We start from the raw sequence: 115,343 nt of genomic DNA, 5'->3' as shown, positions 1-115,343 counted from the left end.
GTTCGCACTGAAAACTTACTAATATCACCATCTCCTAATGCTTGATTACCTAAACCTACATCAGTGGCTAGTGAGAAACCCTCGACATCAAACGGGTTAAAAGTTTCGATATTAATAAAACCAGCAATCGATTCGCCTGGCATATCAGGCATAATTGCTTTATTGGCAGATAAACGACTAGTAATAACAGACGGGAAGCTGTCAAAGCGCGGAATACGGCCATTTTCAGCGCCAGGAATGGTCATGCCATCTATGGCAATTGTGGTGTAACGAAATGGTGCACCGCGAAAGTTTATATAGCGGGCTTGGCCTTGATCGCGTTCAATAGCAAGGCCTGGAACGCGACCTAATGAATCTGCTAAGTTTTGGTCAGGAAAGCGGCCAATGGTATCAGCAGCGACAATATCAACAAAGTTAGAGGCAGATTGCTTTGCCATGATAGCTGCTTTTTGGCTGTCTTTTATAGGGGATGCAACAGCAACGACTTCTTCTATTTCGTTATAGTCGTTTGTCTGTGCTGCATAGCTATACGACGATGAACAGGCAAGTACTACGCAAGCCGCTAATCGATTTCGAGCAAATGGTGTCACTTGAATACTCCGGGTTATTTTGGATGTTTTAAAAAGTTGGGCAAAGAATGGAATAGAAATATTGCAGTTTGGTTAAACTGGCATCGTTATAAAAAACAGGGATATCTTTTAAATTTTAGTGTTTATTAAACAATGAGTTGGTAAATTTTAGAGATGTCTTTTTAGTTAATTTACTTAACCAAATAAGGGGACATGAAAGGTTAAATTTGATGTTTTTATGACAAATAAACTAACCCAATCGTTTTTCATAAGTTTGTAATACAAATGCTATAAATTAGTCATTTAAAAGACACCTTTAACAATAAAAAATGCCACGTAATTTTGTTTTCACTATTTTAAGACTGCTTATTGCCACACTGGTTTTACTGCCTGCCATGGTGTTTTTAAGCAAGCAAACAATTGAGCCTGTGGTTTTAAAAGAGCAATACAGTTACAGCTGCAAAGTAAAAAATACGAGCGGTAAAAAGCATTTTCATATTTATATGCCGACTAATTGGCAGGTTGAAGAGTTTGCGCAGACCTTATGCGATACGTTGCTCGCTAAGCAGAGTTTTGAAACTGTCACTGTGTATTGGCAACCCAGAGAAATGCTAAGTACAGAACAATTACTCAGTGACAATTATGCGCTTTTTCTAAATCGTGATTATGCCTTAAGTGGTCTACTGCCAAATTGGGATGATTTTTATACAGCAATATTAAGCTTGCCAAGTTATCAGATTTCATGGTTTTCACATCAAGACAATATGCAGCTTTCAGCAAATTCATTAAAGAATAAACGAATAGGTTTACTCGAAGACAAGCGCAGTGAGTCTGGTTATTTAGCCCCTATGAGTGAATTAAAACAGTTTGGTCAAGGGCTTGATAATGCACAATTGGTTTTTTACCCAAATAGAGAAAGTTTGGTTAATGACTTCTTGGCAGAAAAACTCGATATTATTCCGAGTGTCGGTCACCATGGGCAATTAAAGCGTTGGCCAGCTTCAAAAACACAGCCTTTACAGCATGTTTCATCAACCTTATCTTGGTACCTTAATGATCAATATGCTGATTTAGCGCCGTCGCTTGTAACCTATTTACAGCAATATCAGTCAAGGTTGTTAAAGGTTCATACCACGCATCCTTATAGTCTCGATAAGGGGCTAAGATGAATTACTTAAAAGCCCTTGTATTATTTTTACTTATTTTTGTTGGGCTGATTTATTTATCTGGCCAAAATGCTAAGCAGCAACTAATGATGACACTTGCAGAGCAGCTTCCTCAGGTTGTTAACCCTTCACTCAATAATGCCATAGATGAAAGCCAAGAACTTTCGCGCATGAGCCACTCACTAGTAGATGATTTACATGACATTACTTTTGTATCAAAGCTACCGGTTGACTTAGTGGCCTCTTTGACTGTAGCTGAGTTAAACCTAAGTAAAACAAAGCTTTCAGGAAGTAACACACTTAACTGGCAATTTGGTAATCACACTCTCTATGCAAGCATTGATAGCTCGGTTAACTTTAACTACTGGCTGGTGGCATTTTGGGCAGGTGCATTTACTGCACTAGGTCTACTTATTGATTATTTGTTCACGCTTATTTTTAAGTTTCAACCTTTCAGGCCAAAAGTATCTATACCTGATGCAGTAAACTCTGGGAAAGATAAGTTAAGCACAGCTATTGAAGAGTCACGCTGTTTTGATGGTTTAAAGCAACAGGGTTTAATAAAGGGTTTAACGGCACAGCAAGAATTACAATTGGCATCGCTTAAAGAGCAGCAACAATGTTGGTTTAGCATAGCCCTAAAGCAAGGTTTAAACATTGAACAAGCATTAAAAGCAGCAGAGGCTGATGATGCGTTATGCTTTGACTTAGCAAATCAGCAAGTAATTATTCATGGTGTGCCTATCCGGCTTTCAAAGACACCTTTACTTTATTATTTTTGGTATGCAAAAAGAAAGCTTGAAGCCGAGCCTGCTTATTTAAATCCGCCGCAGGGTAAGCCTGATCATAACAATGGCCAGCAGTTAGCCAAATTAATGCAGCAGTATGGCGGTCACCAAAAAGCGATACGTGATCTTGATGAAGGTTTAAAAGGTAAAACTTTAGATCAAAACCGCAATAAAATTAAAACTGAGCTGCAACGCGTGCTTGAAGGCTTTGCATGTAATTATCTTTTTGATAGTGAACGTGACGAACGAACTGCTCGCTATCGCTATAGCTTGAAGCTGCCAGCGTCTAAATTAAAGCTTGGCTCGTAGTTTTAACCTAGTAATTTGTTTTCTAACTCATAACTATTGCGCGAAATGAAATATTAGTTAGCCTTTAATGATTCATTGAAGGAGTGAAACTATGTTAAAGCGTAAAATAATAACAACAACGGGTGCTTTGTTTAGCTCATCGCTGTTATTGGTCTCGGCAGCTCAAGCCACAACACCTCAATATAAAGATCAACAAGCTTTGCATGATATTGCAAATGCTGTTTCTAAAACACGTATAGAGCAAGATATTCAAAAGCTGGTTGATTTTGGCACGCGCCATACTCTTTCTGAGACGAAATCAGATACACGCGGTATTGGTGCAGCTAGACGTTGGATCAAGTCTGAGTTTGAGGCGATTTCTAAAGCCTGCGGTAACTGCCTAGAAATCATCGAAGTAAAAGACACTATTTCCGGTGAAAAGCGTATTCCAAACCCGGTTGAAGTGGTCAATATTGTGGCTATTCAGCGCGGTCAAGTTGATGCGAATCGTATGGTTATGATGTCGGGTGATATTGACTCGAGAGTGTCTGATGTAATGGACTATACCTCAGATGCGCCAGGGGCTAATGATAATGCATCTGGTGTGGCTGGCGTGCTGGAATCGGCACGTGTTTTATCAAAGTATAAATTTAATGGCTCAATTGTTTATGCAGCTTTATCTGGTGAAGAGCAAGGCTTGTTTGGCGGTAAAATTTTAGCTAAATATGCACAAGAGCATAATTGGCGTGTTCATGGTGTTTTAAACAACGACATGATTGGTAATTCAACCGGCATTAATGGGGTAACAGATAACACAACTGCACGTATCTTCTCTGAAGGTACTCGCGTTATTGAAACCAAAGAGCAAGCCCATAAACGCCGTTTTACCGGTGGTGAAGTTGACTCTGCAAGTCGTAACCTTGCACGTTACATTGATACAATCGCAGATCGCTACATTGAAAATCTGGATACCATGTTGGTATATCGACTCGATCGTTTTGGTCGAGGAGGGCATCACCGTCCATTTAACGATGTTGGCTTTGCCGCTGTGCGTATAATGGAAACCAACGAAAATTATAATCAACAGCATCAAGACTTGCGTACTGAAGATGGCATTACCTACGGTGATACTATTGACCATGTTGATTTTGCCTATGCGGCGAAATTAACGTCACTTAATGCAGTGACGATGGCTTCAATGGCGTGGGCTCCAGCGCCGCCAACGGGTGTTAGTATTTCAGGTGCTGTAAAGCCAAGTACAACATTAGCGTGGCATAAAAGTGATGATCCAACGGTGGTCAGTTATAAAATTTATTGGCGTTACACCAGTGAGCCACAATGGCAATTTAGCCGCGATGTTGGCAACGTCACCGAAGCAACACTGAAAAATGTTGTTATCGATAACTACTATTTTGGTGTTGCCGCTGTAAACAAAGACGGTATTGAATCACCGGTTGTTTTTCCTGGTGATGTTGGCGCGTTTGAATGGCCAGACAAATCAACTAAATAGGAATCGTTAAGTCATAGCGGACACCACCCAGTTCGCTATGAACAGCTGTAATATGCCAGTTATGGGCTTCGACAATTTGTTTTACTATCGCAAGCCCAATGCCTGAGCCTGACTGTTTAACCGTTTTTAAGTCTGGTACTCTATAAAGATGGTCAAAAATCTTTGCTAAACTTTCATCGCTGACACCAGGGGCTGAATCTTCATAGCAGATTAAAAGCTGTGTTTGGTTTTGGCTAATCGTCAAATTAATCTTACCAGGGTGATTTGTGTACTTAAGTGAATTACTGATTAAGTTTGCAAATAACTGTGAAAGCCGTGTTGCATCGCACTCAAAGTTTAATTCATCAGCAACATTTTGTGAGAATCTCACTTCAAATTTATCAAGCTGGATCAGCATATCTGCGTGTAAGCTTTGGAAATACTCAGCTGCATTAATTGTTGTTACGTTGAGCTGAAAGCTACTTTGCTCTAAAAGTGAAATTTTATTTAAATCAGTTACTAAAGTTGCCATGTCGGTGATTTTTTGGTTGAGTTTTTCGTATGTAAGCTCATTAAATTGAGTTAAGCCTGCTTGGAGCGTTTCAAGGTGTAAGCGCAACCCGGTTAATGGACCACTTAACTCGTGAGCAACTTGTGATAATAACTTACTACGTTGACTGATTTGTTTATCTAGATAATTTCGGCGCTGTTCAATAAGCTGTTTTCTTTGTCTTACTCGTAATAAAGCAATGCCCATTACAGCTAAAAGAAGGCTAAATAATAAAATGCTGTATAAGATAGTTTGGCGCTGTGAAGCAATTGCTTGGCTTTTTTCATTGTCTTGGAGCTTTAAATCTTGAATGGCCAAATCGCGGTCGCGCATCGCAATGGAGTTTTGCAGCTCCGCTAAACGTTGATTGTAGTTGTTGCGGGCAAAGCCTTTTTCAAGCTCTGTAATAGTCCGTTGGTACGAAAATGCCTGTTTGTAATCAGCTTGTTGTACTGCCACAGTGATCAAATGTTCTAGGGCTGTGATTTGCTTTTGCAGCTTATTTTTTTGGTTGCTTAACTTGTAGGCTTGCTCAGCAAAATGTTTAGCTTGTTCGTGCTCAGTAGAGCCAATGTATAGCTTTGCTAATGTGAGTAATACATCAATATATAAGTGATCGTCTTGCTTGAGTTCAGTGATCACTTGTTTTTCAATGGTTAATGCCTGAGTTGCTTTATCGACTTCGAGCAAATTTATCGCAATATTATGGTTTGCCCAGGCAGTATTTCGTGTGCTGTTATAACTTGCGAACACCTGTTGAGCCTCTTGTGCGTATTCAAGTGCTGCATTGTAGTTTTTTAGCCCATATTCGCATTGGGATAGTTTAACTAAACTATGTCCGATATCAGAAAGTGAACCCGTTTGCCTATCAAAACTAAGGGCTATAATAAATTCGCTCTTTGCTTTTTCGTATTGTTCTAAATCTAAATAACTTTGGGCAATTGAATAACTTATGCCTGCTTGTAATGAGATGGACGGTGACATCTGCTGAATAACTTCACGGCGTTTTAGCTTATATTCTAGAGCAAGCGTAAACCGGTCTAACTGCTCAAGATTACGCGAATAACCATGGTAGAGCATTTCTTTTTGTTTTAAAGTTAATTCACGATTTTTGTCGTGTATATAAACCTCAAGCAAGTTCAAGGCTGCTTGATACTCGCCTGCATTATGATAAGCACTGACAAGGCTCGCCACGGCATCAATTTCATAATCGATAAGTTGTAAACGCTGAAACAGGGCGACATTTTGTTGCGATAAATTGATTGCAGATACTAAGTCACCTTCTCTGTAGGCGAGGCGGGCTTTTGCAAGATATAACTCGCTGTAAATGGGGGCGTCGCTTTTGTATTTAGGGCTTGCTTCAAGTTCATCAATGATAGTTTGCGCTTGTTGAAATTGGCCGAGGTGTATGTGAACGTGAATTAATCTAACGTTAAAACTGACTTGTTCTGCAAGGCTGGCGGACTCAATAAGCTTTTTATCGATGGCTTTTAAATAGTCATATCGTTTTTGGTAGTCACTGATTGTTCTGGCTTCATCAATGTTGTGTTGCAGTGTTGATGCAAAAGCACTGTTCATTGATAAGGCAAAGTACAGAATTACAGAGGCTTTAAGTTTCATAGTGGGGTTTATTATTATTTTTATTCCTAACTAGTCTAGCATGTCATTCTTTTAAGTGGGAATGATTTGCTTTTATAGCTAAAAAGAATTGCATTATGCAACTATGCCTCTTGCATCTTGCAAATACTCAGCCCAATTGTTCATAACGTCTTGTTTTAGAATGAGTTGTATTTTGGAATGGTTACTGCTTTGAGTAATAACACATCCACAGGAGAGTGTAATTATGAAAAGTAACATACCCGCTTACCTAATAACCGCACTTGCAACTGGCTTCGTAAGTGCAGCACCATTTGAACAGTGCCCAAGTAAGGCATTTTTAATTCAAGGTTCGCCTGCGCAAATGTATGGCGTTGACCTGGTATCAGCCAAAACCACCGTGCTTGCAGCGTCAATGGATTTTTCAACAGAAACGAATAACGACAGCGTTAATGCGGTTGGCTTTAATTATCAAGACCAATATATGTATGGCTTTAGTAAACAAGCACCAAAAAGTGTTGTGCGTATTGGTGACGATTATGTTTTACAACGTTTGACTGTAAATGGCCTGCCAGATACCAATTTTTATGTTGGTGATATTCATGTAAATAGTGAAACTAATCAGGCGATTTACTATTTATACCACCCTAAATTTGGTTTATATGGCATTGATTTAACTGAAGAGGCCGACGAGTATCAGGCACAATTAGTTGCAGGCTCAGCGAACTGGAATTTAGTTATTTATGATTTTGCTTTTCATCCACACAGCAATCTTTTGTATGCGGTTGAGTCAAACGGCGACCTCTATGAAATAAATTTAGATAACCAGACACCCACTTTTGTCGCTAACCTCGACATAGCAGGTGATACCGGTGCTAATGGTGCAGGCTATTTTGATGTACAAGGCCAGTTTTATTTTAGTAATAACCGCAGCGGTAAAATCCATAAAGTAGATTTGAGCACCAGCCCTGTAATGGGTTATACGCCTACTGCTTCAGTGTTTACCTTAGGGCCAACATCGAATCAAAATGATGGTGCACGCTGTGCTATTGCTGAAGTAAAAGTAACTGATAATTCTATCGACTTTGGTGATGCACCCATGCCATATAAAACAGCACTTGCTCATAGTGGTGCCCGCCATTTGTTTGACCCTAATGAAGACCAATCAAATTTAGTTTATTTAGGAGCCGTTGTTGATGGCGAAAATATTAACACACCTGCTGATTTACAGGCTTCACCGGTCGATAGTTCAGATGATGGTGTGAGATTTGTTACTGATTTTGTTGCAGGCTCTACCAGCCAGGTAATAGTGACCGCACCTAATGATAATGGCTATTTATATGCTTGGTTCGATTGGGATCAAAATTTCCAGTTTGATCCAGATGAAATCACAGTGAGCAAGTATCGCTTAAATCAAGGTGATAACAGTGTGCTGGTTGATGTACCGAGTGATGCTGTGATGGGAGCAACATGGGCACGTTTTCGTGTCACAGATGGCAGCGAAGCTAACCCAATTACCGCAAGTGGTGGGGTAACAGGCGGCGAAGTGGAGGACTATCCGGTAACCACTTATGGCAGTTTGGTATACCCAAGTGAGAATGGTTGGGTAACCCTTGCCTATGAAGATCAATGGCCTTTCGCTGGTGACTATGACTTTAACGATTTAGTTGTAAATTATCGTACTACATTGATTGATAAAGAAGGCCAGGCCATGGGCTACAAGATTGAAGGGGAATTAGTTGGCATTGGTGCTGATTTTCATAATGGCTTTGCAGTACGCTTGTACCAAACGATAGCCGATGGTGCTGATAAGCGAATATTAAGAAATCAGATTGATACAAGTTCAATTAATTTAACTATAGATGGCGAAACACAATCACATTCTATTTTAGAGCAAGGGGTTGAGGATGCTATTTTTATTATCATGCCAGATACATGGGATTTTACAGATAAGCAATCAAGCTGTAGTTACTTTAGAACTGAAACAGGTTGTGATACCAACAGCAAAGTTTCGTTTAGTTTAACCGTTTCACTTCAAAGTGGAGTGACCACAATTGAAGCGCCAAAATATACTTTAGACCCATTTATTTTCGCGGCTCAAGATCACTACCATGGTGAGTTTTTAGTTGGACAAAACCCACGTGGTTGGGAAGTTCATATTAAGAATCAACAACCAACCGAAAAATTCAATTCACAGTTATTTTCAATCACTGACTCTGATGATGCCAGTAATAGTGCTCAAAGTTATTATTTCCAAACTGAAACTGGTCTACCTTGGGCAATGGAGATTGGTAGCGCATGGGCGCACCCAAAAGAGAGTATTGATATAACACATGCGTATGATGACTTTAGAGCATTTGCTGAATCAGCAGGACGAGATAAGCCTCTTTGGTTTAATAATGCAAAACTTGCAAATGTTATTCTACGAGGAGAATAATCATGAAACATTATACTTTAGTAATCATTAGCTTAATGTTATCGGCGTGTGGTGGCGGTGGAGAAGGTAGTACTTCAACCAAGGCGGAAAGTACAACGGTTACGCAGACACCCACCACAAGTACTCCGCCACCAGAAACAACACCTCCAGAGACGAGTACAGATCCTGTGACAATGGTCGACTTAACAATTGCTCCTGAATTTGATTTAAGTAGCAAAATTGAGCTGAGTGTAGATGTAGATTTGAATATGGGTGATAGCAGAGCCTACTTAAATATCTGCTTAAAAGATGATGATAATAAAGCAGATTACAACCAATGCTTATTGCGCGCACCTTTAAAGCAAAGCAAGTTAACCTCGACTGTGATGCTTGCAAATAGTGCATTAGAGCTGGTGGCAGAAGTTTGGTTTTATGATTCTCAAAATGAGCCACTTCGTTTTCATTGGCAGCATGAAGAAGGGCAATCAGCAGTGTTCACTATTCGTTAAACATGAGTGATCGATTTTATGATTTATTCAGTTTAATTTTAATAGAGTTAATATTTTCAACAGCTTGAAAGAGGATTTTGTTATGCAATATGTTCAACAGATACTGCAATCAGTAAAAGAGTCTAATTCAAATGAGCCTGAGTTTTATCAAGCTGTTGAAGAAGTACTTTCATCAATTAGTCAGCTAGTTGAAGGTAATAGCGTTTATCAACAGCAAGCAATTCTTGAGCGATTAGTAGAACCTGAAAGACAAATTATTTTTAGAGTACCCTGGCTTGATGACAATGGTTTAGTGCAAGTTAACCGTGGTTTTAGAATTGAATTTAGCTCAACATTAGGCCCTTATAAGGGGGGCTTGAGGTTCCATCCGAGTGTCAATCAAAGTGTGGTTAAGTTTTTAGGCTTTGAGCAAATTTTAAAGAATGCACTTACCGGCTTGCCATTGGGAGGCGCTAAAGGCGGTGCTGACTTTAATCCCAAAGGAAAAAGCGACAATGAAATTATGCGTTTTTGTCAGTCATATATGACTGAACTTTATCGTCACATAGGTGCTAACACAGATGTACCTGCAGGAGATATTGGCGTTGGGGCGAGAGAAATTGGTTATTTATTTGGTCAATACAAACGGATCACTAATCAATTTCAGGGGGTACTAACTGGTAAGCCTGAGATTATGGGAGGGTCTTCACTGAGAACTGAAGCTACTGGCTATGGTGTTGCGTATTTTTTGAATGCTATGTTAGACGCTAAAAGTGATTCATTGAGGGGTAAGCGATGCTTAGTTTCTGGTGCTGGAAATGTAGCATTATATTTGATGGAAAAGCTTGACCAATACGATGCTGTTATTCTTAGCTGTAGTGATTCAAAAGGAACCTTATATTGTAAAGACGGACTTGATGTAACTCTTGTTAAACACTTAAAAAATGAGCGTGGCGCTGAGCTTAGGGATTATTTGAATGAGCATAAAAATGCCGAGTTTACACCCGTAAACCAATACCCTAGCGATGGACACCAAGTATGGCGATATGAAGCAGATATTGCTCTTCCTTGTGCGACACAAAATGAAATTACTAAAAAAGATGCAGAATCATTGGTTGAAAATCGCTGCTCTGTTGTATGTGAAGGCGCAAATATGCCAACCACAGCTGATGCGCTAAAAGTATTTAAAGAGCACAATGTCTTTTTAGGGCCAAGCAAGGCTGCAAATGCAGGTGGTGTTGCAACGAGCCAATTTGAAATGGCTCAAAATGCCAGTATGCAAAAGTGGCGAGCTGAGCAAGTTGATGAGAAACTTCAACAAGTTATGAATTCTATTTTTGAAACTATTTCAACGACAGCTAAGCAGTACTCGAATGAACATGACTTGGTGCTTGGTGCGAATATAGCAGGGTTCGAACGAGTTGCAGATGCTATGTTAAACCAAGGAGTTGTATAAGGTTTCGTAATTAAAGTTAAAGAGACATCCATTTTTTAAAAAAGACACCCACTTTAGTATCTAAAAAGTAGATTGTCATAGCTTTTGGTTGAGCTAATTTTGTATATAAATGATGTTTAGTTCTTTTACATTATTTAGATTTAAGGGTTGGTAATTTAGTTTTAGATAGAGTTATTTTCAGAAGATAGACATTTTCTATTTATAAAAAATAGAGTAAAAAGTAGTTCTAGTGCTCTAAATTCAACAAAATAAAGCTTGGCTATTAGCTATAGAGCTTCTTCGTTTTCGTTTCATGTGATTTGTATAAGCAGTGATAGCTTGCTCTTTACCCGCTGTATTTTTAAATGAGCGTGTAAAGGAAGTGGTGAGTGTGAGCCAGTTTTCTGTACAAATGTTTAATCTTTCAAGTATTGGTAATGCCTCTTCTGGGATTTTCCCAGGCTTATCTTCTCGTATTGAGCGCCCAGTTCAATCAACAAGTTGCAGGTATGTTTTGAGTTCAATTGGTATTCCCTTAGGCATATGTTTACGAGGTTTACCTGCAAAGCGCATTAGTGATTTTGGTTGTTTATTATTTTGTGCTGCATTAATTCTAGATTTAATACTGGTGTAGTCAGAATCTTCGGGTAAATCAGCCACTTTTGCTCTTACGGGGTTTAAGTCAACATAGGCAAGGCAAGCAGCTAGTGCAGCTTCATCAAGTAAAGCTTGTGATTTAAAGCGACCTTCCCAAAACCGCCCTTTGCATCCATCTTCTAGATTCGCTTTTCGTGCAATGCTCTCATTAAGCACACGCATAAACCAACTAATACTGCTGAGTCGTTCTCGATATAAATTAACTCTGGCATTAACCGCAACGAGTTCGGCTTGTGTTAGTAATTCGCCATTTAAGAATCGTTGACATAAGAATGTACTTTTAAATACCTTATGCCACCTAATCAGAATTGCTTTATTATTCAGACGCTTTGCTTTTGCTATATCGATGTGAAGGACCAAATGCGTGTGGTTACTCATTACAGCGTAGGCACAAATATCAATACAAAATATTCGTCCAAGTTGAAGTAGTTTCTTTTCAACCCAATCGCGCCGGTGTTCATATGAACGACCCGTTAGTGGGTCTTGTCCGCACAGATAGGCGCGACGAACGCAACGTGAAATGCAGTGATAATAAGGCGTGTTTGAAATACTAATTAAGTTTCTACGTGGGGTTGCCATGCTCTTCTCCTCCATGAGTTGAACAATTTAAGTTTAGTTATAATTTTAAATTAGGAGGTTAGTTTCATTGAAGCACAACAAGTTGGGTGTCTAGTTTCACTTTACTTTTGCTGCCGAAGTTTAATAAAGTTGAACTTAACATGTCGACTGATACTTTAAACAACGTTTTCTAAATAGAAAACGATCAAAGGGCAGGATATACAAGGCGGCAATTTAAAAAGTAAGAATTTTTGATTCTGGTGCATAAGGTAGCTTTATTAAAAAACTAGAATGCATAGAGTGTGGCTCTGATATAGAACCTTATATAGAAACAATAAGACGGTGATACTAAATTTAGAAACTTGCTGTATCAGATATGCTTTCTGCTAGCAACGTTCCCGATGGTTCCAATAATTCATGTACAAAGGAGAATTTATTGGTTAAGTTTGTTCAAGTTAATCAGAATAAATTTTTTATCTCCATAGTACAAAGGAATTACATTGGAAAAAGTATTTTGTATTTCAGCAGGACAGCTTCAGACGAAGAAAAGAGATCTTTTGATCCATCGAAGAAATCGATATCTAAACTATGGCCTGCTCTCTTTAGCATCAATCCTAAAACGTAATAGTTTTAATACGATTCAGATTCAAGGAAACTTTGATAGCCCTGAACATACATTATCGTTATGTATCGAGCATGGAATATTAAGAAGTAATGCTCCTGTGCTTATTTCCATTCCTAGCTTCTATGCAATCGATTGGACCAACCGATTTTTGACTGAACTTAAACGTTTGTCACCTAAAAAGAAAATTATTATAGGTGGGCGCTGGGTAGTTGATGGTCAAATAGAAGATATGAAAGGACTCGTTCCATTAGCTGACATTGTAAGTGATGGAGTGGCCGAATCACGCATTTTGAAGCTTGTAACAGGCAATGAAAATGCGACTCAGCTTTATTCTGACAAAAATGAGATTAGTCAAGATGCTGGCCTGGATTATACCCTATTACACGAGAGAAACTTGTACCAGCCAAGCATAGAAATTTCTAGAGGCTGCGGAATGAAGTGTTCTTTCTGTCAAGAAAGGGATGAACCTCTTACTCCTTTGAAAGATCCAGAAATAATCTTAAAAGAAGCTCAGTCCACTTTTATGGATGATGGATTAACTCCAATGAACTTTTATCTCGAGGCTTCTTTGTTTGCTTCTAACCAAGAATGGTCTGAACAACTCGAGTTTGAGGTGTCTAACAGTTCAATTCCTCGCTTTAATTGGCGTACTGAAGCCAGAGTCGACAGCATAAGAGTAAAACATTTGGAATATTTGTATCGTGCTGGATTGAGGGTTTTGGACTTAGGGTTAGAAAGTGCCAGTTGTAGTCAACTAATAGCTATGAATAAGTCAGTAAAACCCAAAAATTATTTGGCTAAAGCATCTGAACTTATTAAAGCAGCCCATAATCTTGGGATTATGGTTAAAGTAAATATTCTTTTATATGCAGGCGAAACTCTAGCAACAATAGATGAAACGTTGACTTGGCTTGATATACACGCTCATTACATTACGGGCGTTTCAGTGGGGCCGGTAATTATTTTTGGCTGGGAGAGCAAGGTAAAAAATTATCTGAGAGAGTTGTCACTTTTGGGTGCGAGTATAGCTAGTAAGCCGATAACTGGAATCACGCATATAAATCTCAGCGAAGAAATTGATTATGAAAAGTCATTAGAACTAGCTGCATGGATAGGGAAAAGATATTGCGATGAGAAAAACTATTTTGCATTAAAATCTTTTTCCTATTTTTCAAGGGATTACGACTTCGATGAGTTTTTGAGTGACAGTAAACCGGTCAGTGAACAGCTTAACTACAGAATTTCAAGTGGTTAAGTGAGGCTTAAAATTTAACTGTGCTTTTGGTGGTATATTTTGTCGGCTTTCACTTCAATTTTATGCCAACTTATACTTCCATAATATCTAGGTAGAGCCCGAAAAAGGGGCTCTATTTATGTCAGCTTATACTGCAAATTACATTGGGTGACTTTCTTCATATAAATTCCGTTTTAAAGCTTTCTTTAGAAACAACCCTTTATTCTTCTATTAATTTAACTTTAACTTTATTTATTTTCTAAGTTATCGAGACATCCACTTTGGGGTTATCTAGACACCCACATTAAAAATGTGAACTTCGTTTTTATGTACATGATTGACTTGAAGGAGACTCTGTTAATCAGGTACTGGTTATAATTATTAAGACACCCAATATAGGGTTATAATTATTAAGACACCCAATATAGTAGGTGTTTTTAATAGCTAACTCTAAGAGCAACTAGTTTAGTCGCTCAAAATTAATTAACTAAATTAATCTATACATCAAAATGTTATGTTTACAAGATTTTGTAGGGCATTGTCCGACCAGTACCTAATTTAGGGCAAACTTAGTCCAAAGGCAGGTTACTTTAAACATTTTCGAGTTTCAGTTTAGGCAAATAGTGCACGACTAGTGCTAATAGAGCTTCTTCTCTTTCGTTTCATGCGATTTGAATAAGTAGTTATAGCTTGCTCTTTACCCGCTGTATTTTTAAACGAGCGGGTAAAGGAAGTGGTGAGTGTGAGCCAGTTTTCAGTACAGATGTTTAATCTTTCAAGTATTGGTAACGAATTTTCCGAAATTTTGCCTGGCTTATTTTCTCGTATTGAGCGCCCAGTACAATCTACAAGTTTTAGGTATGTTTCAAGCTCAAATGGCAGTCCCTTAGGCATGTGTTTGCGTGGTTTACCGGCGAAGCGCATTAGTGATTTTGGTTGTTTATTATTTTGTGCTGCATTAATTCTAGATTTAATACTGGTGTAGTCAGAATCTTCGGGTAAATCAGCCACTTTTGCTCTTACGGGGTTTAAGTCAACATAGGCAAGGCAAGCAGCTAGTGCAGCTTCATCAAGTAAAGCTTGTGATTTAAAGCGACCTTCCCAAAACCGCCCTTTGCATCCATCTTCTAGATTCGCTTTTCGTGCAATGCTCTCATTAAGCACACGCATAAACCAACTAATACTGCTGAGTCGTTCTCGATATAAATTAACTCTGGCATTAACCGCAACGAGTTCGGCTTGTGTTAGTAATTCGCCATTTAAGAATCGTTGACATAAGAATGTACTTTTAAATACCTTATGCCACCTAATCAGAATTGCTTTATTATTCAGACGCTTTGCTTTTGCTATATCGATGTGAAGGACCAAATGCGTGTGGTTACTCATAACAGTGTAGGCGCAAATATCAATACAAAATATCCTGCCAAGCTGAAGAAGTTTCTTTTCAACCCAATCCCGCCTATGTTCATATGAACGACCCGTTAGTGGGTCTTGCCCGCACAAATAAGCGCGACGAACACAGCGTGAAATGCAGTGATAATAAGGGGTGTTTGAAACGCTAATTAAGTTTCTACGTGGGGTTGCCATGCTCTTCTCCTCCATGAGTTGAACAATATAAGTTTAGTCATAATTTTGAGAAGTGAGAAATTTTAAATTGGGTGTCTAAATTATTTTCTATTCATAATGTGGGTGTCTTAATAAATTTCTTAATAAATTAAAAAGCTCAGGCAGGGCTGAGCTTTTTAAATTAGGTCATATTTTGCAAGCAAATGATTACGAAAAGGCTTTTTCGCTTAGGAGTTCTTGCATTTGTTCGCGCATTTTAAATTTTTGAAGTTTGCCTGTTACTGTCATTGGGTATTCTTCAACAAAGCGTATGTGCTTTGGAACTTTGAAGTAGGCTAGTTTATCTTTTAAGAAATCACGAATGGCATTTTCATCAAGTACCGCATCATCTTTAGGTTGGATCCAGGCGCATACTTCTTCGCCGTATTTTTCATCACTTATACCAAAAATGGCCGCATCTTGAATACCGGGGTAGGTATAAAGCACTTCTTCTATTTCTCTAGGGTAGATGTTTTCACCGCCGCGGATGATCATGTCTTTTATTCGGCCTACGATAGCAACAAAGCCATCTTCGTCCATCACACCTAAGTCTCCTGAGTGTAACCAACCGTCTTGATCTATTGTTGCTTTCGTTTTTTCTTCATCATTCCAATAGCAGCGCATAATTCCAGCGCCACGGCTACATACTTCCCCAGGTAAGCCAACTTTTTGAACATCACCTAGCTCGTCAATAATTTTAACTTCAGTATGAGCTAATGCACGGCCCACTGTGGTGACTTGTTTGTCGAGTGGTGAGTCGGTTTCGGTTACATTATTGATAGGGCTACATTCAGTTTGGCCATAACCAATAACAACCTCATTCATATGCATTAATGAGTGAACTTTACGCATAACTTGCTCAGGGCAGGTTGAGCCGGCCATTACGCCTGTTCGTAGGCTAGATAAGTCATAGTTTGCAAAATCTTTAAGCTCTAACTCGGCGATAAACATCGTTGGAACACCATGCAGGCCTGTACAGTGTTCCTTTTCAACAACTTCTAGGGTTGTTTTAGGGTCGAATGAATCACCCGGAAAAACTGCGGTGGCGCCTTTACTTATACATACTAAATTGCCAAGCACCATACCAAAGCAGTGATATAGCGGTACCGGTATACAGAGTTTATCCTCATGTGTCAGCTTCATCGCTTGGGCCATCAAAAATCCGTTATTGAGGATGTTTTTATGCGATAAGGTGGCACCTTTTGGATTACCCGTAGTACCAGAAGTAAATTGAATATTGATATCTTGGTCACAGCTTAAAGTAGCAGCTATTGCATCAAGCTCTAGCTTATGGGCATCTGTTGCGCGCTGCATGATATCGCTGAAGCTAAACATGCCAGTAGCAGGCTCATCACCAATACGAATTATATTTTTTAGATGTGGCAGGGCGTTTAAATTTAATTCACCTGCTTGTGAATCTTTAAGTTCCGGTGCAAGCTCATTGAGCATGCTTATATAATTACTGGCTTTAAATTCACTTGCTGTGATAAGTGTTGAACACTCAACACTATTGAGTGCGTATTTTAATTCGCTTGGTCGGTATGCAGGGTTGATGCACACCATAATTGCACCAATCTTGGCTGTAGCAAATTGGGTTAAGCACATTCAATATTGTTAGGAGACCAAATACCAACTCGGTCGCCAGGTTTTACGCCAAGTGATAATAATCCCATTGCTAACTTGTTAATCTGCTGCTGGTATTGTCTATAGGTTAATCGGATCTGTTGATGATGAACCACAATTGCGGGGTGATCAGGGTAATTGTCGACAATATTGTCAAGGTACTGTCCAATTGTTTGTTCTATCAATGGAATGTCTGTACGGCCTTGATAATAGCTTTGAGTAAGTGGAAGCGCATTACAGTGTGTGTTCTTTGTCTGCATTGTATTCTCCGTGTCCGGTTAATGTGTTGTCATGGACTTGATGCAAAAGAATTGAAACTATCATTTAAGATGATTCCAAAACATGCGTACCTGATAAACTAAACATAGATTGTCGACAAAGGAAAGCTTTATAAGACTAATGTACAGAGAGTGATTTAAACAAAACAGAATAAAGAATGGGTTTTGGATATAAAAAAACGTGCCGAAGCACGTTCTCTTTGGCAATCAATTAGCAATTAAGCTTTTGGCTCATCTTGCTTATAAGTTTTACGCATGATGTAAACGTAAGCACTTATGAATGCGTTTTCTTGGAACTTCTTCAGACCTGTATCTTCAAAGTCGATAGGCACAGGGTTGCGTTTAAGCTGCTCTTTGATTTCAGTTGCCGATAAAATTTGCACATCTAAGCGCTCAATTAACTGAATAGCCGTTTCCATTTTGAAACCTTTTGCGCTACCAGCGAATTTACCTTTAGCTTGACGCTCTTTGATTGCCACAGAGTCAATTTGATAATCTTCCATTAACTTTTTGAAATCAAATTGGAATTTACGCATTACTTCTGTGTCATTACCGTTACCTAAGGTAAAACGTGTTTGTCTAACATCACGGATATCAAATACGTCATTGTCTTTGGTTAAAATGCACAGTAGTACGTCGCTACCTGTAATTTCTACACCACATGTTCTCATGGTCTTTCTCTAAATAACTTAATTTGCGCAATTATAGCAAGTAACGTTATGAAAAACAGGTGCTTTAAAAATGAATTTTAATAGCGATAGCACTGTGGTCACTTACGCTGATATCTTCACTAAGGATGCTTGGTGATATATGCCTATCATAACTTTCATAATCGAGCGCTTTAACCTTCGAAACTTGGCAGTCAGGATTAAAATGTGCAGAGGCGAGAATGTAATCAAGTACATTCCCTTTTGATTGATAATAATGACTAAAGGGCTTTGATTTATTCTCATAAAATGAGCGGCTAAACTCATAGCTGTCGGTTAAACCTACAACGGGTTCGTTATGTTCTATGCAAGGTTCGCAGCGAGTTGGGTGAAACCCTTGAGTCATAAACGATAAAGTTGGGCTGGTGAGTACATCATTAAAATCCCCCATAACAAGTGTTGCACATTGCTTTTCGCGTTGGGTTTTAAGGGCATCATAATAAACAATGGATGCTTCTAATGAGCGCGAGATTTGAGACTGCATGGTACCCACCGTTTGATGTAGCAACTGCAAAAGTGGATCTTCAAGGTTATGGATATTAAGCATATGCGCCATTGACTGGACGCGCTGTGATTTAAAATGAACCACATAAAAGCATACTTCACCAAAATCAGGTAAATCAATTAAGCATTTAATCGGCGTGCGGTTAAATTTGAACTCATTCTGATTATTTAAATACTCAAGTAATTCAGGGCATGGCGTCAATGCATCGGCCGATTTAAACGGGTATTTACTGGCAATGGCAACCACAGGATTGAATAACACTTGCGGATAAAGGCTATCATGGGACGGGCTATCGACCGTTTTAAAATAATCATATCCCGCTTCTTTGCATTGCACTTCTAGAGCATGTTGACTAAACACTTCTTGAAACGCCACCACATCAGGGTTTGCCTCATTTAAGAAATTAGCTACAAACAACTGTTTTTGCTGCCATTGTGTATTGTTGTATCGTTCATGTAGCTGATAAAAGGAGTAGGGTGGCGCGGTATAATTTAATAAATTAAACGTCGCAAATTTAAACGTACGCGTGTGTGGCATTTTGATCACCCTAAAAGTACTAACTCATTAAGTATGAAATGAGTTAACTAATTGTCAATTTAGTCTTCTTATTACTTGTATTTGAGTACGTGAGCGGCGACAATAGCTGCTTGTATTTGCGAAGACTCAGTAAATACAAGCTTAATTAGCAATGCTTATTCGTAAAAGCGTTGCAGAGTTACTTAAAATTAATTTAAAAATATTACATGTGGTGCATTGTAGGCATCACCACTGTATAAGGATTTATAATGCCAGTTATTACCCTCCCTGACGGCAGTCAGCGTAGTTTTGAAAACCCAGTAAGCACATATGATGTAGCAAATGATATCGGTCCAGGTCTTGCCAAAGCAACTATTGCAGGCCGTGTAAATGGCACCCGTGTTGATGCATGTGACTTAATTACCGAAGATGCGCGTTTAGAAATTATCACAGCAAAAGATGATGATGGTTTAGAGATCATCCGTCACTCTTGTGCGCACCTTATCGGCCATGCGGTTAAGCAACTTTTCCCTGAAGCAAAAATGGCAATCGGTCCGACCATCGATAACGGTTTTTATTACGACATCGATATGGATCACTCTTTAAGCCAAGACGATTTAGATGCAATCGAAAAGCGTATGCTTGAACTTGCTAAAACAAACTACGACGTTGTTAAAAAGACCGTAAGCTGGCAAGAAGCGCGTGATACTTTTGAAGCACGCGGTGAAACATACAAAATGGAAATCCTAGACGAAAACATCGCAAAAGATGATCGTCCAGGTTTATATCACCACGAAGAATACATCGACATGTGTCGTGGTCCACACGTACCAAACATGAAATTCTGCCAACACTTTAAAATTATGAAAGTGGCAGGTGCATATTGGCGTGGTGATTCAGAAAACAAAATGCTGCAACGTATCTACGGCACAGCATGGGCAGATAAAAAGCAACTTAAAGCGTATTTAAAACGTTTAGAAGAAGCTGAGAAACGTGATCACCGTCGTATTGGTAAAGCGCTTGATTTATGGCATTGGCAAGAAGAAGCACCAGGCATGGTGTTTTGGCACAATGATGGTTGGAGCATTTACCGTGAGCTAGAAGACTTCGTTCGTGAAAAATTACGCGAGTATGATTACGAAGAAGTAAAGGGCCCATTAATGATGGACCGTGCGTTGTGGGAAAAATCAGGTCACTGGGACAAATACGCAGATGCGATGTTCACAACTGAGTCTGAAAAGCGTGAGTACGCAATTAAACCAATGAACTGCCCAGGCCACGTACAAATCTTTAACCAAGGTTTAAAATCATACCGTGATCTACCTTTACGTATGGCTGAGTTTGGTTGTTGTCACCGTAACGAACCATCAGGTGCCTTACACGGCCTAATGCGTGTTCGTGGCTTTACCCAAGATGATGCGCATATCTTCTGTACTGAAGAGCAAATCATGGATGAAGTATCGTCATGTATCAAAATGGTTTACGACACATACGAAACGTTTGGCTTTGAGAAAATCGTTGTAAAACTTTCTACTCGTCCTGAAAAGCGTATCGGTGAAGACGAAATGTGGGATAAAGCTGAGCTTGCACTTGCAGAAGCATTAAAAGCAAACGACATTGAGTTTGATTACCTACCAGGTGAAGGTGCGTTCTACGGTCCGAAGATTGAGTTCACACTGTATGACTGTTTAGACCGTGCATGGCAATGTGGTACTGTACAGCTTGACTTTGCATTACCAGGTCGTTTAGGTGCAACTTATGTTGCTGAAAACAACGAGCGTCGTACACCGGTTATGATCCACCGTGCTATTTTAGGTTCAATCGAGCGTTTCATCGGTATTTTAACCGAAGAGTATGCTGGTTTGTTCCCAACATGGCTTGCTCCAAAGCAAGTAGTGATCATGAACATCACGGATAAACAAGCAGATTATGTGCAAGAAATTGTACAAAAATTAAATAAACTTGGAATTAGAGCCGCTGCTGACTTGAGAAATGAGAAGATTGGCTTTAAAATCCGTGAACATACGTTAAAACGTATTCCATACTTACTTGTTGTTGGCGATAAAGAAGTTGAACAACAAGAAGTGGCAGTACGCACTCGCACAGGTGAAGACCTAGGCAAATTTAGTGTTGATGATTTCATTGCAAAATTAAGCGAAGAAATTAAAAATCGACAATAAAGCATGAGCGTGTAGGGCAAACAAACAGCCAACTACACGCTTTTTATTTTATATTCTTGGAGGATCGTACCATTAGAGGCGGCAAGAAAGGGCAACAAACAGCTCAAAAAAATCGTATCAACGAAGATATTACAGCTAAAGAAGTTCGTTTAATTGGCATCGACGGCGAGCAAGCTGGTATCGTGTCATTAAAAGAGGCGCAAGCTATCGCTGATGATGCGGGTGTAGATCTTGTAGAAATCAGTCCTAATGCTGAGCCACCTGTTTGTAAGGTTATGGACTACGGTAAGTTCATCTTTGAGAAAAGCAAAGAACTAAAAGAACAAAAGAAAAAGCAAAAGCAGATCCAGGTTAAAGAAATCAAATTCCGTCCTGGTACTGACGAAGGTGACTACCAAGTTAAACTTCGCAGCTTGCGCAAGTTCTTAGAAGCGGGTGACAAAGCTAAAATTACTATCCGTTTCCGTGGTCGTGAGATGGCTCACCAAGAAATTGGTATCGAATTATTAAACCGTGTTAAAGCCGATTTGGAAGATGTATCACAAGTTGAGTCGTTCCCAAATCGTGTTGAAGGTCGCCAGATGGTTATGATGATGGCACCTATTGCTAAAAAGCAATAAACAGGGTATATTACGCACCGATTTTATTTCAGGTCTGCAAGTAACAGTTTACTGTTCACCTGAAATAACCGGTTTAAGTAAGGTTGCACTGCTTTTGTAGTGGGCCTTCACCGGATTATGGCAGTAAGTTAGGCCTTAAAAGTAGAGCTATTTTAATATCTCTCGCCTGCTTGCTAATTTTTAAGCAATACATTTGGAGTTATTGCAATGGCTTATAAGCTAAAAACTCACAGAGGCGCGGCTAAGCGTTTCAAGAAAACTGCTTCTGGCGGTTTCAAGCGTAAACAAGCGCATCTTCGTCACATTCTGACTAAGAAAACTTCTAAGCGTAAATTACACTTACGTCCTAAGATGATGGTTCATAAGAATGACCATGGTCTAGTTTCACGTATGTTACCATTCGCTTAATAGGAGTCTTCAGAAATGGCAAGAGTTAAACGCGGTGTTATCGCACGTGCACGTCACAAAAAAGTTTTAAAACAAGCTAAAGGTTACTACGGAGCACGTTCACGTGTTTACCGCGTAGCTTTCCAGGCAGTTACTAAAGCGGGTCAATACGCTTACCGTGACCGTCGTGCTAAGAAACGTACTTTCCGTCAACTTTGGATTGCACGTATCAATGCAGCAGCTCGTCAAAACGGTCTTTCATACAGCCGTTTTATCAATGGTCTTAAAAAGACTTCTGTAGAAATCGATCGTAAGATCCTTGCAGATATCGCTGTTTACGACCAAGTTGCATTCGCAGCGCTTGTTGCAAAAGCAAAAGAAGGCCTAGCGGCTTAATTTCGCTTTTCATAAAGTTTAAAAAGGAGCCTAGTGCTCCTTTTTTTGATCTTAAATAAAATTCATAAATAACAACGATTTTGCATAGCGTATGTCGTTTGCTCCATTTTTTTGTTGAATCACCGCAGTTTACGCAATCCATTCAGATTAGTTGTTATAATTTCCCCAATAGAAATAAGTACCGCACTTGAGAGTGATATGTTTGCGAGTTTAGTGTTTTTATCTGCTGCAGTAACTTTAGACAGCCACCTACCCCCATTGTTGCCATGGCAAGGCGACAGTGTGTCTTTAATGCAAGAAAAAGGACCATTGACCACTGATTTTGAGTTAAGCAATGGCACATTATCTCCAAACTACACAGACACAATGGCGTTTGTAGACCGCCTCGTTGCAGCAAACCCAACGCAATTCAAAGTCACGACCATTGCAACTAGCAGTGCGGGTCGTGCGGTGAAAATGTTAGTGGCGAATGAACAAGGTTTATTTGATGCAAAACAACTTGTTGCAGATACTAAACCAACTATCTTCATTCAAGCAGGTATTCACAGCGGTGAAATAGATGGCAAAGATGCCATGTTTATGCTGTTACGCGATATTGCTACAGGTAAACGCCGAGACATACTGAGTAAAGTCAATATTCTGTTTATTCCTATTTTAAACGTTGATGGTCACGAGCGTAGTAGCCAATATAACCGTATTAATCAGCGTGGCCCAGTAGAAATGGGGTTTAGAACGAATGGTTTAAATTTAAATTTGAATCGTGATTACACTAAGCTTGATACACCTGAAGTACGCGGCGTGATGCAAGTGATTAATCAATTTAAGCCAGATTTATACGTGGATGTCCATGTAACAGATGGCGCTGATTATCAGTATGACGTGACCTACGGCTATAATCCTGTTTTTTCTAGTGAGTCACCGAGCGTTTCAGAGGCGCTTGATAACCTATTTAAACCTGTTATTGATGCAAAATTAGAAAAAGCTGGGCATATTCCTGGTCCATTGGTTTTTGTAATGGACAAGCGCGAATTTAAAAAAGGCTTAGCAGGTTGGGTTGCAACACCTCGTTTCTCGAATGGTTGGGGGGATTTACGTTCATTACCAACTATTTTGGTTGAAAACCATTCATTAAAACCGTATAAACAGCGTGTTTTAGGTACGTATGTGTTTATCGATGGCGCAATTGATGCCTTAGCTGCAAACGAAAAAGCACTGAATGATGCAGTTAAAAAAGAGCTCGATTTCAAACCAACGCAGTTAGTCGTTGAACGTGGTTATGCAAAAGAAGCAGATACCATCGAATTTAAAGGTATCGCTTATTCAAGAACTGAAAGCGCATTGTCAGGACAGCCTGAAGTTAAATACTTAGGTGAAGCTAAAAACTATGACGCCTTGCCTATTTACTGGCAAAAAGACGTTAAAAAGACCGTAAATGTGCCAACCGCATTTTATATTCCGCCTGCGTACAGCCAATTGGTTAGTAAACTTAAATTACATGGCGTAGAAGTAACGGCACTCAATGAATCTGTTTCTGAGCCATTAACTCAAGCAAGCGTTGCGGATTATGCATTTGCAAAGGCTCCCTTTGAAGGGCGCTTTCGTGTAGAGGCGACATTTGAATACAATACCGTTGAAAATGTTGATATGACGGGTTGGTACAAGGTTTCAACCGATCAACCATACTCTGAGCTGGCTACGCATTTATTACACCCAGAAGCGCCTGATTCATTCTTTGCTTGGGGTGAGTTTAATACTATTTTTCAGCGCACTGAATACGTTGAGAATTACGCGTTAATGCCGTACGCACGCCAAATGCTTAAAGAAAAACCAGCATTGGCTTTAGAATTCGATAAAAAAATTCGCGAAGATAAAAACTTTGCAAAAGATGCAGATGCACGTTTGCATTGGCTTTATGAGCGTACACCGTTTTATGATCAAGGCTATTTAAAATACCCAATTTTAATGGCGTTTGAGCAGTTACAAAAAGGACAATAACATGAAGGTACTCGCTGTTCCTGTTACTGGCTTTGCGCAAAATTGCCGCATTATCATTTGTGAGCAAACGAATAAAGCTGCACTGGTAGACCCAGGTGGTGATGCAGAGAAGCTGCAAGCGGAACTAGCTGCGTTAAATTGTGAGTTAGAGGCAATTTACTTGACTCATGGTCACTTAGACCATGTGGGTGCTGCAAAGCAACTCGCAGATCACTTCAGCGTCGATATCATAGGCCCACATCTAGACGATAAATTTTGGTTTGACGCTTTGCCAATGCAAGCACAAATGTTTGGTTTTGCAGCCATCGCGCCATTTTATCCAACCAAATGGTTAGCTCATGGCGACACTATCACAGTAGGTGAACTTGTATTAGTCGTACGTCATTGCCCAGGGCATACACCTGGTCACGTTGTTTTTTATCATCAAGATTCAGAACAGCTGATTGTGGGAGATGTGATTTTTCAAGGCTCTGTTGGTCGTACTGATTTTCCAAAAGGGGATAGTGCGCAATTACTCAAATCAATTAAGTCTGAGATTTTATCTTTCTCAGATAACGTTGCTATTTTGCCAGGCCACGGTCCGAATACCACCGTAGGGCACGAGCGAAGAACAAATCCATTTATTAGTGGTCGATTTGGTTAATGCCAACTCGCACAAACAGCTAGTTATTTGATTAAGTGGATCGGTATAAAATTGCAATTTTTTTGCATAAATAGTAGAAAATAGGCAGACTGATTTTTAAATCAGTTATATAATTTAACCAGTATTTTTACAGAAAAAGAAATAAAATGTCTCTGAACCAAGTAGATCGCCAAATTTTGGCATTATTACAGCAGGATGCTAGCTTATCTACGGCAGAAATTGCCGATAAAGTTGGTTTATCTCAATCTCCATGTTGGCGTCGTATCGCTAAGCTTGAGCAAGATGGCTATATCAAAGGTAAAGTTGCTTTGCTTGATGAGAAAAAGCTTGGCTTTGATATGTTGGTTTATGCCCATGTTCGCTTATCTAATCACGGCAGAACAAACCTCGCTGAATTTGAGCGTTTGATCATGAGCTATGATGAAGTGACTGAGTGTTACAGCATGGCGGGTACGATGGACTTTATGCTTCGTATTATCTCTAAAGGTATTGAGGGCTACGAGCAATTTGTCCGTGATAACCTACTAAACCTTGAATTTGTTCAAGAGGTTCACTCGAACGTAACAATGACTTGCGTTAAGCGTAGTACGTCTTTACCTCTTTAATCTTTTTCTACTACGTTTTATTTTTTCAAAAACGGTTAGTGCTTTTCGGTACTAGCCGTTTTGTTGTTAATAATTGTTAACTTTTGCGGATTTTGCTAGAATTCTGCGCCTTGCCGAAATGCACTCATTACAAAGAGGATTTTAATGTTTAACTTACTCAGCAAAGCGCCAAGCTCTGCTAAAAACGATATATTATCAGGCCTGACCGTTGCGTTAGCCTTGGTACCAGAAGCAGTCGCGTTTGCTTTTGTTGCTAATGTTGAGCCTTTGGTTGGTTTATATGCCGCATTTATTGTTGGTTTAATCACGGCTATTTTTGGTGGTCGTCCAGGTATGATTTCTGGTGCTACAGGTGCACTAGCCGTCGTGATGGTAAGTTTAGTATTAGATCATGGCGTAGAGTATTTATTTGCAACCGTCTTGCTGATGGGGATACTGCAAATACTTGCAGGCATTTTTAAGCTGGGTAAGTTTATCCGAATGGTACCTCACCCAGTTATGCTGGGTTTTGTTAATGGTCTTGCGATTGTTATTTTCTTAGCGCAACTCGGTCAGTTCAAAGTGCCTGATGGCATGGGTGGTCAACAGTGGATGGAAGGACAAGCTCTTTACATCATGCTTGGTTTAGTGGCTTTAACCATGGCCATTATTCATTTTTTACCTAAGTTAACCACAGCCGTGCCTTCATCGTTAGTGGCGATTGTTACCGTGACTGCAATCGTGATTGGCTTTGATTTAGAAGCGCGCACTGTACTTGATTTCTTAAAAGGTATGACTGGTAATGAGCAGGCAACCATTGCCGGTGGCTTACCTGAATTCCATATTCCAATGGTCCCGTTTAACTTAGAAACGTTTAAAATCATTTTTCCATATGCATTAATTTTAGCGGCGATTGGCTTAATTGAGTCGTTATTAACGCTGACCTTAATTGATGAAATTACCGAAACCCGCGGTCAAAGTAATAAAGAGTGTATTGGTCAAGGTGCTGCAAACATTACCTGTGGTTTCTTTGGGGCAATGGGTGGTTGTGCGATGATTGGTCAATCTATGATCAATATTAACTCGGGTGGTCGTTCACGCTTATCGGGTATCACTGCTGCGCTAATGCTGCTTGTGTTCATTATTTTTGCAGCAGGGTACATTGAAATGATCCCACTGGCAGCGCTAGTGGGTGTTATGTTCATGGTTGTATTGGGCACCTTTGAATGGGCAAGCTTTAAGATGATGAAGCGTGTACCAAAATCGGACGCGTTTGTTATTGTACTTGTTTCAGGTGTTACAGTAGCGACAGACCTTGCAATTGCGGTATGTGTAGGTGTGATTGTGTCTGCACTGGTTTTTGCTTGGCAACATGCTAAACACATTTACACGAGTAACTACATTGATGAGCAGGGCTCTAAAGTGTATGAGCTTCATGGCCCATTATTCTTTGGCTCGGTTAAGAATTTTGCTGAGTTATTTGATGTTAAAAATGACCCAGAAGATGTGATCATTGAATTTAAACACAGCCGTGTCGCTGATCACAGCGCAATTGAAGCAATTGATAGCCTAGCTGATAAATATGCTAAAGCAGGCAAACAATTACACTTGCGTCACTTAAGCCCAGACTGTATTCAGTTATTGCATAAAGCACGTGATTTAGTTGAAGTAAATGTCATTGAAGATCCACATTATAAAGTGGCATCAGATAAATTAGCTTAAAAATCAAGCTTAGGAAAAGCGAAGGCGGGATCGTCTTCGCTTTTTTTATATCTGCAGAATGCGGTAAGGCTATTAAAAATTAAGATAGGCGGCAGTGCTTTGTTCTCGTGACTATCGGTATAATAAAAATAATTATGAAAGGTAATCTGATATTTTGAATTGGCAATCATTAGTTGATAATCGACAACGCTTTTTCTGGGTGCTGCAAATTGCAGGCTGGATAGGGTATGCGTTAGTTAATTATATCGGCTCTAAAGTCTTTGAAATGCGTGATATTTACGTATTTGTTATTGTATTAAACGCTTACGCAGGCTGTTTAATGACAGTACCTTTGCGTTATATGTATCGTAAAGTCTGGAATGCCTCGCCATGGGTGTTGATGCTTGTTGTATTTGGGGCCTCTTATGTTACCGGTACATTGTGGGCTGTTGTTCAAAAATTCAATTTATGGGAAATCTACCGTCACGGTTACCGACCAAATGAATGGTTTTATTACTTTCAACAAGGCTTAGATTCGGTTTATATCATACTTTGTTGGAGTGGCTTGTATTTTGGTATTAAGTACTACCAGTTGTTGCAAAGTGAGCGCCAAAAAGCCCTTAAAGCAACCACCATGGCGCACGAAGCACAGCTTAAAATGCTGCGTTATCAACTTAATCCACACTTTTTATTTAATACTTTAAATGCCATCTCAACCTTAATTTTGGTTAAAGAGAACAAAGATGCGAATTTAATGGTATCTAAATTGAGTGACTTTTTACGTTACACACTCAATACCGATCCGATTAAGAAAGTACCGTTAGAGCAAGAAATTCACGCTTTGATGTTGTACTTAGAGATTGAAAAAGTACGCTTTGATGAACGTTTACAAGTTAACGTCGAAGTAAGCGAACAGGCAAAAGAAGCCTTAGTACCAAGTTTGATCCTCCAGCCTATTATCGAGAACTCGATTAAATATGCGATAGCGCAATTAAATGAAGGCGGTGTGATTGATATTAAAGCACAAGTTTTTGCAAATGAACTATTATTGGAAGTAGGCGATAATGGTCCTGGCACTGAGCTAAAAAATGGCCAACTGGTTAATTCACAAGGCGTTGGCATAGCAAATACACAGGACCGCTTAAAAACACTTTATGAGAACAACTACTCATTCGTTCTCTCTGACAATACGCCAAGTGGATTAAAAGTTAATCTGCGCGTTCCGTTTGAAAAGGCTGTTAAGAAATGAGCAAAATTAGAACTTTGATCGTTGACGATGAACCGTTAGCACGTAAAGGCTTAGCTGTTCGACTATCTGAGTTTGACGATATAGAAGTCATTCGTTTATGTAGCAATGGTCAAGAAGCAATTGATGAATGCGTATCAGGCAATATTCAATTGGTTTTCTTAGATATTCAAATGCCAAATATGAACGGTTTTGAGGTGGCACGTGCACTTAGTGAAAGTGTTAACCCATTACCAGCAATTGTATTTGTTACAGCTTTTGATCAGTTTGCTGTTAAAGCATTCGAGATTCATGCGTTGGATTATATTCTTAAACCAGTCGATGACAACAGACTAAAACAGGCGGTAGAAAAAGTGCATACCTATTTAAAAACGCAACAAGATAACGCCCATAAGAAAAAACTAGCGAGCTTTGTTGCAGGTATTACCGGTAATAATTGCGAAGAAATTTTAAAGAAGTTAGCAACGGGCGATAGCCTAGCTGATCGTCGTTATCCTGAATCGTTAGCAGTAAAAGAGCAGGGCGAGATTGTTCGTGTCCCTGTGGTGACAATTCAATGGGTCGATGCGGCTGGTGATTATATGTGTCTACATTGCCAAGACGGGCAAACGCATATTCTTCGTAAAACAATGAAAGAGCTTGAACAAGAGCTTGATCCACAATTATTCGTGCGTGTTCATCGCAGCGCAATTGTGAATACAAAACAAATTAGCAAACTTGTTACCCAAGTGAGCGGTGAGTATCTTTTAGTGTTAGATAACGGCCAAGAATTAAAAGTAAGCCGTAGTTATCGCGACAAAGTGAAAGCAGCTCTGGCGAGCTAATAGCTGTTTAAAACTAAAAACTAACTTAGTTAAAAACAAAAAAGGCGCAATAAATTGCGCCTTTTTTAATGAATAATTGTAACAGTTTAAACGGTTACAATTTTCATCGTGTTTGTCGCACCAATCGTTTCCATCGCATCACCGTGAGTTAAAATCACAGTATCACCAGCAACAAGCGAGCCTTGCTCAACAAGTGTGTTTAATGCGTCACGTACCATGCTGTCATCTTCACATTTCGTTGAATCGAAGAATACAGGGTAAACACCACGGTAAAGTGCCGTTTGACCAAGTGTGCTTGCATGGCGTGATAACGAATAAATTGGTAAGCCAGAACTAATGCGCGACATTAATTTAGCTGTGCTGCCTGATTCAGTCAGTGTCACAATCGCTTTTACAGAATCAAGGTGGTTAGCTGCATACATCGCCGATAACGCAATTGATTCTGCATTTGAAGAAAAACGGCTGTCTAAACGGTGTTTAGAAACGTGTGTTTCTTTTTGTGATTCGGCACCTAAACAAACGCGAGCCATAGTCGCTACAGTTTCTTCAGGGTAGTCACCAGCAGCTGTTTCAGCTGATAGCATAACGGCATCAGTACCATCTAATACGGCGTTTGCAACGTCCATAACCTCAGCACGTGTTGGCATTGGGTTATCGATCATAGATTCCATCATTTGTGTTGCAGTCACAACAGTACGGTTAAGTGAACGAGCACGGCTAATGATAAGCTTTTGTTTACCAACAAGTGCTGCATCACCAATTTCAACACCTAAGTCACCACGCGCAACCATTACTGCGTCAGATGCTAGAACGATATCGTCAATTGCTTCAACAGTTTCAACTGCTTCTGCACGTTCGATTTTTGCAAGAAGTTGTGCGTTTGAGCCCGCAGCTTCTGCTAAAGAGCGAACATAACGCATATCATCGCCACTACGTGGGAATGATACAGCAATATAATCAACACCGATTTCAGTCGCTGTGATTAAGTCTTCTTTATCTTTATCAGTAAAAGCAGGGGCTGTTAAACCACCACCTAAACGGTTAATACCTTTATTGTTCGAAAGCACACCGCCAACAGTTACTGTTGTATGTACTAGGGCACCATCAACGCTATCAACTGTTAATTGAATCAAGCCATCGTTTAAAAGAAGTAAGTCACCTGATTTAACATCATTTGGCAATTCTTTATAGTCGATACCAACAGCATTAACGTCGCCTTGACCTTTTTCCATTTTTGCATCTAGGGTAAATTTTGCACCTACTTCAAGGTTTACTTTACCGTCTTTAAACGTTGATACACGAATTTTAGGACCTTGTAAGTCTGCAAGGATAGCAACGTGTTTGCCTAAACGCTTAGCAATGCTACGTACCGCATCTGCGCGGTCTTTGTGATCTTGTGCTACGCCATGTGAGAAGTTCAAACGAACCACATTTGCACCTGCACGAATAATTTTTTCTAGGTTGTTATCGCGATCGGTTGCCGGTCCAAGGGTCGCAACAATTTTTGTGCGTCTTAGCATCAAATTCTCCTGTGCGCTTAAATTTTTAAGCGAATTGATGGTTATCTATTAAAATGTCGTGCTATAAACCTTCTTCATTGGCTTATACATCTGCACGAAGTAGAACTCATAAGTAAAAAATGATTGTTTTTACTTATGAGGATCTGGCTCTTTGTATTAATTATAGAGTATACAAAGGGTGAATGACGTTATTATGACACCGGTGTCAGGTAGCGTCAATACACATACCTTTTTAAAGGGTATTATAAAAATCTGGTCCGATGCCTTAGTAATTTTGATATACTGAGTGCAACGTCGCTTCATGATTTCGATGATTTATCTCAAGTTGGCTTACAAGCTCGCATTTTTGGGCTGCTTGGGTATAATGCGCGCGTAATTATTTTGATTAACTAACCAATAGTTGTTACCGAGGAGGACACTAAATGCAAGTTGCATTAGTAGGGTTAGGCGTTATGGGTAAAAATCTTGCCCTCAACCTGATTGAAAAAGGGCTGACATTAGTAGCTTATGATAAAAACCCAGATGCGGGTGCCGAGTTACTAAGCTGTGCGAAAGCACTAGGTTTGGCAGACCGTTTACATATTGTGTCTGATTTAAATGATATGGTTAGACGCTTAGAGCCGCCTCGTTCGATTCTACTTTTAGTTCCTGCTGGTGAATTGGTTGATAAAGTATGTACAGAGCTTGCAGAAGCAGGTGTTGACTGTGATGACATTATCGTAGATTGCGGCAACAGTAACTATAAAGATGGCATTAGCCGTAAACTTAAATATCAAAACAAATTTGAATTTGCCACTATGGGTATTTCTGGCGGTGCAGAAGGTGCACGTCACGGCCCTGCAATGATGGCAAGTGGTTCAGAAGGCGGCTGGGAGCGTGTTGAGCCGTGGTTTGAAAAAGTAGCGGCAAGCTACAAAGGCGAGTCATGTTTCGCGCGTGTAGGTCAATCTGCAAGTGGTCACTTTGTGAAAATGGTTCATAACGGTATCGAATATGCGTTAATGCAATTAATTGCTGAAATGTATCAATTACTGCGTTTAGGTACTAATCGTTCACCAAAAGAAGTGGCTGACATCTTCAATGAATGGTCAGAAGGCACTTTAAATAGCTACTTACTGTCAATTTCAAGCCATATCTTAAGCCTTGAAACGACAGAAGGTGAGCCGCTCGTTGATTTAATCGACAATAAAGTTGGCGCGAAAGGCACGGGTTTATGGACTGCACAAAATGCTCTAGAGCTTGGTATTGCAGTGCCATCACTAGTTGCAGCTGTTCAAGCTCGTCACTTAACAAATACCTGTGATACGCATGCTGCAAAAGAAATGACTTACGCTGCTAAAGCAACGGATACCGTTGATTTAGATTTAGCTGAGTTAAAAGATGCATTTACATTGGCAAGTTTACTTGCTTATCGTCAAGGCTTAGCGCTTATCAAAGGTGCGTCACGTGCGCATCAGTGGAAAGTTGATCTTTCTAAAACGCTACAGACATGGCGCGCAGGTTGTATCATCCGTGCTGATTACTTAGACAATGTCGCTGAAGGTGTAGAATTTATTGATTCTATGCAGCGTGAATCAGCAGCATTACGTAAGGTAACGGGTGCAGCCGTTGCATCTGGTTTAGCTTTCCCTGTGTTAACAGCAACACAAACTTACATCGCAACGTTAACAACGCCGAGTAATGGTCATCTTGTACAAGCACAACGTGACTACTTTGGTGAGCATGGCATTAAAACTCACAGTGGTGAGATTTGCCATTTAACTGACTTAGTTGAGATTGACGAAAAAGTTCGTTAATTATCAAAGTATAAAAAAAGGCACCCTTAGGTGCCTTTTTTGTATCTACTGTATTTAACGGCTTAACTCACCGCGTAGGTTGTCTTGCATCAAGTGACTAATCGTCTCTACTTCAAGCTTTTGACTAAATAGGTAGTGTAACTTGGTCAAACATGCTTCTAATGTCATATCGTAGCCACTGATCACGCCACAGTTTAATAAAGCATTACCGGTTGCATAACCGCCCATATTAACATGGCCTTTTAGACACTGTGTTAGGTTAACAATCACCATGCCACGTTTGCTTGCGTCATTAAGAATATCTAAAAATGCGGGATCTTGCGGGGCATTCCCCACACCAAAGCTCAGTAAAACAAGTGCTTTGATATTGTCATTAACTAAGCTTTTCCCCACCTCAGGACTGATCCCAGGATATAAGTAAAGTACACCAATAGGCTGTGGCGTGATATTCGATACCTGTAGTTCGTTATCAACGTAAGGGCTAAGTTGACCTTTGATTAGTTGAATATTAATTCCTGATAGTGCTAATGGTTCAAGGTTTGGTGATGCAAACGCATCAAAGCCATCAGCATGGGCTTTTGTCGCACGGTTACCACGGAATAATTGATTATTGAAAAACAGGCTTACTTCTGCAATTGGATAATTAGCGGCTAAATACATTGCATTCAGTAAGTTGACTTGGCCATCAGAACGAAGTTGCGACAAGGGAATTTGCGAGCCTGTCACAATCACAGGTTTCGTTAGGTTTTCGAACATGAAAGACAAAGCAGAAGCCGTGTAGGCCATGGTATCGGTGCCATGTAAAACCACAAAGCCATCATAGTCTTGGTATTTACTCTTAATATCGTCAGCAATTAATTGCCAGTGGGCAGGGGACATATCTGAAGAATCAATGAGTGGGCAATATTCGTGAATATCAAACAAAGGCATTTCATCACGATTAAACTCTGCATTATTGACCACTGTTTCGGTTAAAAAACCCTCTGCCGGTACATAGCCGCGGCTCGATTTTTTCATACCGATGGTACCACCCGTATAGGCGATATATATACGTTTACGTTTCATAAAAAAAGCCCAGTTAAATAACTGGGCTTAGTATACCTAAAATCGTTTAGCTAAGTAACTTATTGAATTACATTACACACTAAACAACGAGCGTAAACGCCTTGTGGATCGTTGTAATCTTTTAGGTTATCAATTTCACTACTTAACTGATTAATAAGGCTTTGTAAGTTAGCTTGTGTTGCTAGTACTGAGTGTGATGAATCAGACTTAGCAAAGAAACTCTTAACAGCCGCTGTGCCAAAGATATCTTGCAGCATTTGCTCTTGTGGTGTTAATGACTGTTTGATGGTCTTAACATCATAATGATTAAGTTTAGCAAGCTCAGCAGCAGCCTTAATTGCATCTTGCTTATCGCCAAGTTTATCAACTAAACCCAGTTCTTTTGCTTGAGTTGCAATCCATACACGGCCTTGGGCAATTTTATCAACTTGCTCAGGGGTCATGTTACGTGCTTCAGCTACGACATTTAAAAAGCGTTTATATGCATTTTCAACGCTCATTTGAATGATGTTTGACATCTTCTCATCTAGTGGACGTGCAATAGAGAAGCCAGCAAGGTCAGTTGTTGCAACACCGTCAGAGTAAATACCTAACTCAGCCATGGTGTTTTCAAACGTCATGAAAGTACCGAATACACCAATTGAACCTGTAATTGTGCTAGGGGCTGCCCAAATTTCATTGGCAGCTGATGCAATCCAATAACCACCTGACGCAGCTACTGAGCTCATTGATGCGATAACCGGTTTACCTGCTGCTTTAAGTGCTAATACTTCAGCACGAATAACTTCAGAGGCAAACATACTACCACCACCTGAATCGATACGAAGCACAACCGCTTTCACTTTATCATCAAGACGTGCTTTACGAAGTAGGGCGGCTGTAGAGTCACCACCGATTTCACCTGCTTTACGTTCGCCATCAACAATGGTGCCTTTAGCTACAACAACAGCTACTTTTTCAGTAATTGGGTTATCGAACTCAACAGGCGGTTTTACAAGTGATAAATACTCACGGAAGCTTACTTGTTTAAATGTTTTACCTGTTTCTTCAGCACCGACTAATTCAATAAGTTGCTGGCGAATTTGTTGCGATGTTTTTAAAGAATCAACCCATTGATTATTTAACGCGTACTGACCTGAGTTACCGTCAACTGCTTGCATTTTTGCAAGGTAAACATCCATATCTTCATCAAAATTGCTTTCATCGAATGGACGGCTCGCTGCAACGTCAGTTTTGTACTCGTTCCAAAGTGCAGTTAACCAAACGCTGTTCGCTTCTTTTGCCGCATCTGACATATCATTACGAATGAATGGTTCAACCGCTGATTTATAAGTTCCCACACGGAAAATATGTTGAGTCACTTTTAACTTTTCAAGCGCGTCTTTGAAGTACAGTGGGAACATACCATAGCCTTCAATGCTCACACCACCATATGGGTGCATAGACACTTCATTGGCATGGGCAGCAATATAATATTGTGCTTGTGTATAGTAGTAGCCCGTCGCAATAACTTGCTTGCCTGCATCTTTAAACGCATCAATTGCTTTAGTTATTTGTTTTAGCTTATTAATGTGCGCGCTTGGCATTTTTTGTAGGTCAAGAAGCATAACAGTGATGCGATCATCTTTAGTTGCTTCGTTGATCACTTCAATGACATCATCAAGAAGAATTTCTGATGGCGCTTCTTTGCCCATAGTTGCATCGTTGATGGCTGCTTCTACAGGATCAACATAGGTTTTTTCTTCAACAATAGGGCCATTTAAGTTTAGGCGTAGCACGGTTCCGTCTGCTACTTTTACTTGATCTTCTTCACCTGTTATGGCGACAAAGAAGAGTATTACTAGTAATAGAAATAATATGTTTAGGACCAAACGGCGGGAAAAATTAATCCCGGTCCAAATGCCTTTAAATATCTTTGCTAGCAAAATAAATCCTTAATTCAGTACAGCTTAGTAGTGAACTCATCTTAGCTTAGAATAACTTTAAAATTAACTGTTAAATAGTAACAGAGTGTTTAAAACGACAATTTGCTACAGATTAATTACGAGTGAAAAGTTGATTATTCTAAGTTATTGCCGCAGAATCTATTTCAAATAGAGGTTCGACCAGTTAACGGGGCACACAATGTTAGAACAAAAATTACAATTACCGCATACCGAACTTCGTAATCGTTTGGTTATGGGCTCAATGCATACCGGCTTAGAAGAAGGCTGGCATAACCGTAAACGCTTACGTGCATTCTACGAAGCACGTGCTAAAGGTGGCACGGGCTTGATTATTACAGGTGGCTACAGCCCAAATATTCGTGGCAAGTTATCTCCGTTCGCATCAACATTTAATTCTTTCTATGATGTGATCAAGCACAAAGCATATACAGAAGCCGTGCATCAACATGGCGGAAAAATTTGCTTACAATTATTGCATGCAGGTCGCTACGCGTATCATCCATTCAATCAAGCACCAAGCTCGATTCAGGCTCCTATTAATCCATATAAACCTAAAGAAATGTCGTTAGGATCGATTAAAAAAACCATCAAAGACTTTGCAAACTCAGCAAAACTGGCTGAAAAAGCAGGCTATGACGGTGTTGAAATTATGGGTTCTGAAGGCTATTTGATTAATGAATTCATGGCTAACCACACCAATAAAAGAACAGACAACTATGGTGGTAGTCTAGAAAACCGTATGCGTTTGGCGGTAGATATTGTTAAAGCTGTACGCGCTAAAGTAAGTCAAAAGTTCATTATTATATTTCGTTTGTCTGTGATGGATTTAATTCCTAATGGATCAACACCCGATGAAGTAAAGCAACAAGCCCTGGCACTTGAACAAGCTGGCGTTGATATCTTTAACACTGGTATCGGTTGGCACGAAGCTCGTGTCCCAACCATTGCCAGTATGGTACCAGCAGGTGCCTTTAAAGAAGCATCAAAACGCTTAAAAGATACGGTATCAGTGCCAGTTATCGCGGTTAACCGTATTAACACTCCAGAAATTGCCAATGGAATTTTAGAAGCAGGCGAGTCTGATTTAATCTCAATGGCACGTCCTTTATTGGCTGATCCTGAGTTCTTTAATAAGTACGCGAATAATAAAGCTGAGCAAATTAATATTTGTATTGGCTGTAATCAGGGCTGCTTAGACCATGTATTTAAAAATAAACGTGCTACCTGTTTGGTTAACCCACAAGCTGCGTTTGAATTAGATTATAGCCTTGAAAAAGCACCATCTTCTCGATTAGTACTGGTTGTAGGTGCAGGCCCTGCAGGCCTTGCTGCAAGTTGTTACTTAGCAGCGAAAGGTCACAAAGTGACTTTAATTGAACGTAAAGAACAAATGGGTGGCCAATTTAATTTAGCCATGCAAGTACCGGGTAAAGAAGACTTTAACCATACCCTTAACTACTTTACTAATGAATTAAAGCGTTTAAATGTCGATTTACAGCTAGGCACTGAATTTACCGACAACATGCTTAATCAATACGATGATGTGGTGTTTGCAACAGGTGTGCGTCCGCGTGAAGCGAAAATCGAATGCAGTGATGGCAAACGAGTATTCGCTTACGATGAAGTCATTCGTGGTGAAGTAGAACTCGGTGAGAAAATTGCGATTTTAGGTGCCGGTGGTATCGGTTTTGATATGGTTGCCTTTTTAAGTGAACACAAAGGACAAACAATTGAGCAGTTCAAAACTCAATGGGGTATTGAATGCGAAGCCGCGCCCGAAAAAGACAATCGCCAAATTTACATGCTTAAGCGAAGTGCAGGGCGGTTTGGTAGTGAACTGGGTAAAACAACGGGGTGGATCCATCGTCAAGTTGCCAAACAGCACGGTGTTAAACAAATCGCTGAGTGTCAGTATCTAAGCTTTGATAAGCAAGGTTTGAAGATTACTGTAAAAGGTGAAGAGCAAATCCTCGATGTTGATACTGTGATTGCCTGTATTGGTCAGGTGTCTAATACTGAAACGTTCGACAATCAAACCGAAAACGCTAAAGTTCACGTGATTGGTGGCGCAAAACTAGCTGCTGCTATCGATGCTAAACGTGCGATCTTTGAAGCGCTACAAGTTGCTCGTAAAATTTAATTGAAAGTAAACTAGAAAACGTGCGGTCTGTGTGATTAATCTATTTAGTCACGAGACCGCTATGTTGAACACACACCTAATACCCCTTTACCAACGCGTCTTAAATAAACTGCAGTTTCTAGATGGGCTTCCCAGCCTGTTAATTCGCTTGATCTTAGCCCCAGTGATGATCATTGCCGGCTTTAATAAACTAGCTTTGAGCGGTGATGTAACTCACATCTATCAATACTTTTTAGCGTCAGAAGATATTGTTGCTTGGTTCGGCAATAGTGAATGGGGTTTAGGCCTACCCATGCCCTCTGTATTAGCTTTTTTAGCTGCATGGACTGAGTTTTTAGGAGGGATCTTTATATTATTGGGTTTATTTACTCGTTTAACCGCAATTCCGTTGATGATCACTATGTTGGTTGCTGCGACGACCGTGCATGCTAGTAATGGCTGGTTTGCTGTAACACCCACAGATGCCAGCACGAGCCCTGCAAGAGTGCTGAATTGGCTTGCAATACCAGGAAGTGAAGCTAGTTTAGTTAATTCAAATGAAGCCAGTGAGCGATTAACGAAAATGCGTGAGTTGCTAGAAACACATGGTTATACAGAGTACCTCTATGCAAAAGGGAAACCAGTGATATTAAATAATGGTATTGAGTTTTCGGCTATCTATTTTGTGATGTTATTAAGTTTATTTTTTACAGGCGGTGGTCGTTTCGTCAGTATTGATTATTGGTTAACTAGAAAAGTATCGAATAGCTTTATTGCTCATAAAGATCAATGATAAGCTTGGGCTTTCTGCCCCTATTAATAAGGGGCGTCGTACTTAAGCATTTACGGAATATTCATGGACGCTTTAACGCTATTACAAACTCGACAATCAGATCCTCGCCTTATCGCACCAGGGCCTACAGCTGAACAACTTGACATAATTAAGCGTGCAGCCATTAAAGTACCCGATCATGGTTGTATTGCGCCTTGGCGTTTTATTGTGGTTGAAGGCGACGCACGTAATAAATTGGGTGAAATTTACCATCAAGCCGCTGTTGCTGAAAACCAAGATGATAGAACCATTGAGCGTGCTAAAGAGCTACCGCTGCGTTCACCTATGATGATCATTGCCATTGCGGATGTGAAAGAAAATCCAAAAGTGCCACGTATCGAACAGGTTCAAAGTGCGGGCTGTGCAGTACTCGCTATGCAACAAGCCGCATTTGCTCAAGGTTTAGGGGGAATTTGGCGCACAGGTTATTTTGCACAAAGCCCTGCTGTTAAAGCGGCACTTGGCTGTAAAGAAGACGATGAAATTGTAGGTTACCTCTATTTAGGTACGCCAGAAATTGACATTAAAAAACCTATTAGGCACAAACCTGAGTCGTTTTTTGAGAATTTATAAATAGTAGGAACTTTTATACAGTTAAGCAGTCAGACACTATTAAGCTTACTTATGTTAGTTTTTTCAGATTTAGCTTAGCTGTAAGAAGCGCACGGATGCAAAAAACGAAATAATTCTTCTTCAGTGTGTTTTTTAATCGGTTATTTTTTGTTAACGTATGGATGGTCTTAAAAAAATAACGATAAAGAAGACGAGAACAATGGGAAACTTATTTTTACGTGAAAAAGAAAATTGGTTCGCTTGGTCAGTTTGGGGCGTAATAGGCGCTGTAGTAACCTTCTTAGTTGCTATGTCTACGAAGCAACCTCATTACCTTGGCTTATCTGCTGTAGTAGTATTATTTCTACTTACATGGTGGATGCAAAGTACTAAACGATTCGATTTTGGCCGCGCTTTTAAAATTTGTTGCTACGTTTTAACGATCACCTGTTTACCCGCTTTCGCGTTAGTCATCATACCAAGTTACAATCTTAATAAAATTGATGTGATAGTGCAGGGCTCTGGATTTGCTTTAGTTAGTTTAATTGTTTGCTTAATTTGTTCATTAATTGCAAAACGGCCTAAACAGTATTACTGAAAATTACTTTTTTAAAGTTTTTTACAATTAAGACTTTACAACGAACGCGGTAAACACTATTATGCGCGCCGTACGGAGAGATGGCAGAGTGGTCGAATGCACCGGTCTTGAAAACCGGCAGGGGTTTGTAGCCCCTCTAGGGTTCAAATCCCTATCTCTCCACCATTATTTAAAAAACCGCCTAATTGGCGGTTTTTTGCTATCTGGAGATAAGTAATGTCTACAAGCGAGTCTTCTTCTACACAAATGCGCATAATTAAACATGTTTTGCTTTGGTGTATCTTTTCTTATTTTTATCACAGCGGCATTAATGTGCTTGTCGCTATGGCCCATGATGCGCAGCCCGACTACGGTTTATTGTCTTCGATTGCTTATGGTATCGGCTTTAATGTATTAGTCGGTCATTTGATCAGTAAGTATGATAAACATTGGCCATTAATTGCTGCTGCTGTTATTGCAACTGTGGGTCTTATTGCTGTGCCTTTAGTTATGTTCGGTAAAGAGGGGTTAATGAATGGGATTTTTATTGCCTCAATGATTGCCACACTAGCTGTTTCTACATTTGTGATTGCTAAAATAAAGCAGCGAATTAGTGCAAACACTGAGCAAACGCAGTAAAACTAAGCGATATTCGTCGTTTTTTTATGTTAGTATGGGCACGTCTTTTAACTAAATAAACGTGAATTAAAAACATGTCAGATAATTTTACAACAGACGCTGAAAAAGCAAGTTACGGTATTGGTTTACAAATGGGTGAGCAATTAAAAGCAAATCCATTCGAAGGTTTAAACTTAAATTCTGTATTTGAAGGTATGAAAGACGCATACACTGGTAACGATTTCCAAGTTGAAATCCCAGCAATTCAAGCAGCTTTCGAGAAAATCAATGCTGAGATCCAAGCTCGTCGTGAAGAAGAAGCTAAAGTTCTTGCAGCTGAAGGTATCGCATTCTTAGAAGAAAACGCGAAGCGTCCAGAGATCACAGTTACTGAATCAGGTCTTCAATTTGAAGTATTAACTGCAGGTGAAGGTGAAAAACCAACTGCTGATTCAACTGTTCGTACGCACTACCACGGCACATTAATCAACGGCACTGTATTTGATAGCTCTTATGAGCGTGGTCAACCAGCTGAGTTCCCAGTAGGTGGCGTTATTAAAGGTTGGACTGAAGCACTTCAAATGATGGGCACTGGTTCAAAATGGCGTTTATACGTACCTCATGAGCTTGCTTACGGTGAGCGCGGTGCAGGTGCAGCAATCGCTCCTTTCTCAACGCTAATCTTTGACGTTGAGTTATTAGAAATTATCTAATCGATTTCTAATAGACATAAAAAAACCTGCTTAATGCAGGTTTTTTTATGTCTGAAGGAATAGCGAATTAGCTATTTGCTTCAGCGTATTCTTTACACGCAGCGGTGTCTTCGCATTCACCATAAAGGTAAAGAGAGTGGTTAGTAAGCTTGATGCCATTCTCTTTTGCGATTTCTTCTTGACGACGTTCAATTGTATCGTCTTCGAACTCAACAACTTTACCACATTTTAGGCACACTAAGTGGTCATGGTGAGTGCTACCTGATAATTCAAATACTGACTTGCCACCTTCGAAATGGTGACGAGAAACAATACCTGCATCATCAAATTGGTTAAGAACACGGTAGACAGTTGCAAGACCAATCTCTTCGCCTTTGTCTAAAAGAATTTTATAGACATCTTCAGCGCTGATGTGTTGGTTGTCCGGAGATTGTAGAATCTCTAAAATTTTAATACGTGGCAAGGTTACTTTTAACCCTGCTTTTTTTAATTCCAAGTTGTGATCAGTCATTCAATCTGTCTCAATTTTATTTAGTTATACTAGGCATCATAAAGATGCACACGACACATTAGCAACTATTAGAATAACGTGCCTAGTTATTAAGTGCAAAGAACAATTCGTTTAATTGCCGATTTTTCAGACAAATATGAACTGGTTGTGCATCTTTACATCAGCTAGTAAATGCGAGTAGTACTTGTTATTAATCAGCAAGTTCCGCTAAACACATTTCATCATAAACCTGAGCACACCAGTCTTTAACACGCTTTTCAGTCAATTCTGGTTGACGGTCTTCATCAATACCTAAACCAACGAAATGGCCGTCATCTACTAGTGCTTTTGAAGCTTCAAAGTCGTAGCCTTCAGTTGACCAATGACCCACTACAATTGCGCCACGCTCAGTAACGATATCGTTGATCATGCCCATTGCATCTAAGAAGTATTCTGCATAGTCTTCTTGGTCACCACAGCCGAAAATAGCAACTAGTTTACCTTCGAAGTCAACTTCTTCTAATTCAGGGAAGAAATCATCCCAGTCACATTGTGCTTCACCGTAGTACCAAGTTGGAATACCGAATAACAATAAATCGAATTCAGCAATCTCTTCTTTAGAACTCTTTGCAATGTCATGAACCGCTACAAGCTTTTTACCTAATTCCTTTTGAATCATTTTAGCTACGTGTTCAGTATTGCCTGTGTCGCTTCCGAAAAAAATACCTACGCTTGACATGGATTTAAAACCTTCTATCTATCAATAGCCAATCTTTCTTGTAAAATTGTTTCAATCAACGCGCTACGGCTAATATTCTGCGCATCTGCCATATCGCTTAACGCTTGATATAACTGTGATGAAACCTTAAATTCTACACGCTTTAAACCACGTGCTTTATCTCGCTTTATTTGATTACGTTTGTTTACTTTTAATTGCATATCTCGAGGTAGGGGATTTGTTTTCGGCCTACCTGGACGCTTTTCGTATTCAAATAAATCGGGTGTTGTTCTATCTGTTTCTGACTTTGCCATGTCTAGCCCACACCTGCGCCTTGCCAGAAGACTTGAATAAGTCCTTTCGCTATAAACCCAGAACAGCCTAAAAATAGCACTAACCAAACGATGTATCGGCCAAATCGTGGTACATCACCTTTTTTAAGGACGTCTTGAATTGCCATTCCAATAAAAAAGAAAATACCGGCTAAGCCAAAATACAACCCTAAGGTATCAAATTCGTTAATTAACTGACTGACCATCAACGTATAAACCTTTAAATTAAACGGCGCGTACTATAGCACACAAATTTGTAATAATTTAGTGCGCACGATCAAAAACAGCGAATTTTATCAGGCCAATTATTGCGCTAAAAAATCACTGATTGCTTTATTTACAGCAAGTGGTTTTTGCGCATGAAGCCAGTGACCTGCACCATGAATAATTTTTGCTTTCGCATTAGGAAATAACGCCATAATAGCAGGGCGGTGCTCTGCTAAAATATAGTCTGAATCATTACCTTTAACGAATAAAGTATCACATAAACAAGAATCATTTTCATCAACTTGCGCTAAAATATTTTCATATTGCTGGTATAACACCGCTAAATTAAAGCGCCATTGATAGTGACCTTGCTCATTCTTGGCAAAGCTTTTTAATAAAAACTGACGCACACCCATTTCATCAATGTGTTTGGCAAGAATTTCATCAGCTGCTTTTCTATCACTGACATTCGATTGTGCAACTTCGTTAAGGCCTGCAAAAATAGCACTGTGCCTTGGGTTATTCGCAACAGGAGAGATGTCTAACACAACAAGTTTATCAATAAGCTGTGGGTGATTAAGAGCTAATTGCATGGCTACTTTGCCACCCATTGAGTGACCTATGATGTGCGCTTTACTAATATTTAGATGTTCAAATAATTCACTGACATCTTTCGCCATAGCGTGATAATTCATCGTATCGCTGTGGAATGACTTACCATGATTACGCAAATCGATATTCGTTACGCGGTAATTTTCAGATAAAGCTTTAGCAATAACATTGAGGTTTTCAAGCGAGCCAAACAAACCGTGGATCAATACAACGTCTGAACCTTGACCCATTTGTTGGTAGTTTAATAGCATTTTCAACTCCTAATTTTAATGGCAGTATTTTGCCTAGTGAAATTACAAATTGCAAAACATAGAGAATTGCTGCGAGCTTAGGTATAATCATTGAGAACTTTTAAAATGTGACCCGTAAAGACAGGAATAACATGAAAAAAATCGACATAGACGACGAGTTATATCAATACATCGCAAGTAACACGCAAAGTATTGGTGAAAGTGCATCAACCATTTTACGTCGTTTATTAAACCTCTCTGATGGCACTAATGCCCCAGTTGAAACAACGACTACCAAAACTGAACAAGAAACCCCAGTTGTTGAAGTACAAGAAGAAATAAAACAAGAATTAAGCCCGCAATCGAGCACTGAAGATACAGAACATGCAGTTGAGACTGTCACAGCACCGACACAAGTTAAAGGTAATGTGTTCAATGTTCTTAATAAAGAAGAGCTCGCAATGCAAAAAGGTGTTGTTGGTCGTTTCTTATTTATTCTTGCGGCTCTTTATAGAACGCATAAAACTGATTTTGCAAATGTGCTTGAGATTAAAGGCCGTGACCGTGTGTATTTTGCAACAAGTAAAGAAGCATTACTTGAAAGCGGTAGCAGCATGAATCCAAAAAATATCACTGATACTGAGTATTGGGTGATGACAAATTCAAACACAACCAGAAAGAAAATGATGCTTCACGAAGTAGCACTGTGCTTAGGTTACAGCGCAGATGAAGCAGAAAAAATACGTGATTACTTATAATCCATAAGGAAATAATATGGCGATTCATCCAGATGCAGGCAAGCCTGCACCGCAAGAAAGCTTAGTGAATGTACCAAAACTGATCTCAGCTTATTACTTAAATGAACCAGACCTAGAACAAAATCCAGAACATTGCGTTGCATTTGGTACGTCTGGCCATCGTGGTTGTTCGTTCGATGTAAAATTTAATGAATCGCATATTTTAGCGATCACGCAAGCAATTTGTGATTACCGTAAAGAAAACAATATTTTTGGCCCACTTTTCTTAGGTAAAGATACTCACGCGTTAAGTGAAGCAGCTTTTAATTCTGCAATTGAAGTACTTGTAGCGAACGAAGTACAAGTCATAGCACAAGAAAATGATGACTACACACCAACACCCGTGATCAGCCATGCTGTTGTTTGCCATAACAAAGCAAACCCAAATGAACTTGCTGATGGTATTGTGGTAACACCTTCACATAATCCACCAGAAGATGGCGGCTTTAAATATAATCCGCCAAATGGTGGTCCAGCTGATACTGATGTAACAAAGTGGATTGAAGACAGAGCAAACCAATTATTGTTAGAAGATTTGGTAGAAGTAGAGCTATTCCCTTACGCAAAAGCATCACGCTCTGGCTTTATTAAGTATCAAGATTTGATTACACCTTATGTTGATGATTTAGTTAATATCGTTAATTTAAAAGCGATTAGCGATGCAAAAATCAAAATTGGTGTGGATCCACTTGGTGGTTCAGGTATCAATTTCTGGCCAGTTATTGCAGAAAAATATAATTTAGACTTAACGGTCGTAAATAAGTCTGTTGATCCAACATTCTCGTTCATGCCTTTAGATAAAGATGGCAAAATCCGTATGGATTGTTCATCTCCTTATGCAATGACAAACCTTATTGCATTAAAAGATGACTACGATATTGGCATTGGCAACGACCCTGATTATGACCGTCACGGTATTGTTACGCCTGACGGCTTAATGAACCCAAATCACTTTTTAGCGGTCGCTATTGATTACTTACTAAATAACCGTGAATGGTCAAACGATGTTGCAATTGGTAAAACGCTCGTATCTAGCGGTATGATTGATAAAGTCGTTGCACGTAATAACCGCGAAGTAAAAGAAGTCCCAGTAGGCTTTAAGTGGTTTGTTGAAGGCTTAAGCAAAGGTACGCTTGCTTTCGGTGGTGAAGAAAGTGCAGGGGCGTCATTCTTACGCTTCGATGGTACAGTTTGGAACACAGATAAAGATGGCTTTATTTTAGGTCTACTTGCTGCTGAGATTTTAGCAGTAACGGGTAAAACACCGTCGCAGCTTTACAAAGAGCTTGAACAAGAGTTCGGTGCACCTATTTATAAACGTATTGATGCTCCAGCGAATGCTGAGCAGAAATCACGTTTAAAAGCGTTATCAGCAGATGATGTGACTGCTAGCACGTTAGCAGGAGACGCTATTACACAAAAGCTGACTCATGCTCCGGGTAACAATGCTGCTATTGGTGGTTTAAAGGTTGTGACTGAAAATGGTTGGTTTGCAGCACGTCCATCAGGTACCGAAGACATCTATAAAATTTACCTTGAATCATTCAAAGGTGAAGAACATCTAGCATTATTAGAAAAAGAAGCAAAGAAACTGGTTGATTCAGTAATTAGCTAATTTTTTTCATCTATCAAAACGGCTGATATTATCAGCCGTTTTTGTATTCTACTCTCACGCATTTTTAGGATAGAACAATGAGCTATTCAACCCCTTCATATCTTGACGAATTAAAATCTACCGGTGACTTCTTAACACTCACTCGCAACAATGAATTTTCACTTGAGCCAACGTCATTCACCCTTGAAAATGGCACAGAGGTCACAATTCATGATACGGGTATCATTGAGTTTCAACCAACACAGCAAACAAACAAAGATATTGTGCTTTCAAGTGCTATCCATGGTAACGAAACTGCGCCAATTGAGATCTGCGATCAATTAATCAAGTCAATCATTACAAACGAACTTGAACTGAAGCAGCGTGTTTTGTTTATTTATGGTAATCCTAAATCAATTAATATCGGTAAACGTTTTGTCGATGAAAACTTAAACCGCTTGTTTAATGGTCATCATACTATAGAAGGTATTGCCTTAAACCCTGAGCGAGTGCGTGCAAAGCTACTTGAAGATGTGGTTGCTGATTTCTTTGCTAGAGGCAGCGAGGGGAGTGAGCGTTTTCATTATGATCTACATACGGCAATTCGTGGTTCTAAAAATGAAAAGTTCGCAGTGTATCCTTTCTTACATGGTAAACCATGGAAAAAATCACAACTACAATTTCTACTTAGCTGTGGCGTAAATACAGTATTAATGATGAAATCTGCGGCTACCACCTTTAGTTACTACTCATCGTTTGTACATGGCGCTGATTCGTTTACAGTTGAACTAGGCCAAGTAAAGCCATTTGGTGAAAACGACATGTCACGATTTGAGAAAACCAAACAAACCTTAATTGCATTAATTAGCCAAGAATCGGTTCAATACAAAGAATTCAATGCAGAAGACTTTGAGTTGTTTTCAGTTTATAGAACAATAAACCGTACTTCAGAAGATTTTAGCTTTCCATTTGCTGATGATGTCGAAAATTTCACCGGGTTTGCAAAGGGGGAATTATTAGCTGTAGATGGTCAGACCAGATATGAAGCGGATGTAGACGGTGAAGCAATTATCTTCCCAAACGCAGATGTGGCCTTGGGTCAGCGCGCTTTGCTTACCGTTATCCCAATGCAAGTTGATAGCAACTTTATTTAAAATCTCTGCATTAACACCCACCTTTATTAAGTTAACTGTATGACTTTTATGGTTTTATTGTGTTGTATAGTTAACTTTCCATGCGTTTTTAGCCATTTAGCGCCTATTCGTCTATGATTAGTTGAATAACAACTTACGTTAACGTAAAGTGACGGCAGTTTAATTTAATTAGATTGAATATTGCGCAAACTTTATCCTTACAGCTTATGCTGATAAAAATACAAATAAGGGCAGTGGCGTAGGTTTCTGACAACGAAAGAAGGTAGGTTATGAGTAATCCAAATAACGTATCGCTAAACATTAATCATGAACTGTCATTTATTGATGGTCACGCATTAACGATCCCTACATTAAGCATTCTTAATGAGGAAGGCGACATCTACGAAGGTGCAACCGCACCTGATATCGACAAAGCAACAGCAATCCGTTTATACGAGACAATGCGTTTTATTCGTGCGCTGGATGAGCGTATGCAGGCTGCACAGCGTCAAGGTCGCGTAAGCTTTTACATGCAATGTTTAGGTGAAGAAGCGGCTGTAACTGCATCAGCAGCAGCCCTTGATCAAAACGACATGATCATGGCCCAATACCGTGAGCAAGCTGCTCTACGTTATCGTGGTTTTAGTCTTGACCAATTCATGAACCAAATGTTCTCAAATGAAAAAGATTTAGGTAAAGGCCGCCAAATGCCAATTCACTATGGCTCTCGCGAACTTAACTACATGACCATTTCATCACCGCTTGGTACACAAATTCCACAAGCAACAGGCTATGCGTACGGTCAAAAAGTACGTCATATTGATGCCCAAACTGGCGAGTTAAACAGCACAATTGATAACATCACTATTTGTTATTTTGGTGAAGGTGCTGCCTCTGAGGGTGATTTCCACGCTGGTTTAAATATGGCTGCGGTACATGAAGCTCCTGTTATCTTCTTTGCACGTAATAACGGCTATGCGATTTCAACACCTGCAGAAGAGCAATTTAAAGGCGATGGTATTGCATCACGTGGTGTCGGTTATGGCATTAAAACAATCCGTGTTGATGGTGCTGATGCTCTTGCTGTGTATGCTGCAACCAAAAAAGCCCGTGAGATTGTTACCACTCAAGGTGAACCTGTTTTAATTGAATCAATTGCTTATCGTTTAGGTGCTCACTCTACAAGTGACGATCCAAGCGGTTACCGTAGTAAAGATGAAGAAGCGAAACATAAAGGCTGTCCAATCGAGCGTTTCCGCAAGTGGTTATTAAAGCAAGGTTGGTTAGACGAGGCGCAAGACGCTAAAGATAAAGAAGCTATTCGTGAAGAGATCTTAGCGGCTCTTAAGCGTGCAGAGAAGGTTGCAAAACCTGCTTTAGAAGAGCTTATTTCTGACGTATACGATACGCCAATTCCATCACTGCAAAAACAATACGAACAATTAAAAGAGCATATTTTGCAGCATCCTGATGCTTATCCAACAACTGCAGGGAGATTAAAGTAATGGCTAAAATGAACATGCTTCATGCAATTAACTCTGCCCTTGATATCACCATGGCAGAGCATCCAAATGCCTGTATTTTTGGTGAAGATGTTGGTTATTTTGGTGGTGTATTCCGTGCTACATCCGGCTTACAAGAAAAATATGGTAAGCACCGTGTGTTCAATACACCATTAACAGAACAAGGTATTTTAGGTTTTGCCAATGGTTTAGCGGCATTTGGTGCGCCGGCATTAGCAGAAATTCAATTTGCAGATTATATTTTCCCTGCATTTGACCAAATCGTGAATGAATCAGCTAAATTCCGTTACCGTAGTGGTAATGAATTTAATGTTGGCAACCTAACAATTCGCACCCCTTACGGCGGTGGTATTGCGGGTGGTTTATATCACTCTCAATCACCAGAAGCTTATTTTGCTCATACACCAGGTTTGAAGTTGGTTGTACCGCGTAACCCGTATCAAGCAAAAGGCTTACTTCGTGCTTCAATCAAAGACAATAACCCTGTTATTTTCTTTGAGCCGAAACGTTTATACCGTGCATCAACTGGCGAAGTACCAGAAGAAGATTACAGCATTGAGCTTGGTAAAGCTGAAATCGTACAAGAAGGCACTGATGTCACTGTACTTGCTTGGGGTGCGCAGATGGAAATCATTGAAGATGCCGCTAAAAAAGCAGCAGAGCAAGGTATTAGCTGTGAAGTAATCGACCTACGTACCATTTTACCTTGGGATGTTGAGACTATTGCTAAATCAGTGACCAAAACGGGTCGTTTAGTGGTTAGCCATGAGGCACCTATTACCATGGTTTTGGTGCAGAAATCGTTGCAACAATTCAACAAGAGTGTTTCTTACACCTTGAGTCGCCAATTGCTCGCGTGTGTGGTTTAGATACACCATACCCATTAGCACTTGAAAAAGAATATGTGCCGGATGCACTTAAAGTGCTTGCTGCGATTAAGCAATCAGTAGAGTTTTAGGAGTCAGTATGTCTAAAGATTTTATCTTGCCAGATATCGGCGAAGGCATCGTAGAGTGTGAAATTGTTGAATGGTTAGTGGCAGAGGGCGAGTCAGTAAAAGAAGATCAGCCTATTTGTGATGTTATGACCGACAAGGCGCTTGTGCAAATTCCTGCTGTTCATGATGGTGTGATCAGTAAGCTTTATTATGCAAAAGGTGATATTGCAAAAGTTCATGCGCCATTATTTGCTATGGATGTTGATGGCGAAGCGCCAACACAAAGTGAACAAATGCAAGCTCCGGCAGTTACAACAGGGTCGGCTGAACACTTAGAAGACTTTATTTTACCAGATATCGGTGAAGGTATTGTTGAGTGTGAAATTGTTGAGTGGTTAGTTAGTGAAGGCGACGAAATCGTTGAAGACCAAGCTGTGTGTGATGTTATGACAGACAAAGCATTGGTACAAATTCCGGCTAAATACACAGGTAAAGTAGAAAAGCTTTATTATCAAAAAGGCGATATTGCAGCGGTTCACAGCCCATTATTCCAAATGAGCATTGCCGGCCAAAGCGCAGAGCCAGATGTAAGCTCAGCGGTAGTTAAAGCACAAACAAATGCAGCGACTAAACCTGCACAGAAGCCTGCGGCTTCAACAAACTTTAACAAACAACTTAATAAGAAAGCAGTTGCTTCACCGGCTGTTCGTCGTAAAGCCCGCGAACTTGATGTTGATTTAACACAAGTACCAGGCTCTGGTAAAAATGGCCGTATTTACAAGCAAGATATCGAAGATTTCTTGAATGAAACGCCAAGCAAAGCAGCATCACAACAAGCTGCGCCAAAGGCGGCAGAGCCTGTATCAACCGCAGCGTCTGCTGGTGGTCGTCGTGTTGAGCCAATTAAAGGCATTAAAGCGGTAATGGCGAAGCAAATGGTTGCCTCAGTTTCGACAATTCCTCACTTTACTTTCTGTGATGAAATTGACCTAACCAAACTGATTGCAATGCGAAGTGAGCTAAAAGAGCAGTATAAGCAACAGGGCGTTAAGCTCACGATGATGCCGTTCTTTATCAAAGCACTGTCGTTAGCGATTAAGCAATTCCCAGTGCTTAACTCGCAAGTGAATGATGATTGTAGCGAGCTAACTTACTTTGATGATCATAACATCGGTATGGCCGTTGATTCTAAGATCGGTTTACTCGTACCAAACATTAAGTCATGTCAATCTAAGAGTATTGTCGATGTTGCTAACGAAGTTACCCGCTTAACTGAAGCGGCACGTGATGGTCGTGTTTCACCAGATGATTTGAAAGGCGGCACTATTAGCATTTCTAACATCGGTGCGATTGGTGGCACAATTGCAACCCCGATCATCAATAAACCTGAAGTAGCGATTGTTGCTTTAGGTAAACTGCAACATTTACCTCGCTTTGATGCGCAAGGTAATGTGATTTCAGCAGCAATTATGCAAGTAAGTTGGTCTGGTGATCACCGTGTGATTGATGGCGGAACAATTGCTCGCTTTAACAACTTGTGGAAGTCTTATTTAGAAGATCCTGCAAAAATGATGATGGCGATGAGCTAAATCAGTATAAGCATTAAAAAACCAGCCTCGGCTGGTTTTTTTAATGCTACGGCTTATATTCCGTAAAAATACAGCCCATAACCGAGTAACAGCGCAGGTATTGTTGAATACACTGTCGCCATTAGTGCAGCTTTTGGTGCTAAGGCGATAGCTGGGAATAGGGCATCGCCATCATTTGAAATTGCATTGGCCGCCATCGCACTAAATGGAATAATACCTTGTATATACAGTGTCATTACAACAATTTGTGGCCCGCAGCCAGGTAATAAGCCAATAGCCACAGCAACCAGCGGTGCAAGATAAGCATACTCAGAAAACCAGGCTGTTAAATCAACACCAACTAGGTTAACGAGAATTTCAAACAGCATAAAACTGGCAACAACCCAAGCTGTGACAAAGTGCGTGTCCATTAACACTTTCGTGAGCTTTGAGGGAGGTGTGCAAGGCGCTTCTTCACTGGTTACTTGCTTATAGCTGCTGCCTTTTGATGAAAGTGCCCATACAACCACAGTAAATAGCGCCATGATCGAGCCAAACAGGGTGATGCCAGTGTTAACGCTATGACTAAATGCGCTCAGGTCAGAGTTGGTCGCTATGACAGAAGCAATAATTAAGCTTGGTATTAAGGTAAATTTCCAAATAGGTCGGCTAAACTTCAAAGCGCTTGGTTGGCATTGTGGCTGCTCGCTGTATTCACCAGCTTCATCAGGTTTAAATTGATTGGGGTTATGAAAGGTATTAACTATCTGACCGCTAATAATACCCACAGCAACACCGATTAACATCATTAATAAACCATCAAGCGGGCGGGTTGCTAACAGTAAAAAGGCGGCATCGCCCATGGTTGCGGTTAAGACAGCAACAACAGAGCCAAAGCTAGCTTGTTTTTTGGTAAATTGGGTTACAACGATTATCGCACCCCCACAGCCAGGCAAAGCACCTAAAATAGACGCAAAGCTCACCTCTAGAATGCCTGATTTAGAACGTAAATAGCTAAGCTGTAATTGAGGAAGTCGATCAATAAGGTAGTAATAGATTAATAAGGTGGCTGCAACAAACACAGATACTTGAAAAAAAGCATCACTTAATGCTTGTAGGGTAAACTCTCGGGTTGCAGGTATTGCTAGGGCTATTAGCAATAAAAGGGGTAAAAATAAGCGTTTATTGTCCGTAATATAACACCTCGCTTTGTGTGGAAAAAACCTCGTTTGTGTCAATGAAAGCATACAGTGCAACCTATCAATTAATCAGGTTACACTGTATTATTAAATTAAATGAAAATCAATCTCATTTGTATTTATTTGCGTTGGAACTCTGAAGTCGCATTCCAAGTCGGCCATTCTTTACGTTCAGAGATATCAAAACCTACTTGATAGAATAACTGAAGGTCCTGAACGGCACCTGATAAATCCCACTCATCGCGGTAACGGTCACATGGCTGATGGTAACAACCACGAAGCACTAGGCTCATACGCTTACGGTAATTTGCCGTTTCTTCATCAAGAGCTTCACTACCACCACCGGCATACATTGCTGGGACACCCATGTTTGCAAATGCAAAGTGATCAGAGCGGTAGTAACCACCTGAAGACGGTTTAGGATCGCCAGAAACTGTACGGCCTTGTGCTTTTGCAGCTGTTTCTAGCAGGCTATCCATTTCTGATTTACCAATACCAACAACACTGATGTCTTTTACCTTACCTAATAGGTTTAAGCTATCCATATTGATGTTAGCAACCGTTTGCGACGCAGGGATCACTGGGTGTGCAGCGTAATACTTTGAGCCTAGTAGCCCTTGCTCTTCTGCAGTAACAGCTAAGAATGTCATTGAGCGACTAGGGTGCTCAGGTAAAGTAGCAAATGCTTCTGCAACTTCAATTAAACCCGCTGTGCCTGTCGCATTATCGTGGGCACCATTATAGATTTGGTCGCCTTTGCGGGTTTTATCAGTACCAAGGTGATCCCAGTGAGCAGAGTAAATGATGTGCTCATTAGGCTTTTCGCTACCCGGTAACGTCGCGATAAAGTTATACGAAATTGATTTTTTGATTGTGTTGTTTACTTCAACGCTCGCAGTTAGGTCGCCCATATCAACATGGTAAGCGCCTTTTGCTGCATTAGCTTTCATGGTATCGAAATCTAAGCCTGCTTTTGTGAAAAGCTCTTTAGCCACATCAGTTGTTACCCAGCCTTCAACAGCCACACGATCCATGTTGTTATTTTCTTTTTGGAAACCAAATTGCTCACCGCTCCATGAGTTTTCAACTACAGACCATGGATAAGAAGCCGGTGCTGTTTCGTGGATGATAATCGCACCTGCTGCACCTTGACGGCTTGCTTCTTCATATTTGTATGTCCAACGACCGTAATAGGTCATGGCATCGCCCGTGAATAAATCAGGGTTTTTAGTTGCAAAACCCGGATCGTTTACCAGCATCACAACAGTTTTGCCTTTGACGTCTAAACCTTCGTAGTCGTTCCAGTTGTACTCTGGTGCATTAACACCGTAGCCAACGAATACTAATTCAGAATCTTTAATACTTTGTTTTGCACTAATACGGCTGCTACCCATTACCATGTCTTTTTTGTATTGGTAATCTTTACCGCCAATGCTAAGAACCATGTTTGAGTCTGCTTCAAGTGAAACAAGCGGTACTTCTTGTAAAAAGCTATCACCGTTACCCGGTTCGAAACCAAGCGCTTTAAATTGCTCTGTTAAATAGGCAAGCGTGAGCTCTTCACCTTTAGATGATGGTGCACGACCACCGAACTCGTCAGATGCAAGCACTTTAATGTGCTCTGCAAGTTGCTCTGCGTTAATGCTTTGATAGGCTTTTTCGACATCACTTGATGTGATACTTGTTGAAGCACAGCCAGCAAGAATGGCACTTGCAAGTACTGTGAGTGGAAAATAGCGTTTCATAATAGCTCTTTTTTTGTTTTATGGTGGCATTAGTATATGAGGTTCTATTAATGAGAACCAGTTTTTACGGTAAACTACCCACAATACATCAAGAAGTTAAAAATTAAGCAATGAAACGATTTACTGCTCCTGAGCAATGGTCAACGCAATACCTTACAACGGGTGCTTTTAGTGACCTAGCAACACTATTTAAGATCGATAAACTGTCAGATTGGCCATCTTGCCAATGGTTTAGTCAATACCTCAATGCCGAAACGTCACAAGGCACTGCGATTAGTTTTGTTGAAGATGAAAAGTTTGCAGATGAAACCCGTTATTATGAGCAAATCATATTTGAGACAGGGCAAGTACCAACAAGACAACAAAATTGGCATGACCTTTTTGGTGGCTTTATTTGGTGTTTATTCCCAAAAACCAAAGCCTTGATCAATCATCAGCATATTGAAGAAATTAAACTACATGGTCTAAAAGAGCGAAGTAAACACCGCAATGCGCTTACTTTATTTGATGAATGCGGCGTGGTTCTCGCGATTACTGAGCAAAGCTGGCAGCAGCAATTACGCGACCATCAATGGCAGCAGGCCTTTGTAGAACAACGAGAACAATGGGGTAAAAGTATTAGGCCATTTATGTTTGGTCATGCTAATTACGAAATGCTTACTCAGCCGTATATTGGTTTAACGGGTAAAGCATTATTTGTAATTGTACCTAATGACATATTTTGTAAAGATTTAAGCGAGCAATATGCGTATCTAGATCAACGGCTTTATGAGATGATAAAAGTCGATGATTGTTTACGTGATAATAAAAATTTATCACCTTTACCCTTGTTAGGCGTACCAGGATGGTGGACTGACAATGAAAATCCAGAATTTTACAGTAACACTGATTACTTTAGACCGAAACGAAGGAAACGCACATGATTGAAGTGGCAGGGCTTAAAAAGAAGTTTAAGCTAACAAAAGATCATAAAAAAAATAAAACGGACAACATAGACCCCCGTGAAGATAAAGAGTTTTTTCATTCTGTAAGAGACGTCAGCTTTCAATGTAACAAAGGTGAAGTACTCGGTTTACTTGGCCCAAATGGTGCTGGTAAAACAACCACTCTTAGAATGATTTCAACAGCCTTAAAACCCGATGAAGGCAGCATTACCATTTCTGGTCACGATATTGTTAAAAAACCTTTGGTTGGCCGCAAATCAATTGGATTTCTATCTGGTAGTACAGGCTTATACGGTCGTTTAACGGTAAAAGAAAACGTCGAGTATTTTGCCCGCTTACATGGCATGAGTAAAAAAGCAGTCGCAGCACGTTGTGACGAGTTATTCACCTTGCTTGATATGCACAATTTTATTGATAAACGCGCCGAAAACCTCTCAACAGGTATGAAGCAAAAAGCCAATATTGCTCGTGCAGTCGTTCATCACCCTGACGTGGTTATACTCGATGAGCCAACGACTGGTTTAGACATTATGACTACACAAACCGTAATTAACTTTATTCGCGGCCTTAAAGAGCAGGGCACACCGGTTATTTTCTCAACGCACCATTTAGATGAAGTTGCCTTACTGTGTGACCGTGTTGCGGTGATAAACCAAGGTATCAGTTGCTTTGATGGCACTTTAGATGAGTTTAAACAAACGGGTCAAAGCGAAGAGCTAAACCAAGCGTTTATGAATATTTTGACGGAGAGTCGTAATGTTTGAAGTATTTAAAAAGGAATTAAGAGAGCTGTTACGTGACCGTAAAACATTGATTTTCGTGGTCGCATTACCAGTTGCTGTTTTCCCATTATTATTTGCAATTATGGCCTTTATCAGTTCACAAGCGGCGTTAGAGGCAGAACAAGAGGTCCACACTTACGCCATTATTAATGGTAACTATGCACAAGAGTTTACAGATAAGGTGTTTTACCATAAAAGCTTTGCTTTATATAAAGGCGACGAAACCTTTAATACGGTAGAAGAGCTCACCAAAGCGGTTAAAGCAGGCACCATCGACATGGGGATCTATTTACCGTCAGACGCAAAGCAAACACTAGATGATGCCAAGCAAAGCGAATGGCAAGTTGTATATAACGACGCTAAGGCAATTAACTTTTTGTTTGACCGTGTAAAAGAGCTTGCAAAAGAGTATGGCGATAAACTGCGCACGACAAAGCTGTTAAGTTTTGGTGTATCAGAGCAGCAGCAAGCCGCCATTATTGAGCCTATTAAAGTGGTGAAGGTCGACACTGCTGATAAACGTGAAAATCTGGGTGAGAAAATTGGTGGGTTTATTCCTTACCTACTCATTCCTCTTGTATTAATGGGCGCAACATATCCGGCGATTGATCTCGGTGCTGGTGAAAAAGAGCGTGGTACACTCGAAACCCTTCTACTTACACCAATCACCCGTACACAGCTGGTGTTAGGTAAGTTTGTAACCTTGCTTGCTTCTTCAATTGCAACAACCACCATTACCGTACTCAGTATGGGGGTGTGGATATCAGTGGCCATTGCATTTGTAGGTTTAGCAGTTGTTAAAAACGCATTTAGCTCTTTAACGGTATTAGATTTAGGGCTGATTTTTGTGTTGTTATTGCCTATAGCTGCAATCTTCTCATCATTAGCGCTGGCTATTTCTATATATGCGCGAACCTTTAAAGAAGCACAAAACTACATGGCACCACTAAGCATGGGTGTCATTTTTCCAATTATGGTTGCTTTAATGCCGAATGTTGAACTGACGAGCAAAACCGCTTTTATTCCTGTGACAAACGTTGCGTTGGCAATAAAAGAAATCATTAAAGGCACCGTCGATTACACACTTGTGGGTTTAATTTTCCTAGCGACAGTGATTGTCGCAGGTGCATTACTCGCATTTTGTGTTAAATGGTTTAATAAAGAAGATGTCTTGTTTAGATAAGCGATTTATTGATTTTACCTAATGATAAAGCACCATTTTGGTGCTTTATTTGTTTATGAGCTTATCTAAGTGCTTGCTAGTTCTTATTAATTAATATTTTTTCTGTATACTCCTCCTTTGCTATCAATCTCTCCTATACTCTAATGCAGAGTAGAAAAGAAGGCTTTCGATTCAATGGATTCTGGACATTCAGCGCATTTCTATCAACGTCATAAATTACCAATACTGGCATTATGTATTCTTTTAGTATTGGGCATTTTTGTTACTGTAAAATATGAATATGATCTACGAGAAGATGTGTTCACTCGCACCTTTGAACAGATGCAGCGAGAGCTCGACACTAAAGAAAGTGTATTAAAAACAAGTTTAAGAGAGAATATTTCAGCACTTAACTTTTTAGATTCAACGCCGCCAGTGCTTGCAATCATGCGTGCTACAAATGATCAAAATATCGATCCCGTTTTAGGCACGCCTATCTCAGCATGGAAAGACCGCCTAGCAAAAATCTTTACTGGTTTTATGTCAACAGATAAAGACCTCGCACAAGCTCGGTACATTTATATTGCTGATAATGGCAAAGAAGTTGTGCGGGTTGATAGTTTAAATGGTCAGGCTTATAGAGTGGCTGATGACAAGTTACAACACAAAGGCCAACGTGATTACATGCAAATTACGGCAAAGCTTGAAAATGGCCAAATTTACATTTCACCCATTAATTACAATCGTGAAAATGGCCGTTTACAACAGCCTTATATCAGCACATATCGGATAGCCAAATTAGTAAAAGATAATGAAGGTAAGCCGTTTGCAGTGTTGATCCTCAACTATTATGCAGCCGATTTGCTTAATAAGCTTACCAGTAACACCGCTGATAATCTGTCAGTGTATTTATTAAATGCGCAGCAACAATTTATCTATCATCCAAAGGAATCATACCGTTTTAGTTTTGAGCTGGATGATGCTCATTATTGGTCTGAAGAGTTTAGTATTGAACAACAAATGGCAGGCGTTGATTTTTTTGATGTAGTTAACTTGCCCGAAAAATTATATGTTCAGAAAATTATTGAGTTTAACAATGGCGTTCAAATGCAGCCACTGACACTGGCTGTTTCAATAAATACAGATACATTGCTCAATGAAATACATCAAAAGCGATTAAGGTTTATTGGCATATTATGCTTAATTATTTTTGCAGTCATGATGTTATTTATAGTGTATCAACGTGACATCAACAGAAAAATTGAGCTCAGTTTTTTAAAAGAAAAAAACAGCAAAATAATTGAAAGCTCAACAGATGCCATCATTATGGTTCAGCCAAATGGCGTTATTTGTAATGCCAATGAAACAGCAAAAACATTTTTTGGTATCAAAGAACAAACGACCCATTTTGATACTTTATTTAATTATAATGATGAAGATTTTCAAGGGATTGGACAAGCCATAAAAGAGGGACAGCGATGCTCGTTTGAAGCGGTCCACATTAGCGAAGATAACACACACTACTTTTCTATCACTATGGCACCAGTCTTTGATGCTGCAAAACAGCAGTACCAAATAGCTGCCATACTGCGCAATATCGATTCACTAAAGTGTGCTCAACATCAACTTGAAAAGCTTAATGTTACTTTAGAAGAAAAAGTAAAAAGTCGCACAGCAGAACTTGAAAAGGCGACCGAAGAAGCATTAGCGGCCAGTAAAGCGAAAAGTGAATTTGTCGCTAATATTTCCCATGAAATCCGCACTCCGATGAACGGTGTTCTCGGTATGCTGGAAATGCTTGAAGAAGAGCCATTATCTACTCAGCAAATACAATACTTACACTACGCGAATACCAGTGCAAACTCATTGATGACATTGATCAATGACATTCTAGATTTTTCAAAAATTGAAGCTGGTAAACTTGATTTAGATAGTCACGCGTTTGATGTTGTTTCAGTGTGCAGTGATTTAATAACGTCGATGGCTGTACAAGGACAGAAAAAAGGCCTTGAAATACTGTTTGATGCGCATGCTATTACTCAGCGAACCGTGATGGGTGATAGCCACCGCTTAAAACAAATTCTCAATAATTTATTGAGTAATGCATTTAAATTTACCCACAAGGGTCATGTTAGCTTAACGGTAAAAGAGCAGCTGCATTCAGATAATACGCTTTGCCTAAGCTTTGTTGTTGAAGATACAGGTATTGGTATTTCAAAAGAAAACCAAAGTAAATTGTTCGAAGTGTTTACACAAGAAGACTCAAGTACAACGCGCCATTATGGCGGTAGTGGCTTAGGACTTTCAATCAGTCGAAAACTCGCTCAGTTAATGGGGGGCGATATTATCGTAGAGAGTGAAAAAGGTCAGGGCAGCCGATTTTGGGCAAGTATTTGTGTATCAATAAGTGAATCGCCAAAAGGCCAACATCAGATCAATCTACTTAATGATAAACAAGTAGGCTGTGCGCTTCACTATGATTTACTAGCTAGCAATGTTGAGCTGCAACTAGAAACACTATGCCAGCATCAACGACCTACAATAACACGTTTATCCGATGTATCTGAAAACGCCTTTAAACAATTAGACTTACTGATTATCGATCACAAACACCCTGATTTTAATACTGTTTTAGGTTTAGCATCACACTATCCAGATAAACATGTATTAATTTTAGGTGTAATGGCATCGCTTAAGCAAAAGCAAACATTACCAGGTAACTGTACGGTTATAGCAAAACCAGTGACCCCGGATGAATTGGCTTATAAACTGGCTGTGTTGTTCAATGATAAAGACGCTGTAATTGAGCGTAAATCCCCTGATGACAAGGAACGTATTGAGCTTGATTTAACAGCTCGTTCAGTGCTTATTGTCGACGATAACATGATCAATATTGAAGTGAGCAAAGCGATTTTAAGAGATAGCCATGTGCATATTGAGTCTGCCAGTGATGGTCTAGAAGCAATTGAGGTGTTAAACAACAGTGATACTCAGTTTGATCTGATTTTAATGGATTGCCAAATGCCAAACTTAAACGGTTATGACTGTACTAAAGCAATCCGACAAGGTAAAACAGGCCCAAGGTATCAAGATGTGGTGATCATTGCGATGACAGCAAGCGCCATGGCTGGCGATAGAGAAAAATGCTTAAGTGTTGGCATGAATGACTATATTACCAAGCCCATTAAACAAGCCACATTGCGCAAAAAGCTCTCAATGTGGCTGAAAGCTTAAGCGGCATCTTGGTTTTTATTAAATGCAGGTTTAGGTGTCAGTGTACTAATGTCTGCAGAGTGAATCACTTTTTGTGTTTCACTCCAATGTAGTAGCTCAATACGGCCAGCACTGTTTTCAACTAACGCAGTACAGTTTTCAATCCAGTCACCATCATTGCAATATAAGATGCCATCAACCACTTTAACGGTTGGGTGATGAATATGCCCACAAATGATGCCATCGACGGCTTGTTTTTTTGCTTCGTGAATGGCCGCTTTTTCAAATGCATCAATCGCTTCGCGCGCTTTATGCACGCGCGCTTTGATCCAAGAGGCTAATGACCAATAATTACCACCAAATAAACGGCGAATGCGATTAGTCCAGCGATTTAAAAATAGTAAAAAGTCGTATCCTGCATCGCCTGCAATACTGATTAATTTGTTGTAACGCGTTGCTGAGTCAAAATCATCGCCATGTAGAAGTAAAAATCGTTTATTGGCTTTTGTGGTATGGATATATTGCTTATGTACTTCGATACCGAATAATGAATCATTAGCATAATGGCGAAAGGTTTCGTCATGGTTTCCCGGTATATAAATGACGCGCGTGCCATCTTTCGCTTTTTGTTGAATAAGCGCTAGCACATCGTAATGGCTTGGGTGCCAGAAAAATTGCCGTTTCATTGACCATAAATCAACAATATCACCGACCAAATACAGTACATCGCATTCAATAGCATTTAAAAAGTCTAGTAAGTACTGAGCTTGGCAGTCTTTGTAGCCTAAGTGAACGTCGGAAATCCAAACGGCAGGATAGTGGGTTTTACTACTGCAAGTGGTGTTATTCATGGCATTTACTCATGGTGTAATAAAGTAAATGCTAGGTAGGAACGATGACAGTTAAAAGACGCTTTAACGAAACATCTATGACAATTAATAAAACAAAAAAACCGCCGAAGCGGTTTTTTATATTTTGTAGAGCTGACTAAATTAGCCTTTAGTCAATGCTGCGATCTCTGCCACTGCAGTGTCTAAATCAAGCATTAACTTTTCACCAGTACGACGGTTTTTAAGTTCAACCTTGTTTTCGTCTAGGTTACGCTCACCAATAACGAGTGTGAAAGGTACACCTAGCAGTTCCATATCGTTAAACATTACACCAGGGCGCTCTTTACGGTCATCAAACAACACGTCTAAACCGGCTTCTTTCAAGCCTTTGTATAGGCTTTCAGCGATATCAGGAATACGATGAGACTTATGCATGTTCATTGGTACAATTGCTAAGTCAAATGGTGCGATTGGTTGTGGCCATTTAATACCGTATTGGTCGTTGTTTTGCTCAATTGCCGCCGCGACGATACGTGAAACACCAATACCATAACAACCCATTGTCATTATTTGGTTTTTACCAGACTCACTCAGTACGCCAGCTTTCATTGCTTCTGAGTATTTAGTCCCTAGTTGGAAAATATGACCCACTTCAATACCACGTTTGATTTGCAGTGTACCTTGACCACAAGGGCTTGGGTCGCCTTCAACGATGTTACGAATATCGGCTACTTGGTAGTTTTCTACATCGCGATCCCAGTTGATACCACTGAAGTGTTCGCCATCTTTGTTTGCACCCGCAACAAAGTCAGCTAAAACATTAGCAGAGCGGTCAACAATGATTGGCATTGTAAGGCCTACTGGACCTAATGAACCTGGTTTTGCACCAATAGCAGCAACGATATCTTCTTCTTTCGCCATTTCAAGCGGTGAGTCTACTAGTGGGTGTTTTTCAGCTTTTAGCTCGTTTAACTCATGGTCGCCACGTAATACAAGGGCAACTAAACCACGTTGTTCGTTTTCATCTGGTGCACCATACACGATTAATGTCTTAACACCGCGATGAGGTTTAACACCATAATGTTCTTTCAGCTCAGCTATGGTTTTTGCATCAGGCGTTGGGAACGATTTTAGCTCTTTGCTTGCTGCTGGGCGTTCTTCAGCCGGTGCTAATGCTTCTGCTTTTTCGATGTTTGCAGCGTAATCACTTGCATCACTGAATGCGATTGCATCTTCACCTGACTCTGCAAGTACATGGAACTCATGTGAAACGCTACCACCGATAGAACCGGTATCCGCGATAACAGGGCGGTAATCAAGACCAAGACGCTCGAAGATATTACAGTAAGCTTTGTGCATTACTTGGTAAGTTTTCTCTAAACACTCATCACTTAAGTGGAAAGAGTAAGCATCTTTCATGGTGAATTCACGGGCACGCATTACACCAAAGCGAGGGCGAACTTCGTCACGTACTTTAGTTTGTACTTGATATAAAGTAAGTGGTAATTGCTTATAAGAGCTCACTTCTTTACGCACAAAATCAGTGATCACTTCTTCGTGAGTTGGACCAAGGGCAAATGGGCGGTTGTGACGGTCATTGATACGCAGTAATTCAGGACCGAATTGCTCCCAACGACCAGACTCTTCCCACAGATCAGCTGGTTGGATAATTGGCATTAACATTTCGATAGCGCCTGCTTTATCCATCTCTTCACGTACAATGTTTTCTACTTTTTTTAGTACGCGTAAACCAGAGGGCAACCATGTATACAAACCCGACGCAACGCGGCGGATCATGCCTGCTCGTAGCATTAATTGATGAGAAACAATTTCTGCATCAGACGGAGTTTCTTTAAGTGTTGCGAGTATATATTGACTGGTACGCATCTCTATTCCAAGTAGTGTTAAAATTATTATCTTTTACTCAAGACGTTTGAGTAGTAACAAGGCGCTAAGTTTACCAGTGGACGCACTGACACTAAAGCGCTATGTGTTAAAAAAAGTGCAAAAAAGCTAGCATTTTTCAATGCTGGTCACTGTATTATGATTATCTTGAACATGCCACCTAATATTAAAATCATATAGGGTCATGCCGTAGCTTTGATCAGACTCGCGTTGTTTTTTATAAGCTGGGCGAGGATCTTGCTTTAATACATTGGTGATAAACGCTTTTAATTCAGGTTGTTCGGTCTGTTTTTCGATAAACGCAAGGGCTTCTTCGCTAAACTCGACACTCATATCGGTTTCTGGTCGGGTATCGGCAAAACCTGCACTGGCATCCGTCATGGCATCAGAATACGGTAAGTAAGGCTTAATATCTAAAATTGGTGTGCCATCAAGTAAATCGATACCGGATAACAACAAGCTTAACTGACCATTTTTATATTCGATGCCCTCTAATTTTACGGCACTCATGCCAATTGCATTGGGGCGAAAGGTTGCACGTGTCGCAAATACACCTTTACGTTCATTACCGCCTAGGCGAGGGGGTCTCACCATCGCTGAATACCCCTTATCAGCGGTTTCATGAAATCTGAATAGTAGCCAAATATGGCTGAATTCATCGAGGCCGCGTACAAACTCTTCACGATTAAAATCGCTACTAAATACCAGCTTTGCTTTCGCTTCAGGAACCAAACGAGGTTGGCGAGGTATGGCAAACTTTTGTTTGTATGGAGATTGAATGTGGCCGACGGCAGTTAATTGGTATTCGCTCATTGTGCATTGTCGTTATGGAAATCTGCCGACATTCTACATGCAAACGTAAAAAAAGGCAGTTGAGACTGCCTTTTTAACAATTAGACTGTTAAGTCTAAATTAAAACATGTATTGGAATGATACAGACGCTACATCCATATCTGGGTCAATGTCATCTTCTAATTCATAGCGTTCATACTCTAAACGAACTTGCATGTTTGTTGTGAAAGCATATTCAATACCTGCACCATAAAACACGTCGCCGCCATCTGTATCGGCACTAATGCTACCAAGCTCACCTAAATCTTGCTCGATTTCAGCATCCCATTCTAGCCAGCCACCTTTGGCATATACAGAAAAGCTATCTGTAATTGGTGCTGCCAAACGTGCTGCAAGTGAAACACCGTCAATTTCAGCCTTTGAATCGATATCACTTACTTCATCAAAATTTTGATACGCAAGTTCCAGGCTTAAGTACTTGTTAAACTGAGTACCGATATAGCCTTTAAGCATTTGCGAATCATCATCGAAGTCAGTGTCATTTTCGCTGTCTTCAAATTGGAAAGAATATTGGCCGTAGCCGATACCGGTATAAATACGCGGAGAATCCATTTCGGTAATATCTGCATGTGCAGCATTGTTAAAACCTAGTAGTGCTAAAGAAAGTGCAGAAAGTGAAATTGCTTTAATCATTTAATAGCTCCTTTATAAAATAAATAAACGAATGTTTCGCGTCATTCACAAGGAGTATTGCAATGGCAATGCCAATACAAAATTAAAGCCTAAAGTATTGTTTTTAGGCTTTAATCAGCGGGTTTTTGCGCAGTTTGTTGAAACTGTAATCAGCCATTCAGTTTGGCAGTCGTAACAATTTCAGGGTGCTCTGTAGAAGTTACTAGGTACAGTTTATATTTTTTGTTGCTTTAAGTTTTAGGCTTTTTGTAAAAGAGTTTCTGTTTCTATCGCGATCTCTTTCATTTTTATCGCATAGTTTTCAATTTTCTTTTCTTCGTCTGTCACGGCAGTATATGAAGGTACTTCGATGGGGTAACCTGCTTCATCCATCGCTATAAAACTAATAACACAATGATTGGTTTCAACTAGATTTTGTGTTTTAGGGTCTCCGCAGCGTACTTGAATAAAGATTTGCATGCTGGTTTTACCCGTGTGGGCGATACTGGCTTTCACTTCGACTATTTGGCCAACCAGAATAGGGCGCTGAAACTTTACACCCGCAACAGACACAGTAACGCAGTAATGACCGCTCCAACCTGCAGCACAGGCGTAACCAGCTTGGTCAATCCATTTCATTACTACACCACCATGAACCTTACCGCCAAAATTGACATCGGTAGGCTCAGCTAAAAAACGAAAGGTTACACTTGAAGACGGCATACTTTACTCACTTATTAATTCACGACAGTTTCAGCATAGCCTAAAAAAGGGGCCGAAGCCCCTGCAATTTAGGATAAATTTTAATTAAATGAGTAACGTGCGTTACATATTAGGGTAGTTTGGCCCGCCAGCGCCTTCAGGTGTTACCCAAGTAATGTTTTGACTTGGGTCTTTTATGTCGCAGGTTTTACAGTGCACACAGTTCTGTGAGTTGATCACAAATTCTTTCTGACCTTCGACATCTTGTACTTCGTATACACCTGCAGGGCAGTAGCGTTGTGCTGGTTCATCGAATTGCGGTAAATTTACGGCAATAGGGATCGAGTTATCTTTTAGCTTTAAATGACATGGCTGCGATTCTTCATGATTGGTATTAGATAAAAACACCGATGAAAGTTTATCGAAGCTTAGTTTGCCGTCTGCTTTCGGGTAATCGATTTTTTTGGCCTGATCAGCTGCAACTAAAGTGGCATGGTCTGGCATGTTATCTTCAAAGTTAAACGGTAAGCTGCCACCAAATAGGTTTTGATCGATTGTGTTATAAGCACCACCTAAGAACTTACCAAGTTTATGCATTACAGGGCCAAAGTTGCGTGATTGATAGAGCTCTTTGTACGCCCAGCTTTGTTCAAAGGCTGATTTATATTCTACTAAATCGGCATTTTCTTTACCGTCGCTAAGGGCTGCAACGATTACATCAGCGGCAACCATGCCCGATTTCATGGCTGTGTGGTTACCTTTGATCTTGGCAAAGTTCAATGTGCCCGCATCACAACCTACAAGTAAACCACCCGGGAAGTGCATTTTCGGTAAAGAGCGCAGGCCACCTTTGGCAATAGCTCTTGCTCCATAGGCTATGCGTTCACCGCCTTCTAAAACATCTTTAAAAACAGGGTGATGTTTCATGCGCTGGAATTCATCAAACGGGCTTAAATGGGGGTTTGAATAGTTAAGATCGACAATTAAGCCAACCACAACCTGATTGTTGTCGCTGTGATACATAAATGCACCACCACTGGTATCACCAGTTAACGGCCAGCCTGTACCATGTACTACAGTGCCTTCTTTGTGTTTACTCGGGTCGATTTGCCAAATTTCTTTGAACCCTAAACCGTAATGCTGTGGAGACGCATCTTTATCAAGGGCAAAGTGTTTGATTAGTTCTTTACCTAAATGACCGCGGCAACCTTCGGCAAATACTGTGTATTTAGCTCTAAGCTCCATCCCCGGCATATAACCATCTTTTTCGTTGCCGTCTTTATCAAGACCCATATCGCCAGTGATAATGCCTTTCACTGTGTCGTCTTCAATAATTAAAGAATGCGCAGTAAAGCCTGGGAAGATTTCAACCCCTAAGTTTTCCGCTTGCTCAGCTAAAAAGCGGCACACATTACCCATAGAAACAATGTAATTGCCTTCGTTATGGAATGTTTTAGGGCTAGCAAATTGGGGGATGCTGGTGGCTTTTTCACTGTTATTGAACCAGTAAATATCATCTTGCGTTACTTTAGTAGTAACCGGAGCACCTAATGATTGCCAATCGGGTAATAACTCATCCAGCGCTTTGGTTTCAAAAACTGCGCCCGATAAAATGTGTGCGCCCACCTCAGAGCCTTTTTCTACCACACAGATCATTAATTCTTGTTGTTTTTCTTGTGCTTGTTGAGCCAATCTAATCGCAGTTGATAAACCTGCTGGGCCTGCGCCTACGATGACTACATCAAATTCCATGGTTTCGCGTTCGACCATATAAACCTCTTCTCGGTGACGGACCTGCTGTAAAGAACCTTATTTCATACTTGCAAATGAAACGTTACAGGCTGTGAATACTTTAAGGTTATTTTAGGTTGACGTTTACGTCAACAGGAAGTAGTCTGAATTCATAAAATAAATAAGTTGACGCGAAGGTCAACTTTGAGAACACACAATTGATGGAGTCACGATGAAAGTCCTCGTTCCAATTAAAAGAGTAATTGACTACAACGTCAAAGCACGCGTTAAAGCCGATAAAACGGATGTTGATCTAGCTAATGTAAAAATGGCGATCAACCCGTTTTGTGAAATTGCAATTGAAGAAGCTATTCGTTTAAAAGAAGCAGGGACGGCCACTGAGGTTGTTGCTGTAACTATTGGTAATAAATCATCTCAAGAGCAATTACGTACGGCCTTAGCATTCGGTGCCGATAAAGCTATTCATATTGAAACAGAAGAAAAGCTCGAGTCTTTACATGTTGCTAAATTACTGAGCAAGATTGTAGAGCAAGAATCACCGGAGCTAGTTATTTTAGGTAAGCAATCGATTGACTCTGACAACAATCAAACCGGTCAAATGCTTGCTGCTTTAACAGGTCGTGGCCAAGGGACCTTTGCATCTAAAGTTGATGTACAAGCGGGTACAGTTAATGTAACGCGTGAAGTGGACGGTGGTTTACAAACAGTCGCTCTTAAACTACCTGCTATCGTAACGACAGATTTACGTTTAAATGAACCACGTTACGCTTCATTGCCAAATATTATGAAGGCAAAACGTAAACCACTTGATGTAATTGCTGCTGATAGCTTAGGTGTAGACCTTACGCCTCGTGTGCAGCTGGTTGAAGTAAACGAGCCAGAAAAACGCAGTGGTGGCATTATCGTTGAAGATGTTGCGACATTGGTAGAAAAGTTAAAAACAGAAGCGAAGGTGATCTAAATGAAAACATTAGTGATAGCCGAACACGACAAAGGTGTTCTAAAGCCTGAAACCAATAAAACGATTACTGCTGCTGTTAAACTAGGCTTTGATGTAGATTTACTCATTGCAGGCGAAAACTTATCTGCAATGAGTGAGCAAGCAGCATCTATTGCAGGTGTTAGCAGCGTCCTGATTGCTGATGATGCCGCTTACGCACATCAGCTTGCTGAAAACCTAGCGGATCTGGTTTTATCTTTAGCAGATAACTATTCACACATTGTCGCGAGCGCTACAACAACGGGTAAAAACTTTATGCCACGTGTTGCAGCACTTTTAGATGTTGCGCAAATCTCTGAAATTATCGATGTGATTGATGCTGATACATTTAAACGTCCTATTTATGCAGGTAATGCGATTGCCACAGTTAAATCTCTGGATAGCAAAAAAGTAATCACCGTTCGTGCTAGTAGCTTTGATATTGCATCAGAGCAAGCACCGGTAGCTGTAACAAGCGTTACAGGTAAAGGCTCTGTTGGTTTGAGTGAGTTTGTATCAGAAGAACAAACTGAATCAGAACGACCAGAGTTGACTGCTGCACCTGTGGTTATTTCTGGTGGTCGTGGTATGCAAAATGGTGAAAACTTTGCGTTATTGAATGGTATTGCTGACAAACTAGGCGCAGCAATTGGTGCTTCACGCGCTGCTGTTGATGCGGGTTTTGTGCCAAACGATATGCAGGTTGGTCAAACCGGTAAAATTGTTGCCCCAGACTTATATATTGCTGTAGGTATCAGTGGTGCGATTCAACACTTAGCGGGTATGAAAGACTCTAAAGTGATTGTTGCCATCAACAAAGACCCTGATGCGCCAATTTTCCAAGTCGCTGACTATGGTTTAGTTGCTGATTTATTTGATGTGTTACCTGAGCTTGAAAGCGCTCTGTAATTCATAACGATTCTGGTTGTTAAAAGCTGTTCACCTTTTAGGTGCGCAGCTTTTTTTATGGTAATTTATAAACACGAGCTGGAAAGGACGTTATACATAAACCGTTTTTCAATAAACCGATAGTTTAGAAGTTTTCATGCTTGCTTCATCTAATCTTTCGGATATTGGCTAAAGGGATTTTACATTCTAAAATTAAACTATAACTTCATAATCCAGAATCACATTTCAATGTTATTTTAAGGCAAGAACCATGTTCAAAAACCTTTTACTTTTATGTTTTTTATTCTGTCCTTTAATAGTCTTTGCTGGCAGCAGTTTTAGGTTATCTGATGGAGATCTTGTACTTAAAGATATGAGCAAAATTGAAGTTTTAGATAAATTAGGCACTCCCTTACTTAAAGACGTGCATAGTTTAGGTATTGATACAGGCGGTAATATAAAGCCCGGTCAAAAGGTAGAAACTTGGTCTTATAAGCTTAAAGGCTCAATTGGCGGTGAGTATTTAGTATCTATCACCTTTGAAGGAGATAGAGTTGTCGATATTACATCTGTACAAAAGAAAAACTAAAAAGCCGCTCTCGAGCGGCTTTTTATTTGCTAGGCGATACTGATTAGTATGTCGCGCTGCCTTTGGTACGAGGGAAGGCGATAACGTCACGAACGTTGCCCATACCTGTTACATAAGCAACTAAACGCTCAAAACCTAGGCCAAAACCAGAGTGAGGTACAGTACCGTATTTACGTAGGTCACGGTACCAGCTGTAGTCTTCTTTGTTTAAGCCCATTTCTTCTAAGCGCTTATCTAATACATCTAGTCGTTCTTCACGTTGAGAACCACCGATGATTTCACCAATACCTGGTGCAACTACGTCCATCGCTGCCACTGTTTTACCGTCTTCGTTTTGACGCATGTAGAACGCTTTGATATCACGTGGGTAGTTTTTGATAACTACTGGCGCGTTAAAGTGTTCTTCAGCAAGGTAACGTTCGTGCTCAGATTGTAAATCCACACCCCATTCAACAGGGAACTCAAACTTTTTACCACATGCTTTTAAAATTTCGATAGCATCAGTGTAATCAACTTGTGCGAAATCTTTAGTCACGAATTCTTCTAAACGAGAGATAGCTGTTTTCTCAACACGTTGTGCAAAGAATTCCATATCATCGCGACGCTCAGTTAATACTGCATTGAAAACATATTTCAGCATGTTTTCAGCAAGTTTTGCGATATCTTCTAAATCTGCGAATGCAACTTCAGGTTCAACCATCCAAAACTCAGCTAAGTGACGAGATGTGTTTGAGTTCTCAGCACGGAACGTCGGGCCAAAGGTGTAGATTTTTGACATTGCAGATGCGTATGTCTCACCGTTTAACTGACCAGATACTGTTAAGAATGCTTCTTTACCGAAGAAATCTTCACTGTAATCTATGTCGCCTTTATCTGTGCGTGGTAAGTTTTCCATATCTAATGTAGATACACGGAACATTTCACCAGCGCCTTCACAGTCACTTGCTGTGATGATAGGTGTGCTGATCCAATAGAAACCTTGCTCGTGGTAAAAACGGTGAATAGCTTGTGCTAAACAGTTACGTACACGTGTTACTGCGCCCATGATGTTAGTACGAGGACGAAGGTGAGCGTGTTCGCGTAAATATTCAATGCTGTGACGTTTCGCAGCCATAGGGTAAGTATCTGGATTCTCAACCCAACCTAACACTTCTACAGAGTTAGCTTGAATTTCGAAAGATTGACCTTGACCCGCAGAAGGCACAAGAACACCCGTTACAGATACAGAACAACCTGCTGTTAAACGTGTTACTTCATCATAATTATTGAGTGAATTAGGTACTACCGCTTGAATAGGATCAAAACACGAACCGTCATGAACGGCTAAAAATGAAATTCCTGCTTTTGAATCGCGGCGTGTACGGATCCAGCCTTTTACTGTTACTTGGCTGTCTACCGCAACCTTGCCTTCTAATAGCTCTGAAATCGCTAAATGGCTCATCTTCACTCCAATGATATAAGTTGCCTAATATTATAATGCTGTGCATTGCACTTGAAACGACTATCTTACCCTCGTAAATCAAATAAAAAAACTATTCAGGCATACTCTTTAGTAGTTTTTCTTCAATTGAGTAAAATAGCAGCAATATTTTGCGTAAAATTTGCGTTTATTTAAATTCTCGCTGCGCTAATCGGTTATTTTGTGGCATTATTAACAATTCTCAATAGGATAATGGTCCTTTAATCTTTAATTAATTTGTATATCAGGTGCTATGAAACAAGTTTTTATTCTTCGCGGCTTACCCGGCTCGGGTAAATCATATTATGCGCAAAGCCTAGCTGATGAGCTGGTGGCTGGTAATGAAAGTGATTATGTAGTGTGCGCAACAGATGATTATTTTTACAATAGCGAAGGTGAGTATCAATTTGATAAGTACAAGCTGCCTGAATATCACAACTTAAACTTAGCGCGTTTTATTAATGCGCTAGCTGAAGAAATCCCGTTAGTGATTGTCGATAACACCAATATAAAAAAATGGGAATTCATTGCCTATGCACAAGCCGCCACTGCACTGGGTTATCAAGTAAAAGAAGTGATTGTTGGTGAGATTAAAGATAAATCATTGCAGCATCTTTATGCTAAACGATGTGAACACAATGTTCCTTTACGAACCATAAGCAAAATGGCTTATATGTTTGAATGGTAAAGTTTAAAGGAAAAGGAAGCATTCGCTTCCTTTTTTAATGTCTGGTTTAGCAATACGCATGCTGTTCTATGGCTGCATAAATAGCGTTACACAACTTAGTTAAGCTCTGTTCATCACTTATGTAGGGTGGCATTAAGTAAATTAATTTACCAAACGGGCGGATCCACACACCTTGCTCGATAAAAAAGCGTTGAATTATTGCTACATCAACAGCTTGATTAAGCTCTACAACACCAATTGCCCCCAATGTTCGCACATCAACGACCGCATCGAGCTGCTTACACTTTGCAAGTTGCGCTGTCAGTACATCATTTATGTGTTCAATTTGCTCTTGCCAAGGTTGCTCGAGCAGCAAATCAATACTCGCACAGGCTGTAGCACAGGCAAGCGGGTTACCCATAAAAGTTGGGCCATGCATTAATACGCCGGCTTCACCTTCACTAATGCCAACAGCGACTTTGCTGGTGGTTAATGTTGCTGATAGGGTCATCATGCCACCCGTTAATGCTTTGCCAATACATAAAATATCAGGTTCTATGGAGGCGTGCTCAACAGCGAACAAGGTGCCAGTGCGGCCAAAGCCTGTGGCAATTTCATCACAAATAAGTAAAACATCATACTTATCACAAAGAATGCGCAGGTGTTTTAAGTAATCGGGATGGTAAAAATTCATGCCCCCAGCATTTTGCACAATGGGTTCGATGATAAATGCCGCAACATCTTGATGGTGAGCGGCAAAGTAGCTTTCAAGTGTATCAGCTTCAGCAGGGCTAAACTCGCCATTAAATTTGGCACTCGGCGCAGGCACAAAAACATGTTCAGGTAAAAACCCTGAATACATGCTGTGCATTGAATTAACTGGGTCGCAAACGCTCATGGCGGCAAATGTATCGCCATGGTAGCCCTTAAGCGGTGTCATTAGTTTTTGTTTGCCGGTATAACCTTGGCTTAACCAGTACTGCAAGGCCATTTTAATGGCAACTTCAACACTCACAGAGCCACTGTCGGCTAAGAACACCTTATCGAGAGACTTAGGTGTGATACTGACTAGCTTTTTACACAGCTCAACAGCGGGCTCATGAGTTAGGCCACCAAACATGACATGGCTCATTTTGCTAACTTGCTTGGTGATCGCTTCATTTAAAACAGGATGGCAGTAACCATGGATGGCACTCCACCAAGAGGCCATACCATCTATTAGGCTTTCGCCTGTTTCTAAGAAAATACGATTTGCATTGGCATGACTGACTGGGTACACGGGAAGGGGCTGAGTCATAGAAGTATAAGGGTGCCAAATATGCTCACGATCAAAATCTAAATCTATTGGTTGTTTATTAATCATATGTAAACTTTATATCGCTTCGATTCGTTGACAATGTTACGTCAAGTCGTAGACTAAGCCAATCTAACCGTCCCAATAATTTAAAAAAAGAGACTATTATGGAGCACGCAGTTGTCCGTCACGATTGGACTCACCAAGAAGTAAAAGCATTATTTGAAATGCCGTTCAATGATTTGTTATTTAAAGCGGCCAGCGTACATCGTGAAAACTTCAATCCAAATGAAGTACAAATTTCTACTTTATTATCGATTAAAACTGGTGCTTGCCCAGAAGATTGCAAATATTGCCCTCAGTCAGGTCATTATAAAACTGATCTAGAGCGTGAACGCTTAATGGAAGTAGAAAAAGTGGTCGAGCAAGCGCGTGTTGCCAAAGAAAAAGGCGCAACTCGTTTTTGTATGGGCGCTGCGTGGTCTGATCCGAAAGAACGTGACATGCCATACATCGAAAAAATGGTAAAAGAAGTGAAAGAGCTTGGGCTTGAGACCTGTATGACCCTTGGCATGTTAGATAATGACAAAGCTCATGCATTAAAAAACGCGGGTCTTGACTACTACAACCATAACCTAGATACATCACCTGAGTATTACCAACAGATCATTACAACACGTACTTACCAAGACCGTTTAAATACCATTGATAACGTGCGCGATGCCGGCATGAAAGTGTGCTCTGGCGGTATTGTGGGTATGGGCGAGCAGGCTGCTGACCGTTTTGGTTTATTAATGCAATTAGCAAATTTACCGCAACAGCCAGAAAGTGTACCAATTAATATGTTGGTTAAAGTGAAAGGGACGCCACTTGAAGATGTCGAAGACTTAGATCATTTTGAGTTTATTCGTACTATCGCAGTTGCACGTATTATGATGCCGAAAAGCTATGTTCGTTTATCAGCGGGTCGTACGGCGATGAACGAACAGATGCAATCTATGTGTTTCTTTGCTGGTGCTAATTCAATTTTCTACGGTGACAAACTACTGACTACAGAAAACCCTGAAGCAGACGCAGATATGATGCTGATTAAAAAATTAGGCATGAATCCAGAAACACGTGAAGATTACTCTGATGAAGCAGTAGAAGCATCGCTTTCATCAAAGGTTGCCGATAAAGCAACATCTGAATTATTTTACGAAGCGTAGCGATTAAATGCCATTTGATTTTATTGCCGAGCATCTTGTTGAGCGACAAGCTGATGCTTTACTGAGAAAGCGCCAACTTGTTGAGCAATCAAGTGGGCGCTTTATACAGGTTGCAGGCAAACAGTATTTAAATTTTGCCAGTAATGACTACCTTGGCTTTGCGGATGATTTTATTGAAATACAAACGCAGCAACTAGGTAGCCACAGTTCAGCGCTAGTAAATGGTTATAATCAAGCTCAGCAACAGCTTGAAAATCGTTTATGCGAGTTATTAGACTATGAAAGCGCCATGTTATTTAATAGCGGATTTAGTGCTAATAGCAGTGTGTTAAAAGCATTATTTCAAGATAAAACCGTGGCGCAATCATCGGCAATATTTCAAGATAAGCTCAATCATGCCAGCTTAATTGATGGCGGACTTCATTCTGCCGCTGCCATGGTGCGCTTTAATCATAACGACCTTAAGCATTTAGAATCTCGGTTACAAAAGTCAAAAGCCAAGCATAAGCTCATAGTAAGTGAAGGGGTGTTTTCGATGGATGGCGATCAAGCCCCCATTGAAGCACTCTGTAAATTCGCTAAACAATACAACGCGTGGCTGATGATTGACGATGCTCATGGCTTTGGCGTATTGGGCGAGCAAGGTTTAGGCAGTTGTGAGTCAATCAAGCCTGATTTACTGATCATCACCTTTGGCAAAGCACTAGCTAGTAGTGGTGCTTGCCTGCTTGCATCAAAACAAATGATTGATTACATGCTGCAGTTTAATCGCGAATACATTTATTCAACGGCGATGTCACCACTGATGGCAAGTTGTACTCTAGAGCGACTCGAAAGGTTATTAAATGCGGATAAGAGACGCGCTCAGCTTTCAGAGAATATTGCCTACTTTAGAGCGCTTGCCAAAGAGCATAACTTAGCATTAATGGAATCAACAACGGCTATTCAGCCTTTGGTATTGGGCGATGCAGAACACACGCTTGCCGTTGCTAATAAGCTGAAAGAGAAAGGCGTGTGGTTAACCGCTATTAGACCACCCACGGTCCCATTTAATACGGCTCGACTTAGGGTAACCCTAAGTAGCGCGCATCAAGCTGACGATATAAAAAAACTGGTTGATTCGCTAGTGGAGTGTTTATGAGTGTTCAACTGCAAGCGCCTTTAAGCTTTCTACACAGTAATAAGCTAACAACACAAACTAAGTTCTCTAAAGCGGCTGCAAATTACGCGAGCCATGCTAATGTTCAAAAACAAGCGGCTGCGCACTTATTTAAAATGATGGCAAGTAAACATCAGCAGGGTACTTGCCTTGATTTAGGGGCTGGGCCTTTAGTTAACACAGCAATGCTTAAAACACATTTTGATACTGTATTGGCAATGGATTTAAGTCATTCCATGCTAAGCACAGAGCAAAACCCGCGTTGTTTAAAAGTGTGTGCTGATATGGATAACCTACCATTACTGCAAAACTCCCTTGATTGTGTGTTTAGTAATTTTGCAATGCAATGGTCTGCTGACTTAGAGGCACTATTTAAAAATCTTTTTTCTGCATTAAAAGCGGGCGGTAAGGTTTATTTAAGCTGCGTGGTAGATGGATCGCTCAAAGAGATCAAACAGGCTTTTGCTTGTTTAGACGAGCAAAACCATATTAATCAGTTTCATAGTGCTAGTCACATTATTGAGTATGCAAAATTGGTGGGGTTTAAACTGAATTTTGCAGCCGATAGATGTTATATAGATGCCTATAACTCTCCCTTAGAAGCACTGCGCTCGATAAAAGCGATTGGTGCTACTTCATTGCAAACTAAGCAAAAGCGCCAAGGATTATTAACAAGGCAGGCACTTAATAGTGTTTGTAAGGCATACCCTCTGGTTGATGGGCATGCTAGAGTGAGCTATCAAGTTGTCCTTTTAGAACTAGAAAAATAGAATTAACTCAAAAATGAAAGAATTTTTTATTACAGGTACAGACACCGATGCCGGAAAAACCCATGTCACCAGTTTATTACTAAACTTACTAGCGCAACATAAACAGCGTGCGGTTGGGTTTAAACCTATTGCAGCAGGTGCAGAAGAAGCATTTGGGCAGCTAGTCAATGATGATGCATTAACCTTAATGGAAAGCTCATCAATTGGGGTTAAATATAACATAGTTAACCCCTTTACCTATGAGCCACCCATTGCACCGCATATTGCAGCTGCCCAAGTAGGCGACAGACTGACATTTGACAAGCTCGATGCTGCTTATGTGAATGTAAAAGCCCTCAATACCGATTATATTCTTACAGAAGGTGCCGGCGGTTGGTGTTTACCTATCAACGAAACTGATTTGCTCAGTGATTGGGTTAAATCACAGCAGCTGGATGTAATTTTAGTCGTGGGTATGAAACTAGGTTGCCTAAATCACGCATTACTGACAGCAGCTCATTTTAAAGCGCTCGGTGTAAATTGTGTGGGTTGGATTGCAAATCATGTAGATCCAAATATGCGTGAACAAGACGCCAATTTAGAAACCTTAAAATCCGCATTACCTTTCCCGCTTTTGGCGATTAGTCCGTATACAGACGGCACCCCAAAATTAAAAATTTACAAAACCTTACTTGAAATTTTATCTATCAACCCATAATAATTGAGTTGTTACTTTTGACATACTCTGTCACAATTGGTTGCAATTAGTTCCTTGCAACCAATTGCATAAGCCCTAAACTGAGTTGGTAGAACACCCAGATAATTTTATTAACTAACGATTTTTAACCATGTCGTTAGTTAATACAATTGGTATGTTTATTCTGAGGTTTTTATGAAGCGTGTATTTTTGTTTCTACTGACTAACTTAGCGGTAATGCTAGTGTTAGGTATTGTGTTGTCTATTGTGATGAGCGTACTGGGTATTAGCCATCGCAGTTTAGGCGGCATTTTAGTTATTTCAACGGTGTTTGGTTTTGGTGGCTCGTTTATTTCGTTATTTATGTCGAAATGGATGGCAAAAAAATCAACCGGTGCACATGTTATTGAACAGCCTCGTTCTGAAACAGAACAATGGTTAGTTTCGACGGTAGCAGCGCAAGCGAAAAAAGCAGGTATCGCGATGCCAGAAGTGGCTATTTACGATAGCCCTGAAATGAACGCATTTGCGACCGGCCCAAGTAAGAACAACTCGCTGGTGGCTGTGAGCACAGGTTTATTACATAACATGAATCAAGATCAAGCTGAGGCGGTATTGGCTCATGAGGTGTCACACATTGCAAATGGTGACATGGTAACGCTTACCCTTATCCAAGGTGTAGTGAATACCTTTGTTATCTTTATGGCGAAAGTATTAGCAGGTATTGTTGATAACTTCCTTAATAGTGATGAAGAAGAGGGCGGTAGTAGCTGGACATACTTCTTGTTCGATATGATTTTCCAAATGTTATTTGGTGTTCTAGCAAGTGTGATAGTTGCTTACTATAGCCGTAAACGCGAATTCTCTGCGGATGCCGGTGCAGCTAAACTAGTAGGTGCAGATAAAATGCGTAGCGCCCTTGAGCGTTTAAAACAAAACCACCCATCACAACTAGAAGGTTCAATGATGGCATTTGGTATTGCAAGCGGTAAAGGTGTTGCCGAGTTATTCTCATCGCACCCACCACTTGATGAGCGTATTAACGCATTACGTTAATTTAAAACACGAAAAAGCCAGCTTGATGCTGGCTTTTTTTATTGTTGGTTTTTCTCACGCTCGAGTTGTTGTGGCAACAATACCTCAACAATTTCACGGGCCGGTAAGGTATACCTTACACCATCGAACATCACAGATGTGTGTTCATCAATACTGGTGATCCCTGTTAAGGTCCAGCCTTCGCCGCGCTCTTTACAGTACACCGTGGTGGTAGGTTGAATTACTTTAAATTCTTTACTCATCGAACTTAATCTAATTGCTTGAAATTGCGTTTATAGTAAGACAATAATGCCTGCTCATAAAGCAAAAAGAAGAAATTAACGTGTCTAGCCACGATGACTTAGCCTTTGACTTACGCCCCATTCGTCATAAAGATTGCCAAGCAATTTGGGATATTTTAAAAGATCCGCAAGTACAATCGTTTAATGATTACGGCACTGATATAACGAAAGGTGACGTGTATGATTTTATTCAAGGCGACATAGAACGTTTTTATAATCAACAAGGCATTCGTTTAGTTATTGTTTTACGAAGTAGTGGGCAAGTTATTGGTAGCGTGGGCTTATTTAACATAATTGACGGGCAGGGCATGTTGGGCTTTGAATTAGCATCGCAATACTTTGGCAAAGGAATAATGCAAAAGGTATTAGATATGCTATTTGAAAATCTGACGACCTTTGTAACGACACCACTAAACAGTGTGGTCGCCTTAATTAACCCAAATAACAGCGCCAGTATTAAACTTTTGACTAAATGCGGCTTTCAACAACATGACGCGCACTGGGTAAAGTACGTTTGCTAATTACTATAATAGTACAATCTTGTTCTGCTAGAGTTGCTACTATAAAATAGCGCCTTATTTTCACAAAGGAGCGCCAGCAACTATGGCAAAGGCCAAACCAATTACCAGTATTGAAAGTTACGGTATTTACAGTCATTGGGATGCAAAAGAAAAAGACCTGCCTCAAATCACCGAATTTACAACAGACGTTCCTGCACAGTTAGATATTGAATTTGGCTTTATTGTTAATATTAAAAAGGCCAAAGGACAAAAAATTAAATTTTGCGTTTACCACCCAGATATCCCCGATGAGGATGGCGAGATCATGCCACCGTTTGAGGGAGAACAGTACGTTAAAACAAACGATTGGCAGTTTTATTTAGGTGATACGATATGGGCGCCTGTTGATAATAAAGTCGGTATTTGGCGCATGACTATTGAGTTAAATGGCCATATAATTGCTGATAAATCCTTTAACTTATTAAAGGAAGCCGAAGGTTCTGCCACTGAGTTTTGGAAGCATCGCGGTTATTAATCTTTAAACTTGAGAGGGACTATGTATCAAGGAAGTTGTTTGTGCGGCAAAGTAAAAGTAACGGTTGCTGGTGGCATAGACTCAATTATTCATTGCCATTGCTCTTTATGTCGTAAAAACTCAGGCACAGCCTACGCAACCAATGGCTTTATTCAACGAGATGGTTTTAACCTCTCAGAAGGTAAGCAGCATTTAAGTGCCTTTGAATTTAAACCCGGCAGAATTCGCTATTTTTGCAGCTACTGTGGCTCGCCGGTTTATAGCGAGAATAAAGACGATCCAAGCCGCTTACGTATTCGCTTAGGTTTACTAGATAGCGATATAAACGAGCGCCCAATCAGTCATAACTTTGTAAGCTCTAAAGCAAATTGGGATACCTTTAACACAGAAATCCCATGCTATGATGGATTTGAACCAAGCAGAGGGAAGTAACAGCCATGATAGCGAATACACCAAACCCCCCTTATTATGCCGTAATTTTTACGAATACCTTATCTGACAATACCACCGGTTATGAAGAAGTGGCTAATAGAATGGTAGAACTTGCAGAGCAACAACCAGGGTATTTAGGCATGGAGTCTGTTCGTGATGGTTTGGGTATTACGGTGTCGTATTGGCAAAGCTTAGATGCGATAAAAGCCTGGAAACAAAACGTAGAGCACTTAAATGCCCAACAGCTCGGCAGAGACAAATGGTACAGTGCGTTTACAACGCGTATTGCTAAAGTAGAACGTGATTATTCATTGTGATAATCATCAATCAATAAAAGAACACATCATACTATGTTGGGCTTTATTTATATCTCAGCATAGCTTTGAATTTAAGATTTTTTATAAGCAGGGTAAGTGTGTAGGATCCAATAAGGAGCTCATGAAATAATAAGAAAAATCACATTATTTGGCTACTGACTTTGTCGCCAACTTTTTGTTTATCTCGAAACAAAGAGTCAAAAGAGTTTAAACATTTGTTTCCAAAAACACTCAATACTTGTTTAACTTAAATGTGCTTAATGTAACTTGCATCACACCTATTGCAAACCCCATTACTAAACCACCCGATAAATCGGAACTAACACCTAATACATTATCCGACTCTCTGGCATTTGTTAGCCAGTAAAAGAGCATGAACGAAACGCTAGAAATTGAAGAAAGTAGAATTAGCTTTATCTTGTTAGACACAACGACCTCAAATATTGACGTATTTTAATTTTATGATTGTTAAGTAATAGCAGTTGTTGATTGATATTGCGACCAAAAAAGAAAATGTACTAAAGTGATTTATTGCGAGTTTAAAGCCCACAATTGTGGGCTTAGTGTTTATCGTACCTACAAAGTATAATTAAAACCGATAGCTATACCGTCATCTTCGGTTTGTGACATCTGTGCTTCTTGCTCAGCGTCATTACTCGAGAAGTCGCTAAAATCTTTACGGGCTTCGATATATAAAATGGTGTCTTCTGCCATAAAGTAGTGCGCACCAATTACTGCAAATTGGCGTTTAAACACATCTTCAGGGTCGGCATTAAAGTTCGGCTGAATAACATAGTCACTTCCTGCATCAAATACGTTATAAGCAACAAAAGTACGTATGTCATTATCAAAGCGGTAGCTTAAAATTGACTCTAATCCAACAGCATCTTTTATTAAGCGACCTAAGTTGTCGGTATCGTGGTTTTCGTTTTTATTGATATTCGCTGATGCATACCAACCCGGTTTATAAAAATCACCATAGGTAATGCCCATACCATAAATTAAATCGTTTACTGATTGATTTCGGCCACCGGCATACACAATATCAAACTGGCCACGGTTAACACCGGCAGTAACTTTTAAATTAGGGCTAACCGAGTAGGTGAGTGCAGCGCCATAAGTCGAATTAAATTCTACTTTTTGCGCAGCATTGTTTCCTTGGTTCCAAAGTACTTCACAAGAGCTTCTTGAAATATCAACGATGTCACAGGTGTAAAATTCATCAGATTTTAGCTGTGCTTGAAGCGCTAAATGAAAATCACCCCAAGTATTACGATACTGTAGTACTTTATCGCCGCGGCCTGTGCCATTTACAGCTCCGTCATCTTTATTGTAGGTATAAACACCTGCAGCATTACCATCCCACACTAAGCTGTAGTTAGTGTTATAAACAACGTCGTACCATGCACCCCATTGCTTACCTAATGTAACTTGGCCGTAATCGTCATGTTTAAGGCCAACATAGCCTAAGCGGTTATATAAAAACTCATCTTGAATTGATTCAAAGCGATTGCTGTATACGATATCGCTGCTACCAACAGGGTTTACACCCCATTCAAGTAAAGCAAACGCTTGCCAGCCGTTTTTTAATTGGCGCTTAAAATCAAAATTAATGCGTGATGCACCGTTTACTACCTCAGTTTCGCCTTGCGTATTAATCACCCTAGCATCGATAAAACCACCAACTGTGACGCTATTGGTTTGATCGTTATAGATCTCGATGGCATTGGCTGTAGGTATGGCAAGCATGCCTGCAACAAATAAGGCAGTGTGTGTTCTTTTCATAAAGTACCTTGATTAAATATTGTCCCTAATAGGTATAATTTAGTTAAGGAACGGAGATTATCAAAGCTAAAATAGGGTCAAAAGTGAAAAATTATCATGCAACAAACCGGCTTTGAGGAAAAATTATTCACTTTAGGTTCACTATATTGAATTATCAATGAGTTACTGAGCCTAAAAAATAGACACCTTCTGGCTTAGCGTTCTAAGCATGAGTTTAGTATTTGGGGTTTCGGCGCCTAAGCCATACAGCAAGGTCATAAAATAGCAGTCGAGTAATATAGCAGCTTTCACTTTATTAAATTGTGGTTGATCAGCAAAAACCAATGATTGAATAAGTTCCATGTGTTGTTGTTGGAATGTTTGCGAAAATAGCCGCTGACTAAAAAGCACTTTATAGAAGCGGTGATGTAAACAATAAAACTGATAAAAATATTGCGCGTAATGATTAATCTTTAAGCGAGCAGGGCGGTGAATATCGGTTTCTTTTGCGCGCTCCAACACATCATTAAATTTAGCTTCAAGGCAGGCTTCTAAAATAGCGACTTTATCAGCAAAATGATTAAACAAGGTGCCCACTGCTATGTTGCTTGCTGCTGAAATTTGCCGTGTTGAAGTATCGTTAAATCCTTGCTCAGTAAAAAGGTGCCAAGCCGCATCTAAAATACGTTGGTGAGTGTCTCCATGTTTGCTCATTCTTAACCTACTGTTTGTATTTAGTTATTTTAAAAGTGAGCGTGCTCATAAATTAAGTGAGCGCGCTCACTAAAGGTAGTCGTAAGTGTTGATCTTGTAAAATTAGCCTGTGTATTTAATTAAACTTTCATGGCGTGCCAAGCGGCTTTAGTTTAAAATTGCACACAGTTTCATTTTTACTTTTTACCCGCTGGAGGGTACCGCTATCATTAGTACAGCTAATATCACCATGCAATTTGGTGCTAAACCTTTATTCGAAAATATCTCAGCAAAATTTGGCGACGGTAACCGTTACGGTTTAATCGGTGCGAATGGCTGTGGTAAATCAACCTTCATGAAAATCCTAAGTGGTGAACTAGAGCCATCTTCAGGTAACGTCAGTACAGATCCAAACGAGCGTATCGCAAAACTAAATCAAGACCAGTTTGCATACGAAGAGTTTTCTGTAATCGACACAGTGATCATGGGTCATAAAGAGCTGTGGGAAGTAAAAAAAGAGCGTGATCGTATTTACAGCTTACCTGAGATGAGCGAAGAAGATGGTATGCGTGTAGCAGACCTAGAAACTGAGTTTGCTGAAATGGATGGTTACTCTGCAGAAGCAAAAGCGGGTGAGTTACTAATTGGTGTAGGTATTGGTACAGAGCAACACTACGGCCCTATGTCTGAAATCGCACCGGGTTTTAAACTGCGAGTGTTACTTGCACAAGTACTGTTTTCTGATCCAGATATCATGCTTCTGGATGAGCCTACCAATAACTTGGATATTTACACCATCAAGTGGTTAGAAGACGTGTTAAACCAGCGCGACTGTACCATGATCATCATTTCGCACGACCGTCACTTCTTAAACTCAGTATGTACACACATGGCTGACATCGATTACGGCGAGCTTCGTATTTACCCTGGTAATTACGATGAGTACATGTTTGCAGCAACGCAAGCTCGTGAGCGTCTACTAAGCGAAAATGCGAAGAAGAAAAGCCAAATTGCAGAACTTCAACAGTTCGTATCGCGCTTCTCTGCAAACGCTTCAAAAGCAAAACAAGCAACATCACGTGCTAAACAAATTGATAAAATTCAGCTTGAAGAAGTTAAAGCTTCTTCGCGTCAAAGCCCTTTTATTCGCTTTGAACAAGAAAAGCAGCTATTCCGTAATGCCTTAGAGTTAACAAACTTAGCGCAAGGTTTTGACGAAATGCTTTTCAGCGGCCTTGAAGGTCTAGTCGAAGTAGGCGAGCGCATTGCAATCATCGGTGAGAACGGTGTTGGTAAAACAACATTATTAAATACCCTAGCTGGCCGTTTAGCACCTAAACAAGGTGAATTTAAATGGTCTGATAACGCTAATATTGGTTATTACGCACAAGACCATGCTGACGAGTTCGAAAAAGATATGAACTTATTCCAGTGGATGGAACAATGGCAACAAGAAGGTGACGACGAGCAAGTTGTTCGTAGTTTCTTAGGTCGTATGCTGTTTTCACAAAACGACATTAAAAAGTCAGTTAAAGTGATTTCAGGTGGTGAGCAAGGCCGTATGTTGTTTGGCAAAATTATGATGCATAAACCAAACATCTTATTAATGGATGAGCCAACCAACCACATGGATATGGAATCTATCGAAGCGCTTAACTTAGCACTTGAAGCATACGAAGGTACTTTGTTGTTCGTATCTCACGATAGACAATTTGTATCATCACTTGCTAACCGTATTTGGGAAATCAAAGACGGCAAAATTATCGACTTTAAAGGTACATACACAGAGTACCTAGCAAGTAGAGAAGCATAGTTAGCTAATGAGTGATTAAAAGCCATGCATGTCATGGCTTTTTTGTTCTTCTATAGTCGCATCTTGATGTGGTTTAAAAGCGATTTATACTGAGTTATCGAATTTAACAATAGAACCTCTATTATTTGTATCAACGCCTTGCCAAAATCGCTTTTAATTCCAACTGAAACTCGCATCTTGATGTGAGTTAGGTATATAATACCCGCCACAAAATAAGGACAAAAGTCCGCTTTTTAGAAAACAATTTAACTGAGGTGTATTTATGACTGTTGGCATTATTATGGGTTCCAAATCAGACTGGCCAACGATGGAACATGCGGCGTTAATGCTAGAAAAATTCGGCATTGAATACGAAACTAAAGTTGTTTCTGCTCACCGTACCCCTCAATTACTTGCTGACTATGCAAGCTCAGCTGCAGATCGCGGCATTAAAATTATTATCGCCGGTGCCGGTGGTGCTGCGCACTTACCAGGTATGGCTGCAGCGTTTACATCACTGCCAGTTTTAGGCGTACCAGTTAAATCTAAAACACTTAATGGTGTTGATTCATTATTATCTATCTGCCAAATGCCTAAAGGCGTTGCGGTAGGTACATTGGCTATCGGTGAAGCGGGTGCTGCAAATGCTGGCCTTTTAGCTGCACAAATTTTAGGTTGCCAACAGCCTGAAATCTTCGCAAAAGTTGAAGCTTTCCGTAAAGAACAAACAGACACTATCTTAGCTAACCCTAATCCTGCAGAGTAATATGAATATTCTAATTTTAGGTGCAGGTCAGTTAGCTCGTATGATGAGCTTAGCGGGTGCACCGCTTGATTTAAATGTTGTTGCCTACGATGTGGGTAGTGAAAAAATCATTCACCCATTAACCGGTGAAGTTCATAACAGTACATTACAACAAGCTATTGATAGCGCAGACGCGATTACAGCAGAGTTTGAACACATTCCAGATGATGTACTTACATTATGCTGTCAAAGCAATAAGTTTTATCCGGGTAAAGCGGCAATTAAAACAGGTGGCGACCGCGCACTTGAAAAAGCTTTACTTGATAAAACAAATGTTGAATGTGCGCCTTATCAATTAATTACAGAAAAAGCGCACCTTATTGCTGCTGTAGAGCGTTTAGGTAAGCCGCTTGTGATCAAAACTTGCCAAGCGGGTTACGATGGTAAAGGCCAATGGCGCTTAAAGTCTGATGATCAAATTGACCAAATTTGGTCAGAAATGGCAGATTTCATTGCATCAGGCACTGAAACTGCGCCGCATTCTATTATCGCTGAAAAGATGATCCCATTTGACCGTGAAGTATCTATCATTGGTGCACGCGACAAAACGGGTAACACAGTTATTTATCCATTGACTGAAAACCAACACACCAATGGTGTACTTACGCTTTCAGTTGCGGGTAAAGAAAAAGCAGCGATTCAAGAACAAGCTGAACTGGCGTTCAACAAGCTTGCGCAAGAGCTTGATTATGTGGGTGTATTAGCAATTGAGTTTTTTGATGTACAAGGTACGTTATTAGTTAACGAAATTGCGCCACGTGTTCATAACTCTGGTCACTGGACACAGCAGGGTACACATTGCTCTCAGTTCGAAAACCACATGCGCGCTGTTGCAGGTTTACCATTAGGTAGTACAGAATTACTTCGTCCTACTGCTATGATCAACGTACTAGGTCAGCCTTCAATTCCACACTCAGTACTGGCAACGCAAGACGTTACAAGTCACTGGTATGGTAAAACGGCTAAACCAGGTCGTAAGATGGGTCATATCAATGTATCGGCTGATAACCTTCATCAATTAGGTGAACGTTTAGCTGCATTGGCCGAAATCTTGCCAGAGCAAGACTACCCAGGTGTAGCTGATACCAGCACCCAACTTATTTTAAACTAATCAGTTTAAATTATTAAAAGCCGAGTTTATCTCGGCTTTTTAATCGCTATTATTTATCCACAAACTTCGCTAATTTTGTACCTCTTGTCTCAAAGCACTTGCGTCAGGGTCATCTTGCTATAGACTAATATTTTTATATTAATATTAGTTCGTTATGTTACATCCTCGATTTAGAACAGTCGTATTTGCGTTTTTTATGGCGCTGTTTATGTCTGGATTTATGTCTTTAGTGATCAGCATTTTTAACGTTGGTTTAATCGATAACATTGCAACCATTTGGCTAAAAGCATGGGCTTTTGCGTTTTGTGTGGCATTTCCTACTGTTATTTTTGTTGCACCTGTGGTGCATAAGTTGACCAATAAACTTATCAGAGCACCGTTGTGATTGCCGAACGCCCTAAGCAGTTTCTATTTATTGCGCTATTTTTAGTATCAGCTTTGCCATTTGTTGGCTCTGCTACGGCACTTGTAGTCGGTGCTTTATTTGCCATGATATTGGGTAATCCATTTGCAGTGCAGTCACAAAAAATGAGTAAATGGATGCTAAAGTTGGCGGTGATTGGTTTAGGCTTTGCTGTTGATTTTAATCAAGTAATAGAAGTAGGGCGTAGCTCTATTGTGCTTACCATAGTCAGTATTACCGCGATTATTGGCCTTGGTGAAATTTTATCTCAGTTATTTAAGTTAAATAAAAACACCGGTGTACTTATTTCATTTGGTACCGCCATTTGTGGTGGTAGCGCCATTGCAGCAATGGCGCCGGTTATAAAAGCCAAAGATCACGAAGTAGCCATATCACTCGCTGTGGTGTTTTTATTAAACGCCCTTGGCTTAGTGTTATTCCCAATGATTGGTCATTACTTTGGTCTGACTGAGCAGCAATTTGGTGTTTGGGCGGCACTTGCGATTCATGACACCAGTAGTGTTGTGGGGGCTTCCGCTGCGTATGGCGCATCAGCACTTGCTATTGCCACAACCATTAAACTAACTAGAGCGATGTGGATCATCCCTTATACAAGCATCGCGGGTGTGTTTTGGAAATCAGATGAAAAAGCAAGTATCCCATTGTTTATATTTGGCTTTTTAGCGGCGGCACTGATTAATTCAAGCTTTCCTGAGTATCAAACACTGTGGCATGCTCTCAATGTTGGCGCTAAACAAGTGTTAGTAATGACCTTATTTTTGATTGGTAGTGGTTTATCTATTTCAGTCTTAAAACAAGCGGGCATTAAACCTTTTATCATGGCGATGATCTTATGGATCATTGTCAGCAGTATTATTTTACTACTTATAGTAGACGGATTTATTTCATGAAATACGCTTTATTAACTTCTTCAATAGCACTGGCCATGGGCCTCTTTGCTAACAATGTATCGGCTGCTGATTTACGTGTAGCGACCTTTAACGTGAGTATGGATGCAACCAATTATGCTAAAAAAGGCGAAGCAATAGATAAAGACGCTTTAAGCAAAGCATTAGCGAGTAACCACCAGCAAATTCGCAACATTGCCGAAATTATTCAGCGCGTAAGACCAGATGTTATTTTACTCAATGAGTTTGATTATATTGATGCCGACAAAGGCATTAACGTATTTCGTAAAAACTACCTGCAAGTATCGCAAAATAAGCAAGTTGCCATCGATTATCCTTATTACTTTATTGCACCTGTTAACACTGGTTTACCTACTGAGTTTGACCTAGACAACGATGGTGTAAAGGGGCATTACAAAGGCGACGCACACGGCTTTGGCTTCTTTGAGGGGCATTATGCAATGGCCGTATTGTCGCGCTACCCAATCGATTTAGATAAAGCGCGTACATTACAAACATTCAAATATAAAGATATGCCAAATGCACAAATGCCTATCGACCCTAAAACAGGTAAAGACTGGTATTCTGCTGAAGAATGGCAAGCAATTCACCTAAGCTCTAAGTCATTTTGGGATTTACCAATTGATGTAAAAGGTAAAACGGTTCATTTGCTTGCTTCGCACCCAACGCCGCCAGTTTTTGATGGTGACGAAGACCGAAACGGTAAGCGTAACCACGATGAAGTACGTTTAATTGCGGATTACATCAACAATGCTAACTACATTTACGATGATAAAGGTCAAAAAGGTGGCTTAAAAGCGAAAAGCCGTTTTGTTATTGTTGGTGACTTAAACGCTGCGCCAGAAGGGGGCAAAGCACGCCCGAATACCACTGACCAAATTTTAAAAAATCCATTAGTGAATACCTCTTTTACGCCAACAAGCAAAGGTGCAAAAGAATCGTATAAAGAAGATTACGCTAAAAACTATACTGCTTATTGGCAGGCTCGTGCTGATTACGTTTTACCATCAAATTATGGAATTGAGATAAACGATGGTGGGGTTTTTTGGCCACAGAAAAACTCTGAACTGTTCCGTTTAATTAAAGATCGTAACGCATCGTCTGATCACCGTATGGTATGGCTTGATATCAGCTTAAAATAAGCTGTTATTAAACGGAAAAGTTTGGCTGTTTATCCTATAAAAATTGCTATTTCATCAGTGCTTCTGCTTAAATAGGGCGAATTATAATAACCCGTAAGAAGCACTATGAAATTCAAAACCACTGCTAATAAAACGTTAGTGGCTCTCGCAGTCGCATCTAGCTTCATGCTAGCAGGTTGTCAATCAACCGCCTCAACGCCTTCTGAAGAACAAGTTACTAATGTAGCCCCAGTTGTTGTTACTCCTGCTGATACAGGTTCAGCTGAAATCACGTTAGAGCAAGCTATGGCTCACCCTGATTGGTTAGGCCGTCAGCCTGAGCGTGCTTTCTGGAACGGTGATTCTAACAGCATCGTTTATGCACAAAAGCAACAAGGCAATGAGTTACGCGATTTATACGTTCAAGCGGTAAATAGCCAATCTACATCACAATTAGCGTTAAACAAACTACACACTGTAGGCGCTAAAAATGCCGTTTACTCAGCAGATAAAAAACAACAGGCTTATGCATTTGAAGGTAATATCTTCGTTAAAAACTTAAGCACTGGTCAAATTACACAAATCACTCACGATAGTGCACAGCAATCAAAACCACAGTTTTTAACTGATGGTAGCCTTGCATATCGCCAAGGTAATGCATTTTATAAAGTTGATTTAGCAACGGGTCGTCAAGTTGAATTAGTTAACTTACACCTAGACGATGCACCTAAAGGTGTACAAGAGCCAGACACTTACATCGCAAAAGAGCAGCACAAACTAATTGATTACATTGCGCTGACTCACAAAAACAAAAAAGATCGTGAAGAGCGTAAAGCACAAATCAACGAGCAAAACGACAGCATTGCTAATGCACAATTTTATTTAGGTAAAGGTAAGCGTTTAGCCGATGTACAGCTTTCACCAAATGGCCAAGCACTTGTTGCAGTAACCACAGAAAGCCGTTCATGGCGTGATGAAGGCGATATCATGCCTAATTACATTGCTGATGACGCGCGCGTAAAAGCAGAAAAAGTACGCCGTCGTGTTGCTGATGAAAAACCAATCAGCTCAGACGTTGTTTACATTGACCTTAAATCAGGCGAGCAAACAACCCTTGCATTCGATACCTTACCAGGTTTTGATGAAGACGTACTTGCAGCTGTTAAGAAAGAAAACTACGCTCGTGATGGTAAAACTTACAAGTCTGAAAAATCACCACGTGCCATTAACTTGATGATGGATTGGGGTTGGGACCAAAGTGCAATCCAATGGAACACTGATGGTTCAAAAGTGGCACTTATGCTTGAAGCATGGGACAACAAAGACCGTTGGTTAGCCACTGTTGATACACAAAACAATAAACTTGTTTCACAGCACCGTTTACACGACGATGCATGGGTTAACTATGCATACAACGATTTTGGTTGGTTGAACAACTCAGACACGCTTTACTACTTATCTGAAGAGTCTGGTTACAGCCACATTTATAAAAAGCCACTTAATGGTAAAGCAACGCAGCTAACTAAAGGCCAATTTGTTGTTTCTAACTTAACGTTAACAGCTGATAACTCAGCGATTTACTACAAAGCGAACGTTGAGCACCCAGGTCTTTACGAAATCTATCGTGTAAACCCTGCAAACGGTGAATCTGAGCAAGTAACCAACCTTGATGGTATGACTGATTACCAGTTAAGCCCAGATGAAAGCAAACTATTGCTAACTCACTCAAAAATTATGTCGCCGCCTGAGCTTTATGTTGCTGATGCAAAAGCAAATACCCAAGCAACTCAGTTAACGCATACAGTATCTGAAGAGTTCTTAGCGAAGAAACTGATCGCACCTAAGATTGTTGCTGTGCCTTCAAGCCACACTGATCAGCCAATTTACGCAAAAGTATATTACCCAGCTGATTATAAAGAAGGCGAAACAGGTAAAAACCGTAAAGCGGTTATCTTTAACCACGGTGCTGGTTACCTACAAAACTCACACATGGGTTGGTCTGGTTACTTCCGCGAGTTTATGTTCCACTCACTACTGGCTTCAGAAGGCTACGTAGTAATGGACATGGACTACCGTGCATCAAAAGGTTACGGCCGTGATTGGCGTACAGCCATTTATCGTCAAATGGGTACACCTGAAATCCAAGATTTAGCAGACGGCGTAAGCTGGATGGCAGACAACGCAAACGTTGATACCCAAGCTGTAGGCACCTATGGTGGCTCTTACGGTGGTTTCATGACGTTTATGGCGCTATTCACACAACCTGATTTATTCAAAGCAGGTGCTGCACTTCGTCCGGTAACTGATTGGGCTCACTACAATGGCCCTTATACGTCGAACATCTTAAATCACCCAGATGTTGACCCGATTGCCTATGAAAAGAGCTCACCAATTTACTTTGCTGAAGGTCTTAAGAGCCGTTTATTAATTAACGCGCCTATGGTTGATGACAACGTATTCTTCCAAGATTCAGTTCGCTTAGTACAGCGCTTAATTGAACTTGAAAAAGAAAACTTTGAAACAGCTATCTTCCCAGTTGAGCCACATGGCTTTGTACAACCATCAAGCTGGTTAGATGAATATCGCCGTATTCATAAGCTATTTAAAGAAACGCTTTAACTTTTAGAACAATTTAGAACTGACTTATAAGCAGCCTTGATATTCAAGGCTGCTTTTTTTGAAGAGCAATTGATATTTACCATTAGATATAAGTATTTAACTTGTTTTGCCATAAATAATATCTTTATGTTTCTCGCTAATAAAACCCCGAAATCCACCACTCACTAAATTAGGCTGCTTTGTGTCGTTCTTCGAATATCGCTTCTGATTGCTCACAAGATATTCATTATCGTTGGCTTGCATTGAGGCCCGTTCTAAGTGAGCAATTCAATTACTTGTAACCCTTAGTAATACTGTTCATAGACCTAGCAATATTATGAAACAGCTAGTTATGTTAATTTGATAGCAAAATGAGGTACAGCGACCATTAGTATGACAACATAAAAGTGCACGCGCCCTTTGAATGGAATAAGTTTAGTGATTGATATGCCAATAAAACTTTACCTTTAGTAAATCCATATTGGTTTATGTAAAAATTAGCTTTGTTCAAGTAATACGCCTACAAGAGCTCTTGATAACACTTAGTCTTTTGGTAAAGGTAGTTTATGTTGCGTAACAACGGAAGCTGAGAACCATGACCCAAAAAAATGTGATGAAATTAGAAAAGATGATAGTTTAGCTAATAAATGTTTAAGATTATGTCAGGTGTAATAGTATGAATCTAAAAAAATCCAGATATTGAAACTAGTATGGATAACCTGTTTTACTTTAGTCATTCTTTCTGTTTTAGAATCTGTTCAAGATGTCAGCCAAACTCACGAGTTAGGTGTGTTCATACTAGTTTTACTGGGACTTTTAAGTTTTCCATTAGGTCCGTTTTTATTGTATCTAGTTACAGCTTTACCAACTATAGATTATCAAAGCAGCTTTGGTTTAGAAGTGTTTGTTATTAGTATCTGTTGCTTTATCGGTGGATATTTTCAGTGGTTTATAATTTTACCTAAGATTATTAATAAATATTGGAATTAGCTATTAATTTAAAGCCTCACAAACCGAGGCTTTTGGTTAGAACTATACAAATTGAAATAGGATGAAGCTAGTCAATAACTATCTAAGTTCTAACTTGATAGATCTAAACCAATTTAGTGTACAACTAATTTAGGGATTGTGTTCCTGAATTGGGACGCTACATTCAGTCAGATCCGATTGGTTTAGCGGGTGGGATTAATACGTATGGGTAAGTTGAAAGGAATCCTATCAAGCACTTAATGGTTACTGGGTAAGGTTTGAAGCTTCATTAATTTTGCATGTAAAGCCTAGCTAGTCGCTGTCTTTCATACACAAACCCCTCGATGAAAATCGGGGGATTTTTTGAACTTAGCAGATTAATTTCGATCTGATCTGTTTTGATATAACTTCAAGGTCAGTTACTGAGTTTCTACAAGATCAGAGCAATAGGTATCAGAAACATTTTCTCGAGCAAAGTTAGGTGATATTCGCAGAGTAAAGCGATTGATTGTGTTAGCCTCTAACCTCTCTAATAAGTTGAGACAATCTTTCGTGCAATCATCCACTTTATTACCCGCTGATATTGAAGATGATTATGTTATATAAACTCCTGTTCAAAGTAGTCAGCTTTTAAACCGAAAAAAGACCAACCTAATGAGTAAAAGTTTAAAAAATTTATTAATGGTAAGTATTACGTAAACTAATTGAGTTACTAATCCGATCTAGTGTGAGTGGGGACATGCGGTTGTCCATTAACTACTTTATAAAATCAATTGATTAATTATAGTGCCAGTGTTTAACGGGTTGTGCGATGGGTCAAGCGCTGCCGGGTTCTTCATTACAATGCTCAACGCTGCCACGGGGGAGAAGATTTCGTAAGGTCCCATGGTGGCATCGCAAACAAAGATCACCTTGTAGTCACTGGTAAACTTTTTAATCAAGGTCATGGTATCAATGACGTTAGAGTCATGATGCTCGTTATCTTGCCAAACATGCTCATACAAACAGTTATGAAAATAGAAAAACTCGAGATGTTTAAACTCGCTGTTGGCGGCGCTAAAAAGCTCTTCGCAGGTATGAATGTAATCATCTATTGAACCGCAGATATCAAACAACATCAATACTTTTATTGCATTGCGTCGCTCTGGTGCCATTTTTACATCGAGCATGCCACTTTGCTTTGTGTTGCGCGGATGGTTACGGTTAAATCGAGACTGTCGCTGGCGCCAGTACGGGCAAATTTACGAAGTTATTTAGGGCGAGTTTAATAATGCGCGAGCCAATTTCACGGTCGCTATCAAGGTTTCGGTAGCTGCGCTTATCACACTTTTACCGCACGGCGATGTCGGTTACCGTGTTGGTCAATGCGCACACCTTTAGGGTTGTAACCATAGGCACCAAATGGCGAAGTGCCACCGGTACCTATCCACTTATTGCCTCCAGCATGGTGCTTTTGCTGCTCTTCAAGGCGCTGCTTGAGAGTATCCATCAGTTTATCAAGGCCGCCCATGGCTGTATTATAATGGTGTTTTTTAAATTTATAAGTTGACCTAGCGCGGGATGTGTGTCATATAATTTGTATGAGGATAATAAGGATAATAAGGATAATAAGGATAATAAGGATAATAAGGATAATAAGGATAATAAGGATAATAAGGATAATAAGGATAATAAGGATAATAAGGATGATAAGGATAATAAGGATGATAAGGATGATAAGGATAATAAGGATAATAAGGTACTAAGGATAATAAGGTACTAAGGTACTAAGGATAATAAGGTACTAAGGATAATAAGGTACTAAGGATAATAAGGTACTAAGGATAATAAGGTACTAAGGATAATAAGGTACTAAGGATGGTATGATAATGAAAATATTGATCTTACGTAAGCTGATATTCCTAATATTTGTTTTTACATCTTATCATGTAATTGCAACAGACTATCTTGGCTATGGATTATATGATGACCCTTTTGGCTGGGTATCTGGGGGGAGTGCTCAAGAAGTCTGTGACCATTGGGCTGATATTGAAGAGCTATCTACCATTCCTATAGCTAATGGCGGTTGTGAACTATATCAGGATGGTGACTATGAAGGTGTTATTGCAGAGTGGTGTCAAAATCGCCAGATAGATATTAGCTATACAGGAACATCACAAGTAATTCTAAATGAAGGAAGTGACTATTATATTTATGCAATTGATTCCACATTACAAAGGTGGCCAGACGCCTGTGAAAACATCATATTCTTTGAAACTAGAACGGAGGGTCCAGACAGTGGGCTTAGGGTTGTAGCGTATAACTTTTCATATGTTGATGCGGGGACATGGACTGCAAAAGATACCAGTAGTACTAATGAATTTAAAGTGTTTTACCCTGATAACTCCTATTTTACAGGAGAACAAAAGAAATTTATTTTAAAAACAACTCAACTTTATCCAGAAATTTACCCTCCAAACTTGAAGTTATCAATCAATATCCCTGAAATAGAGTTTATTATTAATGATGATGAGCCTGCCCCTCAATTATCGATTACAGGGCGAAATACATTTGAACAAAATGAAACTCTTGATATAAATATTAAATTAGATCAATTTGTGCAAAGTGATTTTTTAATAAAACTTGAAATCGAAAATTCAACCAAACTTACTTCCCCTATTTTTTCAGCAAAGTTACCACATTATAATGAACAGACTGATTTCTCGTCACTTGCCACGTTAGACTTATATTTAGGGGAGCAAGACCTGACGAGTATAAGCTTGACTTCGTCACCTTTAGTTTCTTTTAATGGCGAAGAGGTAAAGTTAAATCTAATCGTTTCTTTAGAAAGGGGGGGGAGAGTATATTCAAGAGAAAGTAAAATAATAACACTACTAAATAGTGAGGATGAAGATTCTGAATGCTATAACCCTTTTTATTATGACGATGCTGATGGTTGTATTGTAAAATGCCCAGTTGGTTCAAGTTTTGACTCAATGTCAGGATCGTGCGTATCTGAAAGAGTAGAACCTAATAAATGTTTGGTTAATGTTTTAAATCCTATTGATGCATTAACTAGTGGAAAAGAGCAGGATGTATCTGTTATCGATTTAAATGGCACTGTGCCTTTAAAATTTAAATTGAATTACTCAACAGCTAACGATGTTTTAACAAAAAATGAAGAAGTTAGAAGGCGCTACAAGGTAAATGCTGATGATGGTGAGAAAGGTTGGAATATCATTAAACAACCCGATGGCTATAAAGGTCCTCAATATAAAAGCATTCTATACGAAAATGTTAGTGATCAAATAAATCAAAGAGGAAATTATTTTTGGTCCAATCAATTTGACTACCGTTTATATGAAGTGGATGGACATAATATATACATTAGGAGTCCAGGTAATATTATTACACGGTTTAGTAAAAATGATGATCTATATACTGAAGCCGTAAAAAAAGGTGAGCTATTAATTAAAGCTGACAATGGAGGTTGGCTTTATACCTCTTTGGAAAATGTGCGCTACAATTTTGATTCAGATGGGTACTTAATAAAAGTATTTTATTCAAACTCACAATGGTATCAATTAAATTATAATGAACAGAGAAAACTAACAGTAATTGAAAATTTAATTGGTAATAAAATAGAGCTCACCTACGACAATGATTTACTTGTATCAATCACAGCTAATGAAGTTGAAAACTATGTCTTAGGGTATGATGCTCTAAACAATCTGAAGTCCATAACATATCCAAATGGTACTGTTAAAGAATTCCACTACGAAAACGATTCCTTTCCTTTTAACCTAACAGGTATTACAGATGAAAACGGTGTTAGGTCAGCAACATGGAAATATGATCAAGATGGCAGAGCGGTTTATTCGGCTCACGCTGATGGGGTTGATGCAGGAACGGTAAGCTACAGTAGCAATCAATCAATTTCAATAGATGCAAATGGCAAGCAGCGAGTGTTACTGTTTGATAGTGAAATTCCAAATCAAATTAATAGTATTGAAGGTAGCAGTTGTGACTCTGAAGGGAACGATAGTGTTATAAATTATAGTTATGATAGCTATGGCAGAGTAATAGAGAAAGTAGACCAAAATAGTATCAAAACACATTACACATATAACACCCGAGGTTTGCGCGCTTCAATAACCAAATTGTATGGTACTGATTTGGCCAAAACGACCTCATTTTTATATGAAAATGACAATATTGTTGAACCCACAAAAATTACCCTAGAAAATGGAACTGTCATTGAGAGTCAATACTCAGATTTAGGGCTTTTATTAAGTCGGAGTGTAAAAACAAGCAGCGAGGTACGAACAACCATATTTGAATATGACGATAAGGGAATGTTACTACTAGTTGATGGACCAAGGAGTGATGTGAACGATATTACTACTTATCAGTATTATGAGAATGGCAACCTAAAACAAATTGAAAATGCATTAGGCCATAAAATTATTTTCAACCAATACGATACAGCAGGTAGAGTTACTGAGTTTGTTGATGAAAATGGCAAAGTTAGCTCGTTCGCTTATGATATTATGGGTAAAATAACTACGTTCTCACAAGAAGGTCGAACATATACCTATAGCTACGATGCTGTTGGCAACCTAATAGAAGTAAACAATGGCCTTGGAGCAGTTTATTATCTATATGATAGTGCAAATAGACTCATCACGATCAAAGATGATAATGAAAACAAAATTGACTACGAATACGATACAGCAAATAATCTATTAAGTATTAAAAACGAAGATAAGAGTGGCGAGTTGCTTTATACGCTTCGGTATTTGTATGATGCCGTGGGTAGGGTCTCGCGTGTAACTTTAGATGAAAGTAACTCTATAGATTATAAATATGACGCCTATGACAACCTAATAGAGACAATCGATCCTACAATCAATTCACTGATTGATGTATATAATCAGCTCAACGAAAAAATTAAAAGTGTAGACCAAGCAGAAAACGAAACTAGCTACAATTATAGTAATGGCAAATTAATATCCGTTACAGATGCTCTTGGTCGAGAAACAATGTACGAATATAACGGTTTTGGAGATGTTACTCGTACAATTAGCCCTGATACAGGTGAAACAACATTTCAGTATGATGAAGCTGGTAACCTTATTGCTAAGCAAGATGCTAGAGGCATACTCGTCCAATACAACTATGATAATTTAAACCGTATCACTTCTATTAAGTACCCAGATGAAAGCGAAAATGTCACTTTTGAATATGATGATGTTACTGAAAGTCGAAATGGTATCGGTCTATTAACAAAAGTTACTGAACCAACAGGAGTGACAGAGTTTTTTTATACACCCCATGGTGAAATAAAAGAAACAAAATTCATGCCTATTGGTGCTGGGTTTGTACAAAGCGTTAAATATAACTTTAACAATGTTGGTAATTTATCACAGCAAACATACCCGAGTGGGATGGTTGTCAATTACAGCCATGACTCTAATGGCAATGTAATTAGTATTTCTGCTCAAAAAAATAGCATGAGCACTGTTATTGCAACTAATCTTGATTACTTACCCTATGGCCCTTTAAATTATCTAGAATACGGAAATGGCCTTGTTCTTGAGCAAAGTTTTGATAGAGCTTATCGGCTGACCAATAAAAAAGTTACTGATACTTATGATAAAGAATACAGTTATAACTACCTTAATATTCAGTCAATTGATGATCTCTTGAATTCGAGTCTATCGCAAAGCTTTGAGTATGATTTGATTGATAGATTAACAAACTCACAAGGCCGTTACGGTGATTTAAGATACTCCTACGACAATATTGGTAATCGTACTAGCAAGGCAGTTAACTCGGCAGAGATTCCTTATAGTTATAGTGATGGCGTGTTAAACAGTGTGAATGGTGTATCTAGATCATACGATAGTGTAGGAAATACACTTAATGATGGTACTAGAAGCTATCAGTACAACCAAGCTGGGCGTTTAATTAACACCCAATCATCTACTGTTGAATACAACTATCAGTACAACTTTTTAGGCCAAAGAACTCACAAACAGTGGCAATCAACCGAGTCAAATCAAAATGATAACTGCAAAGTAGTTGAGGTTATTAAAAATGTGAATGTTCGTTCTGAGCCTGATAAATACAGTACAAAAGTTGGGTATTTACAGGTAGGGCAAAAGTACGTTGAAACTGGGCAGCAAGGAAATTGGCGACAAATTTGGTATCAAAATAGGCAACGTTGGGTCTACGGAACGGGATATTTAAAGGCATCTACAGGACAATGTTTTAAAATTGCAAATACACGAACAGGTAATGTTAATGTTAGAGCAAGTGACACTAGTAACTCTGATACAGTTGGTACAGCACCAGAAGGCTCTGTATGGGTGTTAAACAGTATCCACGGTAGTTGGCTTAGTTTCTGGTATGACGCTGAATTAAGTTTTGTTCATAGCTATTATACTGTTTTGGATGAAATAAATAATCGCCATGAACGTTACTATCAATATGATTCGTTAGGTATGCTGATTGCGGAGTTGGATGGCAATGGTGAAACTCTGGTAGAGTATATTTACTTAAATAGTCAACGTATCGCATTTGTTGTCGCAAACGAAGTTTTTTTTATACATTCAAATCATCTAGATGCGCCCATTGCAATAACGAATAGCGCTGCAGAAGTTATTTGGAGTGGTTACTACACACCTTTTGGTAAATTAATTGAGACTAAAAATGAGCTAACAGTAGAAATGGCATTACGCTTTCCAGGCCAATATGCCGATGCTGAAACTGGTTTACATTACAACTACTTTAGGGATTACGATCCTGAATTAGGACGCTACATTCAGTCTGACCCGATTGGTTTAGCGGGTGGCATAAATACGTATGGGTATGTTGAAGGGAATCCTGTTAACTACATCGACCCTTTTGGTTTAGCGACATATATGTGTACACGCCCTTTGAATGGCTCGGCTTTTGAGATAAAACCTTTAAAAATTTATCATCAGTATATCTGTGTTGGTTCAGGTATAAATAAGGTTTGCTCTAGTAATACGCCTTCAAGTGGGAGTGCTCTTGATAACACTTGGCCTTTTGGTAAAGGTAGTTTAGGCCGCGCAACAACTGAAGCTGATGGTGACATTTATGACTCAAAACAATGTGATGAAATTAGAAAAGATGATAGTTGTGTCGAAAGTTGCATTAACTCTGAGTTTAAAGCAGAGAGACCTTGGTATTCGATAGGTCCAAATGGTATCGATTGTCAAGAGTACAGTGATAGTTTAGCGGATAAATGTTTAAGATTATGTCAGGTGAAATAGTATGAATATAAAAAAAATCCAGATATTGAAATTAGTATGGATAACCTGTTTTACTTTAGTCATTCTTTCTGTTTTAGAATCTGTTCAATATGTAAGCCAAACTCACGAGTTAGGAGTGTTCATACTAGTTTTACTTGGAATTTTAAGTTTTCCATTAGGTCCGTTTTTATTGTATCTAGTTACAGCTTTACCAACTATAGATTATCAAAGCAGTTTTGGTTTAGAAGTGTTTGTTATTAGTATCTGTTGCTTTATCGGTGGATATTTTCAGTGGTTTATAATTATACCTAAGATTATTAATAAATATTGGAATTAGCTATTAATTTAAAGCCTCTTTAATCGAGGCTTTTGGTTAGAACTATACAAATGGAAATAGGATGAAGCTAGGTTATAACTATCTAGGTTCTAACTCGATAGATCAAAACCAATTTTGTGTACAACTATATCAGAGGTTACGATCCTGAATTGGGACGCTACATTCAGTCAGATCCGATTGGTTTAGCGGGTGGGATTAATACTTATGGATATGTTGGAAATAACCCTGTAAATAATTATGACCCTAACGGCTTAACAGCGATTCCAATTGTTGGGCCTGGTCCCACTCCTGCTGCTCATCCGGTATTTTTATCGGGTACAAAAGAAAATATGGCTTTTGTCGATTCTGTTATTCAGATTTCTGATTTGTTTGGAAATGAGGATAACGAAAGTTGTGAAGTTGATAATGCGGGTCTGAAAATTAGCCCTGCGGCACATAACATTGAACCTCCCGGTCAATGCTCCCCATCTGAACAGCAAAAACTACAGCAAAACGTAAACCAAGAATGCAAACGACCAAGAAGATGTTCCCAATCCATGTCTAGAGGTGATTTATTCCTTCGGGAGGTCGCCAACCAGAGGTGTGCAATAGCGAGAGACACAATAAATAAAAAGTGTTTGATGGGAGGAGATGCAAATCATAGAAACCAAGCTATTGATGCTTGGAAAAGTATGGCTAAATGTCAATCTTTACAAAAATAAGTGAGAAGTTAGTTCAATGAATAAATTAGCGCTATTAGATAGTTTGTCATATGCATTTGGCAGTACAAAGCAACCCAGTTGCCCTTTGATAGATAGGCCTAATTTAGATTGGGAAGACAAAGAGGTTATAAGAATTTTGAGTGGTAAATCTTGGGAAGACTTTGGAATCGATGTGATAAAAAGTTGTGAAGTAGATTTGACAGCAATAGTCTACCGACTCAATCCAGTATATTTCGTTTATTATTTACCTTCTTTCATGTCTCTTTGTTTATCTAATTTTGATGAGATTGATGTTTTATCAGATTCCATTTTTTCTGTTTTGAGCTTAAGTGTACAAGGGGCCTCAGAGTATGAGTCTGAATTCGTAAAGTTATCTTTGAATCAAAAAAGTACTATCCGTTCATTCATAAAGTATTTTCTACATGAGTCTCAATTTGACATAGAGAAAGAAGCTAAGATAGCTGATTTAGTTTGGGAACGATTGGGTTGATTTTGAATTTAAAGCCTCGTTAGCCGGGGCTTTGTAATATCTGATATAGGAGATAAATCATAACCAATTTTTTATGAAACAGATTAAATGGCAAGGAATAATAAACAGATAATTAAATCTCGAGTAAGGTTACTCGCGAGCTCTTATTATTTTTATAAAGACAGGCAAAGCGAGTAGAGTGCCACCAACTGCTCCGATAAAGTGGGCGTCAATGGCAACATTAGAGGCGATTAACTGACTCACCGATTCACTCGGGCCGGCAATTTGCTCCCAAATCACTTTAGCCCAAGTACCAGCAAACAATAACCAGCCTGAAAACATGCCTGCTTGTACATCTTTTACTGCTCCCCAAATAATAACACCATGCAGTAGGGCACTTAATCCGGTGTAAATATGGATATCTGGGCAAAATAACCACACACCTAATCCACACCATAATGCAAGAATGGCAATATTAAACGCATAACGAGGTGGGCTTGTATGCTCAGCGTGCAGAGCCCAAATTAATAAAATTCCGGCACAATTTAAGCCTAAATGAGGCCAATTAGCGTGTACGAATTGACTGGTAAAAATACGCCAAAACTCACCATTTGCAACTAACTCACGGTTAAATTCAAGATATTCATTTAAGTTGAATAGTGCAAACAAGGAACTAAGTAGTACTAAACACAAAGGAGGCAGAATATATTCTAGTTTCAGGGGCAGGTTTATCATGTTATTTTTGTTGTATCTGAGATTGTCGCCTATTGTGCACGTTTAATTTTAAGATGCCAAATACACTACGGGATTAAGTTTATTTATGTTATTCAAAACCAAAGCGCTATTAGCTCTATCCACCTCATTAATTTATTCAACCGCTCTTTTCGCGACTCCTGCAAAAGTTGAAACCCGCGAACCTGAAGCCGCAACGGGCTTTGCTCATAAACAGGTTGTTGAAGGCGATAAATACATGGTCGCTGCAGCAAACCCTTATGCAGTAAAAGCGGGTCAAAAAATGCTTGAATTAGGTGGCTCAGCGGTTGACGCTGCCATTGCAACCCAATTAGTACTGACACTGGTAGAGCCACAATCGTCGGGGCTCGGTGGGGGTACATTTATGATGTACTTCGACAACAAAACAAAAAGCCTAACCAGCTTTGATGGCCGCGAAACTGCACCAAGCCATGCTGACGAAACATTGTTTTTAGATAAACACGGTAAAGCAGTGAAATGGATTGAAGCTGTAGTAGGTGGTCGCTCTGTTGGTGTACCGGGTATTTTAGATGCCTTTGCCACTGCCCATAAGCGTTACGGTAAGTTAGAGTGGCAAACTTTGTTTGGCCCTGCTATTGAATTAGCTGAGCAAGGCTTTGTTGTATCGCCGCGTTTACATCAATTACTGGTTAAAGAATTAAACCCTGGGGTTACTAAGCTGCCTGTTATTCGTGATTACTTCTTTCCAGATGGCAAAGCATTAGCTGTTGGCACGGTGAAAAAGAACCCTGAACTTGCCGCGCTTTATAAAGATATTGCGAAACAAGGCATTGATGCTTTCTATAAAGGTGATAACGCCAAAGAGCTTGTGCATGCAGTGCAAAACTCAGCAGTTGCACCGGGTACTTTAACGGTTGATGACTTAGCGAATTATAAAAGCAAAGAGCGCACACCTGTGTGCGTTGATTATCGCCAGTATGAAGTGTGCTCAATGGCACCACCAAGTAGTGGTGGTGTAGCTGTGTTACAGATTTTAGCCTTACTTGAACATAAAGACATGGCTAAACTTAAACCAAACTCAGTACAGGCGCTGCATTACTTTACACAAGCATCGCGTTTAGCATTTGCGGATCGTAACGTGTATATGGGCGACCCTGACTTTATGCCAATCCCAACCCAAGGTTTATTAGATAAAAACTACCTTGCAGGTCGTGCAAAGCTTATTTCTGAAAAAGATGCTCACGCAGAAGCTGGCACACCACCAAACTCACTTGCGTACGCACAAGATGATGCTTACGAGCTTCCTTCAACAACGCATGTATCGATTGTTGATAGCCAAGGTAATGCGGTGTCTATGACAAGCTCTATCGAAATGGCGTTTGGCTCAACCGTAATGGTGAACGGGTATATTTTGAACAATCAACTAACAGACTTTGCTTTATCGCCAACCAAAGATGGTAAGCCATTGGCTAATCGTGTTGAAGCAGGTAAACGCCCGCGTAGTTCAATGTCGCCAGTTATGGTGTTTAACAAAGACGGCAGCTTACGCTTAGTGGTTGGTTCACCAGGTGGTAGCCGTATTATTGATTACGTTGCACAAGTGGTTGTAGGTGTACTTGATTGGAATCTTGATGCACAAACAGCTATTAACTTGCCACGTATTACTAATCGTAATAATTATACAAGCCTTGAAAAGGGCACTGAACTTGCTGAGGCAGAAGCTGATTTTGTTAACCGCGGACACACAGTTCGTATCCTAGATTTAAACTCTGGTTTACATGCTGTTGAAGTTAAAGACGGTAAACTCTACGGTGCTGCCGATCCGCGCCGCGAAGGCATCGCTTTAAGTGATAAAAGCCACTAAAAACAAGCTCAGCAGCCTTAAAGCTGCTGAGTTTTCATGTATACTACCTGCTATGCTATTTAGAGCATAAAATTCATTTTCTTCAATGGTCTGACAAGGTGAATTGTCATTGCAATTTCACCTTCAAGAGTAATAATGTCAGGTCATAATTATGACGCATCAAAGCTTGGAAATATGACTACAAATACCGATCCGAATTATCTTTATATTCCTTACTCAGGCCCAGGTCTGATCGAAACGCCACTATTAAATAAAGGCAGTGCTTTTTCACAAAAAGAAAGGGAAAGTTTCAACTTAGCCGGTTTACTGCCACCGCGTTATGAAACGATTGAAGAGCAAGTTGAGCGTTGTTACCAACAGTATTCAAGCTTTAATGATAATTTAAACAAGCACATTTACCTTCGTGCAATTCAAGATAACAACGAAACACTTTACTACCGTTTAGTGCGTGATCATCTTGAAGAAATGATGCCAATTATCTATACACCGACAGTAGGTGATGCCTGTGAAAAATTCTCAGACATTTACCGCAGTGCCCGTGGTCTATTTATTTCTTACGAAGATCGTTTCCAAATTGATGATATTTTACGTAACGCGACTAAAGGCAAAGTAAAAGTTATCGTTGTAACAGACGGTGAGCGTATTCTTGGTTTAGGTGACCAAGGTATTGGTGGTATGGGTATTCCAATCGGTAAATTATCACTTTACACAGCATGTGGTGGTATTAGCCCGGCTTATACATTACCAGTGATGATAGATGTTGGTACTAACAACGAAAAACTACTTAACGACCCTATGTACATGGGTGCGCGTCATAAGCGTATTTCACAAGACGAGTACGACGAATTCTTAGATCTTTTCATTAAAGCGGTGAAACGTCGTTGGCCAAGTGTGTTACTTCAGTTCGAAGACTTTGCACAACCAAATGCCATGCCATTACTTAAACGCTACCGCGATGAAATCTGTAGTTTTAACGATGACATTCAAGGTACTGCTGCGGTTACTGTAGGTTCATTATTGGCTGCATGTCGCGTTAAAGGTGCTAAGCTTTCTGAGCAAAAAGTGGTGTTTGTTGGTGCAGGCTCTGCGGGTTGTGGTATTGCTGAGCAAATTATCAGTACCATGGTTGCTGAAGGCATTAGCGATGAGCAAGCGCGTTCTCAAATCTTTATGGTTGACCGCTTTGGTCTACTTACTGATGGTATGGAAGGCTTACGTGATTTCCAACAAGCGCTTTGCCAATCTAAAGACAATCTTGCTGAATGGACATACAGCGGTGAGTACGCATCACTATTAGATGTTATGCATTGTGCTCAACCAGACATCTTAATTGGTGTATCTGGTCAACCTGGTTTATTCACTGAACAAGTTATTCGTGCAATGCATACATCTTGCCCACAACCGATTATCTTCCCGCTAAGTAATCCGTCTAAGCAAGTTGAAGCACTTCCTTCAGATGTTATCGAATGGACAGACGGTCAAGCGATTGTTGCCTCTGGTAGCCCATTTGATCCGGTTGAGTATAACGGTCAAACTTTCCCAATCCCACAATGTAACAACAGCTACATTTTCCCGGGTATTGGTTTAGGTGTTATCGCTGCTAAAGCAACACGCATCACTGATGCAATGCTGATTGTATCAAGTGAAACGCTGGCTGAGTCTTCACCTAGAGCTAACACAGGTAAGGGCAGCTTATTACCAGCACTGACTGAAATCCAAGCACTAAGTAAACGTATTGCATTTGCAGTAGCGAAAAAAGCGATGGAAGAAGGTGTGGCACTAGAGCTGAGCGATGAAGCGCTATGGGCAGCAATCGAGAAAAACTACTGGCTTCCAGAATACCGTAACTACAAGCGTCGTAGCATCTAAGCTATAAGGCGTTGAGTAATTGAAAAAACAGGCTTTAAAAGCCTGTTTTTTTATATCTGGATAATAGAGTCTTGTTCAGATTCAATTAACCCTTTAAGGTGATAATGAACGGAGTTTTTAATTAAGGAACAGTATTATGCGTAAGTTAGTTTTTACCGCTATGGCCGCCGCGCTAAGTTTTAATGTGTTAGCAGAAGCAACACCAGATGCGCCGCATATTTATATTCAAGGTAACGCAACTGTTAAAGCAATTCCTGATAACGTCAAACTGACGGTAGGTATTGTTGAAGTAGATAAAGATTTAATTGCTGCGAAAAACAAAGCAGATGCAACCATGGCGAAAGCAATTAAGCTTGCAAAAAGCCAAGGCGTAGAAGAAAAGGGCATTTATGCCTCTAATATCTCAATTCATCGCCAAACAGAATACAACCGTGAAACAGGTAAGCAGGACTTTGTAGGTTATAGAGTAACACGTAGTCTGTCGGTTACGTTAACGGATATTAAAAAGTACCCAATTATGCTTCAGCAACTAGTCAATTCGGGTATCAATGAAATCAACCAAACGCAATTTGTATCAAGCCGCTATGAAGAGCTACAAAAGCAAGCGCAAAAGCTAGCTATTAAAGACGCGCGTGCTGCTGCTAAAGAGTTTGCTAATGATTATGGGGTTGAACTTAAAGGCCTTTATACGGCTTCAAGCAGCCCACTCGATACAGGTAGCCAACCTTATATGCGTGCCAGCAAAATGGTTATGGCCGAAGCTGCACCAGATAACTATGTACCTGATGCATACAACGGTGGTGAGCTTACTATTACCGCAAGCAGCTATGCGGTATATCTAATCGAAAACTAAGTTAAATTATTGATTGCTGGTAAACTTTACCAGCAATTTTTCACCTTGTTGCTCTGAAATACGAGCAATCGCTTTTAGCATATTAGTAATTTGCTCACGGTCGTACTCATTACTAATATGCGTATCTATATCTTCAATAATCGCTCCTAAGTAAACAAATAAACTGTTTGTTGCTTTTACGTTATCAGATGCTCTAAACAATATGTTTTTAAAGGCCTCTAACACATTCACCATTACATAGGCGTCATTTTTCGCATAGTTACGAATTGGCGTGAAGTTATCGTGCAGCAGCTCATCGAATGATGTTTCGTGTATAAACAGGTGCGGTTGATTGTTCTCGCATCGTTTAAGCGAGTAGTTCACATCGTAAATATCTAATCGCAAGATCAGTAAGATACTCAACATATCAATGGCTTTTACCGCAGTACCAGGATCGTTAATACCCGGGCTCATGGCTTTAACTGCGATTTCTGAAATTTGCGTCATACCGTAGCGATAATGATCTCTGATGTATTCTTCAATATAAAAGATAAAGCAGCCAAGTAGTTGCTCTACAAGCTCTGGTTTATCCGTTAAATCAGTATCACACTTTAAAAACGGGTAACCTTTAACCGTAAAGAAGCCTTGTTTAACCGAAATATAAATCTTTATGCCGTGCTCTTGGCACAGAACACACAATTTATCGGTGTGAGTTCCTTTAAAGTAGCCTTCGGTTTTACTTTTAATACTATGCCAATCATCAAACTCAGGAAAATCCTCGACAGGGTTTTCATGTTGCATTTCAATTATGCATTTAAGCTCGCCTTTGGTATTTTTAAACAGGTCATTGAGTACATTATCGACCTGAATTGCTTTTGAAATTGAGTGAATAAAATACACAAAAAAGCCCAGCGAAATTAACCCAAACACCAATGAAAAGAAGATACCGAGCGATGGGATACCCATATCGCCATCACCAATGGTGCGTATGTTTATCAGCATTAATATGGTGTAGATAATACTGCCAAGATAAAAGCCCAGTACTAATTGGTGCGACTTGCGGGTAATAAGCCCCGGTAATACACGCGGTGAAAGGCTGGCACTGGCGCTATTAAGCACCACCATAACCATAGAAAAACTAAAAACCGTTAATGAGATAATACTGCCTGCAAGGGTACTGAGGATGGTTCGGGCATTCTCTTCGCTATCGACCAATAACACGCCAATCAGCTTTTTAAATTCCATTGATAATGATGAATACTCGACCGCTGTGGTAATTAATCCAAATACTAAAAACACCACAGAGAGCATTGATGGGTAAAATCCGATACTACTGATCATTTCTCGGTAGTTATCGGCAATTTTTCTTGGCGTAAACATGCACTTCCTTAAGAACTGTTAGACATTAAATATCATACTGAGCTAACCTAACTACTTACTTAACAGCCTAGCAATAAACAGTGCTAAGCGTCTAACTTTAAATAAAAATTGGAAAAACTGTGATTGTTTCAACGTTTGCTGCCATTTTGGCGATTTTATACATTCAACTTAGCTTTCGTGTCATTAAACTGCGTAAAGCAAAGCGTATCTCACTTGGCGATGGCGGTGATGCTAGCCTACAAGCGGCTATTCGAACCCATGCAAATTTTATTGAATATGTGCCATTCTCGCTGATTCTGCTATTTTTATTAGAGTACCAAGGTCTTCCAAGCCATTTTTGCTATATTTTAGGGGCAATGCTGGTTGCTGGCCGTTTTTGTCATAGTTATGCACTCGCTGATAATCTGATGAAATTACGTGTATTAGGGATGATGCTAACTTTCTTAACAATTTTAATCAGCGCAGTGATGTTATTAGTTACACAGGTATTCTAATATGCTGAAGATTGTTTTTACTTTACTACTTTTGATATTTTCGGTTTCAGGCGTAGCTGAAGTAAAAACAATCAATGGCAAAAAAGAAGTCACTATTCCACCATCAACACTCAACATTATTTACCCTAAAACCATGCCAAGCCTCATTGAGGATAATTACTACCCGTTACTTTTGCTTAAAACAGCATTAAAAAGAAGTGGTTATAAATATACACTTACACCGGCGGCAGAAGTGTTAGGGCAAAATCGTGTTTTAAAAGAAATTGAAAAAGGCACCATTGATGTTACCTGGACCATGACAGATAAAGAACGAGAAGAACGTTTATTACCAATACGCGTGCCGCTTTTCAAAGGCTTGTTTGGTTGGCGCATGATGTTTATCAATGAGCAAAATCTAGCGCATTTGAGTCAGCTAAAAACCTTAGACGATTTAAAACATATCTACTTTTTACAAGGGCAAGATTGGCCTGATACCAAAATATTGCGTGATAACGGCTTGGTTGTTTCTACCTCGTTAGATTTAGAGTTTCTGTTTGTCATGCTCGATAGAGGTCGCGGCGATTTATTTCCTCGTTCTATCCTCGAAATCAAAGACGAATATGCAGTATTCAAAAACCAGATGCCGCTGGCGGTACTGCCTCAGTTAATGCTTAAATATAAAAGCCCAATCTATTTTTTCTTTAATAAGAACGACCCTGAAATAGCAAAAGCAGTAAATAAGGGCTTAAAAATCATGCGTGAGACGGGGGAGTTTGATGAGCTTTTTTATCAGTACAACGGCGAAATAATTAAAAACGCCAACCTACACGACAAAATTGTTATAGAATTGCGCAATTATGATTTACCAAGGTTAACCCCAGTCAACGACAAATCGCTGTGGTTATCATTTGATAAGGTGCCATGAGCTCTAAAATTTTTATAATCGGTTTACCACGAACCGGCACAACCAGTATCTGTAACAGCTTTTTACAACTCGGATATAAAACCGCCCACACAGCCTATACCCAACAAGCAATTACAACTGCGGATGTTATTGCCGATACCCCGGTATTTAGTGAATACACCTTACTTGATAAGCACTTTGCAAATAGCCGCTTTATCAACCTTGAGCGCGATTTACCTAAGTGGCTACCATCGATTAGGCAATTATTAGCACGTATGCATACTAATTTAATGCGCCCAGATGGTGGCTTTAATAGCCATTTAAAGCGCTGTTATCTAGATGTGTTTGGCCAGTATAGCTTGGCAGAGTTAGAATCTGATGAATATCTAACTGCGTGTTATAACCGCCACCAACAGCAAGTGAAAGATTATTTTAAAGGCCGTGAACAGCAGTTATTAACACTGGATGTAGCCGATCCAAACAGCCCGCAATTACTTCAACAGTTTTTAAACACTCAGCAACCAATTAACTTTAAACAGCTCAATATGGGCGGTAAGGTCACAGCGTGGAATGACATAAAGCATCCAGATAAAGTGTCATCGACGCGAAGTGGTAAAATTGATAAATCTCTTGGTTATAATCACACGTAAAATACGGTAAAATCGCCGCCATTATAAGTTAAGTTGTTCCTTATCATGTTTGAATTGAAATACCACACGCCATTTGAATGGACAGAAGGTGTCTTAGCTGACTTCGATACCTTTTTACAAGATCATGCTGCAGCAGAGAAAAAAGCCTCTGGTATGGCTATGTCTATGCTTTCTCATTACCCAGACCGTCGTAAGCTTGTTAGAGCCATGACAGACTTAGCACTGGAAGAAATGATCCACTTTAAGCAAGTTTTAAAGCTATTAATGGAACGTGATGTATCTCTTGGTAATGACCAAAAAGATCCTTACATCAAACAAATTCGTGCGGTATTTAGAAATGGCCGTGATGAATTTTTAATGGACCGTTTATTAGTAGCAGGCGTTATTGAAGCACGCGGACACGAGCGCTTTTCTCTTGTTGCAGAAGCTTTACCAGCAGGCAAAGAAAAAGAGTTTTATGTCGCGATTGCAAAATCAGAAGAAAAACATAAAAACTTATTCGTTGAACTTGCCTACGAGTATTTCGATAAGCAAGATGTTGATACACGCCTTGAAGAGATCCTCATCGCAGAAGCCGAAATCTGTAAAAATATTCCGTTTACAGCAGCGCTTCACTAGTGAGATGCTTGTGTATTAGGCCTTTTAGCCTAATACACAAATTAATGTTTTACCCCAAAGCAGTAAATTAGGGACTAAAAACAATAATTAAGTCTCTAGAAAATAGTTTTGCCAATCCTAATTGATTAAATAAACAGCATACATTCATCTTTCTCTCCTATAGTTAAATTAGTACCTAACTGTGAGGAATAGAGCATGAAATGGATGATGACTCTTACGACGCTGTCGTTAATAGGGATTGTAATTACCGGTAATTCAATTTACACCGAAGTTAAAATCTTTCGTTCCAACGATAAGCCAACCGAAATAACCGCTAGTATGTATCGCTCACTTATTTGGCATAGTGATATTTATAAAGATGATCAGTTTTTAAATACCGCACAAAGCTACTTTAGCGATGGAAAAATTGATACCCGTGAGTACAGTAAACTAACAAGTTTAGCGAGTAAAATTGCTGGCCCAATTATCTATATTCAAGAGACTGATGAGCAATTGTGGCATGCAAGGCTTACCTACAAAAAGTACCTTGAAGAGCAAACAGTCGAACGACTGGCAAGTTTACATTGATAAAAACTGCTTGATCAGCGTGTTAAGCTCAACAATGGTGGGCTTACCGCTGAGATAATTGGTATCAAGGTGAAAACTATTGCCAAGCCAATAGGGCTGATTGGTTGTGTTATGGCCATGCACCGAGAAATCGATACTTGGGTTTATTACCGGCTTTTTCGCTTTGGTTAAGCTTCTGTCCCAAAGTAAAGCGCCAGTCGCTTGTTGTATATCTTGTGCAGGGTTTTGCCAATCCCAATCAGCACAAGTGGTATGCGATAAACCAATTTTTAATGCACCGTATTCAACATAGTAAGAAAGCGGGCATCTAAGTAGCTGCTTACAAGCAAACGCGAGCTCTTCATTGGTTGCTTCTAGATGCCATCGTCCGCCATTCTTAACCCATAAACGGTAGTAACCTTTATCCTTTGCAAGTAAAGACTCAAGCAACATATGCTCGTGGTTACCAAGGCACATATGAACACCAAGCTCTTGAAAACGCGCAAGTAACTCAATACTGCGCTCACCCCGGTCAATCACATCACCCAATGAAAACAAGATATCTTCGCTGGGGTTGAAATTAACAGAGCAGAGCGCTTGTTCAAATTTAGTTAAGTCTGCATCTAAATCGCCAATAACAAATACACGCTTGCTTTGTTCAAGTTGCATCTTAACTTGAATTGGGTTTTGTGACGCAAGTGGGCTTTTAACTAAATTCAAAATACATTCCTTTAAGCAGTGTGTAGCTCAAGACTATCATAACTCTTTGCTATTTGAGCACAGGGTGGTTATTATCTAGCCTCACCTTTTAGGAGTTACCGCCAACATGAACAACTAAACCTGTTATCCAATTTCATTTTTATCTTTTTGGACCAACAGGGTTAGTAGGCGTTGCTCACTATCACTTTTATTATGTTACGTATCGTGTGATCAAACGCTTATGCCCCTGTAATACAGGAGGCACGATGCCACAACTTCAAGCTTTTAATTTATGTTATCAACATGGCAATGGCGATGTTGTATTTAACGACCTTTCATTTTCACTTACTGCTAAAGTCACCGCACTAGTCGGCAGGAACGGCTGTGGTAAATCTATATTAGCGTTAATACTTGCTAAGCAAAGAGAGCCAAGCTCAGGCACAGTTGTTTGCCATTTAACCCTTGGTTTTTATGAGCAAATGAACGATGTAAATCAGGCTGATAACCAAACTATTAAAGAGGCTATTGGGCTAGAGCCTGTGTTTAATGCTCTCGATGCGATTAATCAAGGGCAATTTACAGAGCAAAATTTAACTTTGCTTGAAGGCAATTGGGACTTAGCAGATCGCTTTAACGCAGAACTTGTAAGGCTTGGTGTAAAGAGCAAAACCCCTTACTCCTTAAGCAAACATTTAAGTGGCGGTCAGCTTAGCCAATTAAAGCTTTGGGCACTATTTACCTGCATAAAGCCCGATATTTTAATACTGGATGAGCCATCAAACCACCTAGATGCAAAAGGTAAAAGCTGGCTGATAAAGCAAATACACAACTTTAAAGGGCAATTATTAATAATAAGTCACGATCAAGAATTAATAGAGCAGGCTCATGAAATATGGGAGCTAACAACCCTTGGGTTAACACAATATGGTATGCGTTTTTCTGAGTACCAAACCCTAAAACAGCAGCAAGTTGCTGCGCTTGAAAACAAATTAAATCACGTTGTTAAACAGCAAAGTAAGCTCAAGGCAGCACAGCAACTACAAAAGCAAAAAGCACAAAAACGAGCAGGCCAGGGCGCAGCGCTGAGAAAATCAGGCAGCCAGCCTAAAGTGCTGATGGATGCTAAAAAAGATAAAGCCAGCGCTAATTTATCATCACAAAGTAAAAATAGCGCTAAGCGAGAGGGTGGACTCACTCGAAATAAACATGAGCTCTCTAGCCAGCTTGAACAAACTAAAGCGCAGCAATTTTATTTAGCGCAATCAGATGAAGCTAAGCACCAAAAAATACTTAGCCTGGAGGGCGTTGTATTAGCACACGGGACACAAAAGCCGCTAAATTTACAGGTTTTCAGTAATGATAAAATTCATTTAGCGGGCGCTAATGGCACTGGTAAATCAACCTTACTTAAAACTCTGACATACGACATACCAGTAAAAGCAGGGCAGTTAAATTGCAATCAAGCACTCTATTATTTAGACCAACATTTTACATTAATACACAACGAGCTAACCCTGCTTGAAAACGTGATGACTTACTGTAAAAACCTAGATGAAAGCATCGCACGTACTCTACTTGCCAGTATTGGCTTTAGAAAAGACGCTGTTTTTAAATATGCCGCACTTTTGAGTGGTGGCGAGAAAATGAAGCTCGCTATGTGTATCGTCAGTAATATTGAAAGCACCGCATTTTTGTTACTCGATGAGCCCGATAATCATCTCGACCTAGAATCAAAACAGCTCTTGGCGCAGTCATTACGGGGCTTTAAAGGCGGGTTTATACTCGTAAGCCATGATAAATACTTTGTAGAAAGTATCAGCTGCAATAAGCAAATTGTATTATAAAATAGCCATTTATATATTAGCGTGCTAGGGTGGTTGTAGGTATATTACAAGGAATGACTATGAATTTTACAGCCGCTTACCGCATTTTTACTGCTTTATTCATGCTGATAGTAACCATAGGTTTAGGTATGACGCTCAATGATTTTACCTCGGTTATCTACGTGTTCGTGCCGTTATTACTGATGCTGGGTACGTCATTTATCCCATTCTTTAAACAGCGAAAACTGCGTTTAATACTGTTTGCAGCCCCAATCGTTATTCTTTACGGCTTTGGCTTTTATCCTTGGCTTACAAATTATCAAGAAGTCGCCGATTCATCATCTACCTCAACCCTCGATTTTATCATCATCCCAGTTTGGGCCACCTTATACGGCGCGGGTTTTGTCGTACTGCATGAAATTGGGTTAGGTGTTGCTAGGGCGTTTGATTGGGGAAGGTAAAAGAGTTTTAGCACTAGTTTCTTATGGTTGTACTACTAAAGCTTTGCTTATAATTTATATTAATTATTATCAATAACATAGTAAAAACTAGATATCTAACAGTTGGTTATCTAGTTTTTTTTATGCCATATTGTCTTTTTGATTTGTTGTAGGGAAGGTGTAATGGAATATAAAATTTATTCAAAAAGACAAAAGGAACTTAGAGGGGAAGTTCATGATGTTTTCCAATATCATTTGTTACCTCAAAGCTTAAGAATACAAATTAAGTTTTTACTTGATGGTCTCTTAGGTGATGAATCTAATTATAATTATGAGCCGAACGTTCGAGAGGTTTACACACAAATTTATAACTTTCTTAGGGAAGAGTTGGGAAGGTTTGATTTAAACAACCAAAATTCAAAAATTGAGAAGTACAACGCCAACGCATATGTAGAACTGAATACGTTTTTGATTAATGAAAAAAACATAGAACTTGTTTTGTCGTATGTAGAGTATGCATTTATATTGGCAGAAATTTACACTAGTGAATATGAATTTAGGAACAAAAACTTAGAAGATAAAATGGAGGAGAGTTTAAAAACTCTTAATCTAAGATTTAGGGAAAATGGAGTAGGTTTTGCTTTTGAAGAGAGTCATATTATAAGAGTAGATTCAATGCTAATGCATGAGGAAGTTATAAAACCTGCACTTAAACTTCTAAATATGAAAGAGTATGAAGTAACACAAGACTACTTCTTAAATGCTTATGAGCATTACAGGCATAAAAAATATAACGAAGCCATTGTTGAATGTAACAAAGCTTTCGAAAGCACTATGAAAATCATATGTATGAATCAAAAATGGGAGCTTAAAGGTAATGAATCAGCTAGTAAGTTAATAGCTGCATGTTTGAAAAATAAATTAATACCAGATTATTGGCAAACACAATTATCAAGTTTAAATTCGATGCTTAGTTCTGGAATTCCAACTATAAGAAATAAGTATTCTCATGGCCAAGATGCTCTCCAAGAACAAGCTCCTGAAGAGCTGGTCGGCTATATAATTCACACAACAGCTTCGACAATTATTTTTTTAATAGAATCTCAAAAAAGATTACATTAACCATATTTTTTATTTGATATATCGTTAACAAGATCCAAAAGCTTATCCTGTAGGGCATTCATATATTCATCGATATTAGAATGCTCTTCTTTCAATTGTTGATACATTTTTTCTGATTTTCTAGCTGACCATTTGTAACGATGTACCAGTTGCACATCAGAGGGTTTAACTTTTCCCCAAGGTGTAAGCAATAGATTATCCTCCCTTGAAATTCTACACTCTGACCACGGGCCAGTAAGTGGCATGTAGCCGCGATACATAATTTCAACCAACTTTTCTATTGGCTTAGTTGCTTTGTTAGCTTTTAAATACCTCCTTACTTGTCGTTCACTTACTCCGAGTTCTTTAGCTCCTTTTGCGTAGTCATATCCGAATAGCGTAACGAACTGCAATTTAAAGTTG

General features: G+C 39.7%; 98 protein-coding genes, 1 tRNA gene and 5 pseudogenes (1 of these 104 running past the window's edge). 71 read left to right on the top strand and 33 right to left on the bottom strand.

What is annotated here, in order from left to right:
- A protein-coding gene (locus tag C2M25_RS08405) for a TonB-dependent receptor plug domain-containing protein (protein ID WP_105180878.1) crosses the window boundary here: on the bottom strand, positions 1-590 show its 5' portion. The gene continues 964 nt to the left of window position 1, outside the view; 590 of the gene's 1,554 nt are visible here — the first part of the coding sequence; its start codon is at positions 588-590; its stop codon lies off the left edge, out of view.
- A 308-nt stretch (positions 591-898) separates the two neighbouring features.
- Between C2M25_RS08405 and C2M25_RS08400 the strand changes: the two genes are divergently transcribed.
- From C2M25_RS08400 to C2M25_RS08390, 3 genes are all read left to right on the top strand, one after another.
- Positions 899-1,738 carry a hypothetical protein gene (locus C2M25_RS08400; protein WP_105180877.1) on the top strand — a complete coding sequence of 280 codons (840 nt, stop codon included), beginning with the start codon at positions 899-901 and terminating at the stop codon, positions 1,736-1,738.
- Positions 1,735-2,832, top strand: coding sequence for a hypothetical protein (locus C2M25_RS08395; RefSeq protein WP_105180876.1), 1,098 nt, complete (start codon positions 1,735-1,737; stop codon positions 2,830-2,832). The genes C2M25_RS08400 and C2M25_RS08395 overlap by 4 nt, the downstream gene beginning before the upstream one ends.
- A gap of 91 nt (positions 2,833-2,923) precedes the next feature.
- A complete protein-coding gene (locus C2M25_RS08390) occupies positions 2,924-4,321 on the top strand; it encodes a M28 family metallopeptidase (RefSeq protein WP_105180875.1) in 1,398 nt (465 codons plus the stop codon).
- On the opposite strand, the gene C2M25_RS08385 is transcribed toward C2M25_RS08390, so the two are convergent.
- Entirely contained in the window at positions 4,314-6,470 is a 2,157-nt protein-coding gene (locus tag C2M25_RS08385; protein WP_063705015.1) for an ATP-binding protein, read from the bottom strand. The genes C2M25_RS08390 and C2M25_RS08385 overlap by 8 nt on opposite strands.
- Before the next feature lie 223 nt (positions 6,471-6,693).
- Here C2M25_RS08385 and C2M25_RS08380 point away from each other — a divergent pair, with 223 nt between their 5' ends.
- The 3 genes from C2M25_RS08380 (at position 6,694) to gdhA (ending at position 10,806) form a co-directional block, all read left to right on the top strand.
- Positions 6,694-8,883 (top strand): LruC domain-containing protein, encoded by a 2,190-nt coding sequence (locus C2M25_RS08380; RefSeq protein WP_105180874.1) that lies wholly within the window; start codon positions 6,694-6,696, stop codon positions 8,881-8,883.
- A 2-nt stretch (positions 8,884-8,885) separates the two neighbouring features.
- Positions 8,886-9,371, top strand: coding sequence for a hypothetical protein (locus C2M25_RS08375; protein WP_063705020.1), 486 nt, complete (start codon positions 8,886-8,888; stop codon positions 9,369-9,371).
- 82 nt (positions 9,372-9,453) lie between these two features.
- Positions 9,454-10,806 (top strand): NADP-specific glutamate dehydrogenase, encoded by a 1,353-nt coding sequence (gene gdhA, locus C2M25_RS08370; protein WP_105180873.1) that lies wholly within the window; start codon positions 9,454-9,456, stop codon positions 10,804-10,806.
- Positions 10,807-11,046: 240 nt separating this feature from the next.
- Here the strand turns inward: gdhA and C2M25_RS08365 are convergent.
- Positions 11,047-12,021 (bottom strand): annotated as a pseudogene (locus C2M25_RS08365) (transposase).
- Between the two features lie 479 nt (positions 12,022-12,500).
- Between C2M25_RS08365 and C2M25_RS08360 the strand changes: the two are divergent.
- Positions 12,501-13,880, top strand: coding sequence for a B12-binding domain-containing radical SAM protein (locus tag C2M25_RS08360; RefSeq protein ID WP_105180872.1), 1,380 nt, complete (start codon positions 12,501-12,503; stop codon positions 13,878-13,880).
- Between the two features lie 591 nt (positions 13,881-14,471).
- Here the strand turns inward: C2M25_RS08360 and C2M25_RS08355 are convergent.
- The 4 genes and pseudogenes from C2M25_RS08355 to C2M25_RS08340 form a co-directional block, all read right to left on the bottom strand.
- Positions 14,472-15,446 carry a transposase gene (locus C2M25_RS08355; protein ID WP_105180871.1) on the bottom strand — a complete coding sequence of 325 codons (975 nt, stop codon included), beginning with the start codon at positions 15,444-15,446 and terminating at the stop codon, positions 14,472-14,474.
- 186 nt (positions 15,447-15,632) lie between these two features.
- A pseudogene (locus tag C2M25_RS08350) lies at positions 15,633-17,347 on the bottom strand (AMP-binding protein).
- Positions 17,348-17,583: 236 nt separating this feature from the next.
- On the bottom strand, positions 17,584-18,036 hold the full coding sequence (locus tag C2M25_RS08345) for a DUF3010 family protein (protein ID WP_054554891.1): 453 nt from the start codon (positions 18,034-18,036) through the stop codon (positions 17,584-17,586).
- Positions 18,037-18,100: 64 nt separating this feature from the next.
- The gene (locus tag C2M25_RS08340; RefSeq protein ID WP_105180870.1) at positions 18,101-19,114 is read right to left on the bottom strand and encodes an endonuclease/exonuclease/phosphatase family protein; all 1,014 of its coding nucleotides are present in this window, start codon (positions 19,112-19,114) and stop codon (positions 18,101-18,103) included.
- A 248-nt stretch (positions 19,115-19,362) separates the two neighbouring features.
- Between C2M25_RS08340 and thrS the strand changes: the two genes are divergently transcribed.
- The 10 genes from thrS to C2M25_RS08290 all read left to right on the top strand — a co-directional run bounded on the left by thrS (position 19,363) and on the right by C2M25_RS08290 (position 29,669).
- Complete coding sequence (gene thrS / locus C2M25_RS08335; protein ID WP_063705031.1) at positions 19,363-21,273, top strand: threonine--tRNA ligase; 1,911 nt, start codon at positions 19,363-19,365, stop codon at positions 21,271-21,273.
- 56 nt (positions 21,274-21,329) lie between these two features.
- Positions 21,330-21,893: a translation initiation factor IF-3 gene (gene infC / locus C2M25_RS08330; RefSeq protein WP_082874073.1), complete on the top strand. Its 564-nt coding sequence runs from the start codon at positions 21,330-21,332 to the stop codon at positions 21,891-21,893.
- Between the two features lie 207 nt (positions 21,894-22,100).
- Positions 22,101-22,301 (top strand): 50S ribosomal protein L35, encoded by a 201-nt coding sequence (gene rpmI / locus C2M25_RS08325; RefSeq protein WP_054554888.1) that lies wholly within the window; start codon positions 22,101-22,103, stop codon positions 22,299-22,301.
- A 15-nt stretch (positions 22,302-22,316) separates the two neighbouring features.
- Complete coding sequence (rplT, locus tag C2M25_RS08320) at positions 22,317-22,676, top strand: 50S ribosomal protein L20 (RefSeq protein WP_036968189.1); 360 nt, start codon at positions 22,317-22,319, stop codon at positions 22,674-22,676.
- 198 nt (positions 22,677-22,874) lie between these two features.
- Positions 22,875-24,671, top strand: coding sequence for a M14 family metallopeptidase (locus C2M25_RS08315; RefSeq protein WP_105180869.1), 1,797 nt, complete (start codon positions 22,875-22,877; stop codon positions 24,669-24,671).
- Between the two features lies 1 nt (position 24,672).
- Positions 24,673-25,314 (top strand): MBL fold metallo-hydrolase, encoded by a 642-nt coding sequence (locus tag C2M25_RS08310; RefSeq protein ID WP_105180868.1) that lies wholly within the window; start codon positions 24,673-24,675, stop codon positions 25,312-25,314.
- Positions 25,315-25,460: 146 nt separating this feature from the next.
- Positions 25,461-25,919, top strand: a complete 459-nt coding sequence (locus C2M25_RS08305; protein WP_036968198.1) for an Lrp/AsnC family transcriptional regulator — start codon at positions 25,461-25,463, stop codon at positions 25,917-25,919.
- Positions 25,920-26,063: 144 nt separating this feature from the next.
- Positions 26,064-27,620 carry a SulP family inorganic anion transporter gene (locus C2M25_RS08300; protein WP_063705036.1) on the top strand — a complete coding sequence of 519 codons (1,557 nt, stop codon included), beginning with the start codon at positions 26,064-26,066 and terminating at the stop codon, positions 27,618-27,620.
- Between the two features lie 154 nt (positions 27,621-27,774).
- Positions 27,775-28,848 carry a sensor histidine kinase gene (locus C2M25_RS08295; protein WP_063705038.1) on the top strand — a complete coding sequence of 358 codons (1,074 nt, stop codon included), beginning with the start codon at positions 27,775-27,777 and terminating at the stop codon, positions 28,846-28,848.
- Positions 28,845-29,669, top strand: a complete 825-nt coding sequence (locus tag C2M25_RS08290) for a LytR/AlgR family response regulator transcription factor (protein WP_063705040.1) — start codon at positions 28,845-28,847, stop codon at positions 29,667-29,669. The genes C2M25_RS08295 and C2M25_RS08290 overlap by 4 nt, the downstream gene beginning before the upstream one ends.
- 86 nt (positions 29,670-29,755) lie before the next feature.
- Here the strand turns inward: C2M25_RS08290 and pyk are convergent, their stop codons facing one another.
- Positions 29,756-31,189, bottom strand: coding sequence for a pyruvate kinase (gene pyk / locus C2M25_RS08285; protein ID WP_063705043.1), 1,434 nt, complete (start codon positions 31,187-31,189; stop codon positions 29,756-29,758).
- A gap of 422 nt (positions 31,190-31,611) precedes the next feature.
- Between pyk and gndA the strand changes: the two genes are divergently transcribed.
- A complete protein-coding gene (gene gndA, locus C2M25_RS08280) occupies positions 31,612-32,985 on the top strand; it encodes an NADP-dependent phosphogluconate dehydrogenase (protein ID WP_054553937.1) in 1,374 nt (457 codons plus the stop codon).
- Between the two features lie 54 nt (positions 32,986-33,039).
- Here gndA and ansA read toward each other — a convergent pair whose 3' ends face one another.
- Positions 33,040-34,050: an asparaginase gene (gene ansA / locus C2M25_RS08275; protein WP_105180867.1), complete on the bottom strand. Its 1,011-nt coding sequence runs from the start codon at positions 34,048-34,050 to the stop codon at positions 33,040-33,042.
- A gap of 59 nt (positions 34,051-34,109) precedes the next feature.
- Positions 34,110-35,975 carry a signal peptide peptidase SppA gene (gene sppA / locus C2M25_RS08270; protein ID WP_105174175.1) on the bottom strand — a complete coding sequence of 622 codons (1,866 nt, stop codon included), beginning with the start codon at positions 35,973-35,975 and terminating at the stop codon, positions 34,110-34,112.
- A 199-nt stretch (positions 35,976-36,174) separates the two neighbouring features.
- Here sppA and C2M25_RS08265 point away from each other — a divergent pair, with 199 nt between their 5' ends.
- From C2M25_RS08265 to C2M25_RS08235, 7 genes are all read left to right on the top strand, one after another.
- The gene (locus tag C2M25_RS08265; RefSeq protein ID WP_105180866.1) at positions 36,175-38,136 is read left to right on the top strand and encodes an oxidoreductase; all 1,962 of its coding nucleotides are present in this window, start codon (positions 36,175-36,177) and stop codon (positions 38,134-38,136) included.
- A gap of 61 nt (positions 38,137-38,197) precedes the next feature.
- Complete coding sequence (locus C2M25_RS08260; protein WP_105180865.1) at positions 38,198-38,908, top strand: HvfX family Cu-binding RiPP maturation protein; 711 nt, start codon at positions 38,198-38,200, stop codon at positions 38,906-38,908.
- Positions 38,909-38,971: 63 nt separating this feature from the next.
- On the top strand, positions 38,972-39,520 hold the full coding sequence (locus C2M25_RS08255; RefSeq protein WP_063705054.1) for an NAD(P)H nitroreductase: 549 nt from the start codon (positions 38,972-38,974) through the stop codon (positions 39,518-39,520).
- Between the two features lie 199 nt (positions 39,521-39,719).
- Positions 39,720-40,097, top strand: a complete 378-nt coding sequence (locus C2M25_RS08250; RefSeq protein WP_063705056.1) for a hypothetical protein — start codon at positions 39,720-39,722, stop codon at positions 40,095-40,097.
- Between the two features lie 74 nt (positions 40,098-40,171).
- Positions 40,172-40,262 (top strand) — tRNA-Ser (locus C2M25_RS08245).
- A gap of 51 nt (positions 40,263-40,313) precedes the next feature.
- A complete protein-coding gene (locus tag C2M25_RS08240; protein WP_105180864.1) occupies positions 40,314-40,715 on the top strand; it encodes a hypothetical protein in 402 nt (133 codons plus the stop codon).
- Positions 40,716-40,789: 74 nt separating this feature from the next.
- Positions 40,790-41,407, top strand: coding sequence for an FKBP-type peptidyl-prolyl cis-trans isomerase (locus tag C2M25_RS08235; protein ID WP_063705059.1), 618 nt, complete (start codon positions 40,790-40,792; stop codon positions 41,405-41,407).
- 67 nt (positions 41,408-41,474) lie between these two features.
- On the opposite strand, the gene fur is transcribed toward C2M25_RS08235, so the two are convergent.
- The 5 genes from fur to C2M25_RS08210 form a co-directional block, all read right to left on the bottom strand.
- Positions 41,475-41,918: a ferric iron uptake transcriptional regulator gene (fur, locus tag C2M25_RS08230; RefSeq protein ID WP_063705061.1), complete on the bottom strand. Its 444-nt coding sequence runs from the start codon at positions 41,916-41,918 to the stop codon at positions 41,475-41,477.
- 190 nt (positions 41,919-42,108) lie between these two features.
- The gene (gene fldA / locus C2M25_RS08225; protein ID WP_063705064.1) at positions 42,109-42,636 is read right to left on the bottom strand and encodes a flavodoxin FldA; all 528 of its coding nucleotides are present in this window, start codon (positions 42,634-42,636) and stop codon (positions 42,109-42,111) included.
- Between the two features lie 14 nt (positions 42,637-42,650).
- Positions 42,651-42,929 carry a LexA regulated protein gene (ybfE, locus tag C2M25_RS08220; RefSeq protein WP_004586673.1) on the bottom strand — a complete coding sequence of 93 codons (279 nt, stop codon included), beginning with the start codon at positions 42,927-42,929 and terminating at the stop codon, positions 42,651-42,653.
- Positions 42,930-42,931: 2 nt separating this feature from the next.
- The gene (locus tag C2M25_RS08215; protein ID WP_036968243.1) at positions 42,932-43,153 is read right to left on the bottom strand and encodes a DUF2788 domain-containing protein; all 222 of its coding nucleotides are present in this window, start codon (positions 43,151-43,153) and stop codon (positions 42,932-42,934) included.
- Between the two features lie 99 nt (positions 43,154-43,252).
- Positions 43,253-44,017, bottom strand: coding sequence for an alpha/beta fold hydrolase (locus tag C2M25_RS08210; RefSeq protein WP_105180863.1), 765 nt, complete (start codon positions 44,015-44,017; stop codon positions 43,253-43,255).
- A gap of 131 nt (positions 44,018-44,148) precedes the next feature.
- On the opposite strand from C2M25_RS08210, the gene seqA reads away from it, so the two are divergent.
- The 6 genes and pseudogenes from seqA to C2M25_RS08180 all read left to right on the top strand — a co-directional run bounded on the left by seqA (position 44,149) and on the right by C2M25_RS08180 (position 51,569).
- A complete protein-coding gene (gene seqA / locus C2M25_RS08205) occupies positions 44,149-44,754 on the top strand; it encodes a replication initiation negative regulator SeqA (RefSeq protein ID WP_063705069.1) in 606 nt (201 codons plus the stop codon).
- A gap of 16 nt (positions 44,755-44,770) precedes the next feature.
- A complete protein-coding gene (gene pgm / locus C2M25_RS08200; RefSeq protein WP_063705070.1) occupies positions 44,771-46,408 on the top strand; it encodes a phosphoglucomutase (alpha-D-glucose-1,6-bisphosphate-dependent) in 1,638 nt (545 codons plus the stop codon).
- Between the two features lie 77 nt (positions 46,409-46,485).
- Complete coding sequence (astE, locus tag C2M25_RS08195) at positions 46,486-47,541, top strand: succinylglutamate desuccinylase (RefSeq protein WP_105180862.1); 1,056 nt, start codon at positions 46,486-46,488, stop codon at positions 47,539-47,541.
- A 269-nt stretch (positions 47,542-47,810) separates the two neighbouring features.
- Positions 47,811-49,025, top strand: coding sequence for a thiamine pyrophosphate-dependent dehydrogenase E1 component subunit alpha (locus tag C2M25_RS08190; RefSeq protein WP_063705072.1), 1,215 nt, complete (start codon positions 47,811-47,813; stop codon positions 49,023-49,025).
- A pseudogene (locus C2M25_RS08185) lies at positions 49,025-50,001 on the top strand (alpha-ketoacid dehydrogenase subunit beta). Before C2M25_RS08190 ends, C2M25_RS08185 begins: the two are co-directional and overlap by 1 nt.
- Positions 50,002-50,009: 8 nt before the next feature.
- A complete protein-coding gene (locus C2M25_RS08180; RefSeq protein WP_105180861.1) occupies positions 50,010-51,569 on the top strand; it encodes a dihydrolipoyllysine-residue acetyltransferase in 1,560 nt (519 codons plus the stop codon).
- Positions 51,570-51,622: 53 nt separating this feature from the next.
- On the opposite strand, the gene C2M25_RS08175 is transcribed toward C2M25_RS08180, so the two are convergent.
- Together C2M25_RS08175 and C2M25_RS08170 are read right to left on the bottom strand one after the other, a co-directional pair.
- Entirely contained in the window at positions 51,623-52,795 is a 1,173-nt protein-coding gene (locus C2M25_RS08175) for a putative manganese transporter (RefSeq protein WP_105180860.1), read from the bottom strand.
- 71 nt (positions 52,796-52,866) lie between these two features.
- Positions 52,867-54,492, bottom strand: coding sequence for a M28 family metallopeptidase (locus C2M25_RS08170; RefSeq protein ID WP_105180859.1), 1,626 nt, complete (start codon positions 54,490-54,492; stop codon positions 52,867-52,869).
- A 110-nt stretch (positions 54,493-54,602) separates the two neighbouring features.
- Between C2M25_RS08170 and C2M25_RS08165 the strand changes: the two genes are divergently transcribed.
- From C2M25_RS08165 to C2M25_RS08150, 4 genes are all read left to right on the top strand, one after another.
- Positions 54,603-55,415, top strand: coding sequence for a DUF3025 domain-containing protein (locus C2M25_RS08165; protein WP_063705081.1), 813 nt, complete (start codon positions 54,603-54,605; stop codon positions 55,413-55,415).
- Positions 55,412-56,200 (top strand): ABC transporter ATP-binding protein, encoded by a 789-nt coding sequence (locus tag C2M25_RS08160; protein WP_063705083.1) that lies wholly within the window; start codon positions 55,412-55,414, stop codon positions 56,198-56,200. Before C2M25_RS08165 ends, C2M25_RS08160 begins: the two co-directional genes overlap by 4 nt.
- On the top strand, positions 56,193-57,401 hold the full coding sequence (locus tag C2M25_RS08155; protein ID WP_105180858.1) for an ABC transporter permease: 1,209 nt from the start codon (positions 56,193-56,195) through the stop codon (positions 57,399-57,401). The genes C2M25_RS08160 and C2M25_RS08155 overlap by 8 nt, the downstream gene beginning before the upstream one ends.
- Before the next feature lie 174 nt (positions 57,402-57,575).
- Positions 57,576-60,614 (top strand): ATP-binding protein, encoded by a 3,039-nt coding sequence (locus C2M25_RS08150; RefSeq protein ID WP_105180857.1) that lies wholly within the window; start codon positions 57,576-57,578, stop codon positions 60,612-60,614.
- On the opposite strand, the gene C2M25_RS08145 is transcribed toward C2M25_RS08150, so the two are convergent.
- The 6 genes from C2M25_RS08145 to C2M25_RS08120 all read right to left on the bottom strand — a co-directional run bounded on the left by C2M25_RS08145 (position 60,611) and on the right by C2M25_RS08120 (position 67,264).
- The gene (locus C2M25_RS08145; protein ID WP_105174164.1) at positions 60,611-61,444 is read right to left on the bottom strand and encodes a UDP-2,3-diacylglucosamine diphosphatase; all 834 of its coding nucleotides are present in this window, start codon (positions 61,442-61,444) and stop codon (positions 60,611-60,613) included. The genes C2M25_RS08150 and C2M25_RS08145 overlap by 4 nt on opposite strands.
- A gap of 141 nt (positions 61,445-61,585) precedes the next feature.
- The gene (locus tag C2M25_RS08140) at positions 61,586-63,310 is read right to left on the bottom strand and encodes a proline--tRNA ligase (protein ID WP_105180856.1); all 1,725 of its coding nucleotides are present in this window, start codon (positions 63,308-63,310) and stop codon (positions 61,586-61,588) included.
- A 126-nt stretch (positions 63,311-63,436) separates the two neighbouring features.
- On the bottom strand, positions 63,437-64,141 hold the full coding sequence (gene tsaA / locus C2M25_RS08135) for a tRNA (N6-threonylcarbamoyladenosine(37)-N6)-methyltransferase TrmO (protein WP_063705091.1): 705 nt from the start codon (positions 64,139-64,141) through the stop codon (positions 63,437-63,439).
- A gap of 99 nt (positions 64,142-64,240) precedes the next feature.
- Complete coding sequence (locus C2M25_RS08130; RefSeq protein WP_063705094.1) at positions 64,241-64,813, bottom strand: outer membrane beta-barrel protein; 573 nt, start codon at positions 64,811-64,813, stop codon at positions 64,241-64,243.
- 237 nt (positions 64,814-65,050) lie between these two features.
- Complete coding sequence (locus tag C2M25_RS08125) at positions 65,051-65,515, bottom strand: acyl-CoA thioesterase (protein ID WP_054561436.1); 465 nt, start codon at positions 65,513-65,515, stop codon at positions 65,051-65,053.
- 102 nt (positions 65,516-65,617) lie between these two features.
- Positions 65,618-67,264 carry an electron transfer flavoprotein-ubiquinone oxidoreductase gene (locus C2M25_RS08120; RefSeq protein WP_105180855.1) on the bottom strand — a complete coding sequence of 549 codons (1,647 nt, stop codon included), beginning with the start codon at positions 67,262-67,264 and terminating at the stop codon, positions 65,618-65,620.
- A 193-nt stretch (positions 67,265-67,457) separates the two neighbouring features.
- Between C2M25_RS08120 and C2M25_RS08115 the strand changes: the two genes are divergently transcribed.
- The 3 genes from C2M25_RS08115 (at position 67,458) to C2M25_RS08105 (ending at position 69,702) form a co-directional block, all read left to right on the top strand.
- The gene (locus tag C2M25_RS08115; protein ID WP_105180854.1) at positions 67,458-68,207 is read left to right on the top strand and encodes an electron transfer flavoprotein subunit beta/FixA family protein; all 750 of its coding nucleotides are present in this window, start codon (positions 67,458-67,460) and stop codon (positions 68,205-68,207) included.
- Positions 68,208-69,134: an electron transfer flavoprotein subunit alpha/FixB family protein gene (locus C2M25_RS08110; RefSeq protein WP_105180853.1), complete on the top strand. Its 927-nt coding sequence runs from the start codon at positions 68,208-68,210 to the stop codon at positions 69,132-69,134.
- 250 nt (positions 69,135-69,384) lie between these two features.
- Positions 69,385-69,702, top strand: a complete 318-nt coding sequence (locus tag C2M25_RS08105; protein WP_105180852.1) for a DUF2845 domain-containing protein — start codon at positions 69,385-69,387, stop codon at positions 69,700-69,702.
- Between the two features lie 43 nt (positions 69,703-69,745).
- Here the strand turns inward: C2M25_RS08105 and asnS are convergent, their stop codons facing one another.
- Positions 69,746-71,143 carry an asparagine--tRNA ligase gene (asnS, locus tag C2M25_RS08100; RefSeq protein WP_063705104.1) on the bottom strand — a complete coding sequence of 466 codons (1,398 nt, stop codon included), beginning with the start codon at positions 71,141-71,143 and terminating at the stop codon, positions 69,746-69,748.
- Between the two features lie 271 nt (positions 71,144-71,414).
- On the opposite strand from asnS, the gene C2M25_RS08095 reads away from it, so the two are divergent.
- Positions 71,415-71,849: an ATP-binding protein gene (locus C2M25_RS08095; RefSeq protein WP_105180851.1), complete on the top strand. Its 435-nt coding sequence runs from the start codon at positions 71,415-71,417 to the stop codon at positions 71,847-71,849.
- Between the two features lie 46 nt (positions 71,850-71,895).
- On the opposite strand, the gene bioA is transcribed toward C2M25_RS08095, so the two are convergent.
- Positions 71,896-73,191 carry an adenosylmethionine--8-amino-7-oxononanoate transaminase gene (gene bioA, locus C2M25_RS08090; protein ID WP_105180850.1) on the bottom strand — a complete coding sequence of 432 codons (1,296 nt, stop codon included), beginning with the start codon at positions 73,189-73,191 and terminating at the stop codon, positions 71,896-71,898.
- Positions 73,192-73,289: 98 nt separating this feature from the next.
- On the opposite strand from bioA, the gene bioB reads away from it, so the two are divergent.
- The 5 genes from bioB (at position 73,290) to htpX (ending at position 77,991) form a co-directional block, all read left to right on the top strand.
- The gene (gene bioB / locus C2M25_RS08085; RefSeq protein WP_105180849.1) at positions 73,290-74,330 is read left to right on the top strand and encodes a biotin synthase BioB; all 1,041 of its coding nucleotides are present in this window, start codon (positions 73,290-73,292) and stop codon (positions 74,328-74,330) included.
- 7 nt (positions 74,331-74,337) lie between these two features.
- On the top strand, positions 74,338-75,471 hold the full coding sequence (locus tag C2M25_RS08080; RefSeq protein WP_105180848.1) for an aminotransferase class I/II-fold pyridoxal phosphate-dependent enzyme: 1,134 nt from the start codon (positions 74,338-74,340) through the stop codon (positions 75,469-75,471).
- Entirely contained in the window at positions 75,468-76,259 is a 792-nt protein-coding gene (locus C2M25_RS08075) for a methyltransferase domain-containing protein (protein ID WP_105180847.1), read from the top strand. Before C2M25_RS08080 ends, C2M25_RS08075 begins: the two co-directional genes overlap by 4 nt.
- A gap of 13 nt (positions 76,260-76,272) precedes the next feature.
- Positions 76,273-76,956, top strand: a complete 684-nt coding sequence (gene bioD / locus C2M25_RS08070) for a dethiobiotin synthase (protein WP_105180846.1) — start codon at positions 76,273-76,275, stop codon at positions 76,954-76,956.
- A 174-nt stretch (positions 76,957-77,130) separates the two neighbouring features.
- On the top strand, positions 77,131-77,991 hold the full coding sequence (gene htpX, locus C2M25_RS08065) for a protease HtpX (RefSeq protein ID WP_054561446.1): 861 nt from the start codon (positions 77,131-77,133) through the stop codon (positions 77,989-77,991).
- A 38-nt stretch (positions 77,992-78,029) separates the two neighbouring features.
- Here htpX and C2M25_RS08060 read toward each other — a convergent pair whose 3' ends face one another.
- Positions 78,030-78,233 carry a hypothetical protein gene (locus C2M25_RS08060; protein WP_063705116.1) on the bottom strand — a complete coding sequence of 68 codons (204 nt, stop codon included), beginning with the start codon at positions 78,231-78,233 and terminating at the stop codon, positions 78,030-78,032.
- Between the two features lie 80 nt (positions 78,234-78,313).
- Between C2M25_RS08060 and C2M25_RS08055 the strand changes: the two genes are divergently transcribed.
- The 4 genes from C2M25_RS08055 (at position 78,314) to C2M25_RS08040 (ending at position 80,056) form a co-directional block, all read left to right on the top strand.
- Complete coding sequence (locus C2M25_RS08055; RefSeq protein WP_063705118.1) at positions 78,314-78,793, top strand: GNAT family N-acetyltransferase; 480 nt, start codon at positions 78,314-78,316, stop codon at positions 78,791-78,793.
- Between the two features lie 82 nt (positions 78,794-78,875).
- Positions 78,876-79,307 carry a DUF3859 domain-containing protein gene (locus tag C2M25_RS08050; protein ID WP_105174150.1) on the top strand — a complete coding sequence of 144 codons (432 nt, stop codon included), beginning with the start codon at positions 78,876-78,878 and terminating at the stop codon, positions 79,305-79,307.
- Between the two features lie 21 nt (positions 79,308-79,328).
- Complete coding sequence (locus C2M25_RS08045) at positions 79,329-79,739, top strand: GFA family protein (RefSeq protein ID WP_105174149.1); 411 nt, start codon at positions 79,329-79,331, stop codon at positions 79,737-79,739.
- A 5-nt stretch (positions 79,740-79,744) separates the two neighbouring features.
- Positions 79,745-80,056 carry an antibiotic biosynthesis monooxygenase family protein gene (locus tag C2M25_RS08040; RefSeq protein ID WP_105180845.1) on the top strand — a complete coding sequence of 104 codons (312 nt, stop codon included), beginning with the start codon at positions 79,745-79,747 and terminating at the stop codon, positions 80,054-80,056.
- A 576-nt stretch (positions 80,057-80,632) separates the two neighbouring features.
- Here C2M25_RS08040 and C2M25_RS08035 read toward each other — a convergent pair.
- Entirely contained in the window at positions 80,633-81,841 is a 1,209-nt protein-coding gene (locus tag C2M25_RS08035; RefSeq protein ID WP_105180844.1) for a porin, read from the bottom strand.
- Positions 81,842-82,012: 171 nt separating this feature from the next.
- Positions 82,013-82,534 carry a TetR/AcrR family transcriptional regulator gene (locus C2M25_RS08030; RefSeq protein ID WP_105180843.1) on the bottom strand — a complete coding sequence of 174 codons (522 nt, stop codon included), beginning with the start codon at positions 82,532-82,534 and terminating at the stop codon, positions 82,013-82,015.
- A 205-nt stretch (positions 82,535-82,739) separates the two neighbouring features.
- Between C2M25_RS08030 and C2M25_RS08025 the strand changes: the two genes are divergently transcribed.
- The 8 genes and pseudogenes from C2M25_RS08025 to C2M25_RS22300 all read left to right on the top strand — a co-directional run.
- Positions 82,740-84,326 carry an ABC-F family ATPase gene (locus tag C2M25_RS08025; protein WP_082874078.1) on the top strand — a complete coding sequence of 529 codons (1,587 nt, stop codon included), beginning with the start codon at positions 82,740-82,742 and terminating at the stop codon, positions 84,324-84,326.
- A gap of 262 nt (positions 84,327-84,588) precedes the next feature.
- Positions 84,589-85,071 (top strand): 5-(carboxyamino)imidazole ribonucleotide mutase, encoded by a 483-nt coding sequence (gene purE, locus C2M25_RS08020; RefSeq protein WP_054553887.1) that lies wholly within the window; start codon positions 84,589-84,591, stop codon positions 85,069-85,071.
- Between the two features lies 1 nt (position 85,072).
- Complete coding sequence (locus tag C2M25_RS08015) at positions 85,073-86,221, top strand: 5-(carboxyamino)imidazole ribonucleotide synthase (RefSeq protein ID WP_105180842.1); 1,149 nt, start codon at positions 85,073-85,075, stop codon at positions 86,219-86,221.
- A 154-nt stretch (positions 86,222-86,375) separates the two neighbouring features.
- On the top strand, positions 86,376-86,606 hold the full coding sequence (locus C2M25_RS08010; protein WP_054561456.1) for a DUF2798 domain-containing protein: 231 nt from the start codon (positions 86,376-86,378) through the stop codon (positions 86,604-86,606).
- Positions 86,603-87,535 carry a YeiH family protein gene (locus C2M25_RS08005; RefSeq protein WP_105180841.1) on the top strand — a complete coding sequence of 311 codons (933 nt, stop codon included), beginning with the start codon at positions 86,603-86,605 and terminating at the stop codon, positions 87,533-87,535. Before C2M25_RS08010 ends, C2M25_RS08005 begins: the two co-directional genes overlap by 4 nt.
- Positions 87,532-88,695: an endonuclease/exonuclease/phosphatase family protein gene (locus C2M25_RS08000; protein ID WP_105180840.1), complete on the top strand. Its 1,164-nt coding sequence runs from the start codon at positions 87,532-87,534 to the stop codon at positions 88,693-88,695. The genes C2M25_RS08005 and C2M25_RS08000 overlap by 4 nt, the downstream gene beginning before the upstream one ends.
- 105 nt (positions 88,696-88,800) lie before the next feature.
- Positions 88,801-91,293: a prolyl oligopeptidase family serine peptidase gene (locus C2M25_RS07995; RefSeq protein WP_105180839.1), complete on the top strand. Its 2,493-nt coding sequence runs from the start codon at positions 88,801-88,803 to the stop codon at positions 91,291-91,293.
- A 1,413-nt stretch (positions 91,294-92,706) separates the two neighbouring features.
- Positions 92,707-92,847: pseudogene (locus C2M25_RS22300) on the top strand (transposase DNA-binding-containing protein); the annotation flags it as partial.
- Between the two features lie 153 nt (positions 92,848-93,000).
- Here C2M25_RS22300 and C2M25_RS07985 read toward each other — a convergent pair.
- Positions 93,001-93,754, bottom strand: a pseudogene (locus C2M25_RS07985) (VWA domain-containing protein); the annotation flags it as partial.
- A gap of 51 nt (positions 93,755-93,805) precedes the next feature.
- Between C2M25_RS07985 and C2M25_RS07980 the strand changes: the two are divergent.
- The 4 genes from C2M25_RS07980 (at position 93,806) to C2M25_RS07960 (ending at position 101,028) form a co-directional block, all read left to right on the top strand.
- Positions 93,806-94,003 carry a hypothetical protein gene (locus C2M25_RS07980; protein ID WP_105180837.1) on the top strand — a complete coding sequence of 66 codons (198 nt, stop codon included), beginning with the start codon at positions 93,806-93,808 and terminating at the stop codon, positions 94,001-94,003.
- A gap of 106 nt (positions 94,004-94,109) precedes the next feature.
- Complete coding sequence (locus C2M25_RS07975; protein WP_158679694.1) at positions 94,110-99,521, top strand: RHS repeat-associated core domain-containing protein; 5,412 nt, start codon at positions 94,110-94,112, stop codon at positions 99,519-99,521.
- A gap of 432 nt (positions 99,522-99,953) precedes the next feature.
- The gene (locus C2M25_RS21960) at positions 99,954-100,538 is read left to right on the top strand and encodes an RHS repeat-associated core domain-containing protein (RefSeq protein ID WP_105180834.1); all 585 of its coding nucleotides are present in this window, start codon (positions 99,954-99,956) and stop codon (positions 100,536-100,538) included.
- A gap of 16 nt (positions 100,539-100,554) precedes the next feature.
- A complete protein-coding gene (locus C2M25_RS07960) occupies positions 100,555-101,028 on the top strand; it encodes a DUF6714 family protein (RefSeq protein WP_105180833.1) in 474 nt (157 codons plus the stop codon).
- Between the two features lie 129 nt (positions 101,029-101,157).
- On the opposite strand, the gene rrtA is transcribed toward C2M25_RS07960, so the two are convergent.
- Positions 101,158-101,742, bottom strand: a complete 585-nt coding sequence (gene rrtA, locus C2M25_RS07955; RefSeq protein ID WP_105180832.1) for a rhombosortase — start codon at positions 101,740-101,742, stop codon at positions 101,158-101,160.
- A gap of 85 nt (positions 101,743-101,827) precedes the next feature.
- Here rrtA and ggt point away from each other — a divergent pair, with 85 nt between their 5' ends.
- The 3 genes from ggt to C2M25_RS07940 all read left to right on the top strand — a co-directional run bounded on the left by ggt (position 101,828) and on the right by C2M25_RS07940 (position 106,307).
- A complete protein-coding gene (gene ggt, locus C2M25_RS07950; protein ID WP_105180831.1) occupies positions 101,828-103,585 on the top strand; it encodes a gamma-glutamyltransferase in 1,758 nt (585 codons plus the stop codon).
- Positions 103,586-103,759: 174 nt separating this feature from the next.
- Positions 103,760-105,454: an NAD-dependent malic enzyme gene (locus tag C2M25_RS07945; RefSeq protein ID WP_105180967.1), complete on the top strand. Its 1,695-nt coding sequence runs from the start codon at positions 103,760-103,762 to the stop codon at positions 105,452-105,454.
- 136 nt (positions 105,455-105,590) lie between these two features.
- The gene (locus C2M25_RS07940; protein ID WP_063705144.1) at positions 105,591-106,307 is read left to right on the top strand and encodes an SIMPL domain-containing protein; all 717 of its coding nucleotides are present in this window, start codon (positions 105,591-105,593) and stop codon (positions 106,305-106,307) included.
- Positions 106,308-106,313: 6 nt separating this feature from the next.
- On the opposite strand, the gene C2M25_RS07935 is transcribed toward C2M25_RS07940, so the two are convergent.
- A complete protein-coding gene (locus C2M25_RS07935; protein WP_105180830.1) occupies positions 106,314-107,666 on the bottom strand; it encodes a DUF2254 domain-containing protein in 1,353 nt (450 codons plus the stop codon).
- Between the two features lie 119 nt (positions 107,667-107,785).
- Here C2M25_RS07935 and C2M25_RS07930 point away from each other — a divergent pair, with 119 nt between their 5' ends.
- From C2M25_RS07930 to C2M25_RS07910, 5 genes are all read left to right on the top strand, one after another.
- Positions 107,786-108,160 (top strand): MAPEG family protein, encoded by a 375-nt coding sequence (locus C2M25_RS07930; RefSeq protein WP_063705148.1) that lies wholly within the window; start codon positions 107,786-107,788, stop codon positions 108,158-108,160.
- A 1-nt stretch (position 108,161) separates the two neighbouring features.
- Positions 108,162-109,064 (top strand): substrate-binding periplasmic protein, encoded by a 903-nt coding sequence (locus tag C2M25_RS07925; protein ID WP_105180829.1) that lies wholly within the window; start codon positions 108,162-108,164, stop codon positions 109,062-109,064.
- Positions 109,061-109,693, top strand: a complete 633-nt coding sequence (locus C2M25_RS07920) for a sulfotransferase (protein WP_105180828.1) — start codon at positions 109,061-109,063, stop codon at positions 109,691-109,693. Before C2M25_RS07925 ends, C2M25_RS07920 begins: the two co-directional genes overlap by 4 nt.
- Positions 109,694-109,738: 45 nt before the next feature.
- Complete coding sequence (locus C2M25_RS07915; protein WP_054561468.1) at positions 109,739-110,311, top strand: tRNA-(ms[2]io[6]A)-hydroxylase; 573 nt, start codon at positions 109,739-109,741, stop codon at positions 110,309-110,311.
- A 195-nt stretch (positions 110,312-110,506) separates the two neighbouring features.
- A complete protein-coding gene (locus C2M25_RS07910; RefSeq protein ID WP_105180827.1) occupies positions 110,507-110,878 on the top strand; it encodes a hypothetical protein in 372 nt (123 codons plus the stop codon).
- Here C2M25_RS07910 and C2M25_RS07905 read toward each other — a convergent pair.
- The gene (locus tag C2M25_RS07905) at positions 110,870-111,577 is read right to left on the bottom strand and encodes a metallophosphoesterase (RefSeq protein ID WP_105180826.1); all 708 of its coding nucleotides are present in this window, start codon (positions 111,575-111,577) and stop codon (positions 110,870-110,872) included. The two genes, C2M25_RS07910 and C2M25_RS07905, sit on opposite strands and share 9 nt — an antisense overlap.
- A 245-nt stretch (positions 111,578-111,822) precedes the next feature.
- Between C2M25_RS07905 and C2M25_RS07900 the strand changes: the two genes are divergently transcribed.
- The 3 genes from C2M25_RS07900 to C2M25_RS07890 all read left to right on the top strand — a co-directional run bounded on the left by C2M25_RS07900 (position 111,823) and on the right by C2M25_RS07890 (position 114,941).
- Positions 111,823-113,400, top strand: a complete 1,578-nt coding sequence (locus C2M25_RS07900; protein WP_105180825.1) for an ATP-binding cassette domain-containing protein — start codon at positions 111,823-111,825, stop codon at positions 113,398-113,400.
- Positions 113,401-113,459: 59 nt separating this feature from the next.
- On the top strand, positions 113,460-113,840 hold the full coding sequence (locus C2M25_RS07895) for a hypothetical protein (RefSeq protein ID WP_105180824.1): 381 nt from the start codon (positions 113,460-113,462) through the stop codon (positions 113,838-113,840).
- A gap of 162 nt (positions 113,841-114,002) precedes the next feature.
- The gene (locus C2M25_RS07890) at positions 114,003-114,941 is read left to right on the top strand and encodes an STM4504/CBY_0614 family protein (RefSeq protein WP_105180823.1); all 939 of its coding nucleotides are present in this window, start codon (positions 114,003-114,005) and stop codon (positions 114,939-114,941) included.
- On the opposite strand, the gene C2M25_RS07885 is transcribed toward C2M25_RS07890, so the two are convergent.
- Positions 114,938-115,343, bottom strand: a 406-nt coding sequence (locus tag C2M25_RS07885; RefSeq protein ID WP_199775166.1) for a hypothetical protein, incomplete at its 5' end; no start/stop codon positions are given. The two genes, C2M25_RS07890 and C2M25_RS07885, sit on opposite strands and share 4 nt — an antisense overlap.

The organism is Pseudoalteromonas sp. T1lg21 (genome assembly GCF_002964625.1).
Taxonomy (GTDB): Bacteria; Pseudomonadota; Gammaproteobacteria; order Enterobacterales; family Alteromonadaceae; genus Pseudoalteromonas; species Pseudoalteromonas gelatinilytica.
The sequence above is the reverse complement of the archived record's forward strand: the minus strand, read 5'-3'. Positions and strand labels throughout refer to the sequence as shown.

Excerpts from the sequence above, each read along its gene's own strand:
- pgm (WP_063705070.1), top strand. The coding sequence starts at position 44,771 with ATGGCGATTCATCCAGATGCAGGCAAGCCTGCACCGCAAGAAAGCTTA.
- fldA (WP_063705064.1), bottom strand. The coding sequence starts at position 42,636 with ATGTCAAGCGTAGGTATTTTTTTCGGAAGCGACACAGGCAATACTGAA.
- C2M25_RS08035 (WP_105180844.1), bottom strand. The coding sequence starts at position 81,841 with ATGAAAAGAACACACACTGCCTTATTTGTTGCAGGCATGCTTGCCATA.
- C2M25_RS07960 (WP_105180833.1), top strand. The coding sequence starts at position 100,555 with ATGAATAAATTAGCGCTATTAGATAGTTTGTCATATGCATTTGGCAGT.
- C2M25_RS08190 (WP_063705072.1), top strand. The coding sequence starts at position 47,811 with ATGAGTAATCCAAATAACGTATCGCTAAACATTAATCATGAACTGTCA.
- C2M25_RS08180 (WP_105180861.1), top strand. The coding sequence starts at position 50,010 with ATGTCTAAAGATTTTATCTTGCCAGATATCGGCGAAGGCATCGTAGAG.
- C2M25_RS08000 (WP_105180840.1), top strand. The coding sequence starts at position 87,532 with ATGAAATACGCTTTATTAACTTCTTCAATAGCACTGGCCATGGGCCTC.
- bioB (WP_105180849.1), top strand. The coding sequence starts at position 73,290 with ATGGAGCACGCAGTTGTCCGTCACGATTGGACTCACCAAGAAGTAAAA.
- C2M25_RS08400 (WP_105180877.1), top strand. The coding sequence starts at position 899 with ATGCCACGTAATTTTGTTTTCACTATTTTAAGACTGCTTATTGCCACA.
- C2M25_RS08345 (WP_054554891.1), bottom strand. The coding sequence starts at position 18,036 with ATGAGAACATGTGGTGTAGAAATTACAGGTAGCGACGTACTACTGTGC.
- bioA (WP_105180850.1), bottom strand. The coding sequence starts at position 73,191 with ATGATTAATAAACAACCAATAGATTTAGATTTTGATCGTGAGCATATT.
- C2M25_RS08175 (WP_105180860.1), bottom strand. The coding sequence starts at position 52,795 with ATGCTTTCATTGACACAAACGAGGTTTTTTCCACACAAAGCGAGGTGT.
- C2M25_RS08155 (WP_105180858.1), top strand. The coding sequence starts at position 56,193 with ATGTTTGAAGTATTTAAAAAGGAATTAAGAGAGCTGTTACGTGACCGT.
- C2M25_RS08015 (WP_105180842.1), top strand. The coding sequence starts at position 85,073 with ATGAATATTCTAATTTTAGGTGCAGGTCAGTTAGCTCGTATGATGAGC.
- C2M25_RS08010 (WP_054561456.1), top strand. The coding sequence starts at position 86,376 with ATGTTACATCCTCGATTTAGAACAGTCGTATTTGCGTTTTTTATGGCG.
- C2M25_RS08140 (WP_105180856.1), bottom strand. The coding sequence starts at position 63,310 with ATGCGTACCAGTCAATATATACTCGCAACACTTAAAGAAACTCCGTCT.
- C2M25_RS08310 (WP_105180868.1), top strand. The coding sequence starts at position 24,673 with ATGAAGGTACTCGCTGTTCCTGTTACTGGCTTTGCGCAAAATTGCCGC.
- bioD (WP_105180846.1), top strand. The coding sequence starts at position 76,273 with ATGAAAGAATTTTTTATTACAGGTACAGACACCGATGCCGGAAAAACC.
- htpX (WP_054561446.1), top strand. The coding sequence starts at position 77,131 with ATGAAGCGTGTATTTTTGTTTCTACTGACTAACTTAGCGGTAATGCTA.
- rpmI (WP_054554888.1), top strand. The coding sequence starts at position 22,101 with ATGGCTTATAAGCTAAAAACTCACAGAGGCGCGGCTAAGCGTTTCAAG.
- C2M25_RS07895 (WP_105180824.1), top strand. The coding sequence starts at position 113,460 with ATGAATTTTACAGCCGCTTACCGCATTTTTACTGCTTTATTCATGCTG.
- C2M25_RS08050 (WP_105174150.1), top strand. The coding sequence starts at position 78,876 with ATGGCAAAGGCCAAACCAATTACCAGTATTGAAAGTTACGGTATTTAC.
- C2M25_RS07935 (WP_105180830.1), bottom strand. The coding sequence starts at position 107,666 with ATGTTTACGCCAAGAAAAATTGCCGATAACTACCGAGAAATGATCAGT.
- C2M25_RS07925 (WP_105180829.1), top strand. The coding sequence starts at position 108,162 with ATGCTGAAGATTGTTTTTACTTTACTACTTTTGATATTTTCGGTTTCA.
- astE (WP_105180862.1), top strand. The coding sequence starts at position 46,486 with ATGAGCTATTCAACCCCTTCATATCTTGACGAATTAAAATCTACCGGT.
- C2M25_RS07910 (WP_105180827.1), top strand. The coding sequence starts at position 110,507 with ATGAAATGGATGATGACTCTTACGACGCTGTCGTTAATAGGGATTGTA.
- C2M25_RS08255 (WP_063705054.1), top strand. The coding sequence starts at position 38,972 with ATGGACGCTTTAACGCTATTACAAACTCGACAATCAGATCCTCGCCTT.
- pyk (WP_063705043.1), bottom strand. The coding sequence starts at position 31,189 with ATGCTAAGACGCACAAAAATTGTTGCGACCCTTGGACCGGCAACCGAT.
- C2M25_RS08075 (WP_105180847.1), top strand. The coding sequence starts at position 75,468 with ATGAGTGTTCAACTGCAAGCGCCTTTAAGCTTTCTACACAGTAATAAG.
- gdhA (WP_105180873.1), top strand. The coding sequence starts at position 9,454 with ATGCAATATGTTCAACAGATACTGCAATCAGTAAAAGAGTCTAATTCA.
- C2M25_RS07940 (WP_063705144.1), top strand. The coding sequence starts at position 105,591 with ATGCGTAAGTTAGTTTTTACCGCTATGGCCGCCGCGCTAAGTTTTAAT.
- C2M25_RS08380 (WP_105180874.1), top strand. The coding sequence starts at position 6,694 with ATGAAAAGTAACATACCCGCTTACCTAATAACCGCACTTGCAACTGGC.
- ybfE (WP_004586673.1), bottom strand. The coding sequence starts at position 42,929 with ATGGCAAAGTCAGAAACAGATAGAACAACACCCGATTTATTTGAATAC.
- C2M25_RS08120 (WP_105180855.1), bottom strand. The coding sequence starts at position 67,264 with ATGGTCGAACGCGAAACCATGGAATTTGATGTAGTCATCGTAGGCGCA.
- ansA (WP_105180867.1), bottom strand. The coding sequence starts at position 34,050 with ATGAAACGTAAACGTATATATATCGCCTATACGGGTGGTACCATCGGT.
- C2M25_RS07900 (WP_105180825.1), top strand. The coding sequence starts at position 111,823 with ATGCCACAACTTCAAGCTTTTAATTTATGTTATCAACATGGCAATGGC.
- C2M25_RS08355 (WP_105180871.1), bottom strand. The coding sequence starts at position 15,446 with ATGGCAACCCCACGTAGAAACTTAATTAGCGTTTCAAACACCCCTTAT.
- asnS (WP_063705104.1), bottom strand. The coding sequence starts at position 71,143 with ATGAGCCATTTAGCGATTTCAGAGCTATTAGAAGGCAAGGTTGCGGTA.
- tsaA (WP_063705091.1), bottom strand. The coding sequence starts at position 64,141 with ATGAGCGAATACCAATTAACTGCCGTCGGCCACATTCAATCTCCATAC.
- C2M25_RS08040 (WP_105180845.1), top strand. The coding sequence starts at position 79,745 with ATGATAGCGAATACACCAAACCCCCCTTATTATGCCGTAATTTTTACG.
- C2M25_RS08235 (WP_063705059.1), top strand. The coding sequence starts at position 40,790 with ATGTCAGATAATTTTACAACAGACGCTGAAAAAGCAAGTTACGGTATT.
- C2M25_RS08150 (WP_105180857.1), top strand. The coding sequence starts at position 57,576 with ATGGATTCTGGACATTCAGCGCATTTCTATCAACGTCATAAATTACCA.
- C2M25_RS08375 (WP_063705020.1), top strand. The coding sequence starts at position 8,886 with ATGAAACATTATACTTTAGTAATCATTAGCTTAATGTTATCGGCGTGT.
- C2M25_RS08125 (WP_054561436.1), bottom strand. The coding sequence starts at position 65,515 with ATGCCGTCTTCAAGTGTAACCTTTCGTTTTTTAGCTGAGCCTACCGAT.
- C2M25_RS08165 (WP_063705081.1), top strand. The coding sequence starts at position 54,603 with ATGAAACGATTTACTGCTCCTGAGCAATGGTCAACGCAATACCTTACA.
- fur (WP_063705061.1), bottom strand. The coding sequence starts at position 41,918 with ATGACTGATCACAACTTGGAATTAAAAAAAGCAGGGTTAAAAGTAACC.
- C2M25_RS08110 (WP_105180853.1), top strand. The coding sequence starts at position 68,208 with ATGAAAACATTAGTGATAGCCGAACACGACAAAGGTGTTCTAAAGCCT.
- seqA (WP_063705069.1), top strand. The coding sequence starts at position 44,149 with ATGAAAAAAATCGACATAGACGACGAGTTATATCAATACATCGCAAGT.
- C2M25_RS08390 (WP_105180875.1), top strand. The coding sequence starts at position 2,924 with ATGTTAAAGCGTAAAATAATAACAACAACGGGTGCTTTGTTTAGCTCA.
- C2M25_RS08265 (WP_105180866.1), top strand. The coding sequence starts at position 36,175 with ATGTTAGAACAAAAATTACAATTACCGCATACCGAACTTCGTAATCGT.
- rrtA (WP_105180832.1), bottom strand. The coding sequence starts at position 101,742 with ATGATAAACCTGCCCCTGAAACTAGAATATATTCTGCCTCCTTTGTGT.
- ggt (WP_105180831.1), top strand. The coding sequence starts at position 101,828 with ATGTTATTCAAAACCAAAGCGCTATTAGCTCTATCCACCTCATTAATT.
- C2M25_RS08340 (WP_105180870.1), bottom strand. The coding sequence starts at position 19,114 with ATGCCACACACGCGTACGTTTAAATTTGCGACGTTTAATTTATTAAAT.
- rplT (WP_036968189.1), top strand. The coding sequence starts at position 22,317 with ATGGCAAGAGTTAAACGCGGTGTTATCGCACGTGCACGTCACAAAAAA.
- C2M25_RS08290 (WP_063705040.1), top strand. The coding sequence starts at position 28,845 with ATGAGCAAAATTAGAACTTTGATCGTTGACGATGAACCGTTAGCACGT.
- C2M25_RS08300 (WP_063705036.1), top strand. The coding sequence starts at position 26,064 with ATGTTTAACTTACTCAGCAAAGCGCCAAGCTCTGCTAAAAACGATATA.
- C2M25_RS08130 (WP_063705094.1), bottom strand. The coding sequence starts at position 64,813 with ATGATTAAAGCAATTTCACTTTCTGCACTTTCTTTAGCACTACTAGGT.
- C2M25_RS08240 (WP_105180864.1), top strand. The coding sequence starts at position 40,314 with ATGTCTACAAGCGAGTCTTCTTCTACACAAATGCGCATAATTAAACAT.
- C2M25_RS08250 (WP_063705056.1), top strand. The coding sequence starts at position 39,720 with ATGGGAAACTTATTTTTACGTGAAAAAGAAAATTGGTTCGCTTGGTCA.
- C2M25_RS08145 (WP_105174164.1), bottom strand. The coding sequence starts at position 61,444 with ATGAATAACACCACTTGCAGTAGTAAAACCCACTATCCTGCCGTTTGG.
- C2M25_RS08260 (WP_105180865.1), top strand. The coding sequence starts at position 38,198 with ATGTTGAACACACACCTAATACCCCTTTACCAACGCGTCTTAAATAAA.
- C2M25_RS08315 (WP_105180869.1), top strand. The coding sequence starts at position 22,875 with ATGTTTGCGAGTTTAGTGTTTTTATCTGCTGCAGTAACTTTAGACAGC.
- C2M25_RS07890 (WP_105180823.1), top strand. The coding sequence starts at position 114,003 with ATGGAATATAAAATTTATTCAAAAAGACAAAAGGAACTTAGAGGGGAA.
- C2M25_RS07995 (WP_105180839.1), top strand. The coding sequence starts at position 88,801 with ATGAAATTCAAAACCACTGCTAATAAAACGTTAGTGGCTCTCGCAGTC.
- purE (WP_054553887.1), top strand. The coding sequence starts at position 84,589 with ATGACTGTTGGCATTATTATGGGTTCCAAATCAGACTGGCCAACGATG.
- thrS (WP_063705031.1), top strand. The coding sequence starts at position 19,363 with ATGCCAGTTATTACCCTCCCTGACGGCAGTCAGCGTAGTTTTGAAAAC.
- C2M25_RS08060 (WP_063705116.1), bottom strand. The coding sequence starts at position 78,233 with ATGAGTAAAGAATTTAAAGTAATTCAACCTACCACCACGGTGTACTGT.
- C2M25_RS08115 (WP_105180854.1), top strand. The coding sequence starts at position 67,458 with ATGAAAGTCCTCGTTCCAATTAAAAGAGTAATTGACTACAACGTCAAA.
- C2M25_RS08170 (WP_105180859.1), bottom strand. The coding sequence starts at position 54,492 with ATGAAACGCTATTTTCCACTCACAGTACTTGCAAGTGCCATTCTTGCT.
- C2M25_RS07920 (WP_105180828.1), top strand. The coding sequence starts at position 109,061 with ATGAGCTCTAAAATTTTTATAATCGGTTTACCACGAACCGGCACAACC.
- C2M25_RS08305 (WP_036968198.1), top strand. The coding sequence starts at position 25,461 with ATGTCTCTGAACCAAGTAGATCGCCAAATTTTGGCATTATTACAGCAG.
- C2M25_RS08095 (WP_105180851.1), top strand. The coding sequence starts at position 71,415 with ATGAAACAAGTTTTTATTCTTCGCGGCTTACCCGGCTCGGGTAAATCA.
- C2M25_RS07915 (WP_054561468.1), top strand. The coding sequence starts at position 109,739 with ATGTTTGAATTGAAATACCACACGCCATTTGAATGGACAGAAGGTGTC.
- C2M25_RS07945 (WP_105180967.1), top strand. The coding sequence starts at position 103,760 with ATGACTACAAATACCGATCCGAATTATCTTTATATTCCTTACTCAGGC.
- C2M25_RS08210 (WP_105180863.1), bottom strand. The coding sequence starts at position 44,017 with ATGCTATTAAACTACCAACAAATGGGTCAAGGTTCAGACGTTGTATTG.
- C2M25_RS08030 (WP_105180843.1), bottom strand. The coding sequence starts at position 82,534 with ATGAGCAAACATGGAGACACTCACCAACGTATTTTAGATGCGGCTTGG.
- C2M25_RS07975 (WP_158679694.1), top strand. The coding sequence starts at position 94,110 with ATGAAAATATTGATCTTACGTAAGCTGATATTCCTAATATTTGTTTTT.
- C2M25_RS08080 (WP_105180848.1), top strand. The coding sequence starts at position 74,338 with ATGCCATTTGATTTTATTGCCGAGCATCTTGTTGAGCGACAAGCTGAT.
- C2M25_RS08160 (WP_063705083.1), top strand. The coding sequence starts at position 55,412 with ATGATTGAAGTGGCAGGGCTTAAAAAGAAGTTTAAGCTAACAAAAGAT.
- C2M25_RS08105 (WP_105180852.1), top strand. The coding sequence starts at position 69,385 with ATGTTCAAAAACCTTTTACTTTTATGTTTTTTATTCTGTCCTTTAATA.
- gndA (WP_054553937.1), top strand. The coding sequence starts at position 31,612 with ATGCAAGTTGCATTAGTAGGGTTAGGCGTTATGGGTAAAAATCTTGCC.
- C2M25_RS08385 (WP_063705015.1), bottom strand. The coding sequence starts at position 6,470 with ATGAAACTTAAAGCCTCTGTAATTCTGTACTTTGCCTTATCAATGAAC.
- C2M25_RS08045 (WP_105174149.1), top strand. The coding sequence starts at position 79,329 with ATGTATCAAGGAAGTTGTTTGTGCGGCAAAGTAAAAGTAACGGTTGCT.
- C2M25_RS08215 (WP_036968243.1), bottom strand. The coding sequence starts at position 43,153 with ATGGTCAGTCAGTTAATTAACGAATTTGATACCTTAGGGTTGTATTTT.
- C2M25_RS08395 (WP_105180876.1), top strand. The coding sequence starts at position 1,735 with ATGAATTACTTAAAAGCCCTTGTATTATTTTTACTTATTTTTGTTGGG.